Source organism: Gordonia effusa NBRC 100432 (assembly GCF_000241305.1).
Classification (GTDB): Bacteria; Actinomycetota; Actinomycetes; order Mycobacteriales; family Mycobacteriaceae; genus Gordonia; species Gordonia effusa.
The window spans coordinates 1-112,890 of the sequence record NZ_BAEH01000106.1; the positions used below are offsets into that span (position 1 = coordinate 1).

The window sequence follows — 112,890 nt, forward strand, 5'->3', positions numbered from 1 at the left end:
CAAGACCGTCACCGCTCGATTCGTCATCGGCGCCGTCGGCGGTATCGAGATCCCGCGGCTACCCGACGTCCCCGACATCGAGTCGTTCGAGGGCAAGTTCATGCACTCGTCGCAGTGGGACCATGACTACAAGCTGGAAGGCAAGAAGGTCGCGGTTATCGGCACCGGCGCCTCGGCGCTGCAGCTGATTCCAGAAGTCGCCAAGATGGCCGGGCACCTGACCGTGTTCCAGCGTCGTGGTATCTGGGCCGCGCCCAAGCCAGACTGGAAGGTCGGGCCATTCACCCAGTTCGTACTCAACCGGATCTTCCTGCGCAGGGTCATTCGGTTCGTCGCCGGAGGTGTCATCTCCATCGGCGTCGGCGGCGGCGTGCAGCTGGCCCAGCCATGGATGCTCCGGTTCGCGACGGCCGTCGTGAAGCCCGTGCAGACTGCGTGGATCTGGGCAAATGTCGGCTTCGACCTTGACCTGGCGAAGCAGCTGACCCCCAATTACCCGCTTGGCTGCAAGCGGCCTTCGGTGTCGAACAAATACTTCCCGACCTTCAAACGGCCCAACGTCAAGTTGGTGACCGAACCGCTCACCCGAGGTGACAAGAAGGGCCTGGTCAGCGGCGAGAACAACCTGCACGAGTTCGATGCGATCATCTGCGCGACCGGATTCCAGGTCGCCGAAGCGGATTCGTTCGCACCATTCCGCGTGGTCGGTGCCAACGGGATTGTTCTACACGAATTCTGGAAGGAGAACCGCCTGCAGGCATACCAGGGCGTGTCGATGCCGAACTTCCCGAACGCCTTCCTCACCACTGGTCCGTACGGATACGCTCCGAGTAGTTACCACTCCTACATCGAAGCTGCCTGCGCCCACATCGTGCGCGCGATCGGTGAGGCGAACAAGCGTGAGTCGACTCGCGTCGAGATCCGCCAGGAAATACACGACGAGTACTGGCACCGCTGCACCGCCAAGGTCGAGAAGACCGGTTACAAGTCGGTGTGCCAGTCGTCGAATACCTTCTACATCAACAGCCAGGGTGACTCGGCGCTGGTGCGCCCAGAAGGCCAGTTCACGATGTGGTGGGAGAACCGCTTCTACGATAAGAATGTCTACACCTATCAGAAGCAGCCTGCCGCCGTCGAAGCTCCGAAGCAGCCGGCGAAGAAGGCGCAGCCGAAGAAGAAGGAAGCGGTGAGTAGCGGAGCGTAGTCCGCCGCTAACACCCCGCAGCAATAACTGCGATGCGGGAGTCCTCTCCTGGACTCCCGCATCGCATTTGTTTATTGGGGTCTCTTTAGCGACCACGTTGTTCGGTGATCGCAAAGCCGGTTCAGGCTACCTCAAGATATCCGCTAGAAATTTCTCTACGTCTGGAAGTGCCGCGTACATTGCCCCAGAGTGGTCACGCAGCGGATAAATATGTATTTGAACCGGCTGTCGACGCAACTTTAGCCGAAGATACAAGGCGAGTACCAGTGTAATCGGAACATCGACGTCAAGTAACCCATGGCCCAAGAATATCGGCCGGTCGTAGCCCTTTACCGGAACACTCATATATTCGGCGAGCGCCTTCCGAATACCAGGGATCGACAATACTGGCGCAGCGAAGATCTTACACAATCGCTGTCCGCGAATACGCTTTCGCATTGCCGGATAACACAGTTTCTGCGCCTGTTCGACAATATGATGGCCGTGCGGTGAAAGAATCTTCTCAACCTGTAAATCCGGACGCGATTCGATGAATGCGGCCAGCAGGAAACATGCATACGCACTGAACTGAGTCGGCAGCGGTATCGGTGGCAATGCCGGTCCGCCGAGCAGCATGAAGTATTCCGAATAGGCCGGTGTACCGGTAGCGACGACGCCGCGATACTCCAGACCCGATCCACTACATAATTCTGTCGCAAGTCGCGCACTATTCAATGCCGCGGCAGCGCCCTGAGACTGGCCCACGATGGCCCACCGTTTCGCGACCCGCACATCATCGGCCTCTTCGGCGAGCCCATGCAGCGCCTTCACCGAATCAACGATTGAATGCGCGGTCACTCGTCCATTCAGATAGCTCAACATACCCGGTGTCCCAAGGCCGACATAGTCGGTGGCTACGACGGCGTAGCCACAACTCAGCCAATGGGATAGATAATCGGAATCTCGTTGCAAACGCGGTTGGGCCGACGGCGTACAGAAGTCGGCCAGCCCGACGGTACCGTGCGCCCAGGCCAGGACCGGCCAGCCGTCGTGCGGTGCCGCGCCGTCGGGCAAAAACACCGCGCCGGTACTGGTGGCTACCTGCCCGTGCTGATTCATCGTCGAGTAATGAATGCGATAAGCCGACCCGGTCCCGTCGATCCACAATGCCGAGGCCAGCGGCACATAGCCAATGAGAGCGCCGGTATCAGCTGGTAGCGACCCCGCGTAGTCGCGGACATCCATTCCTGACCATTCGGGCGGTCCGGCCGGCGAGACCACCAGGCGCACCGTATTGGTGATCGTCTGTCTCAGTGCCGAAATGGCACTAGCCTCCGCACCCGCGACCGCGCGCGACATCCCCTGCTCAGACATCACAGTTCCCCCTTGACCGGACATTCCTGGACGACATGATGCGCGACGTCGACGAGGCGACTACTTCTGACGCAAACGCCGAATGGCGACGGCTTCGATTGCCGATGCGATAGCTGGATCAAGCCTTCTCATGGTCAACGCTTCGCGAAGCCGGCGGAAGTATTCATGCTCACTTATCCCGAATTGGATAAGTATATCTTCGTTACTTCCGCCGCCGTAAGGAAACCATCGTCGGGCGAAGTCGATGAGTTCGTCAGCATAGTCGGTCATCGCTGATCCCGACTCGAATATCCGCCCGGTACGAGATTCTTCACATAGCGCCCCGCACCACCGATGGATTTATCCGTCAATCCGTATAACGCCACACCAAGCTGCATGCCTGAGATGCACACGACTCCTAAGACAAGCGCCAGGGCAGTAAGCAAGACGCGGAAGCAGTTCAGTACTCCCAGCGCGCCTCGCAACAGCTGACTGGCTAGTCGAATCACAATATTGCCGGGTCTCGACTGAATGTGGTCAACCATGGTGTTTCATCTCCGTCGGTCGAGCTAACTTTATTTAGCTGCTGGCCACTGCGTAGCCTGACAGCCACCTCTCCAGAAGAGGCCGATACTCCACTGTCACGCCTAGTTGTGCGCATATACCGATTATCCCGGCGCCAACACGGCCGAGCATCGGAAACTGTTCGGTGTCGTTATCCGGCAGAGAGAACGCTAATGCGTTCGACACCGACATGTTTTCAACTTTCATCGCGCGGCCGACATAGTCCTGCAGAAGATCTCGAGACACATGGATACTCCCGGTCTTGAGCTGCTCGATCAATGGACCCCAGATACGTAGCGGAGGGCCATAGTCGATCGGCGCGTTCGGTTTGAGGAACTTTTCACGTCTGAGCACTTCGACAACGCCATCGTAATCCTCATTGAGGCCAAGGCGGACCAGTTCGCCGAAATACTCTGGAAACCCACCGGGTATCTCTATCGAAGCGCCGAAGTCGATGATTCCGAGTCGGCCGTCCGACAGGAGCTGGAAGTTACCCGGGTGCGGATCGCAGTGTACGAGACCGAATCTTTCCGGAGAACTCAGCGCGAACTCAATAAGAAGATTGCCCGCTCGGTTTCGCTCATCTTCAGTACCCGACTGGATCAGCTTGGTGAGCGAGGTACCTTCCATCCACTCGGACACCATCACCCGCGGAGAACTCGCGACCAGCCTCGGTACGAAAAATTTGGGGTCGTTCGGTGTCAGGGCTTTAGCAAATCTGCGTTGATAATCCGATTCGATACGGTAGTCAAGCTCGTCTGCGGTACTGGCGATGAACTCGTCGATCATGCCTTTGAAGTTGTAGCCCGGCAATAGCGCGCTAAAGGCCCCGGAGAACATCTGGAACATCTTTAGATCAGCCATGAGTGACTCTTCGGCGCCAGGGTACTGCACCTTCACCGCGACTTCGCGACCGTCAGACCACACGGCTCTATGCACCTGGCCGATACTCGCCGCGGCAATCGGTTGGTCGTCGAATCGCTCGAACCGCGTGCGCCATTTGCTACCAAGCTGCTGCGTGAGCATACGATGGGTCGACGACACTGACATTGGCGGTGCGCCGGCTTGCAGGCGTGACAACGCATCTCGGTACTGCCCCATAAACCGGTCAGGCACTGCGGCTTCGGCCACGCTAAGCGCCTGGCCAACCTTCATCGCTCCACCCTTGAGCTCGCCGAGGACAGTGAAGACCTGCTCGGCTGCCTCGTTGATCAAGGCATCGTCGAGCTCAAAATCCCCATCCTCGGCGCGCTTGAGTACTTTCGCCCCCAACGAGGTGGCGCGTTGCACCATGATCGCCATCGGAAGCCTCGCGACTTTCGCGGATCGGGTCAGTCCTTTGATTCTGCTGCCAGTGCTGGCCATGTAGATCACCTTCAGTACAAAAGTAGTAGTTGTGGCGCCTAAGTCGAATCGGCTTATCGCCGGCTGCGTTTTAGCCGCTTCTGCGCTTCAGCACGCACCTCGGGCATCAACTCGGGTTCAGCGATCAGCTTTTCCAGGTTCTCGGCAGACGCCGAGTTGCCGAAGAAGTCGCGGATCGTGACCTGATGAGCAGGTCGGTGCACTATCTCGACGGAATCGTCCACCCGAATGGGACCGGGCGTAATAACACGAAGGTACGCTCCTACATCCCCGCGCTGGGCAAAACGGCGCACCCACTTGGCTTCACCTGCCCAGCGGGCGAAAACGATGCACGGTATCCGCGGAAGGGTCACTTCCATTTGCACGCCGCCGGAAAAGTTCCAGCGCTCGCCAATTACAGCGTCGGAAACGGCGATATCGCGAATGCGCAGGTTCTCGCCGAACCAGCCATGACTGAGTTTCCGGCCAAGTTCACCCTCCCAGCGCTCTGCTTCAGAAGATGAATACGCGTAAACGGCGCGCACCAGGCCGCCGTGGTCACGCGTATTGCTGACCTTGTCGCCCTGTAGCCCGAACTCGGTTACGGATACTTCGCCAGTGACTGGTCTCTTATCGATCGATGTTCTACCGAATGGACCGACGATCGGGCGCTCTTCATGGAGGATGCAGACCGCCTCGACGGTCCCCACCATTGCTTGCGCCGCGGTCATTAGCGAGTGCGCCAGAGTCCGAACGTCCAGCCGATCTTGACGACCAGCGAGAAGATCGGTGCGGCGATTGCGTTCACTAGATGCAATTGAACGTTAGGGAAGAACTTGGGCGCGAGTGCAAAGGTGTAGGTGAGCGCGCTTCGCTGCGGCCCCAAGTCTTCGACCTCCAGCTTTTCCGCGATCGCACGGGCGCCGGGAACCGGAACCTCGCCGATGTAGAAGGCGAGTTCCTTGTTCTTCTCGTACCGCGTCACAAACTCGTTGCTGAGCAGGAATGGCCCTAGCGAAAGGCGACGGCGGGCACCCGGACCATTGGGTTCCGAGTTCTGCCACTTTGCCGATATCACGGGCATCCACTCAAACGATTCGACCAGCTCCCACAGCCGTTCGGCTGGCACCGGAAACTCGGCGTGACCGCGAGCAACGATAGGGGCGTTCTGGTAGAAGTCTGACGAAGCGTCGACTTCCTCCGGACGAAAAGGCATGTACGTCCCCTTCCGGGAAGTTACGTGTGTACTGCTGTGTCAGACAGATTATCAGACCGTGCGGGCGAGCGAGTCCAATCGCGCGATATCTCCGACGTCGCCGGTGTAGTCCAATTCGACGTTGTTTCGTCCGAGTGCGTGCAGCAGCAGCTCGGAGGGTTCCCCCTGCAGTCGTACCGTCGAGGAACGGAACGGCTTCGCGATGAATCGCAACCCGCCGCGCACGACCACCACCACTCGCACCGGCGATCGTCGGTAGGTGAACAGGCCAACTGGCAAGAACAGCGATAACCAGCGCTGTTCACCAGCGGTGAGTTGTCGCGGTCGCCACCCCTCCCGCGCGCGTCGGACGTCTTCGTGGTGAACGAACATCTCCATTCCGTTGACCAACGCCTCGGCCCAGCTCATCGGCGACCACCATGGTGCCCCACCGGCCAGTTTCGCGAGCATCACGTCCCAGTCCTGGGTTGCGATTCGGTTCTGCACCTTCCTGGTGCGCCCCGCGAATATCGGCAGGAGGATTCCAGCGGCCGAGTCAGGGCGACGTTCCCGCAGCAGCAGGTGTGCCGCTAAATCGCGCACGGTCCATCCATCGCACATGGTCGGAGCGTCGGGGCCGACCTCCCTCATCGTTGCTACCAACGCAGCGCGTTCTCTACTTGCGAAGCTCATGCCAACCTTCGTCCTCTCATCGAACAGCGGTGGTCTATCTCAGACAGTGAGGGTAATGCACGACAAGCCGTCCCTCTGGAAATCCGCCGATCATCACACACGGAAACTATTTCAGATAACTTCGCCATTTGAAAGCCTGTCTCAGTCAGTGCGTGCTACTGTCGGTTCACCGGCGCGGCGAGGAAGACCTAGCCCTTTTAGGCCGGGCCCCTGGTCCCTATCGACCTGGACGAATGCGAAACGAGGTGGGCAAACCCTATGGGTAAGCGTAAACGGAGGCGGCAGGCTGCGAGCCAGTCCCTCATTGCCGGTAAGACTCCGAAACATCCAGTGGTCATCCACAGCTATCCGCCCGACAGCCTAAAGGCCAGGTTGTTTGGTCTGGGTCTTGCGAGCACGGGAGCGGCGCATTTCACCGCACCCAAAGCGTTCGACCCGCTGACTGCCAAGGCATTTCCTGTGAAGACCCGACGCTGGACGTATCGAAACGGTCTGACCGAATTGGCACTAGGGCTGGCCATCACCTCGCGTCACACTCGTCCGTTAGGAACCGTGGGCCTTGCCGCTTACACGGCATTTCTCGCCGGCAGGCATAACAAGGCGGCCAACACGCCGCCAACGCCTCCTGCCGTCGAGGTTTCGACGACAGCGCCTGAGACAACATTCAACGAGATTGATCAGGAACAGACGGGGGTCGCGACTTAAGTGACTACTACACAACAGCGTGGATTCAACGGGCTCATCACCCGGTTCTTCGACGTAGCCGCAATGGCATACGACTTCGGAGCACTGCAACGAGTCATGTATAAACCGCCACACGACGACGTACTGGCTCAGCTTCGTAAGCACGGGGTTGGCAGCGTCGCCGACATTGGCTGCGGCACGGGTATCTTCACCACTCGTATCCAGCAGGAACTCGGACTCGACAGCGTGTACGGCATCGATGCCTCGCGAGGCATGCTCGCCCGAGGCCGTGCGCGCACCGACAAGGTCGACTGGCGCGAAGGCCCAGCCGAAGCGCTACCTCTGCCAGATGCCTCGGTCGACGCGGTGATCACCACTACCGCGTTCCACTTCTTCGACCAGCCCAAGGCTCTCGCCGAATACAACCGAGTCCTCAAGCCCAACGGCATAATCGCGATCTCCGCGATCAACCCGAAGGGACTGTTGGCTAAGCCCATGCAAATGGTTACGCTGCTGCCGATAATTCCAGCGCATGCCGCTTCACCAGCACAGATGCGCGACATGATCACAGCCAAAGGCTTCGATATTGTCGAGCAGCGGTCGATCAAACGTCCGCTCTACAGCCGCCTCGTGCCCGATGTCTTGACTGTCGCCAGACTTCGGTAAGCACCAGGCAACAAAGAAATGAGGGGAAAGACCGCCACGGTCTTTCCCCTCATTTTGTATTGCGCCATATCGGTCAAAAGATGGCCGACCTACCTGTCGATAGAAGGGCGTCGGGCCTGTCGGTAGATACGGTAATGGGGAGAAGGACCTACCTGTCCTTCTCCCCATTACCGTGCTGAGCGGGCGACTACCCTCTCCGCAAAGTGCGTACACCCCTCGACGGACGCACTACAGCTACCCCACGACCCTCTTCCATTCGGCCAGTGATCATATGCAGGTTTCGCAATCCCACCGCTATTGAGTTCGGCCGACGTGGAAGGTCGCTTAACACTTCCAACGCATGCAGAACCCAAGCTGACTCACACAGACTTACCGGCCTTATCGACGACCTGGAGGTCGGGCGCTGCTCGCATTGGACCGTCACGACGTCACACCCTTGTCTCGAGACCGCGGATTCCGGCCTTCATAAACGGCCGGATAAACGGAGCCGCCAACTTCAGCGGAAGTATCCCGCCGAACTTCGGCTGAGCGGCAATAGTCCAAGTCACGGTCGTCCCCGAACCTGTCGGCGTCAGTACATACTCCTCGGCGAAGGATTTGATGACGATCGGTACCGAGGTCCGAGTGCCCTGAACCGTCAGGCGCTGGTTCTCATCCCACCGAGTGACTTCTTCGGCTGCCGCGACCAGTTTGCCGTCGAAGAGCCGGGCCGCGCCCACTCCGCGCGAATCACTCGTGTACCGGATCCCGTCGATCAACGGGATCCAAGAGAACACCCCATTGCTGTTGAGAGCGGCCCACACCTTATCTGGTGTGTGATTGAAGGTTCGTTCGGACGATACGACGAATGACGCCTTGGTCGCGAAGAAATCGTCGACTTCTGAAGCTGGCACCGGCTTGAGTAAGCTGCCACCGCCGTTCAGTACTTGCTTCGCCCATTTTCTCAATAGGTAAAGTGCGAGAAGGCCGGCCAGACCGCCCAGAACGACTACAACAACACCGACGATGATTAAAGCCGTCATCACCTGTACCCCTTTTCTTGATCTTAAATCGAATGCCCGGCCGAGCAATCGCGTTATGGTTGTCATCTTGACCTCCAGGTATATAGCGAGCCGCGTCTACCGCATGGGTCGCCTAGCGGCTGTGAATAGGGCTCGGCGGATACGGCACACATATGGTTGAGAGTTCTACGCATCCACGAACTCCGATTGGGAACTTGCGTCATTGAGGGGCGGGTCCGACGATCTGCCACCACCGCCCGGAATACTCGAATATCGGTAGTTATCGAGAAGGTAAAAACGGCTAAGAACTGCTCCGGCGCGCATGATCACGACGTCAAGCTGCGGCTTTCCGGGGAGCGAACCTACTGCACGCGGAGACCACGCCTGCCCGGTACTCACCGAGGCATTGTTGGTCGCCGTTGCCATCGCGTCTCCCTTGCATTCGGCGGTCTGAGCTTGCGGTTCCGTACGACTCGATCGACTGACCTGTGCGTCGCGCGGTATCCGTTTCCTGGCTGTCAAGGCGCGCTTCCCGGTGCGGAAAGCGCGCCATCACCGATGAAGTTACACCGTCTGGGACAGTGACGGAAGTCTGGACTATCGGCGCCGCAGTGACCTATGCTGTCTGAGACAGTATGCCTTGGACTCGACCCCGGTCGGAGTCCCGAAGGAGAGGAGCCGACCGAAATGACCCAACCGGAGTCACCACCGGCCGATACGCAAGCAAATGTCTCGCCGACCACGCGGTTCGACATCGGTCCGCGGCAGTACCCGCACCGGCACGTGGACCGCGGAGCGGCGATCCGTCTCAGCGACGGAACCGTACTATCCGCCGACATCACCCGACCGGCAACCGCGCGCGGCAAGCCAGTAGAAGGCCCTCTTCCCACGGTCGTGACATTCACCCCGTACAACAAGATGGCCATCTCACGAGGCGCCCCGCTGTTCGATCTCGCCGACCGAGTAGGTCCGCTGGTCAGCCGCGTTATCGGGCCTACCACCACCGGTCGCGCGGGGCCACGCGAGTTGATCAGAGCGCTCGGCGGCGGCGGTACCGACGTATTGCGGGCGAGCCAAACCCTGGTCTCGCGCGGCTACGCCTACGTCATGATCGACGTGCGTGGCACCGGATCGTCGACGGGCATCATGGAGATGTTCAGCGAGCGCGAGCAGCAGGACTCGATCGAGGCGCTTGAGTGGGTTCGCAATCAGCCGTGGTGTAACGGTGACCTCGCGCTATCCGGAATCTCCTACAGCGCGATCGTTGCGCTGCAAGCCGCTGGCAACCAGCCGGAGGGATTGAAGGCGGTGTTTGCGGTTGAGGGGTCCGCAGACGTCGCCAAGGATTGGATCCAGACCGGCGGCGCGCAATCGGTGTTCACTATCGGCTGGCTCGCGGTCGTCAACTTCGCGAAGTGGGCACCGTCGATCCCCGCTCTGTTGCGAGCCGGAGTCGCCAGCAAGTTCATCGGGGATCGGTTCCGCAGTCCGTTGACGATGCTCGGCACCATCCTGGGCATGGCGGTGAAAGAAGATCACATCGAGAGCTTCTACAACGCCGACGCGGAGAAGCGGCCACCGAAGATCGAGGACATCAAAGCCGCCACCTGGATTCACGGCGGTTGGCACGACATCTTCGCACGATCGAACACCGAGATGTTCGAGCGGCTCAGCCTCGCTAAGGGCCAAAAGCAGCTGGTCATCGACGATGCGTACCACCTGAACCCAGGTGCGGGCTTCGGTACCGACGATCATCCGCAGCGGCTCAACGAGCTTCAGTGCGCATTCTTCGATCGCTGGCTTCAGCACCAGGAGAACGGCATCGATTCGTACGGTCCGGTCACACTTCGCGAGCTCGGCACCGGAGATTGGCTGACCCAGTCGGCATTCCCACACCCACAGGCGCAAGTCGAACGTTGGTATCTCTCCGGGGAGTCCAGCGGCGCAGCTCGCCACGCTGCCATCGACGGATCGCTCGGACCTGCGAAGACACCCGGAGCAGTTCAGTTCGAGCTTCCCCGGCGAGGAATCAGCTTCTTTTCCTACGCGACGAACGTGACCGCGATGGGTGCGCTCTCGATGCTGGGTTCGGGGTGGTTCTCCGATAACCGCTCCTCCGAAGCCAGCTCGGTGTCGTTCACCAGCAAACCGCTGACCAGCGACCTCCAGCTGTCCGGCTATCTCAATTTGCATCTGCGTGTCTTGGCACATGGCACCGAAGCATTCTGGGCAGTCACCGTGTGTGACGTCGCGCCCGACGGCAGCTCGGCAGTGGTCACCGCCGGTGCCCTGCGCTCGACGCGACGTGCGGTCGACGAGATCGCGAGCCTGCGTGTCAACGGCCAGCTGGTCCGACCCGAACACCCGCTTACCGAGCTGTCGCTGCTGCCGGTGATTCCGGACGAACCCCACGATCTGGATATCGAACTCAATGCCACGGCCGCGTTCTTACCCGCCGGCCATCGGTTGCGGGTAGCGGTCACCCGTACCAGCTGGCCGCGCCACCTGCTCGGCCCCAAGGTGAACAAGTACATCAAGGGCCAGGCGATCGTGCTCGATCCAGAACATCCAAGCTGGCTCAGCTTCCACGCTGTCCCAGAAACCGGAGAGAAGGTCTCGTGAAGACAGCGATAGTTACCGGTGCCGCATCGGGCATCGGCATGGGTTATGCGACCGTCCTGGCCGAGCGTGGCTTCTACGTCCTCGTCACCGACATCGATCAGATCGGTGCCGAAAGAGTAGCCGCGGAACTCAACGGCCGTGGCGGGTCACTCGTGGAAGCGCGCAAACTCGACGTCACCGACGCCGCCGCGGTCGCCAAGGTGGTCAACGACGTCAAACGTGAGCACGGCCGACTCGACATGATCTTCAACAACGCGGGCATCGGAATCGGTGGTCCGACCGAAGAACTCGAGGTCGCGCACTGGCAAAAGGCTGGCGACGTGATGATCATGGGCGTCGCCTACGGCGTGGACGCCGCGTATCGAATCATGGTCGAGCAGGGCTTTGGTCATATCGTCAACACCGCGTCGATGGCCGGCATGGTGCCGCTGGCATTCATGGCGCCGTACAACATGGCGAAACACGCCGTCGTCGGCATGAGCCTTTCGCTTCGTGGTGAAGCAGCCGCACACGGCGTCAAAGTCACCTGTGTATGCCCTATTGCGGTGAACACCAATATCGTCCGGAACCTCAACTCCGGACTTGGCGAAACCGACGAGATAAACATCGCGCGCAAGGGATACGACCTGGTTGAGCCTCTCTCCAAGTTCGTTCCCGAGTTCATCATCGCAAGTCCGGTCGGCCACGCCCGCGCGGTCCTCAAGGGCTGCGATCGAAACCGGGCGCTCGTGATTAAGCCGTGGTTCGGCCGGCAAGCGTGGTGGATGCAACGAGCATTCCCCCTCCTCACGGTGCGGGTTAGTTCGATTTACACGCGGCTCGCGATTCTTTTACGCAAACCCGCGGTCAACCTTGGGAAAGCGGTACTTCGCGTCCCAGACCAAGAAAAGGAGATCGCTCAGTGAGCGTAATTTCGACAGTATGGGACAACGGTCATCGAATTGGAGCTCAGCTCCTTAATATCGTTACCGGTCCACTATTCCGGTTTGGCCAAAAGATCGGGTACACCACCACATTGCATGTCAAGTGGGTTGAGTTATACACAATCGGCCGTAAGACCGGACTTCGCCGGAAATCGATCATGCCGAGCGTTTTGCACACTAACGACCGGTTTGTGCTCGTACCTACCTATGGCGGCCACACGAAGTCGCCGGGCTGGGTGCACAACATCAAGGCGAAGCCCGAGATCGAGGTGGCCATGGACGGGAAAATCGTTCCGATGCGCGGCCACATCGCTACCGATCAAGAGCGCGAAGAAATCTGGACCAAATTAGTAATCCGCAGCCTGGGCATCTATGCCGTACTCCAGGCAATTACCAATCGCCACGTGCAACTAGTCATCCTGGAAAGGATCTAACTCTCATGACAAGCAAAATTCGAAACCCCCGGTTTGTAATAATTACCGGCGCGGGCAGCGGGATCGGGCGGGCAACCGCGCTACGGTTCGGCAAAGCAGGGTCCGAGGTTCTCTGTACCGACATCAATGCGGAAACCTCTGCCGAGACCGCCGCGATGATCATCGCCGCCGGCGGAAAGGCCAGATCAGAACGTCTGGACGTCACCGACGACGACGCGTGGCAAGCTCTAGCGAAGCGGCTTCGTGATGAGGGTCAACTCATTGAATTACTCGTCAACAACGCTGGTGTTGGCGTGGTGGGCGCTTTCTTGGCGCACTCGAAAGATGACTGGGATCGCCAGATCAACGTCAACCTCAACGGTGTCGTGAACGGCTGCCGGGCGGTCGCCCCCTTGATGGTGGAGGCCCGGCACGGCCATATCGTCAACATCGCATCAGTCGCCGCCTACACACCTTTCGGCATGATGCCGTCGTACTGCGTCTCCAAGGCATCGGTTCGCATGTTCAGCGAATGCCTGCGTCTGGAACTCGCGCCGCATAACGTCGGCGTGAGCGCGATCTGCCCGGGCGCTGTTGCGACAAATATCGTTAAGAACTCCGAGTTCCACGGCGACGTCGGCATCGAAGATATGGACCATAAGAAGGAAGTTGCTGGCGAAGTCGCTGTCAAGTACGGCCAGATCTTCCGCTCGCCGAACCGCATTGCGTGGGCCATTGAGCGTGCCGCACGACGCAACCAGGCTGTTGTGCCGGTCCGTCCCGAAGCTTGGTTGGGCTATCTCGCGCACCGCGCCTCGCCGACGCTGATGCGCATAGTTATCGGCCAAGCAACACCAGCACGTCTGAAGTTCGCCGGCAATCTTGCCGATCGTCTCGTCCTCCGCAAGGCGACGGAAATATTAGGTCCCATCTTCGCTCCCGAGGCCTTTGCCGAAGAGCCGACCCCAGCCAAGTCAGGAAAGTAGGTCTACCCATGTTCGGAAAAGGTATTAGTAATCCCCGGCTCGTACTTATCACCGGAGCCGGCAGCGGTATCGGCCGTGCGACTTCGCTGCGATTCGCGAAGAAGGGCGCGACGATTCTGTCGACCGATATCAACGTCGAATCAGCCGAAGAAACCGTCAAGCTGATCGAGGCGAAAGGCGGCCGAGCCTTCTCATACAAGCTCGATGTCACCGACAACGACGCGTGGCAGGCACTGGCCAAGCAGGTCGAATCGGAACACGGCACCCCCGATGTCATCGTGAACAACGCTGGCATGGGTATCGGCGGCGGATTCCTTGAGCACACCAAGGAAGACTGGGATTTCCAGATGGCGGTCAACCTCGACGGCGTTGTCAACGGATGTCGTGCATTCGCCCCGTTGATGGTGGAGAAGAAGCACGGACAGATCGTCAACATCTCCTCCGGTCTCGCATTCATCCCGTTCGCTCTGACGCCTTCGTACTGCGTCTCGAAGACCGCGGTACGTATGTTCAGTGAATGCCTCCGCCAGGAGCTTGCGCCGCACAAGGTCGGCGTCACGGCGATCTGTCCGGGAGTTGCGGCCACCAAGCTGCTCACCTCGGGCAAGGTCGTCTCGAAAACCGGATTTGACGAAGACGTCCAAGATCGGGCGCAGGCCGTCGTCGGCCGGTTCGTCGAAAAGATTGGCCCCTATTTCGCATCCCCCGACTACATCGCGCGTGGGATCGTGCGAGCCACCAAGTACAACGGCGGCGTCATCCCAGTTCGCCCTGAGTCGTGGCTCGGCTACTGGATCAGCCGGATCGCGCCTGGCGCCGTTCGACTGGTCTCTGGTCAGTTGACCCCCAGCCGCGCGAACGCGGTCGCCGGTGTTGGCCACAAGATTGCCGGGGACGCCGTCGTCGACCGGGTCCTCAACGTGGCCGAGACGGTCACCGGGTCGTAGCACTCGATCGCACCACAGCAATCACAACTGAATACGAGGCTCCCCAGGTCCGTTCGGACTTGGGGAGCCTTTCATTCCCAGCCTGGTCAACCGTCCCAGAAGGTTAGTTCAAAACACCAAATCACTGCATACCGCCTGGTACCGTGTTCTAACTGGATATAGCCAAAGGAGTCCAATGTCCACTCAGCAACGTGACGGTGGCCGGGTACTGCGCGTGTTGCGTGACTTCAACCCCAACGATGGTGCCCCGCGACGGACCGCCAAAGTTGCGAAGATTCCTGCGGCATTCGCTGGTCGTCGTGCGGTTGGCGTCGTTAAACGGGCCTCCGGGCAGTCTGCCGACGACGTTCAGCGCGAGATTCACGAGCGCACGGCTCAGCACATTTTCGAAGTGCTCGGTTCGCTCCGAGGCGTCGCGGCAAAGGTCGGGCAGATCCTCTCATTGTTCGATCGCGTGTTGCCACCCGAACTGTCTGAGGCGTACGGCAGTGCCCTCGCACAACTTCAAGAAGGGGCGCCGACGATGCTGCCGGGCCTCGTAGACGAAATGCTTCGGACACACCTCGGACCGAACTGGCACGACAAATTCCTCGAATTCGACATGGCCCATCCCAAAGCGGCGTCGATCGGCCAAGTCCATAAGGCTGTTTGGCATGACGGCCGCCAAGTCGCGGTGAAGATCCAGTACCCCGGCGCCCAGCGTGCGATCGAGGCCGATCTGGCACAGCTGCGGCTTCTCTCGTTCGCGGTGGGCGCAATGATGCCGGGACTCGAAATGAGAGCCGTCGTCGACGAAATTTGTGACCGTATTTCCGAAGAACTCGATTACGCCCACGAAGCCCAGAATCAAAGACTCTTCGCGACTGTATATGCTGACGACCCGGACGTTCTGATACCGCAAGTTGTCGAGCAAGCCGGCGATGTACTGATAACTGAGTGGATCGGAGGCACTTCGTTATCGTCAATTATCGAGCGCGGTGCCACGCAGAATGAACGCAATCGGATCGGTATGCAAATCATCCGCTTTAATATGTGGAGCCAGCATCGCTGCGGAATTCTCTACGGCGACGCCCACCCCGGCAACTATCGGATCCAACCCGATGGTCGGCTAGGTGTCGTGGACTTCGGCGCTTGTGCACCACTCCCCGAGAACTTCACCGCGATGACAGTTGATGCGATGGATGCGCTGCTCAACGGCGACATCGGAGACCTCGGTGCGATGATTCATCGTTGGGGGTTTCTCACCGAAGGCCGTGAACTTGACCTCTCCGCTCTTAGTCAGGTGCTACAGCCGTACTTGGAGCCGATGGTCGATCCAGATTTCGCGGTTGATCAAGCGTGGGTCCAGCAACGCCTCATCGAGGCGATCGATCCCAAGTTATCTAATGTATTTCGACAGACAACCTTCTCTCCGGACTTAATCGCTGGCGCGCGCATGGCACTGGGAACCATCGGGCTGCTTATAAAACTCGACCCGGTGATCCACGCACCCGACCTGGCCATCGAATGGATACCTGAACTCGGACCGGTTGTCGCCCGCGCCAGAGCGCGGCGTCGACGCGAAACCTCGCCGGTCCGTGAACACTTGACCGTGCTCGCCGGTGGCGGGCAATTAACGCAGTAGCACGGACCAGACGGTCAAGCACTAATTCGTGCCGGGCGGTTGTGCTCGTGAAGTATCTGAATGAGGCTAACCACTACATTTCGCTGAGCTAGCGGAAGGTCGGCGATCGCCGACGCCAACCGGTAGCACTCGACATTGTGGACAACTCGTGCCCTGCTAACTCGTTCGGCTGGCGATATATCGGCATGCTGCATTTGGAAGCGCACGGTGAAATAGGCAATATCGACGTCGAATGCGTCGGCGAGCGCGCTGACCGCCTTGAGGCTCGGCTCATTCGCGATGCCGTTTCGGAGCTGAGACAGATAAGACTCTTTGACGGCCCGCCGGTTGGGAGCTATTCGCCGGGCTATCTCGGTGGCAGTCACCGGAGAACCGTCGTAGCGAAACGTATTGTCGAATAGTTCAGCAAGTAGACATGCGAACGTCGGATGAGATCGAAGCGTCGAACTAGACATATCTGTACTCCCCGGGATCTCGACCAACGGATGAACTGCGCAAATATGCGCGCCGCGCGCGGAGGGGGTCCGAGCCGCCCGAAGCGACTTGGACCCCCAACCGTCACGGTGTGGGCGCGGGAGCCGGAGTAGTTGCCGCCGGCGCCCCTGGCACAGGAATACCGGTGTTGTTCTCCGGGCTCTGTACGGTTTGGTCAGCGGCTTGATTCATTCCAAAGACCTTCCAGACACCCTTGTCTTGCATAAGGTCGACGTACATCGCCGTGGCAACCGGTGTCTCCTTGGTCAGCTTTATCGACTGAACTTTCTGATCAACCAGCGCGAGTACCCGGATCGTCGTGTCTGTCTGCGACGAAATCGCGGCCTGACTAATCTTGCCGGTTATCTTCAGTTGGGAAGCCTTGATAACTTCGCCGATACCGCTCTGCACCGGCTGGTACGAATCACGGAACGCCCCGGTTGAACGCTCGGTCATCTGCTTGAACCACGGATCAAGATTCGTGTAGTCGATATTATTGGCCGTGAAAAGAAAATCTTTCGCGGCGGCCAACGCGGCGGACCGATTCTGTTCCGTTTGGCGTTGCGCCGCGACTGTTCCCTCCAGATCGCTATTCCGATCGGATTCCTGCCAGTACAGGTAGCCGAGGACAGACACGGCAACCAAGAACGCCACACCGAGCGCTACGAGTCCCAGGAAGGGGACGCGCACACCCTGTTCGGCCCACCGCGATGCCCGGGAATCGCCGTCAGACTTTCCGCGACCACGTCCCGATCGACCGACAGGACGAGCGGACTTCGCACTCTGTTTCGTCGATCCGACGGACTCGTCTTCGTCCTCGTCGGCGGCCGAGCCACCGTTCGCCTTCTTTGCAGAATCGGTTTCCACTTCTTCAGTCGGTCTCTCCTTGGCGACCGCGGACTCCTTCGCCCCGCTGTCGCCATCACCAACTGTCCCACTAGTCACATCGGACGCATCCGTAGGAGTAGGCGATACGACCTCGCTGTCATCGACTGCTTCAGGCGTATTTCCTGTACCCATTTTTCTCACCCTTCTTTCGAATGCCCACAATTACCGCGGGATGTTTATTAGTAGGCGCATACCCTTCCCGTTCGGAAATGCAGCCAGCATTGCGTCCATCGCCTTGTTTACATCAATCTTGATGGTGTGGATGGGATCTAGAAGAATTGGCTGAATGATATCCAGAATTGGAGCTACGTCCGCAACGAGCAGCTCAATATAGCCAATAATCCGGTGGACCATATCGTGGTAGGGAATAATTTTCACACCACGACTCGAGTCAACAATCTGGATGGCATCATCAATGATTCCGGGAATCTCCGGAAGAAACATCGCAGCGAGCCGCTGAGCGGCCTCTTTCGCCAGCTCTGGTCCACGATCCGACTCAGTCGTGGCACCTGCGATCAGAGAGAGTGCGCGGCCCACAAGTTCTTTGTTCTGCCGAACGGTGGTCGCGAAAAGGCTCGCGGCCCGAACCATACGTGCGATATTGGGCTGAACTCCCGCGACCGAATCCGAGGCACCCTTCAAGATGTTGTTTATATCCTCTGGATATACCTGGTCGAACATGTCGTTCAGACCGTTAAGGGCACCGGTAATAGTTATCGGTCGGGTCACTCGATTGGCCGCAATCTTGGCACCGTCTGAATAGAATGGACCTTTAGTCGTGCGTGGACCGAAGTTGATATATTGCTCGCCCACAGCTGACAAGTTGGCGACAGATATTTCCGAGTCGAGTGGAATCTGATAAGCCGCATCCACTTCGAGCTCGGCAATCACATTGCCCGAGCCCTCCTTTAGCGAGGTAACCTTGCCGATCTGCAGACCGTTAATAGTCACCGGCGACGTCTCCATGAGACCACCCGAGTTCGGTAGTTCCACAGTAAGGTTGAATGACCTTTGCGTCGGCCGATACTCAAACACACCAAGTGTTAAATAGACAACACCGCATAGCGCTAGTGTCACCATCGCGATCGACGACAGCAGTATTTTACTTCTCATCTGACAAACCCCAACATCTTCAGGACTGGAAGAAGTCGATTGCGGAATGCTTGGTCGTTAGCTGCCACGATCTTCGCGTCGCGCTTCGGATCTCCGGTTAGAGCACTTTTTGGCGTTTCAGGCCGAATATCGGTAATGATCACGTTGGGGCGACCTTGTCCGGACAAAAATGGAACAATCTTGTTCTGCAAGACTGCCGCCACGGCCGACATAGTTCGCGGAATCTCATCCGGCGCGAGCATAATCGACTGAATTACCGGGGTCCACACGCCAAGGAACGTGGTAATCACAGCGTTGCGGGACGGCCCTGCTTGGGTACCCCACTTCGCAATATCCCGAATACCCTCCACCAAATACATAACACTCGGAAATACGCTTTGAACTACCTTCAGCAAGACTGGAGCTCGCTGGAAGAGCAACTGCCACACGTCATCCGCTCTTCCAGCATCAGCAATCAGCGCCTCTGCGCGGTTCAGAATATGGCTCAGCTTGTCATTGGACTCGGCGACACGGTGAAGTGCCACGGTGCCATTGACAATAAACTTCTTGAATTCACCAGCGTCCGCCGGAACCGCGCTGTTTACGTTCGTCAGGAAGCTCTGAATGAACGGGATCGAGCCACCGTTGACCCAGCCGACGACGGTCATCACATAATCTTCAACGGCATCAGCCGGCTTCGACTGCGCTAGTGGAATGGTATCTCCATCGTGCAGTAATCGCCCAGAACTCTTGGTCGGAATGGTCAGGCCAATGAAGGTGTCACCAAAGACCGTGTGCTGACGCACGTCAACCGTGGTTTCCACCGGGAGTTCCACATTATTCTTGATGTTCAGAATAGCCGTGGCCCGGTAATAGGCTTGATGATCCGGCTCCGCGTTAGGGATATGCGCATTCGGCACAGCTCGAACATCCACGGAGTTCACCATCCCGACCGTTGCACCGTTCAGCTCGACGCGTGTGCGCAGTGGCAGGTTCAGAACACTTTCGAACTCGACCTTGATCTCGTACGTGTCGCCATCGATACGCGCGCCCGGCAACGGCAAATCGAGAGGTCGAATGGAACAGCCGACCAGTGCGCATCCCGCTAACACAAGCGCAACGCACATATTCACAACTCGCCGCGCGGTCATCCTTCCGTCCCCACCGCAGCAAGAACCAGCTGGACGATCCCGAGATCCATCTTGTCTCCTGACTTAAAGTCGCGCATACAGGTCGGAACGTTCAGGCGAAGAGGCTCCAGTCCGCAAATATGCGTAACTAGCTCTGGATCGACCCGGAACTTGGGTGGGCGATACTGAAGTCTTCCGGACTTGATATCCGTATCGAACATCTTCAGCAGGTTCTGAGCGGCTGGAGGGATCTGCTTGAGGATGTCCACTACACGAGGAACGTCCGACAGAACTCCATGAAGAATCGGCCACGCCCAGTCAACTAGCCTAATTAGCGTGGGACCATACTTATACGCAAGATTAGCGATCGGCGATATCCAGTGCGAAATATCGTTGATAATACCGATGACATCGGGTGTAACTCGTCTGGCGATATTCAGACCGTCGGTCAGAGCCGAAACAGCAAATGAAATTGCGTTGCTTCCGTTATCCAATCCCTTACTGATTTGTCCCACATTATCGAGCACCTGCCGCAGGACGAAGTTTGCCGCCGATGCGGTATCGCCGAGAATTCCGGAGATATTTCGAATTGCCCCATTTAGGTTCTTGGAACTACCTTTGATTTGCGTCGCCAGCACAAAGAGCGCGCGACTTACTTCGTCAGGGGCAGCGTCTTGATCAGAGGAATCAGGCGCTTTTCCGGTAATATCATTCGAAAGCTTGGTAATCGCTCTCATTGACTCGGTGAATCCGACCGGAGTTTTAGTGCGCTCGATAGGAATACACTTGCTGGTGTCAAATGTTGAGCCGCCGGTATATGCCGGAGTCAATTCTACGTGACGATCAGTGACAATCGAACTCGTGATTGTCACCGCACCGAGCTCGGCTGGCAAAGTGGCGTCACGGTCGACCGTCATCTCCACCTTTACGTGGTTGTCTACCGTTTCAATACGCTCCACATTGCCAACGTGGATACCCAGCATCGTAACCTTGTTGCCGGGGTACAGCCCGACGGCATCGCGAAATATTCCGCAGACCGATACCGGCCCGTGTTTGCTGTCGTAGTATTGCTTTCCCGATACCCCGACCGCAACAACCATTGCAACCGTCACGATACCTACAATCGTGGCCAGAAGTCTCTTCTGTGTCATATCAAGCCCCTTAACAACCCGGCCGACCAGTGGGACACAACGGCGTACCAGTGATAGTCGTGTTGGAGTCGTCCACGGTGAAGTACGGATTCTCACTGTTACCGGCGAACCACCTCAACAATGGCTCGAGTTCTTTTGAAACAAAGTCCAGCTCTTTCTTATGTTTCAAGAGCTCTACGACGGACTTATCTATCATGTCGAAGCCTTGAAAGAGCGGTTCTTCAATAAGCTGGTCGTAGAGGTGAATGGGAACCGTGATCGCGTCGAACAGCCGCCGAACCTGTGACACGACGACGACAATTCCTTCGCGCCTCTGCGCCACTTCTCGATAAACCTCAAGTATCTGATCGCCGGCCGCGCGAATACGTTCCATTTTGCCCATTACTACATCGAGATACGTTGTACTCACTCGCAACGCGCGCGCGAGTTGTTGCTTTCGCTGGTACACGATGGCCGAAAGTTTATTGACCTGACCCAGCAGAATATTGAAGTCGTTCGGCCTATTTTCGAACGCGCCGGCCAGTTTAGATATCGACTTACGCAGCTTGGACGCATCCAGTTTCATCAATGCTGGTGTAGCGACTTCCAGCGCGGATGACAGGTCGTAAGGGGTGCTTGTGTACTCGCGAGGGATCAACTTCCCGTCTGCCGTCCCTTTGCCCGCCGGTTTGACATCGAAATAGCGGCCGCCGATCGGCGTCAGCAGCTTGATGACCACGTGAGTTTCTTCGCCCAGCCGAACTTTCCCGTCTACTGAGAACTCGATTTCAACGTGATCGCGGACAAGTTTGATCCCACGGACACTGCCGACAGGAATTCCGGCGATTCTGACTTCGTCACCCACCCGGGCATCGCCCGAAGAGTTGAACTCGGCTCGGTAGACCTTCTCACCAAACGGAATGACTGCCGTACCGGCTGCTACCAGCAGTGCGACGATGGTCACCAGTAGGGCGACGATACCCACCCGCAGTTCGAAGCGGTTTTGTGCCTGCGCTGCTCTCGATTTCATTGGCACGCCTTCATCCGCTCGGTCCCAATGAGGATGGTCATAGGTATCGGGAGTTGGGTGAGGCAGTTCAATTTCTTCCCGGCATCTGGTGTAAGGAATAGCCCGCTAATCGTTTTCACAACGAGTGGAATTGCCGCCAGGCTTTGCCGCACGATCGTCACTGCCACGGCTGGGACATAACGGTTGTACAACCGTTCAAATCCCGCGAAGTTGTCGTAGTAGATTGCCAGAACTCCGTCAAGCCAAGGCATCAGGAGCTTCAGGCCGGGAACACCGTTGTCAACGAGATCTCTGAGCAAATCCAGTCTGCCGTGGACGGTCTTGACGAGGTCTAGCGCCTGTCCAAGCAACTTATCAATGAGTGGCGCCTTGCCGTCGAACTTGGCGACTATCGCATCCATATTGTCTGCGATTGCGTTAACGAGCGGGATCTGATTGCCTGCGACTCCGATGATCGTGTTGAGATCGTCCATTACCGGCCCCAGTCCCCGGCCGTCTCCGGACATGACGAGAAGTAGATTCTCCAGGAACTTGTCGACAGTGCCGCTCGATATAGTGTCGAAAATCGGACGCACGGCATCGAACAGCTCCGAGATGTCGAACGATGACTGTGTGCGCTCGATCGGTATCACCGATCCAGGTTGTAAGACGGATCCCGGCCGGTCCTTCTGCAGCAGGGCAAGGTAACGCTGGCCCACGAGGGACTGGAAGAGTACAGCGGCTTGCGTGTTGTCGTAGACCGTCTGGTCATCGCGAACGCTGAACGAAACTTTCGCGACCGTACCGTCTAGGACGATATCGGTAACCTTACCCACCTGAACTCCGGCCATCCGGACATCTGCACCTTTGGTAAGCCCCGACACATCACCGATCATCGCGGTGAATCCGGACACCTTTCCCTTGACCGGAGTCTGCAATGCGGTCCAGAGCAACGCACCCATTAATAAGATGACGACACCAGCGATTCCCAGTTTAAGAATTGAGCCTCTAAGTGAATTCATCGCGAACCCCCAATCGCTGCCGGATCGCCGGCAAGATAGGGCATACTGGCCAAAATCACTTGAAGCTTCATCGAGACTGTGCCATTCGAGTTCTTAACAAAGGTCTTGTCGATCCGATCAATCAGTTTCGGCACTCCTCGATAGAATCCATTTGCACCTCTGAACGCGATTCCGACAGGCTCGCCGATACTGATGATGGCATCAATAATCTTCGTGACGTTGTCTCCGCCTCGGCGGAAGATCGACCCGGCATCACCGATGATCATGCCGATGAACTTAACCACCGCATCGATATTGTCCGGCTGGTTCAGCAGATGATTGATCTTAGGTGCGAGCGTTCGGTAGCCTCCCAAGGCTTCGGCGAGAAGCCGCGCCCCCTCCGTCACCATGCCGTCGGCCATATCGATAATGGGTCGGGGGTCTTGCTCTATCAGCGTCTTGTTCCCGACCTTGGTCTGCCCGAGTTCAATCGCGGTACGGATGATATTCGCTATTCCGGCACTGCCGCCTTCGAACATGAATGTGTCCGCCAGCGTCCCAGCGTTGTCAGTCTTGACTCTGCCAAGTGTCGTCGTAATCTTGCGAAAGATGGACGTCACAGTGACGGTCTTACTGTCGGCCGGCAGCGTGATGGTTCCGTTCTCGGCGAGTTGGGGCCCGGGGGCACCTCGATAGAACAATTCGACCGACGACATACCCAGTGTATTCGACGAAACGAACCGTGCCTGGATATTGGTTGCGATGTTCTTGGACGCATACGGCTCGATACCGATGACCAGCCGCTGGCTTGTCGCGCCTTTCGTTTCGACTTCCACTACCTGACCGATCTTTAGACCATTCATTTTGACATCGGAGCCCGCCACGATGCCCTCACCCAACTGCTGCGCTTCAACCGTGAACTCGAAGCGAGGGGTGAAATTTCCGCGGGCATAGGAAGAAAAGGCCACGGCTATTATCGCCAGGACAGCGACGCCGACAAGTCCGACAACGTACATCTGACGCGTACTGATACCCCGCCCCGATGGATCTTCATACTGACTCATACCTCACCCCGTCACTCTGATATCGCCGGTCAGACCCCACAGCGTTAACGTCAACATCATGTCCACCACCACCACCAGCACCAAGCTGGCCCGAATTGCCCGTCCCGATGCCACACCAACACCCTCGGGTCCACCATTTGCGTAGAACCCGAAATATGAATGGATAAGGATAACCATCACGACGAAGACAACGGCCTTGATCAAAGACAAGAAGATGTCACTAGGCGCCAGAAATGCTTGAAAATAGTGGTTATACGTGCCGCCGGATTGGCCGTGGATAACTTTGATGAAGAACGATGTAGCAAAGTAGCTGCAGGCCAGGGTCGTAAGGTAGACCGGCACGATGATCAGGATTCCGGCCAGTACGCGCGTCGTGACGACGAACGGGATAGGACGGACCGCGGTAGCTTCGAGTGCATCGATCTCTTCCGAGATCCGCATCGCGCCGACCTCGGCGGTGATTCGACAGCCCGCCTGTGAGGCAAATCCGATGGCGGCGATAAGCGGTGCGAGTTCACGGGTGTTCGCGAACGACGAGATGAAACCGACCAGCGGCCCCATTCCCAACATGTCGAGGACTCTGAAGGCCTCGATACCGATCACCGCGCCGGTCATGATGCCCATGAATACGACGACGCCAACGGTGCCGCCACCCACGATCAGCTTTCCATTGCCGAAACCGATGTCGATGAATACTCGACCGGTTTCCCTGCGGTATCGAGAGATCGTCAGTGGAATCGCTTTGAGTGCCAAGTAGGCGAAATTGAGCTGGTGTCCGAGTCGCAAGACCGGGCTCGACGTCGCGAGCATTGCTTTTTCGATATGCCGGGTACCCAGCGGCCGGTACTTAGACGGTTCCAATGTCATAAGAGTTGCTCCGGAATCCAGATCGACAATAGCTGGGTAATCAGAAGGTTCGCCGCGAATGTCGACATAACCCCGATAACGACCGCAGCGTTCACACCGTCGGCCACGCCTTTAGGTCCGCCCTTGGCTTCAAAGCCCCGTTGGCTTGCGACGAAAACCACCACCACCCCGAAGACGATCGTCTTTCCGATCGCGATAATCAGATCCTGGGTTGACGCGAATGCGGCGAACGAGTTGAAGAAGGCGCCTGGCACGCCGCCCTGCAAGAGCGTCGTGACGTAGATGGTCGACATTCCAACGAAGATGATCAGAATGCACAGCAGAGGCCCCACCAGGAGCATCGCCGCTATGCGGGGAGCGACCATTCGATAGTTGGGATTAATACCCATCGTTCGGATGGCATCAATCTCTTCCCGAATCTTGCGAGCTCCAAGGTCTGCGGCGACTGCGGCGCCAACGGCGCCACCGAGCAAGATTCCGGCAACCATCGGCGCTCCCTGCCGAATAACGCCAAGACCGCCTGCGGCTCCCGCCTGCGAAGTCGCCCCCACCTGTGCGGCAAGCGCGCCAACCTGAACCTGGACGATCACTCCGAATGGAATCGCGATCAGGACCGCGGGGAATATCGAGACACTCATCATGAACCACGCCTGGATGAGCGTTTCTCGCCACGGGTGCTTCAGCCTGACGATGTCGCCCACCAAACCTGCAGTGGTGTCGATGACGAGCAAGACCAGCCGACCGAGGGTGCCAACGGAGGTGATTATCGTTCGTTTCACCCAATCGAAAAGCAGGAAGGGCAAACGCAGCAGTAGCTGGGGAAGATTTCGGCCAACTGTCTGGGGCGGTTCTAAAGTATCAACGCTCACCTGGGCGCCACCCATCGCTGAACCACGGTGTAAACACTCTTCACTCCCCCTCTGACAAGTGTCAGTTTCGACTTGGTCAACACCACCGAGACTCCCCCGCCAGACCCGGCGAAGTCAGTGCCGCCGGCAGCGCCGGAGGCTCTGATCGGCGTGGCATCGACCAGAATCAGACCCTTGAAATAGGCCCCACCACCCTTGGCCTTGCACACCGAGTACTTAATCTCCGGCGTTCGTCCAACAATCATTCCTTGGTCCCACTGATCGCACTGCGCGTTCTGATCAGCCCACCAGCCGTAGTTACTCCCGCCATGCATCGTGTACATATCGGGCCGCTCGCTGAGCGGCGCGGCTGTGTAACCAGCCCCTTCCGGCAGCGGCGCGGGCACTGGCGGAATCGTCACTGCGGGCGCCGCGGAACTCGATGGTTTCGGCCGCTTCTTTGAACTTGGTGGTGCTTTCGACGTCGACTCCCCAGCGACGACGATCACAGGTGGTGGCGAACCGCGATTCGCCGAGAACCACCACACCAACGACATACCGAGGCCCACAACCACCAACAGCGCTACCGCCGCGCGCACAACCGATGACCGACCACCGTTTTGCTCGGTCTCGGGCCGCGGGAACTCCATGCGCTAGGTCCTCCTCTCATCCGTACGCGCTGACCTCAGTGTCTGTGACAGTGTGTCGATTACTGTGGCGAACGTCGCATTCAGTCCTGTACTGTAGCGCACACCATACCCCAGATCCGTACTGGCGGGTAGCCCTGGCTGAGACAGTGGGGCTGGGGCCATCGTTAGAGGAAAGAGGAGCAAATGCGCAGGGTGCGAAACATCCCGGTTATCGCGGCGGCAGCACTGGTTGTCACGTTAAGTGCGTGCGGGTCCAACGTGGAGAACTCGCCTGAGACAATCCAGGTGACACAGAATTCCGCGACCTCGTCAAAGGCCGGCGACCCGACGGGAACACCTCCCGTGCCGACCGCGGCGGAGCTGGAGAAGCAGATGCGCTCGGTCCTCAAGCGCGGCCTCCCCGACAAAGAGCGACTCGATCTGATCGAGGACGGCAACGCGTTCAAGTCCAACATTCCCGACCTGTTCAAGGCGATGGACGAGAATCCGGGCGCGAAATACGGAATCAAAGACCCCGTCGAGGAACAGGGTGACGGCACTCTCACCGCAACATTCTGGCTCCAAAAGGACGGAACCGAAGCTTCCGAACGCACCGCTCAGGTCATCTTCATCGCACAGGATGGCAAATGGCGAGTCAGCAAGAATGACGTATGCGCCATTCTTCAGATGGCCGATTACAAGTCCAAGGCCTGCGAATAAATAAGGAGCGGTGACGCGTTAAATGTTCGCCAAGATAGGCCGAAGGGCGTACGACTTCCGATTCATCGTAATTGTGGTGTTCGTCCTGGCAATGGGGGGTCTTGGCCTCTACGGCAAAGACTATACGCAGCACCTGAGTCAGGAAGGGTGGTTCGACGACACAAGTCAATCAGTTGCGGGTTCAGAGCTTACCGACAGCACATTTGGGCGCGATACCGATGCCGACGTTATCGCGCTCTATACCGCACCCGAGGGTAAGTCGGTCAACGACCCAGAAATAGCCGCACGCGGTAAAGCGCTCTACTCAAGCCTGGTCAAGGACAATCCAACCACCGTCAAGAGATCGGATAGCTACTGGGACAGCAGTTTCGCAGCGAAACGGTTATCGCATGGCGATAGACAGGTCTACGCCAGCATCGGCCTGCAAGGTGACGGTGGAACCGAAACGCTGAAGTATTACGATGAAATCAAGGATAAGCTCGCCATTGATGGCCTGCAATTGCAAATCGCGGGCCTAATCCCCGTCGCCGACGCTATGCAGTCGGGAATGGACGAAGACGTCAAGCGAATGGAAATCATCGCGCTGCCCCTGGTGGCGTTGCTGCTTTTCATCGTCTTCGGCGGTGCAGTGGCAGCCTCCTTGCCTGTGCTCATTGGTGGGCTCAGCATTCTCGGTTCTACCGGCATCGTGCGTATGATCATGCATTTCACCGACGTGAATGTCTTCGCAAGTTCAGTGATCACGCTAATCGGCCTCGGGCTCGCGATCGATTACGGATTGTTTACCGTCAGTCGTTTCAGAGAAGAGATAGCCGAGGGCGCGTCTACCGCGGATGCTGTTCGGGTGACAGTTGCAACGGCAGGCAGAACCATCGTGTTCTCGGCCACAATTATCGTCGCGTGCCTCGGCGGGTTGCTCATCTTCCCGCAAGGGTTCTTGAAGTCAGTGGCCTACGGCGCGATCGCTACCGTAGTTCTCGCCGCGATTCTTTCGATCACCGTACTGCCCGCGATTCTCGGAATCCTCGGGGCCAAGGTCGATAGCCTCGGCTTCAAGTGGCTGCGTAGGACAAAGACGGCAGAAGAGATCGATGCGGGCCTGTGGTCACGTCTGGCCAATTGGTCGATGAAACGTCCAGTACTGGTCGCCGTGCCGATCATCCTGGTCCTCGCAGGTCTGATCATTCCGTTCTTCAACGTCCAGTTCGGCGGCTTGAGCGAAAAGTACCTCGCACCAGACAATCCGGCGCGAGTGGCGCAAGAGAAATACGATGCGCTGTTCCCTGGAGAGCGTACCGAGCCGTTGAAGTTGGTCGTGGTGGGAACCAGTGACAATAAGGTCGTCACCGCGATCCGGCGGGCTGCGAGTTTCGAGCCTGGACACGAGCAAGATCGGCAGCTCCGGACCGGGCTCGCCGCCGAGTTCAAGGTAGCGAAGACACAGCCGGAGAAAGGCGTGACACTCTTCACCGCGGGGTTGAAGAATCGAGAAGACCCGACCTCGGTTGACGCTGTTCTCAAGGGTCTGCGCAAGCTGGCCCCGCCGGACGGAGTGCAAATCCTGATCGCTGGAACTCCCGCACTCGAACGCGACAGCATCAACGGCCTCATCGATCGGCTGCCGCTACTGCTCGTAATCCTGGGCGTGGCATCGTTCATTCTGATGTTCCTCGCGTTCGGGTCGTTCGTGCTGCCGATCAAGGCAATATTGATCAGCATTCTGAGTTTGACCGCCACGCTGGGCGTGATTACGTGGATCTTCTATGACGGACACGGAGCAGATCTCCTCAATTTCACTCCGTCGCCGTTGATGTTCGCGGTGTTGATCATAATCGTGACGATCGTTTTCGGGCTATCCACCGACTACGAGATATTCCTGATGTCACGAATGGCCGAGAGACGAAGAGCGGGTTATGACACCCCCGAGTGTATTCGGTACGGAATCGCCCACACAGGTGGAATCATTACGGCTGCCGCATTGATTCTCATCGTCGTGACCGGTGCGTTCGGTTTGTCCAATATCGTGATGATGAAATACATCGCATATGGAATGATCGCCGCATTGATTCTCGATGCCACCATCATCCGAATGATGCTGGTCCCCGCGGTGATGCGAATTCTCGGCGACTGGTGCTGGTGGTCGCCGAAATGGGCTAAGAAAGTGTACGCAAAAGTCGGACTCGAGGAGTAGCTGTGATGGAGCCATGGGGCGTGGACGATCGATCCGCGATCGAACCGGAGGCAGAGCCACCGACACGTGGCGGCTTAGTAATTGTGTCGCTATTCGCGGTACTAATTGTTGCTGCGCTTACCACCATGGTGACGCTCTGTTTGTAGTAGCGTAGGCAGGCAAACAAACAGAATCGGGGGTTCTGAAAATGCCTACACACGCAATACTTCGGCGATGCTCCATTGTCGCAATCGCAATATCGGTGGCGCTAGTTCATTTCACGTCACCGGCCTCCGCCCAGACCCGACCAGATTGGTCGGGTCTGGACGCGAGGAATTATCATGATTCCATTCCGGCCGGCGGCACTTTAATCAAACAAGTGCCGCTCGACGCCGAGCTGTCACTCCCAGCCGCAAGCGCAGCCTACCGCCTGCTGTACTCCACGAAGAATCAACGCGGGCCCGCGGTCAGCACCGCCGCGCTGTTCTTACCAAAGGGCGAACCTCCCGCCGGAGGATGGCCGATCATCGCCTGGGCGCACGGCACCGTCGGACTTGGCGACAACTGCACGCCGTCGGCACAGCCGGTCAACGAACGCCAGGTCTTCTACTTCTCCCATTGGCTCAAGCGCGGCTACGCGGTCCTCGGCACCGACTACGCCGGCCTGGGCACCCCGGGACTAATGAGCTATCTGAACGGCAGGGTCGAAGCGCATAACCTCGTCGACTCCGTCAAAGCATCGCAGCAGATGAACCTGCCACTCTCGCGTAAGTGGGCTTTGGTCGGTCAGTCACAGGGTGCCGGAGCCGCAATGAACGGTGCCCGATACGCGACTGAATTCGGTCCGGAGCTGGACTATCGAGGCGTCGTCGCAACCGGCACGCCGGCGAATGTTGAACTGTTCCTCCTTTTCGGCGCCCCGTTTGTGCCGCCAATCCCGGTCACTAAAGCGTTGACGGCATACCTGATCTACATCATTGCCGGCTTCCGAGATGCCCGACCAGATCTACGAGTCAACAGCATCCTCAGTCCGCTCGGGCTGCGGCTGGCCGACAAGGCCGAGAAGATGTGCCTGTCCGACTTCGAAGACTACTTGGCCGGCAACGGCATCCTGTCCGGGTTTCTGGCCGCCCACAGCCTCGGCTCCCTGTTCAGCTGGCCGGTCATCACCCTTCCGAACATTTACGGGGCGTTGCGTGACTATATGCGGACGCCTGGCGAGGGCTACAACCGTCCGATCTTCCTCGGCCACGGGCTTTTCGATATCGACGTACCTATAACTCTGCCAGCGTCGCTGGTCGCCGAACTTACGCTGCACCGACAACCATTCCAACTGCACCTTTACGCCTCAGACCACCGAGGGACGGTCTACCAGGCGGCCAACGATGCAGCGGTGTTCATGAAGGCGATTATGCGGTAGCCGACAGAGTCGCGAGAACGTCTGCACTACGGCTACGCACCAGGCTCTTTAGCACGCTATAATCCCTTCGAGATACGAAATCTCAAGGGATTTAGCGTTAGGAAGTTCCCGGTGGTTAAGCACACGCCAGGCCAAAAACAGCTTCGACACGGGAAATACTCTCGCTCGGCAAAACTCGCGACATTGCCCGCGTCCTACGCGGGGCGCAGACTGGCGGGCGTGGGCCGGGTTGTCCTCGGACGCTCACGCGAGGAAGTGGCACGCGACATCGAGATGCGCACCGCTCAACACTTCTTCGACGTACTCGGCGAACTCAAGGGCGGTGCTCTCAAGCTCGCGCAGATCTTGGCAGCGGTGTACCCCGCGTTATTCGACGATCTGGGCTCCGACTATCGCGACGCCCTTGATCGACTTCTCGCGTCGGCTCCGCCGATGCTGCCCGGTGCCGTCCACGGGGTGCTCGCCGGGGACCTCGGCGTTGATTGGCGCGACAATTTCCGCAGTTTCGATGACCGGCGAGCCGCCGCCGCATCTATCGGTCAGGTCCATCACGCGATCTGGCATGACGGCCGAGAGGTGGCGGTCAAGGTCCAGTACCCCGGTATCCGGGGAGTGATCGAAGACGACCTGACTGCAATTCGACGACTATCCGCCCTGATGTACGCGGTCTTCCCCAATACCGATCCTGCGGCGATTATCGACGAGTTATCCGCCTGTGTTCGCGAAGAACTCGACTATGCCCGCGAGGCCGAGAACCAGCGAGCTTTCGCGCACGCTTACCGCGACGACCCGGATTTCCTTGTGCCGCAGGTCGTTGCGCAATACGAGAACACCTTGATAACCGAATGGCTCGACGGGACTCCGCTGAATCACACGATTCGGCACAGCACTCAGATCGAACGCGACCGGGTGGGAGTCCAGCTCGTGAGGTTCAGTTTTTCCGGACCTCAGCGGTGCGGCCTGCTTTACGCAGACCCCCACCCGGCGAACTTCCTGGTGACATCTGACGGGCGCCTCGGCGTCATCGACTTCGGTGCCTGCGCGCGACTGTCGGATGAAAGCATGGCGATGCTTCACGACTTGTCACTGTTCATCGACGGAACCGACCCGGCAGCACTCGAGTCACGACTCCGCGAATATCGAATCATCCTGTCGGACACCGACATTGATGAAATCGCCGATAAACTCAAGACGGTATTCGAGCCACTCGCCAGCGACTCATTCACCTACACGAACGACTGGCTTCGTGGACAGGCCAAAGTCTTCGCATCGCCTCAATTGGACAATGTCGTCCGACAACTGGCACTGCCACCCGAACTCGCTGTCGGCCTACGCGTCGCGATGGCATGCGCCGGGCTCATCTGCCAGTTGAATGCTCATGGGCACTTCCGCGATGAGATCGACCATCTCCTCCCCGGCTTCAACGCGGCTTTCTCAGCACGGACCGCGGTCGAGCCTGACCGGGGTCAAGTCAGTTGACGCTGGCCGTGTCACTCTTCTCTGCCGGTTCGTCGTCGAAGTATTCGACGTAATTGGCGCTACGCAGCACCTCTTTGTTGAACGCACCGATTTCGCGAACCGCCGCACGCGCGTCGGACAAGATGTCTGACCCCGCCTGATGCACATGGATCGCGCGATCCCAGATCTGGAACTGCATCGGCGCACCGGCCTCGCCGTAGCGCTTCGCCACCTGCTCGGCATCCGGCAGGAAGACCTCGGTAGATCCGACCTGGATCAGAGCCGGGGGCATACCGGTGCAGTCGTGGTTCACCGACGACCACATCGGGTCCAACTCGCCATCGATGAGATACCCCTGCCTGCTCAGGAACTCGAACACACTGGCCGGCAGAATCGGGTCCCGTCGAACATTGGGATGAGCGTTTCGGATCTTCCAGTCGAGGTCGGCCCACGGCGAGATCGAGACGATCCCACCCGGCACTGGCAACCCTTCTTCTTTCGCGGCCAATGCCACCCGGAATACCAAGCCACCGCCGGCGGAGTCACCGGCGAAAACCACCCGCTTCGGGTCGAACCCAAGGTTCAACAGATGCCGATATGCCTCAACTCCGTCAGCAAGAGTCTCGACGAAATGATGCGGCAACTGTCGATAGTCGACGTTGAACACCGGCATTTCGCTGGCTTTGCCGATCTTGGCGACGAGCCGTCGGTGCGTATTCAGTCCGCATGAGGCAAAACCGCCACCGTGGAAGTAAAGAATTGCCGAATCCCGGCGCTCCAGCGGATCTCCCTGCTGCTTATTCCACACCCACTCAGCCCGGAAGCGCCCGAAATCAGTCAGCCGACGTCGAGTGCCCCGCGGCGGCACGAGGAGGGCGGCTGGCGCGTCGGTCGTGCTCGAGATCGCGAATAGCGCTTTGGGAAACAGCCCGTATTTACCCAGTGTGATTCCGGTCTTGGCGAGGAGATCAAGGACCGGAAGTGCGGTCCTCGGACCGAACACATTGGCCAACTTGGTAAGAACGCTTGCGCGGTTTACCTCCTCGACCTGCACCGACGACCCGAATACCGCTGTTCCAACCTGCTTCATTGCATCCTCCGCTTCTGTCTGGGACAGTATAACTGTAACTCAGAAAACGCCACGCGCGGAGGGATAACATGACAACGACGGTCAACGATAAGAAACGCCCGACCCCGAAGGACGCACCAGGTGGCGATCCGCAGGGCCCGGCAGCCCCTGACTATCAGGTGGCCATCATCGGAGCGGGGCCTGGCGGCATCGCTACCGGGGTGAAGCTCAGCAAAGCGGGGATCAACGACTACGTGATCATCGAGCGATCGGACAACTTCGGCGGTAGCTGGCAGTTGAACCAGTATCCGGGGATCGCGGTCGACATTCCAGGTGTCGCTTACCAGTTCGGCTTCGCGCGTAAGCATGACTGGTCGCGGCTATTTCCCTTTGGCCCGGAGGTCAAGCAGTACCACCAAGACGTCGCGCGCGAATACGGGTTGTATGAGCACGCCATGTTCAACACAGATGTAGAGCGGGAAATCTGGGACGACGCGGGACACTACTGGAAGCTACATACTTCGTCCGGCAAGGTTGTCACCGCTCGCTTCGTTATCAGCGCGGTTGGCGCGTTCGTCCGGCCCAAGGCTGAGAATATCCCCGGAGTTTCCAAATTCAAGGGAAAGATTCAGCGCCCGACGAGCTGGGACTACTCGTGGGATCTCACCGGGAAAAAGGTCGCCGTCATCGGTACCGGTGCCAGCGCGGTCCAGATCATTCCGGCCATCGCCAAAGACGTTGGCAGCCTTTCGGTATTCCAGCGGACCCCCGTGTGGTGCGCACCAATCAAGCCCGACGGTCCGATGCCCAAGGCAGCGCAAGGTGTCTTGAAGATTCCAGGCTTGGTCGGGGCCGGTGAAAGCGTGGCGCTCGTCGTCATCGACCTTGCGCTTCGCGCGGCGGTATCGGTACCTCTCGCGATCGTGAAGCCAGTTCTGACGGCCTTTGACAAGGTAGCGATCAAGGGATACGCCGCATTCCTGAAGTTGTTTATTCGCGACGCTGAGACCGCCAAGAAGCTGACTCCGAATTACGGCGTCATCGCCAAGCGTCCGACGATGTCCAACGGATACCTGCAGGCGTTCAACCGCAGCAACGTCTCTTTGATTACCGACCCCATCGAGACGGTCACCGCCAAAGGCATCAAGACGCGCGATGGCGTCGAGCATGACTTCGACATGATTGTCCTGGCTACCGGCTACGACGTCTTCTCCGATCCCGAGACCTACCTCACGGGGTCGATCGTCGGCCGTGAGGGATTCGACCTCGGCGAGTTCTACACCAAGGAGGGGATGCAGGCATACCAGAGCGCGTCGGTGCATGGCATTCCAAACCGGTGGATGCTCGTTGGCCCTTACTCGTGGACCGGCAGCGGATGGCACGCATTCGTCGAAATGACGGCCGATCATGCCATTCGTGCGATCACCGAGGCAAAGCGCCGAGATGCCACGTTGGTCGAAGTTCATCGCGCGGCGGCGGACGCGTACCACAAGAAGATTCTGCACAACAACCGTGCGATCAACTTCTACCTGGCAGATCTGAACGCGCACGTGCCCACGTACTACCGGAACTCGCACGGTCATAGCACCTACATCCGCCCGTCGGGCTTCTTCGAAGCCAGCCGGGGCAACCGGAAGTTCCCGTACAGCGATTACAGCTGGGAAAAGGTCCCAGCCAAGGCTGCCGCTCCAAAAGACAGCGGCAAAGCCGCTGGAGCAGCGCCGGCGTTGAGCCAGGTCAGCGCGAAGTAGAATTCGTCAAAACCAAACCGCCTCGGTCCTGATGGGCCGAGGCGGTCTTGTGTTGTGGGCCGCATACGCAGAGAAACAAAACGCCCGGGAGCATCCTAAGGATGCTCCCGGGCGTCGAAGATGTCTTCCAGACTGGTCAAGCAGTCGCGAAGTCGATAGCCACTTCCTCGTCCACCTGCTCGGCGGGCAGTACGATCTCGTCGAACTTCGACAGGACCCGCTGGTGGTAAAGCCCGAGTAGATCGTCGAACAACGCGAGTTGGGCGTCCGAGGGAGCGCTACCGGAATCCCAGACAGCCGCCATCGCACGCCACATGAGTACATGCAGGTCGGGCGACACCGCGAAGTAGGCCGCGACTGCTTCTGGAACAGAAAGTATCGTCGCGCCGATCGAGTTGAGCGTCGCCCGTTGGAACGCCTGCCCGGTGGTGCCCATGATTCGACGGATCAGAGCGAGTTCCAAGGACAGAATCGCCACGTGGTCAGGTTCTTCGGCGCGCGCGAGAGCTTCCAGCCGATCAACGTCGTCGTGCAGGTCACCCTGGCGCAGCGACCCCTCGTCGCACATCGCCGTATAAGCCAGGAACGCGTCGGCGAGAATCTGCCGCTGGCTCTCGACCATCTCCTCGAACATCTCGCTAGCGATCCCCGGCGACGCGGTCACCGACAATTGGAAAAGACGGCAGTACACTTCCATGCCGCCGTCGACCCGGACATCGCGCACAACAAATCCCTTGGCGCGCTTGGCGTCCACGAAGCCCTGCGATTCCAAACGGCCGAGCACGAGTTGTGCCGTTGCGCGGTTGATCTCGAATTCTTCGGCCACTTGCCGAACGGACGGCATGAGCGTCGTTGGCGCATATTCCCCGGTAACTACGCGACGCGCCAGCATGTCCGCCACATCTACGACTACAGTGCGAGCGTCCATTACCACAGCCTTTCCGTAGGTGGTCAATGATCTGGGGTCTTGCATCTCAGACAGTACACCCGGTATAGGCAGGCAGCCACTCTAAAACCGAACATTTGCACCAATATGTGGGCAGATTCACTCACGTTTGGAACGCCTGTACCAGCGACAACCGGCCGGAGAACCTGACTGAGACAGTAGCTGGACGGGTGCCCTATAGTTGATTCATGGAAACCGCCGAACAGTTGTCATCCGAAGTCGTCAAGCAACTGGACGCCGATGCATTCACCTACTCCGAGGTCGGAGCCACCGCAGCGGGCCGGGAAATGCCTGTGGACTACCACCATCTACAAGCAGCGGCCATTATCGGCAGCGGAGACGAATACTTTAGACAAGCCCGCGAAGCGTTGCTGTCGTGGCAGGTGCAGCTTCGATCCGGTATCCGGGTCGCATCGTCGTCGCCGACCATCGCGGCCGGCACGGTCGCCCGACTCACCATTGGCGTGGGCCCTATCGGCATGAAGGCGCCGGTGCGAGTGATAGATGTGCTCGACGAGCCGCGCCATGTCGCCTTCACTTACGGAACGTTGCCGGGCCATCCGGAAAGCGGTGAAGAACTCTTCGGTCTCCGGCAGTTCGACGACGGACTCATCGAGTTCGAAGTTCGCGCCTTTTCCCGACACCAGTCGGTCTTGACCAAATTGGGCGGTCCGGCAGGTCAGATCGCCCAGAAACTGATCACCAAGCGATACCTCGCCGCGCTGAAGAATCTGTAGCGCGCTTACCCGACGACGTTCTACACACGACGATCGTCGCGACCGCGACTGCGATAAAGACACAGTTGTATGGGTCTACGGTGAACCACCGCAACCAGGTGATGCCGTTCTTGAAGAACAAACCGGTCAGAAACGATTCCGGCACTGTTTGATTGACAAGCCACATCGAGAACGCGAAATGCTCGCGCCAGGCGAATGACGCCAGGAAGCCACCGGCCAACGCGATCGCGGCCAGTATTCGCCTTGGCCAGGACAGCGCGGCGTCGAAGACCAGATTGATGCCGAAGACGGCCAGCGGTACAAACCACACCCAGTGGTGTCCCCAGGACATCGGTGAGACGACGCACGAGGTCATCCCCACCAGCACCAGAGCCAGCAACTCCTGCCCACGACGATGTGCGAGCACGGCGGCATACATCCCGAGGATGAGCGCGGCGAGCGCCGTGGCCAACCACAACAGCACATTCGGCGAGTCCGTGCCGATGAGATTGGCCAGCGCGCCACGGGCGGACTGATTGCCCGTGGTTTGCGGCATTCCCACCCGGTTCGAGTCGAACATGGTCTGCGTCCAGAACTTCCAGGATTCGCTGGGGAAGATCACAAAGCCGACGACTATCGTCGCGGCGAATCCCGCAATTACACCGAACGCCGCCCGCCAGCGTCGAAGCAGAACCAGATAGAGCACGAATATCAGCGGAGTCAGCTTTATTCCGGCGGCGAAACCTGTTGCGACGCCGGACAACCTCGGCTCGGCCGCCTCACTCGTCGCACTGCCTCGTTGAGCAGATGGCATGCGCCGCAACAGGTCCGCGAGAATGAGCAACATCAGAAAAACGTTGATCTGTCCGTACCAGACCGTCGTACGCACCGGCTCAAGCAATAACATCACGGAGACCAGAGAAAGCGCGACGATCCTCAAACGCCAATTCACTTGGTGCCCAAGGCTTTTGAAGCCAAACATGATGACCAGGTACAGGGCGACCAAGATGGCAACCGACCAAACGATCCGCGCGGCTTCGAATGACATCAACGCGAACGGGATGAACACGATCATCGAGATCGGCGCGTAGGTGTAATCCATCTGCCCGAGAAGCTTTGCCTCGTAGAGATTCCCACCGTCGAGGACGGTCCGCGCCCCGGCGCGGTACACGTCGAGGTCGAGTTGATAGTCGAAAAGCCCCCACAGCGGTTTCGAGAACGGGATGATGACGTCTTGCAGCCACCACGCCAGCAGGCCAACACATACGAATGCGACGACGGCTTTGGGCGAAGTGAGGCGCCGTACCGGCGGGGTTCTCGATATGTGGTCGGTCGTCACATCAAAATTGTCGGCTATGCACGCGCAGATCTGGCGATCAATGCGATTCCAGCAACACCTCGGTGGAGGCCAGCAAAACACATGTCGCCACACCATCCATCGCGACCTTCAGGTCGTCGATCTGCGGGAAGGTCGGGGCGAGGCGGATATTGCGGTCGTGCGGATCTTTCTTGTAGGGGTAAGTCGACCCGGCAGCGGTCAGTGCGATACCTGCCTGCTTCGCCAGTTCGATGGTGCGGGCGGCGGCACCGTCCAGGACATCAAGGCTGATGAAGTACCCACCCTCGGGCTCGGTCCAGGACGCGACCTTGGAATCGGCGAGGCGGGATTCGAGGATCTCCAGCACGGCGCGGAATTTCGGCGCCAGCAGGTCGCGATGACGTGCCATATGCGCGCGCACGCCGTCGGCGTCGCCGAAGAATTTCGCGTGACGTAGCTGGTTGATCTTGTCCGGGCCGATGGACTTGGCCGAGGCGTGGGCGGTGAACCAGTCAACGTTGGCCTTCGACGAACCAAAGAATGACACTCCGGCACCGGCGAACGTGATCTTCGACGTCGAACCCAGCACATAGACACGATCAGGATGACCGGCCTCGGCGGCCCATTCGAGGACCGGCAGTGGTTCGGGTGCGGCGTCGACCAGCGTGTGCACCACGTAGGCGTTATCCCAGTAGATGCGGAAGTCGTCGGCGGCCGGCATTTCCAGTAGACGTCGAGTGGTTTCCGCGGAGAAGGTGGCACCGGTCGGGTTGGAGTAGGTGGGTACCGCCCATAACCCCTTGATGCTTGGGTCCGAGGCGACGAGTTCGGCACAAACCTCGGCGTCGGGACCGTCGGGCAGCATGGGCACTGGAATCATCTCGATGCCATAGGCCTCGGCGATGCTGAAGTGACGGTCGTAGCCGGGGCTCGGACAGAGGAATTTGATCGGACCTTGCGCGCCCCACGTCGTCGACGATCCGGCGGTGCCATGCAGGAGCCCGAACACCGTCAGGTCATGCATGATCTCCAGGCTCGAATTGCCCAGGGCGAGGAGACGATCGGGTGCAACGCCGAGCAGTTCGCCAAAGATGACACGAATGTCGGTGAGTCCGGCGAGACCACCGTAGTTACGACAGTCGACACCGGTCGAGTCCTGGTAGTCCTCGCCGGGCAGCGACAGTAGGTCGTTGGAGAGGTCGAGTTGCTCGGGTGACGGCTTCCCTCTGGTGAGGTCGAGCTTGAGCCCGGCGGCTTGGAGGCGTTCGTACTGCTTATTCAGGTCATCGGCGATGGTGCGAAGTTCATCAGGGCTCATCGAGTGAAAGTTCACGACTTTTCAGGGCCTCTCGCAAGCGAAGACACAGTGCAGCGGTGGTGGGAGTAGAGATAGGGGACCCCGCGCACCCGAGAGAGCCCGTTGACCCTTGCTGCCTTCCGGCCCTGGGGGAGTTCACAGGATGCACGCCGCGCGGGATCCGTTTAGCAGTGTAGACGGTAGACCTGAGACCGCTTACGCGGTGGGGTCCGACGTGGCCGTTTTGGGTTCCGACACCTTGGGCGGTTATCATTCCCAGGTTGGAGGATTCGCCTAGTGGCCTATGGCGCTCGCCTGGAACGCGGGTTGGGTTAACGCCCTCAGGGGTTCAAATCCCCTATCCTCCGCCAGATGAAACGCCCGTTCACCTTGCCCGGTAGCGGGTGTTTCTCATTTCGATGAGTCAAGATAGCTTTCATGATTCGACAATCAACCGGATTCGCCCTGTTCGGTTCTCTGCTCGCACTACTCGGTGCCGCCGCAATCCAAGGCCAATCGGCCAACGTATTCGCCACCTACGTGATTGTCGGCGGCAGCGATCTCGGCGACTGGAGCTATCTGGAGGTCGCCGCTGGCGGCGCGATTCTGGGCCTATTGGTCGGCGCTACGCTGTGGCTGGTCGGCTTGCGGACGGTCGGCGCGACGCACAATCGGATCGCCCGTGTCACGGCGGCAGGCCTACTCGGCACCGCCATCGGCATGTCTCCCACCCTGGTTCTCGTCGGCGGCGCATTCAACGACGCGACCTGGGCCCGCGACGCTCCGATCTTTGTGGTCTATCCGGTGAGTGCGGTTCTGGCATATGTGCTCTCACTCGCCGCGGTGTTCGCCGTCCTTCGGATTGTCGGCGATGAGTCCGCAACGGCGACCACCAAAGCAACCGCGGCGCTGCTTCCGGTCGGCGGCGTCATCGCAACCTTGGCCGGCGTCGGCGCCGCCTACCGATTCGACTATTCGACCACCACCCCAACATGGATCGTGGTGTTAGTTCTCGTGATCATGGTGCTCGCCGCGACGTTCGCGACAGGTCGGGCAATAGGTATGCGCGGTACCCAGCAATCTGCCTAAGACCGCAACGTCAGCGGTGATGCCGCTCCGGTGCTCAACAACGCCAACGCCTCGGGCCGGATACCCGGACGGAACCGTACCGACGCCGAGGTGATCTCGCCATCAGCGGTCAGACCGCGCAGGTCGACGTCGGCGATATCGATGCGACGCAGAGCATCGGTTCCATTCATATTCGTCGTCGAGGTTCGCATACTCAACACGCCTCGACCGCCGCGCACGACGATCTGCGGGTCGGCCATCGCGAACTCGAGAAGGTGGAACCGCGTGTATGCGACGACCGTGCCGCGGTATCGGAGAACTCCGTTCCCGCCACGAATCTTCTTGTCGCGCAATGAGAAGGTTAGCTTTCCATCGTCGCCAACGCTGGCGCCGTCCGATGCCGCCAAGCCTCCCTGCGCGGTCTTGGTCATCCGCTGATGGAAAGTCGGCGAGTAGGCCCAGACCAGATTGCGCGGCGCCGGCTTAGGCGTGTTGGGTCCGGCCGCGGTGCTGTAATTGATTGGTACATACCGCTCTTGCGCGGCATTATCCGCACCCGCTGCTCCGTAGGTGTAGACCCCGAAACGTGCATTGGCCGGGATCCCCTTCGGCGTGGTGGTCCTTATCCGCGCGACGAACGAGCCGTCGGCGTTCAGCCGAACCCATTGCTGCCGAATGGTGCGATTCATGTCGAACGGAGCGCTGGGAACCCTCGCCAGCGCCGCCGGCGAAAGGGCCCATTTCACCGCCGAACGCGTTGCCGCACGCGATGATTCGGGCGCACCTTTGGACGGTTGCCAAAGCGGCGCGAACGCACCGAACGCGATGAAGGTGCCATGCGGAACGCCCGGCGGAACTGGAACGGGCAGACCAAACTTGTTGGCATCGGGATTGAATCCGTGACCACGAACGACGAGTTCGTCACCTGGATGAATCTGCGTTCGACCGATCGGTGTCTTACCGTCAGCGGCAAGTACCGCGATGTGCGCGGCCTGCGTAGCGGGTGCGGCCGAAACCACCGCTGGTGCTACACCCACCAGTCCGACCAGCACACCAAGGACTGCTACCACCGAACGTCTCATACGCGGAGCCTAGCCTTACCTGCCCGTGGGGAGGAAGGGACTATGGTCCCGCGTGCTCACTCCGCGATTCGGTTGCCCTGGTCATCCCAGTGCTCGGCGACCTTCTTACTCGGCTGCACTCGCGGCGGTTCCCCCGGCATCTTGGGATAGCTGGGCGGATAGGGCATATCGCCGAGCCCGTTAGCCTCGTCGCGCTGCACCATTTCCAAGAGCGCTTCGATTCCCGTTGCCGCGGAATCGATTTCGGCCCACGGATCGCCGCGCTTCTCGACCAGCGAGGGAACAGTCGCGATCGTGCAATCGCGCGGATCGACGTCGACCAGTTCGTCCCAGGTCACCGGCGTCGACACCATCGCGGTGGGGGTCCGCCGCGCCGAATACGGCGACGCCATCGTCCGGTCGCGGGCGTTCTGGTTGAAGTCGATGAAGATCCGACTACCCCGCTCCTCCTTCCACCACGACGTGGTGATGCGCTCGGGATCTCGACGCTCGAGCTCGCGTGCCAGTGCGATCACGCTGCGCCGGGTCGCGATGAAATCCCACCGAGGCTCGATCGGCACGTACACATGGATACCGCGACTACCCGACGTCTTAGCGAATCCGGTGAACCCCAACTCGGTGAGCAAGGGGTTCAGAACGTCGACGGCAACGCGGCGAACATCCTCGAAATCCGTACCGGGAGAAGGGTCCAGGTCGATCCGAAGCTGATTCGGGTGGTCATTGTCGGGCTGCACGGTCGGCCAGGTGTGAAATGTGAACGTCCCCAAATTCGCCGCCCACACGACATCGGCCGGAACTCGCGGTCGGATAGCGTCACCGGTACGTCCCGACGGGAACGTAATCCGGGTGGACTCAACATGTTCCGGCCGCTTCTTCGCGATGTGCTTCTGATAGATCTGCTCGCCTTCGACTCCGTCCGGGAATCGCTGCAAGAAAGTCGGACGATCACGCAGTGCGGCCATCAACGGCCCTGCCAGTGCCATCTGCCGGTAATAGCCGACCAAATCCCTTTTGCGGCCACCGTTTTCACCGAGTTCGGGAAAATAGATCTTGTCCGGGTTGCTCATTCGCACCGAGATGCCGTCGACGTCGAGCTGTTCGGCGGGGGTAGCCATCAGGAGGTTCCTTCCAACACATCATGGAGGTCATAGGTCAGAGGCACTTCCAGTTGGTCGTAGCCGCAACTTTCGGGTTCGCGGTCCGGACGCCAGCGAAGGAATTTGACGGTATGCCTAAACCGATGACTTTCCATTTGGTCATAGGCGAATTCGGCGACGAGTTCGGGGCGGATCGGAATCCACTCCCCGGTAGCCGACGACCGCCACCGGTTAACCTCACCCGGTGCCGTTTTCTCCGGGTCGAGTCGCATCGGCTCGAATTGTTCTTGCAACTCAACACGTTTCGCGTCGCTGAAGGCCGCCGATCCACCGACCATCCGCAACTCGCCGTCCTGGTAGAGCCCCAGCAACATCGACCCGAGTCCGGTTCCACTCTTATGTACGCGGTATCCGATCACAACACAGTCAGCGGTCCGTTTGTGCTTGACCTTCAACATCTCTCGCTTACCCGGCAGATACGGGCTACCCACCGGCTTGGCCACCACACCGTCGAGGCCGGCTCCCTCGAACGCGGAGAACCACTCGGTCGCCCGCTCCGGATCGGCGGTGACCCTACTGACCCGCAATGTTGACGAACTGTCGGTCGAACCGATGGCATCGAGCAATGCCGCGCGTCGCACGGAGAACGGCTCGCCGGTCACGTCTGTCGTTCCGAGCGCCAGCGCGTCGAAGCCGATGAAGATGGCCGGTGTGGTTTCGGCGAGCATATTCACCCGGGACTCAGCGGGATGAATGCGCTGCGACAACGAGTCCCAGTCGAGCCGATGAACACTGCCGACCTGTGCCGGCACTCCGATCTCGCCGTCGACCACTACCTTCTCTGGCAACTGTTCCCTGGCCGCCGCGACTACCTCTGGAAAGTACCGGGCCAAATCCTTGCCGCTGCGCGAACCGATGAAGACCTCGCCGCCATCACGGAAGATCAATGCGCGAAAGCCATCCCATTTCGGCTCGTAGGAATAGGCCGGTTCGTCGGGTTGTGCGGGTACTTTGGCCACGGCTTTGGCGAGCATCGGTGCTACGGGCGGCATTACGGGGAGATCCACGCTTACTATCCTTGCACTTGTAGGGTCGAGGCAATGGATACTTCCCGGGTGCGCCACGGTTTGTCTGTCCCGTCGCCTGCCGGCCGCTTCGCTCCTTCACCGTCGGGCGACCTGCATATCGGCAACCTGCGGACAGCACTGCTCGCGTGGCTATTCGCCCGGACCACCAACCGCCGCTTCCTGCTCCGAATGGAAGACCTCGACCGCACCGCCATTGGTTCGGACCAACGACAGATCGACGATCTGCACTCCCTCGGTCTCGACTGGGAACCGCCGGTGACCTATCAGACGACGCGGCTGCCCATCTACGACGATGTCGTCGCGCGATTGACCACCGATGATCGCACCTTCGAATGCTTCTGCACTCGCAGGGAGATCCTCGATGCGCCGACCGCGCCACACGCTCCACCCGGCGCCTACCCGGGAACCTGCGCGAATCTCACCGTGGCACAACGGAATGAACGACGCGAAGTGCGTCCGCCGGCGATCCGGCTCCGCTCCGACGTCACCGAATTCACCATTTCCGATGAATTACACGGCGAATACGCCGGAGCCGTCGATGATTTCGTGATTCGCCGCAACGACGGCACCCCCGCCTACAACCTCGCGGTCGTGGTCGACGACGCCGCGTTCGGCATAGACCAAGTAGTTCGCGGCGACGACTTGATCTCGTCGGCGCCGCGACAAGCCTATCTCGCATCGCTCTTAGGCCATCGGCCACCGACCTACGTACATGTGCCGATGGTGTTGAACGCCAAGGGAATTCGATTGTCCAAACGAGACGGCGCCGTCACCTTGGCCGACCTGCGCGACGCCGGCACTCCGACCACGAAGGTTCTCGCCGCCATCTGGCAGTCCTTAGGTATGGCGCGACCGGGAGATGACGCGCTGTCACCGTCTGACGCGGTCTCGCGTTTCGACCCAAGCCGCCTTCCCCGCGGCCCCTGGATCTTCGACGGCGTTTGACCTGCGAAACCGGCCCGCTACGGCGTTTTCCCCGCGTAGTACCTACCCAGGAACGCGTCTCGGTACTCGAAGTAGTCGCCGTTCTCGATCGCCCGACGAGCGCCGTCGACCATGTTGATCACGAAGGACACGTTGTGCAACGTCGCGAGTGTCGCCGCCAGCCCTTCTTTGGCCTTAAAGAGGTGATGCAGGTAGGCCCGCGAGTATTGCGAGGTGTAGTTCTCGATCTCCGGATCCAACGACCCAAAGTCGGTGCGGAACCGGGCGTTAGTGATGTTGTAGCGGCCGTCGAGGGAGTAGATCGCACCATTGCGGGCAACTCTCGTCGGCGATACACAGTCGAAGGTGTCGGCACCATTCTCAATGGCGGTAAAGATATCGTCGGGCTCGCTAATGCCGAGAAGATGTTTTGGTTTGTCTTGCGGCAGTTCGGAATTCACCCACCCGACGATCGTGCCCAGATTCTGCTTCTCCAGCGCGCCGCCAATCCCGAAGCCGCCGAAGCCTTTTCCGCCATCGGCCACATCTTGTTCCGACATCGCGGTGAGGTCGCGTGCGGCTTTTCGGCGCAGGTCCTCGTACTGCGCGCCCTGGATGACTCCCCACAACGACTGCTGCGGCCGATGTGCCCGCTCGGCCGACAGGCGGTTGTGCTCAGCGAGGCAACGAATCGCCCAGAGTCGAGTTCGCTCCAGCGAATTCTCTTGATAGCCACGGGTATTCATCAAAGTTGTCAACTCGTCGAAGCCGAAGATGATGTCGGCGCCCAGGCCGTGCTGTATACGCATCGACAATTCCGGTGTGAAACGATGCGCCGAACCGTCAAGGTGAGATTTGAAGGTCACCCCGTCGTCGTCGACGCGGGCAAGTCGCTCACGACCTTCGGCGATCTTGCCATCATCCTGCTGCCCCGACACGTCCATCGAGATGACCTTCTTGAACCCGGCGCCCAGCGACATAACCTGAAAGCCGCCGCTGTCGGTGTAGGTCGGGCCCGCCCAATTCATGAACGCACCGAGGCCGCCCGCTTGGTCGATGATGTCGTAACCCGGTTGCAGGTATAGGTGATACGCATTCGCGAGGACCGCCTGCGCGCCGAGCGACGCAACGGCTTCGGGCAACACCGTCTTCACGGTCGCCTTGGTTCCCACCGGCACAAAGGCCGGCGTGGCGATCTCACCGTGCGGCGTCGAGATGACTCCGGTACGGCCCAGCGTCCCCGGGAGTGAGGTGCCATAGGTGAAACCGGGCCTATTGCCGTCTTGTTGTTCAGCAGGAGCAGTCACGGCCAGCATCTTCCCAGGTAATCCGCCCGATCCCCAAACTCGGCGCCGCGCTTCGTTATCCTTGACCCCATGTCACGCGTCGCGAAATTCCTGTCCTCGGCCCTCGCCGTCGGTGCCCTCTGCGTTGTCGCCGCTGGATGCGGTAGCGAGGAGCAGGCCACCGATTCGTCGACGACGACGTCGGCCCCCTCGGCTCAGACCACGACGTCGAGTACTGCTGCCAGCACCGTCGGGGGTCGTAAACCCGCACCGCCACCATCGTCGATCCCGGCTGAGCGACAGACGCCAGTTGTCGCGGGCGCTCAATGCGGTCTGACCAAGGGGCCCGATGGGGCCTTGACCATCGTCATCCTCGACGGAAAGGTCACCTGCGATACCGCCAAGAAGATCGCGGGTGAATACGGGCCCAAGATCGCTACCGGTACCAACCAGACCGTGTCGGGCTGGGACTGCGGCCCAACCCAAACCGCCGGTGTGCTGGCCAAATGCGTGAAGGGTGACGACGCGTTCGGCCTAGTCGCCAAATAGGTCTTGACCCTCACGCGACGTGAGGCTCGAAGGTGGTCGTCGTGAGTGAAACGAAAGCCCGCACCGTTGGCGATGTCGCCAAGCTGACCGGCGTGAGCGTTCGCGCATTGCACCACTACGACGAGATCGGTCTGGTGGCGCCGTCGGGACGCAGCGCATCTGGCTACCGGCTCTACGCCGACGCCGACGTCGAACGCCTATTACAGGTGCTCACCTATCGTGAACTGGGTTTTCCGCTCGAGCAGATTTCGACCCTGCTCGACGATCCGTCCGCCGATGCGATGACACATCTGCGACGTCAGCATGAGTTGCTGCAGCAGAGGATCGGTCACTTGCAACACATGGTCGGCGCAGTGGAGAAGATGATGAACAGCAAGAAGATCGGGGTCAATCTGACCACCGAAGAACAGGCCGAGATCTTCGGCGATAACTGGCCCGGCGACGAATACGCCGCCGAGGCCGAACAGCGTTGGGGTGACACCGACGCGTGGAAGCAAAGTCAACAGCGCTCGGCCAACTACACCAAGCAGGATTGGCAGCGGCTCAAAGATGAGAGCGATGCCCTGCTCGCCCGGATGGCTAATGCGTTTCGGTCCGGCGTGGAGCCCGGAACGGACGAGGCCAACGCGATCGCCCAGGCGCATCGCGCGAGCATCGACGCTCACTACGACTGCAGTTATGAAATGCAATGGTGTTTGGCGCAAATGTATCTCGCCGACGAGCGCTTCACTCGCTACTACGACGATCAGGCTCCTGGGTTGGCCCAATGGGTACACGACGTCGTCGTCGCCAACGCGCGTTCTCACGGCGCGACCGAAGCGAAGTGGAGTTAACACCTAACCTGTTCGTAGTCGATGCGGTTCGGCGCGGTCACTTGATACGGTGACCGCGCCGGACTTTTCGTCCGACGGCGAAAGGGCGATCCCATGACATCGACATCCGACGATCCGACGGAAAACGTTGGCGAAGCCGATGATTCGGAATTGACGAAGGATTCGACGTCGACCGCCGCGGATTCACCGCCATCGCGCGGAGAACGCTTGGCGTCGTGGTGGTCCCGGCACATCCGCCGGTATTCCTATGGCGGACTCGTCGGAGCGCTGCTACTCCTGTGGGCGTCAGCCACCCCGTCGCTCCTGCCGCGCGGCTGGTTCTTCCAGGGCGCGGTCAGCGGCGGTTCTGCGGCAATCGGTTACGCGGTCGGGGCGTTCTTGACCTGGCTGGCGCGATTTATGGTGTCGCGCAAGGAACCTTGGCCCACTCCGTCACCGAAGTGGTGGACCGGACTAGGCGTCATCGGGCTCGCGATGACGGCGTTCATGATGTACTGGTTCGCGCGATGGCAGGACGAGTTGCGAGACCTGATGGGTGTCGACCATCTGAGCTGGACCGCCTATCCGCTGGTGGTCATCGTCGCGCTGATTGTCTTCGTCATCCTGATGAGCCTGGGGCAGGCGTGGGCATCGGGTCTTAAGTGGCTGGTCCGTCAGCTCAATCGTGTTGCGCCGCCGCGCGTTTCCGCCGTCGTCGGCGCGGCGATCGTCGTCGTGCTGACGATCTTCATCGTCAATGGTGTCTTCGCGAACTATGCGATGCAAGCCTTGAACTCCTCGTTCGCCGCCGCCAACAATGAGACCAAGGCCGACAGCGCACCGCCGACGTCGGCGCTGCGCTCGGGTGGCCCAGGATCATTGGTCACGTGGGATTCACTGGGCCGCGAGGGTCGCGTCTTCGTATCCAAAGGACCTACCGTGCAGCAACTTTCGGAGTTCAATGGGCTGCCCGCGATCGAGCCGATCCGCGCGTACGCCGGACTCGATTCGGCCGACGATGTGAATCAGGCCGCCGACCTTGCCGTGAAAGAACTCGAGCGGACAAATGCGTTCAGCCGCAAGATAATCGCGGTCGGCGGAACAACGGGCAGTGGGTGGATCAACAAGTCGATGGTCGATTCGCTGGAGTACATGTACAACGGCGACGTCGCGACGGTGTCGATCCAATACTCCTTCCTGCCGAGCTGGTTGTCGTTCATCGTCGATAGTGAACGCGCACGCAAAGCCGGTATCGCGATCTTCGAGGCGGTCAGCGAAAAGGTACGGGCCATTCCCGAAGCGGAGCGACCCAAACTCGTCATCTTCGGCGAAAGTCTCGGATCCTTTTCGGGCGAAGCACCTTTCGGCTCCATCCCGACCATCGCGGCGCGCACCGACGGCGCACTGTTCTCGGGCCCGACCTTCAACAATCAGCTCTGGCTGGACACCACCGAGAATCGCGAAGCTGGCTCACCCGAAGTGAAGCCGATATTCAACGGCGGCAAGCAAGTTCGCTTCATCGCCGACCAAAAAGACCTGGCGCGGCCCGACGCTCCGTGGCCGGGCAATCGAATCGTGTACCTACAGCACGCATCCGACCCGATTACCTGGTGGAATCCTGGTCTGCTGTTCAGCGAGCCGGATTGGCTGAAAGAGCAACGGGGCTCGGATGTGCTGGGCTCGACGCGCTGGATCCCGGTCGTGTCATTCCTGCAGCTTTCGGCCGACATGGCGGTCGCGGTGAATGTGCCCGACGGACACGGCCATCACTACCTCAGTGCGGTTCCGTATGCCTGGGCACAGATTCTGCAGCCACCGGGGTGGACGCCAGAGAAGACCAAAAAGCTGGAACCGCTGCTGACTCGCGACTGAGCGCCTCCGCGCCGGGAATTTCGTCCGAATAGGTACTCAGCAAGGGCATATTGCCCCAGGCGGGCATCTATTCGGACGATTTTCACCGAAGCCGGACGAACTCCCGCGCGGGTCAGCTCCCCAGCAGCGCGACGACGCGCTCCAGCGCCGCCACCCGACTTCCCTTGACCAACACCGCATCCGACGCCCCGACGTCGCCTAACGCGTCGGCCGCAGCTTCGACGTCGACGACATGCGTCACGCCATCGCCGTAGTCCGGCTCAGCCACCGCGACCACGTCGATGCCCAAACTCTCTGCCAACGCGGCGATTTCACGGTGTGCGGCTGGCGCGGACGGGCCCAACTCGGCCATCGTGCCCAACACCGCCACCCGACGTCGCGCGTCCAGCCGGGCAAGTGATCGTAGTGCCGCGGCCATCGACGTCGGGTTCGCGTTGTACGCGTCGTTAATGACAGTGAGGCCCGAATCCAATGTCAGCAGTTCCATGCGCAGCCCCGACAGCGCCGCACCGGCCAGACCCGCGACGATCGCCTCGACGCTTACGCCGAGCCCACCGCCGGCCGCCGCGGCGGCCAATGCGTTAGGCACCTGATGCTCGCCACGCGCACCCAACGCCACCGGTGCAGATCCCCACGGAGTGTGCAGCACGAACGATGCGCGTAATTGCTCGTCGAGTACCACGTCGGAGGCGAAAACATCTACGCCACTTGATAATCCGTAGGTCAACACTCGCGCCGACGTACGCGATCGCATCGCCAGCACATTCGGATCGTCGGCGTTGAGAACGGCGATGCCGTCGTCGGGCAGCGCGGCGATCAACTCACCCTTCGTCTGCGCGACGGCCTCGATCGAACCGAATAGTTCGAGATGGACACCTTCGACGCGGGTCAGCACTCCGACGTCGGGTTCGGCGATGTCACACAATGTCGCGATATGTCCGATGCCGCGAGCGCCCATCTCCAAGACGACGGCCTCGGTGTCGTCGGGTGCTCCAAGCAGCGTCAGAGGCAGTCCCAGCTCGTTGTTGAACGACTTCTCGCTGGCCGCGGTGCGATATGTCGAGGCAAGTACGCCAGAGAGCAGATCCTTTGTCGATGTCTTCCCGACCGACCCGGTGATGCCGACGACGCGGCCTGGGAGCCGACGTCGCGCAGCCCGTCCGACGTCGGCAAGCGCCACCGCGGTGTCCGGAACCCGGATAGCGGCAACACCCGGCGCGGCGTCGACATCCTTACTGGTCAGATAGGCCGTCGCGCCTGCGGCAACGGCCATCGGAATGAAGTCGTGGCCGTCCCGCTCGGCGACGATCGGCACGAACAACTGCCCCGGCGCCAAGACGCGGGAGTCGATCGCGGCCGAGGTGACCGTGGTGTCGGGGCCGATCAGTTCTCCGCCGGTTGCCGCTGCAATGTCGCTCGCCGTGAAATGCACCCTTCAACGCTACAAGGTGGCCTAACCCGCGCCGGGTGGCCGTCACCGCCACGCCGTATCGTGATGACTCATGACCTCTGACCCGACGGCCGCCAGCTCTGCTTCCGGCCCTCTCCTGCGCCTGGTCGTTCTGTTCGGCGGCGTGTCTGCCGAACACGATGTTTCGTGTGTGACCGCGGCACACGTGCTGGCCGCTGCTGATCGTTCGAAATACGACATCGTCCCGGTCGGCATCACCCGCGATGGCGGGTGGTTCCGGCAGGACAAGGCGATCGCGGCTCTCGCGGATAACGTCGATCTCCCCAATTCCCTTGCTCCCGAGGGAACCGAGGTAGATCCGATCGACATCCTGCGCGGCGAGTCGTCGACTCAGCAGACGGTGGTGCTGCCGTTGCTTCATGGCCCGCATGGCGAGGACGGCACTATCCAGGGCATGCTCGAGCTGTTGAAGTTGCCCTACGCCGGGTCCGGGGTACTCGGCTCGGCCGTCTGCATGGACAAGGCGATGGCCAAGGATGTCACCGCTCACTACGGCATTCCGCAGTGCCGCTGGATGCAATTCCGCGATGGCGTCGACGATGCGCGCGAGATCGTCGGCAAGGTGGAAGAAGAACTTGGTCTACCCGTGTTCGTCAAACCGGCGAATATGGGCTCTTCTGTCGGAATTACCAAGGCGCACAATAGAACTGAACTCGACGCGGCGATCAATCTGGCTCTGCGCTACGACGACGTGCTGGTCATCGAGGAATCGGTGACCGCGCGGGAGATTGAGGTAGCGGTTCTGGGCAACGCGCTTCCCGAGGTATCGCTACCCGGTGAGATTCTGCCGGGCAGCGAGTTCTACGACTACGAAGACAAATACGTAACGGGCGCAGCCCAATTGGTCATCCCGGCCGAACTATCCACTGCCGATACCGACGCCGTTCGCGAACTCGCCGTGCGCGCCTTCACCGCGATGCGGTGCGGTGGCCTCGCGCGCGTCGACTTCTTCTATGAAGAGTCCCGGGCCGACGGTGAGCCGGGGCGAGGCTGGCTCCTCAACGAAATCAACACCATGCCCGGATTCACCCCGGCGTCAATGTATCCCAAGATGTGGGAAGCGTCGGGTCTGAGCTACGCCGACCTCATCGATCAGATCGTCGCGTTAGCTCTCGAAACCTATCAGCGCAGGTCAGGTTTCTCCACCGCGCACTGACAAGCCTGTCAGTAAGCCATGAATAGGATCTCGTCGCGCGTGTAGTCGTGGTCTGGGTGGTTCTCTTTCAGGTGCCCACGCACCGATTCCACCAACTCGTCTTCGGTCGCACCTTTGATCTGCTCACCGCACGGGCACGTCAGTCGGGTCTTCGCCATTTTCGGCCTCCTCGTATTCGCGGATACTTATCTCATCCATAGAAGCATCCCCAGAAGTGACGTACGCAACAAGCCCTCACCGCTTACCTCTGCGTCACGGTCAGGCGAGGCCGCCGTTGGCGAATATGGTCTGACCGTTCACCCAGCGCGCCGGTCCGGCCAGGAATGCCACCGCCTCGGCGATATCCGCGGGGGCGCCGAGGCGCTCCAGGGGTGTCGCGGCGGCGAGTCCCGCGATGACCTCCTCACTCTTGCCATCGAGGAACAGCGGCGTCGCCGTCGGCCCCGGTGCGACCGTGTTGACAGTGATGTCCCGCCCCCTCAGTTCCCGCGCCAGGATCAGCGTCATCGATTCCACGGCGGCCTTACTCGCAACGTAGGGACCGTATTGCGGGAACTGGGTACGGGTCACCGAAGTCGAAAAGTTGATGATCGCCCCTCCCCGACGTACCCGCCGCGCGGCCAACTGCGAGACCACGAAGGTGCCGCGGACGTTAGTACGCATGACCTTGTCGAAGTCTGCGAGGTCGTAGTCGGCGATCGCCCCCAACACCATCACCCCGGCCGTGTTCACCACCACGTCGAGCCCGCCGAACCGGGTTTCGACGTCATCGAAGGCGGTGGCCATCGCCGCCTCATCCGCGACATCACCGCCGACCGCGATGGCCTGACCACCAGCCTGGGCGACGCACTCGACCACTGCGTCAGCCCTGGCCTTGTTACCGGAGTAGTGAACTGCGACTGCGATGCCGTCTATCACGAGCCGTTCGATGACGGCCGCTCCAATCCCGCCAGAGCCGCCAGTCACCAGTGCCACACGCGGCTTCTCGATAAGATCGTCCATAAAAAATCTCCTAACATTCTCTCGGTAACTCGTTGCGCGACAAGGTGTTAGCCGTCGCGTTCCATGCGGCTGAGCCACTCGTCGAAGAGTGCCGCCTCGGCAGGGGTAAATACCCGGGACGCCGGTAACCCAGCACGCAGGGTGATGGCCGCGCCAGCTGCTGGATTCGGAGGGCTCACCGCATCGGGATCAATGAGAATGCCGCGTAAGGTGGCTTCGCGCACCACGTCCGACGTTCCGACATATACCTCGCTCCGCAGCAACAGACCCAGCGCGAAGCCGCTGTTGGCCGCCATCACCACCTGAGCCGCTTCGGTCGGGGTTACACACAGCCGGCCCTGCACGGCAAGACGCTGTGTAATCTGCGCCAATAGCCCCAATGCTTCGGCGAACGCCGCTGGCCGGCGGGTGAGCGCACCGCCGAACACCAGTCGGTAGGCATTCGGATTCTCCTGCGCGAAGGCGGTATGGGCATCCCATCCCGTGCGCAGGTCATCCAGCGGGTCCGCCGACCCAGCAGCGGCACGCTTGCCGGCCAGGTATTTCTCCCAGCTCTCGTCGGCCACTGCCGACAACAGTCCATCTTTGTCGCCGAAGTGTCGATAGAGGACGGGCTGAGTGACTCCTGCGGCCTCGCACACCGCACGTGTCGACATGTCGCCGGTCGGCGACGCCGCCAACAGTTCAGCCGCGCGGGCCAGTATCACTGCTCTCGAATCCACGTATCGACGATAACAGCTCAGCGATAGCATTGAAAGCGCCTTGGCATACCGCTGCTACGCGGCCGCGCGCGCACCCTCCGAATCTGCCAACTCAACCCCACTCGAAAGCCAAGTGTGCTTTCATCTGAGATACGAAGATACAAACTGCGTACGTATGTATCTCTGTCGGGTGAGAGGAAGATTTGATGGACTGCGCTGGAATGAGCAGAAGAGACGCTCTGAAAGTGGGCGGCGGCGGAATGTTGGCGGCGGCCGGCGCGATGTCGCTGGCCGCGAAGCCTGCCCGCGCCGAACCATGGTCGTGGTCTCCCAAAGGCTCGGTCGCGCGTACTGGCTACGGCACAGATCCGCGCACGATCTGGGATCCGGAGGCGGACAAGGTGATCGCCGACGTCATCGAGCATCACAACGTTCCCAAGATCAATCTGGCCCTACGAGACTGGGTACAGAATGATCAGAAACTACCGAGCGGTTTGCCAAATGAATTGCGTGACTTCATCGAGTACGCGCGGTTATTGCCTGAGTGGACCGATAATCGAAAACTAGCCGACGGCTTCCAGTACAACAAAAAGCACGGCACGGTCATTTCAGTGCTCTACGCTTTTGCGAGCGGCATGATGTCCACCGTTATACCCCATGAGGCCCGCGCGGTGTATTACTCGCAAGGCGGGAAATACTTCAAAGACCGCATCGCCAAGACCGCGAAACTCGGCTACGACATCGGCACGGTGAACGCATATGGCCCCAAGGGACAAATGACCGTCACCTGTGTGAAGACCAGAATGATCCACGCCGCGGTTCGGCACCTGTTGCCACAGGCACCTCACTGGCCCAAGAATGCCGTACCGATCAGCCAGGAAGACCTGATGGTGACCTGGCACAGTCTGCCCACGACAATCATGCAGCGGTTGATCAAATGGGGCGTCCCAACGCCGGCGAACGAATCCGCCGGATATCTGCATACCTGGCAGGTATGTGCGCATCTACTCGGCATCCGCGACGAATACATCCCCGCGACCTGGAAAGACGCTAACGCACAGTCGAAAAAGATTCTCGATCCGGTACTCGCGCCGACACCTGAGGGCACCGTCCTCGCAAAGAATCTTCTCGACCTCGGCGCCGACCTTGATCTCACGATGCTATCTGCCCCAATCCTCGGCGCGTTTACCCGTTTCATACTCGGCGACAAGATCGCGAATTGGATTGAGATTCCGCGTGAACCAGTCTGGAGCCCGTTACTCGAAGTCGCGTGGGGCCCCTACATCGGGGTTCGCGAAGGGATTCTCAAGGTCGCGCCACCGATCGATAACGCTTACTGGATGTTCGACGAATTCTTGCGCCAGTTCGTCCTGTGGTACATGTCGGAATTGCGCATGCCGATCAGCATTCAGATTCCGACCACTAATCGCAAATTCTAGAAGAAGGAGAAGTAATAATGGATTTCTGGATCATCGCACTTCAGGATCTCCTCAATAGGCTAGATGTCGGCTCGTCCGGCTACGGCCCCTGGTAAACCCAGTACGTCGCCGAGTGTCGAAACCGGCCATCGTGAGCTGGCACGCCGGGCCAGGTGGTATACACCGTGATAGCGGGGTGAACATCTGACCGGGCAACTAGGAGAACTCATGGATGGCTCAGTACCCGCCGGCGAGCGCGTTCCTGGATCCGCGGGATTGCTGGCCCGTGTACTCACCGAGGCGATGGAACAACCAGACACCAGCGACGACATCCGAGTCCGGATTCTCGACGCGGCACGAGATCAGTTCAGCACGATCGGTATCCGGCATTCGACAATGGACGACGTCGCACGACGGGCCAGGGTTGCTCGAATCACGGTGTACCGCCGCTTCCCCACCAAGGACGCACTTGTCGAGGAGGTGACGCTGCGCGAATTCCGCGACTACTTCGACCAGTTTCTGGTCGACATTCGCGAAGCTACGACAGTCGCCGACCGAGTCGTGGTCGGCTTTGTGAGTTCGCTAAGCGTAATGCGACGAAACCCGTTGCTACGCGGCCTTTTAGCGGTAGAAGCAGATCTGCTGACCAGTTCGATGATCGGCGACGGCGGACATATGGTCGCGGTTGTCCGGCAGTTTGTGGCGGGCCAGCTCCGTCAGGAACAATTGGCCGGAAACATTTCCGGCGATGTGGATACCGATGTCGTCGCCGAAATGATGGTGCGGGTAACCGCATCCTTCTTGGCGATACCCAGCCGAGTCATCGACACCGACGATGACGCCCAGATGGCCGACGTCGCGCGGTGGGTGCTGGTACCGCTACTCAACGCGCGGGCGACGGATTGACCGCCTCGGCTGACAGCCCAACTTGTTCCAATTCACTTGCAGCCCAACGTAATTGGCCGCACGTCGCTGCCAATGCCGGCTGTCGACCACTACCTCGTCGATAGGCGACGCGAGTCTGCCGGTGGATCGGCAGTGGAGTCAGCACCACGCCGTTGGGGATTTCGACGACACCCAACTGCGGAACCAGTGCAACACTTCCGGTCGCGGCGACCAAGCGCAACACCGCATCGAAGTCGTCAACACGATGCGTCACCGTCGGCTCGAATCCGCTTGCCTGACAACTACGTACGGCCATTGTGTGGCATAGGGTTCCGGGATTACCCACGATCCAGCGACCCTTCGCATGCGCGCGAATGATTTCCGCGGGCTCGACAGTCGGCGTAGTCGTCGAGGCGAAGAACACCACCTCGTCGAGCAGCGGCTCGGCGTCGATCCCCGAGCCCAGCGTCGACGGCACGTTGTCGTATTCGTGGATGAGCGCGACATCAAGCAGGTTGCCGCGCAACATATCCGGTGCCGCCGAGGGGTCCACTTCTCGTACGGCAACCGAAAGGTCGGGATGCGAGCGCGCGAGCGCAGCGATCGCGGGCACGATGAGCGAGGTGAAAGCCGTCGTGAAGGCTCCGAGCCGAACTTGCCCGGTGAGTACCGAATCGTCGGCGAGAGCGGCCTGCGCGCGTTCCAGTTCCGCGAGAACAGCTTCGGCGTGTTCAGCCAGTAACAAGCCCCGCGGAGTCAACGCGACCCGACGCCCGGTACGAACCAGCAGGGTACGACCCGTTTCCCGTTCAAGCGCCGAAAGTTGCTGCGACACCGCGGACGGCGTGTAGGACAAGCTCTGCGCAACCGCAGCGATAGTGCCTCGGTGATTCAGTTCTCGCAGCAGTCGGAGTTTGCGTACATCAAGCATAAGCTGAGGTTACGTTAAATTGTGGATACGTTAACTAGACCTACGTGATAATTCGGGTGACGCTGTAGTCATGCTGTTCAGACCCGCGGGCATCTACGTTCCCCTCATCACCCCCTTCGACGACACCGGCGCGCTTGCGGCCGACGACCTACGACGATTGGCTCATCACGTACTCGACAGCGGTGCCGCCGGAATTGTGGCATTGGGGACGACAGCCGAGTCGGCGGCCCTGACGTCCGACGAGCGCTGCCTCGTCGTCGAGATATGTGGCCAGGTGTGCGCCGAACACGATTCCCCGCTGATCGTCGGCGCCGGTACGAATGACACCTACGGCACGCAGGCGATAATCCAATCCCTAGCCGGCACCGGGGACATCGCCGCGGTCCTCACCGTCGTCCCGTATTACACACGCCCGTCCGAAGACGGCGTGGTCGCGCATTTCGAACATCTCGCACGCCACAGCCCGCTGCCGCTGATCACCTACAACGTGCCCTACCGAACAGGTCAAACGCTCGGATCAACCGCTATCCTGCGCATTGCGCAGCATCCCAACATTATTGGCGTCAAACAGTCGGTAGGGTCAGTCGACACCGATACCGCACAACTCATCGCACGTGCACCACAAGGCTTTTCAATTCTCGCCGGCGAAGACACCCTGGTATCACCGCTCCTCGCGATGGGCGCGCACGGCGCCATCCTCGCCACCGCTAATGTCTATCCCGGTGAATTCGTCGAGCTACATCGGTTGTGGCGCAACGGAAATATCGACGACGCACGAGCACTTGGCAGCCGCCTCGTCACACCGGCCCACGCTCTGATGTCCACGCCGAATCCCACCATGATCAAAGCGGCCCTCCATGCACGCGGCTCGATATCGAGCGCGGCGGTTCGCCTCCCACTACTACCGGTGCGGGAACCTTCCTCGGCAGTCGACGAGATACCTAACACCGCCATCGAACTCGTCGGATAACCGCATCAGCGAGCCACCGGTCTCGAACCACTATCCATTCGATCAGCCGACACTCCGCTGGGAAACACCATCTCCTGCCGATAAGGTTCGTGAGCATTGCGTCAACGATGACGCGCACGCACGGTGACGAGTGGAAGGACCCCATGTCCGCCAAGGCTTTTCGGACAGCATTGTTGACTATCGCGGTGGCTACGGGAATTTCACTCGTTGCAGGTGGCGCGACTACCTTCGCAGCTCCGCCGGCGGACGGGGGTTTAGCTCCATGCGGAAAGAATGCGGTGGGCCTGCAGAATCAGATCTACTTCGGCACCAAGGTCGTCAAAATGCCTCGACCGTACGCATCGGATTTCTCCCGCCCCGACAATGTCAACTTCTGCAACTACAACGTCGGGCGAGGGCACCTTCGGTTCGGCCACAACGGACTCGACCTTGCTATCCCATCCAATAAGCAGGGCGTCAACAATGCCGAGATTATCTCCCGAATCGCCTTCACCAAGGGACTCCGATCGACGGTCCGGGTCAACGGCGACCGCATCAGGGGTCTTAACGGAACCGTCGGCTGGGGAGTCGCTTCTCGAACGCTGGAATACCCGCAGTTGCAGGTCGCGTGGTTCTTCTACAACGACACCGACTCCAATCTGGGCAAACTCACCAGCCAGTTGAAGCCGATCGCGGAACATATCGCCGGTGGCCTCCCCAAGGGCTTTTTCGCGATGATCAAGACCGAGAACAACCTGATCCCGCGCGTGGTGCAACTACCGATGTCTCTGCTCGACAGCAGCCACGACTACTCGGTGACCGCGACCCGATCCAAGACGACATTCTCCATCGACGGCAAAACCGTAGCCGACTTCGCGATGGTCCTGTCCAACACCGTCCACGTCATCGGCTATGACAAGCCGGTACCGCTCGTCTTCCAAACCTGGCTCGACAGCAACTACTGGTTCCCATACCCGACAGCGCAGGCAAACCGCACCGGCCACGCGTACCGGTTGGAGCGGTTCGCCGAGGGGCCGATCGCGTCCACACCGACACGGTTCTAAACACGGCATCTAAAACCGCTAGGTAATGACCTGATACTTGAGCTGATAACGGACGTACGATCGAGGCGCGACAATTTCCAACGGAGGTGGCGAGGATGGATGACGACGATCCGGACGCAGTCGCGAACGACGACGAACGACTTCCGACAACGCCAGCCAGCTCACAAACCGCCCAATGCGTGGGAGTGTTCCGCACAGAGATGACTCCGGGCAACCGAACCAGCCCGGCGGGGCTGGCAGCGATCCGCCGGACGGCGCAGCTCACCCAGACCGAATTGGCGCGGCGGATGGGGATCAAACAGGCGGCGGTTTCCGGGCTCGAAGCGCGCGAAGATCTCCTTCTCTCCACGTTGGCCAACTATCTGACGGCCGCTGGCGCCACCGACGTCCGGATCAGTGCCCGGCTCGGCGCCACCGACATCGAAGTCTGCCTCCGGGCGCAACCGGAGACAGCAGAGCGGCTAGGCCAGCACCACTCGTAAGAACGTCGCGATCTGCGCGCCCGTGTTCACATACGCATACTCTTGTGCGCTGCTGTAGATGCGATGCCCGCCGAGACCTAGATCTACATGCCCCGATTCCAGTTCCAGCACAATTGATCCACCGGTCACGAAGACCATTTCGTGCCACTCCTGCGGATCGGGCTCGGCGTCGTAACGATCACCGGGGCCAAGACTCCACCACCACAGTTGACCTTCGGTCTGCGCGGGTGCGCTCCCGAGCAATGTCGCGTGACTGGCGGGATCGCTTCCGCGCCACATCAATTCGTCGATCTTCTCGCGAGTCGCACTCGGCGCGATGACCAGGCTGACGAAGGTCGTACCCAGCGCTTCGGCCAAAGTGTCGAGCGCGGACAGGCTCACATTCGCCTGCCCCGCTTCCAGGTTGATGATCGTTCGACGACTGACGCCAGCGGTGTCGGCGAGTTCTTGCTGACTGAGCCCGGCGTCGCCACGCAACCTACGAACGTTGAGGCCGACGTGCGCGAGGACCTCGGGTGGATTGTCGTCGGGCATACGCCTAACCCTATCGGCCGACGCACTCTATGTTGCGTGCCATCACGGATGTAAGCCAACTCACTCGGAAGTGCATTTATTTGCACATTCTTAGCGTTTGAGCCTAGAGTGTGCAGAATGCTGCACATTGCCCGTTCGCGGCTTCATCGCCTTCCAGTCACGCCACCGGAGTTGTCACTCATCGTGATCACCGTGGTGTGGGGGTCGACGTTCGTGGTGATCGCCAAGGCGATGGCATATAGCGGCCCACTGTTCTTCATCGGTGTCCGATTCCTGGCGGCTGCCTCAATCGCCGCACTGGTATTTCACCGGACCCTGTCCACGATCACCAGAACCGATCTTGTCGCGGGTGTCTCCATCGGTGTCACGATGACGATCGGGTACGGCCTGCAAACCTACGGCCTCCAAACCGTTGATGCCAGCACGTCCGCGTTCATCACCGCTCTTTATGTGCCGCTCGTACCCCTGCTGATGTGGGCGGTCTTCCGCAAGACCCCAAAAGCCATGACACTGTTGGGAATTGGGCTCGCATTCGCAGGACTGATCTTGCTGGCCGGTCCTTCCGCAGCAGGTATCCACCTGGGTCATGGTGAGATCGCCACCCTCCTGGGAGCTATCGCGATGGCCGCGGAGATCATTCTGATCGGCACGTTCGCCGGCCGGGCGAATCTCGGACGCGTGACCATCATCCAACTCTTCGTCGCGGGTTCGGTGGCACTGATGGCCATGCCGGTCGTCGGCGAATCGGTTCCCGCCTTCTCGTGGTGGTGGCTCGGACCTGCCCTAGCCATGGGCGCGGCCAGCTGCCTGATCCAGTTGACGATGAACTGGGCTCAGCGCACCGTGTCGCCGACCCGCGCGACCATCATCTACACCGGCGAACCGGTGTGGGGAGCGATCTTCGGTCGGCTCGCCGGAGACCGACTCGGGCCGCTCGCGCTCGTCGGAGCGACTCTCATCGTCGCCGGCGTCCTGGTCAGCGAGTTGAAGCTGCGGCGAAAGTCGGAGATCGTTCAAGGCCCGCCAGCCACTGCGATGGTCGAGCGATCCGTAGCGCCGGTGCCATGATCGGTCGTCTGGGTGTCCATGCGGCGATTCTGTCGCGCGGGCAATTCATAACTCGATAGCATCGGGCCGTGAGCCAGCCAACCGAGTCCGCGTCGAGTGCCGACCGGGTCACCCTTCGCGTGCTGGTCTATTCCGACAATGCCCGCACCCGCGGACAGGTGATCGGCGCGTTGGGTAACTCGCTGCATCCCGATCTTCCCGACCTCGATTATGTCGAGGTAGCTACCGAGCCGATGGTCTTTACTCAGCTCGACCTACACGCGATAGATATCGCGATACTCGACGGCGAGGCCACCCCCGCCGGCGGCATGGGCGTGGCCAAGCAGATACGCGACGAATACAACCCGTGTCCACCGCTCGTCGTGCTGGTCGCCCGGGAGGCCGACCGTTGGCTGGCGGATTGGTCCCGCGCGGATGCGACCGCACGACTACCTATCGACCCCATCGCGTTGTCGCGGACCCTGATTGGACTGTTGTAGCGCGGGCGTCCCGTTCCGCTAGCCAACCATGGTTCGCGGACGCCGCGCGGGATTGGCTACGCGCGAAGCAATATGTTCGCTGACCGCCGCACAGCTTGGGCACAGCGCACCGTCGGCCGAGACCAGCCATCCGTTCTCGACGGCATGTGTTCTGGCCGCGCTAGCCGCACTGATGACGCGCGTGGTGAACGCACGCTCGCACATGTCACACGCGATGCGCCAACCAGAGAGCAGAGTCGATTCGATCGCGCTCAACACACCTTCTCCTTGTAGAACTCGGTTGTTATCAGAACGGTCGGCCACGGCGCCCCGCCCTGCACGTTTCGCGCATGACGGGGCAACGCGGCCAAGGGGTTTCGAACGGATACTGCGTGATCACCTCCCCTCGTCCCTAGTAGCGGCAAACATCCTCAGGATGGATCGACAGCCTCGCCGACTAGGTCTTCGCGAAGCGTAACGGGGTACTCTTCGCGTTCATCTCGGTCGGTGACGTCCAGTCGCTGTTCCACCCAATCAGCGATGTCGGCTTCGAAAATACTTGTCGCAGTGAGCATTTGAGCTGCCTCCTTCGCAGTCAGATGTCAACTCGAACCAGTAGTGATCTCCTGCTGGGAGCTGCCGGTAGCGATCTCGATCCGGCGCGGTTTAGCTCTTTCGGCGAGCGGAATCGTAACCGTGAGCACACCATTGTCATAGTCCGCGGTGATCGCGGCGGAGTCCACCCCGTCGCCAAGTGTTATCTGACGACGGTATGCTCCCGAAAAGCGTTCGCTCGCAAGCCATTCGACACCACTGTCAGATGGCGCGGTTCGCTGCGCGGACAACGTGAGTACGCCGTTGTCGACACTGACATCAATTGTCCCCGGGTCGGCGCCGGGCAGGTCTGCGATCAGCATGTAATGGTCTTCGACCTTGTATAGATCCAACGGCATGAAACGCGGAGTGCGTTGGGTACCGGCCACTGAACCGGTCATCAATCCACGAGCAAGCGCGTCAGCATCAGTGAACGGATCAAAACGAAGCACAGCTACTCACCTCCTGAATATCACCCTGCTCGCCACTCGTTGACGAGCAGCATATCGCTGTACGACAACCAAATTACCCAACAGATCTGGCACTCTCAAGACCCGAGTGCTAACTTTTTTGAAGATCTTGCGTCGGGGACAAATCGGCTCGACCGCGTGGACACCCACTGCCCCAACGTCTTTGGTGAGCCCGGGAGAGACCGGGTCAGGCACCGCGGTGCGAGGTCGGGGAAATATGGGTGACGATCACCCGCCGACTCCCACCCCGATAGCGAATTCATAGACCGCGGCGACTAGCTCATCCAAACCTGGCTGTTCGATGGGAAAGTGACCGGCGTTGGTCAACGTAACCGTGCTGACCTCGACCTTGCGGATCGGCCCGAGCAATGGTTCGGACAGGTCTGCCGGCGTCCAGCGATCGTCGGCTGGCTGAGTATGCAGCACTGGGCACACATCGAAATCCACCGGCTCGACGTCGGGCTGGTAGTGCATATAGCTGTCGAGGAATGCGACGCTCGCCCAGTTACCGGCGGAACTCTTGTCCCGATAGAAGACCTTCAATGCCGCCGGATCGTTCACCAGCGTCCGCATCTTCGAGACGAGCCGCATCGGCACCCGCACCTTGCGCAACGGTGTCTTCGCGAGCGTCTTCAACGTCGGCGTCAGCCGCCCGGTGATCGGATCATGCGCGGTGTCGAGGGCGACACGTTTGTCCCGCTGGTCGAGGAAAGTCATGCCGACAATTCCCCGAACACCGCCGCGCGCGGCGACGTGGAATGTTTCCGCTCCGCCGGCGGACAGTCCGTACAAGATGATCGGGCGATCGTCACGCGCCAATTCCCGTTGGACGAGAGCTGAACCGATGTCGACCCAATCGTCGTAGGTTACGACGCTGCCCGGCGCCACCGACGTCACGCCGAAGGTCGGCATGTCGACAGCAATCGTCTCCAACCCGCGATGTGCGAGTGGACGGCCCAGGATCATGCTCATTTGCCGACCGTTGGTGCCGACGCCGTGAAACAGAATCACCTTTACGGCAGCATCGGGATTTCGGTAGGTATCAAGGTGAATCGAGTGGCCTTGGTAGTCCCACCATTCCTCGGCGGGCTGATCGTCTTCCGGGATCTGATAGTCGGCCGGCAGAAACGACTGGATCTCACGCCACGCGCGCTGTGTCTGGTAAGTCACAGCGCCATTATGGCCCGCCGACACCGGCGCTGCCCATAGGCGTTCGTGTCAACAAGCAAATCCAACACAGCATCCGCATCTCGTGAGTAGGGTGTGCGGTAGGTCACAAGCATGACGTCGGATGCGTCGGTCAGCTCAGCGCATCGAGACTAGCGGAGGGCTTGGCAGCAGATGAACGCTTACGTTCCCATTCTCGTATTGGGCGCAATTGCACTGGCGTTTGCGGTCTTTTCGGTCTTCATCGCTTCCGCCGTCGGGCCAAAGCGGTACAACCGCGCGAAGTTGGAAGCCTACGAATGCGGGATCGAGCCGCTGCCGCCGACGGCCGGCTTTGTCCAACGGATCCCAGTGAAGTACTACCTCACCGCGATGTTGTTCATCATCTTCGACATCGAGATCGTCTTCCTCTATCCGTGGGCGGTCGCCTTCGATTCACTCGGCTGGTTCGGCTTGAGCGCCATGGCTTTGTTCATCGTCAACGTCTCGGTCGCCTACGCCTACGAGTGGCGGCGCGGCGGGCTGAGCTGGGACTAGTTACCGATCACGACCGGACAGACAGGAGCGCACATGGGCCTCGAAGAGAAACTGCCCAGCGGATTCCTGCTGAGTACTGTCGAGAGCCTTGCCGGCTATATGCGTAAGGGGTCGTTATGGCCGGCGACCTTCGGGCTGGCCTGCTGCGCGATCGAGATGATGGCGACTACTTCGGGCCGTTACGATCTGGCCCGGTTCGGCATGGAAGCATTCCGCGCATCTCCGCGTCAGGCTGATCTGATGATCGTCGCCGGACGCGTCAGTCAGAAGATGGCTCCGGTGTTGCGGCAGATCTACGATCAGATGGCCGAGCCGAAATGGGTTCTGGCAATGGGGGTTTGTGCATCATCAGGTGGCATGTTCAACAACTACGCGATCGTGCAGGGCGTCGATCACGTGGTTCCGGTGGACATCTACCTACCCGGTTGTCCACCCCGACCAGAGATGTTGCTCAACGCAATCCTCAAGTTGCATGAGCAGATTCAGCAGATGCCCCTCGGTGTCAATCGCGAACAGGCAGTGTGGGCGGCAGAGCAGGCAGCGCTGAATTCGACGCCGACAATCGAACTCAAGGGGTTGCTCCGATGACCGGCGAGATCACCCCTAATGCGCACGGCGAGGCGGAGCAGATCGGCACTCGACGTGGCCTGTTCGGTACCCGCGATTCAGGCGACACTTCCGGCTACGGGCGCATGATTGCACCAATCACGCTGCCGGGCAACACTACTCGACCCTACGGCGGCTACTTCGACGACCTCGCTGACCAACTCGCGGCAGGACTTGAGCGCCGTGATATCGGCTTCGACGAGGCCATCGACCATGTGGTGATCTATCGCGACGAGATGACGATTCATGTTCGGCGGACACATTTGCCGGTAGTCGCCGCGACATTGCGTGATGAACCGGCGCTGCGCTTCGAGTTGTGCTTGGGAGTCAGCGGCGCCCACTATCCGGAGGAGACCGCGCGCGAACTGCACGCCGTCTACCCGCTGCGGTCGATTACGCACAACCGCGTCGTGCGGCTGGAAGTGACTGCCCCGGACGCTGACCCGCGCATTCCGAGCCTGTGTCAGATCTACCCGACCAATGACTGGCATGAACGCGAAACCTTCGACTTCTTCGGCATCGTTTTCGACGGTCATCGCTCGCTGACCCGCATCGAGATGCCCGATGACTGGGTCGGCCATCCTCAGCGTAAGGACTACCCGCTCGGCGGAATTCCCGTGGAGTACAAGGGCACAACCATCGCTCCTCCTGACCGGCGGAGGTCGTACAACTGATGACCGAAACCACTTTCACTGTCACCGGGCGCGACTGGGAGGATGTCGTCAACGCGGTGCGCGAGCGAAGCGCGACCCTCCCCGACGACGAACGCATCGTCGTCAATATGGGCCCGCAGCATCCGTCGACGCACGGTGTGCTGAGGCTCATTTTGGAGATTGACGGCGAGACGGTCACCGAGGCGCGCTGCGGAATCGGCTACTTGCACACCGGGATCGAGAAGAATCTGGAGTTCCGCACCTGGACCCAGGGCGTAACTTTCGTCACTCGGATGGACTACCTATCCCCGTTCTTCAACGAGGCGGCCTACTGCCTCGGAGTGGAGAAGCTGCTCGGCGTCACCGACGATATTCCCCAGCGCGCCACCGTGATTCGCGTTCTGCTGATGGAGTTGAATCGCATCACCAGTCATCTGGTGGCGCTCGCGACCGGCGGGATGGAACTCGGCGCGGTGACGCCGATGTTCCTCGGCTTCGGCGCGCGCGAAACCATTCTGGACCTCTTCGAGTACGTCACCGGTCTACGCATGAATCACGCGTTCATCCGACCCGGCGGTATCGCCCAAGACCTACCCGATGACGCGGCCGAGAAGATCGGCGCCGTACTCGACACGCTGCCCGGACAGATCGGGGAAGTCGAGAGACTTCTCAACAACAACTACATCTGGAAGGCACGCACCCAGGGGATCGGCTATCTCGATCTCACCGGCTGCATGGCTCTTGGCATCACCGGACCGGTGCTGCGGTCTACCGGGCTACCACACGACCTGCGCAAGTCGGAGCCCTATTGCGGCTACGAGACCTACGACTTCGACGTCATCACCGATACCACCCGTGATGCCTACGGGCGCTACATGATTCGGATCAAGGAGATGAAGGAGTCGATCCGAATCGCTCGTCAATGCCTGGAGCGGCTCAAGCCCGGACCCGTAATGATCGCCGACCGCAAACTCGCCTGGCCGGCCGACCTGGCCGTCGGACCCGACGGACTTGGCAATTCGCCCGAGCATATCGCCGAAATCATGGGTGTCTCAATGGAATCGCTCATCCACCACTTCAAGCTGGTCACCGAAGGTATGCGGGTACCGGCCGGCCAGTGCTACGTATCCATTGAATCGCCGCGCGGAGAGCTCGGGGTGCATCTAGTCAGCGACGGGGGCACACGCCCGTACCGCGTTCACTTCCGCGACCCGTCATTCACGAATCTGCAAGCGGTGGCGGCGATGTGCGAGGGCGGCCTCGTCGCCGACGTCATCACCGCCGTCGCGAGTATCGATCCGGTAATGGGAGGAGTCGACCGTTGAGTACCACTGATAATTCGGCGCCGGTCTACTTGGAAGTGCTGGCCGCACCGGCCCAGTTCGCGACGTCGACTCCGACGGCACCCATCGAATTCTCCGGGCCCACGAGCTATCCCGATGCCATCTCGACCACGCTCGCGGCCGAGGCGAGTGAGATCATCGCCCGCTATCCGCGGACCCGATCAGCGCTACTGCCCCTGCTGCACCTGGTCCAGAGCCAGGACGGCTACCTCACTCGTGCGGGGATCACCTTCTGTGCCGATCAACTGAATCTGACTGCGGCACAGGTGGCTTCGGTCGCCACCTTCTATTCGATGTACCGGAAAGAGCCGACAGGTAGATATCTGATCGGAGTATGCACCAACACGCTGTGCGCGGTCCTCGGCGGCGACGAGATCCTCGCCGCACTCACCGATCACCTCGGCGTCAGCCCGGGTGAGACCACCGGCGATGACGCTATCACCCTCGAACATGTCGAGTGCAATGCCGCGTGCGATTTCGCACCGGTGGTGATGGTCAACTGGGAGTTCTACGACAACCAAAGCCCCTCTACGGCAAGAGAACTCGCCGACCAGCTCCACGCCGATACGCCACCACCGCCGTCCCGCGGCAATCCCACGCTATGTACCTTCCGGCAAACAGCCCGGCTGCTCGCCGGACTACCACCAGCCGACGAACAGGCGATGTGATGACGACCGTCGATCTGCCACCGGTGACTCCCGAACCCGCCGAAGTCCCCGTGCTGAGTCGTTACTGGTCCGACGAACAGTCCTGGACGCTGTCGAACTACCTGCGTCACAACGGGTATCAGGGTCTGCGCGCGGCGCTGCAGCGCGAACCCGACCAGGTCATCGACATGGTGAAGGCTTCCGGGCTGCGCGGTCGCGGCGGTGCCGGTTTCCCGGTGGGCACCAAATGGTCTTTCATTCCGCAGGGGGCCGCACCCGGTGCCGATCGTCCGCACTATCTCGTCGTCAATGCCGACGAGTCAGAGCCGGGTACCTGCAAAGACATCCCGCTCATGCTCGCGTCTCCCCATACCCTCGTGGAGGGCGCGATAATCGCCGCGTATGCGATCCGGGCGCGACACGCCTTCATCTACGTTCGGGGCGAAGTGGCGTCGGTAGTAGCGCGACTTCGGACCGCCGTCACCGAGGCGTACGGCGCGAATCTGCTGGGCACCAACATCTTCGGCTCGGGTTTCGATCTCGACCTTGTCGTGCACGCCGGTGCGGGTGCGTACATCTGCGGCGAGGAGACGGCGCTACTCGACTCGCTCGAAGGCCGGCGCGGACAGCCTCGGCTACGTCCGCCGTTCCCCGCTGTTGCCGGGCTATATGCCAGCCCGACCGTGGTGAACAATGTCGAGTCGATCGCGAGCGTGCCAGCCATCGCGCGCAATGGCGTCGACTGGTTCCGGAAGATGGGAACCGAGCAGTCGCCCGGCTTCACGTTGTACTCGCTGTCCGGGCATGTCACCCGCCCTGGGCAGTATGAAGCGCCATTGGGGGTCACCCTGGCTGAACTGCTCGAGCGCGCCGGGGGTATCCGGGCCGGCCACACCCTCAAGTTCTGGACGCCGGGCGGGTCGTCGACACCGCTGTTCACCGATCAGCATCTCGACGTTCCCCTCGACTACGAAGGCGTTGCCGCAGCCGGTTCGATGTTGGGCACCAAGGCAATTCAATTGTTCGACGACACCACCTGCGTCGTGCGAGCGGTACTGCGCTGGACTGAGTTCTACGCTCACGAGTCCTGCGGCAAATGCACACCGTGCCGGGAGGGGACCTACTGGCTGGTTCAACTGCTGCGCCGGTTGGAGTCGGGCGACGGAACTCTCGCCGATCTCGACACGCTGACCGAGGTGACCGGCAATGTCATCGGGAAGTCCTTCTGCGCGTTAGGCGATGGCGCGGGCAGCCCGATCGTCTCGTCGTTGAAGTATTTCCGCGACGAATACCTCGCACATCTTCCCGGGGATGGGCGCGACGGGGGCTGTCCGTTCGATCCCGCTCGGTCGACCGCGTATGCCGTTGCCGCACAGGGAGGACGACGATGACCACAACCAATGCGATCTCCACTACTCCGCAAGTTCCCGACGACCTGGTCACCGCGACCATCGACGGCACCGAAGTCTCAGTCCCCAAGGGGACGTTGGTGATCCGCGCAGCCGAACTGATCGGCGTCGACATCCCCAGGTTCTGCGACCATCCACTTCTCGCCCCCGTCGGCGCGTGCCGCCAATGCCTGGTGGAGGTGGAGGGTCAGCGAAAGCCGATGGCCTCGTGCACCATAACGGTCACCGACGGCATGGTGGTGCACACGCAGCACTCGTCGCCAGACGCCGCATCCGCTCAGCGCGGTGTGATGGAACTGCTGCTTATCAACCACCCGCTCGACTGCCCGACCTGCGACAAGGGCGGTGAATGCCCACTGCAGAACCAGGCGATGTCGGCGGGCCGCCCACAGTCTCGATTTGCCGAGACCAAACGAACTTTCACCAAACCGGTTCCGCTGTCGTCGGAAGTCTTACTGGATCGCGAACGGTGTGTCTTATGCGCGCGCTGCACCCGGTTCTCCGATGAGATCGCCGGCGATCCGCTGATCGCCCTCGCCGATCGTGGTGCGCTACAACAGGTCAGCGCTTACGCCGACGAACCCTTCGAATCGTATTTCTCCGGCAACACGGTGCAGATCTGCCCGGTCGGCGCGCTCACCGGGGCCGCATACCGATTCCGCGCACGTCCCTTCGACCTGGTTTCCTCGCCGAGCGTCTGTGAACACTGCGCGAGTGGATGTGCACAACGCACCGACCATCGGCGCGGAAAAGTCATGCGGCGGTTGGCTGGCGACGACCCGGAAGTCAACGAGGAGTGGAACTGCGACAAAGGACGATGGGCGTTCGCCTATGCTGCCAGCCCCGCTCGAATCACTACGCCGCTGGCTCGCGATCGCACTGGCGAATTACGTCCCGTGTCATGGGCATTCGCGCTGACAGCCGCGGCGCGCGGGCTGCGCACGGGCGGTCCAGCCGGTGTCCTGGTAGGTGGACGGGCGACCGTCGAGGACGCTTACACCTACGGCAAGTTCGCGCGAGTTGTGCTGGGCACCAACGATGTCGACTTCCGCATCCGAGCTCACAGCGCCGAGGAGTCGGAGTTTCTGGCCGCATATGTCGCGGGCTCCGGCATCTCGACGACCTATCACGAACTCGCGCAGGCTCCGGTAGTCGTTCTCGCCGGCTTCGAAGCCGAAGAGGAATCACCAATGGTGTTTCTGCGGCTGCGGAAGGCAGTTCGGCTTCACGGTCAGCGGGTGTATTCCATTGCGTCCTGGGCAAGTCCAGGATTGACGAAGCTATCGGGTGAGCTGATCAGCACGGCGCCCGGCAATGAAGCAGAAGCACTAGATGCCCCGTCGACTCGCGGCCTGCTCGCCGCACCGGGGTCGGTCCTCATCGTCGGTGAACGACTGGCGGCGAGTCCCGGGGCACTTTCGGCCGCCGCCAATGTCGTCGCCCAGACTGGTGCACGGCTCGTCTGGATTCCTCGGCGCGCCGGCGAACGCGGCGCGGCGGATGTCGGCGCCGCGCCGATGGTACTACCCGGTGGCCGACCGGTCAGTTCCGAACATGCTCGCCGAGACATCGGTGCCGTATGGGGCGTTCGCCCGCCCGCTACGCCAGGTCGCGATACCGATGCCATCATCGACGCGGTTCGACGAAAAGAATTGTCGGCGTTAGTGGTCGGCGGCGTCGAGGCCGATGACCTGCCGACGCCCACGGCGCTCACCACGGCACTTGCGTCGGCGGACTTCGTAGTCAGTCTGGAACAACGGCACAGTCTGGTGACCGCACGCGCCGACGTTGTGTTCCCGGTCGCTTCGGTGGCCGAGAAGAGCGGCACTTTCGTCGATTGGGAGGGACGGCCGCGATCTTTCACCGCCGCCCTCGACTCGACTGACGAAACTCTGCCACTGTCGGACCATCGCGTGCTCAACGCACTGGCCGCCGAACTGGGCATCGACCTCAATTGCGACACAGGCGAATCCATCCATACCGAACTCCATCGAATCGGCAGCTGGGACGGTGAGCGGCATTCGATGAGCCTCCTCGCGGCGCGACCCCGCCCAGCCCTAGAACCCGGTCAGGCCACCCTCGCCTCCTGGAGAATGCTGCTCGATGCCGGACTCCTACAGGATGGCGAGCCGCATCTCGCCGGTACAGCCCACCGCAGCGTCGCTCGGCTCAATGCGCGCACCGCGGCGGAAATCGAAGTGGCCGACGGAGATCCGGTGTCGATATCGACCATGCGTGGGTCGATAACGCTGCCCCTGACTATTACCGACATGCCTGATCGGGTGGTGTGGATACCGATGAACTCGGCGAATTCGCGCCCCTACCCGACGCTCGGCGCCGCCGTGGGAAGTGTGGTCAGCATTGGCGGTGGTCGACGATGAGTGGCCACTTCCCCACGCTGTCCGACTTCGGCTATGACACCTGGTGGTTGATCCTCGTCAAATGTATTGCCATCTTTGCCTTCCTGGTGCTGACCACACTGGCGGCAATCTTGATCGAACGCAAAGTGATGGCACGGATGCAGCAACGACTCGGCCCCAACCGGGTTGGGCCACACGGCATGCTGCAAAGTCTGGCCGACGGGATCAAACTCGCACTCAAAGAGGGCATCACACCGTTCGGGGTAGACAAAGTCGTCTATCTGCTCGCACCGATTATCGCCGTCGTGCCGGCAATCATGGCCTTCGCGGTGATCCCGATCGGTCCGATGGTATCGGTTGCCGGACACCGAACTCCGTTGCAGCTCACCGACCTTCCCGTCGGCGTGCTCTATATCCTGGCCATCACCTCGATAGGTGTCTACGGCATCGTGCTGGCCGGCTGGTCATCGGGTTCTACCTATCCACTGCTCGGCGGTCTACGGTCAACCGCCCAGGTGATCTCCTACGAGATCGCGATGGGCCTATCCTTCGCCGCGGTGTTCCTCAACTCCGCGACCATGTCGACCTCGGAAATAGTTGCCGCACAGTCGAAGCACTGGTACGTGCTCCTGCTGCTGCCGTCATTCGTCATTTACGCGATCGCGATGGTCGGCGAAACCAACCGCGCGCCATTCGATTTGCCCGAGGCGGAGGGCGAATTGGTCGGCGGGTTCCACACCGAGTACTCATCCCTGAAATTCGCGATGTTCATGCTCGCCGAGTACATCAACATGGTTACCGTATCCGCCCTTGCGACCACCCTTTTCCTCGGCGGCTGGCAGGCCCCCTGGCCGATCAGCATTGCCGACGCGGCCAACTCAGGCTGGTGGCCGGTGTTGTGGTTCGTCGCCAAGGTATGGATCTTCCTTTTCGTATTCATCTGGCTGCGAACCACGTTGCCCCGCTTGCGCTATGACCAGTTCATGGCGATGGGTTGGAAGGTGCTCATACCGGTCGCGTTGGGCTGGGTCCTCGTCGTCGCTGTGCTGCGGGAAGTAACACGCGACTACTCACAGTGGATCGGTGTGACGGTCCTCGCCGCTGCCGGCATCGCGGTCTGCGCACTGCTCTTCGTTGGTATCTGGCGGCTCATCCGACTACCAAGTACCCCGCAAGCAACCGAGCCCGCCGCTGATCCATTCGATCCCATCGCGGGCGGATTCCCGGTCCCGCCACTTCCGGGGCAGGTCCTTCCCGATTCGCCTGCGCGGGAGCAAGTCTCCAGCAATATCATCCGGGCCCAACTCGCCGCGCCTGCTGCGAAGGAGAACAGTGATGCCTGATCTGAGCAAGCCCGTCGCCGGCTTCGGTGTGACCTTCTCGACGATGTTCCGAAAGCCGGTCACCGAACAGTATCCGGAACAGAAGGAACCCACCGCGCCTCGCTATCACGGTCGGCATCAGCTCAATCGTTACGCGGACGGATTGGAGAAGTGCATCGGGTGCGAGTTGTGCGCGTGGGCGTGTCCGGCCGACGCGATCTTCGTGGAAGGTGCGGATAACACTGCGGAAGAACGATTTTCGCCGGGTGAGCGCTACGGCCGGGTCTACCAGATCAACTACCTGCGCTGTATCGGCTGCGGACTGTGCATCGAAGCATGCCCGACTCGCGCGTTGACGATGACCAATGACTACGAACTCGCCGATACCTCCCGGGCGGGAATGATCTACGAAAAGGATCAACTGCTCGCGCCGATGGAACCGACCATGACGCCGCCACCCCATGCGATGGCGCCGGGTTCGCGGCCGGAGAACTACTACCGCGGCGATATCGGTCCGGACGGAATGACCGACCGTGACACTACCAACAGCGACGAAGACGCGGCCTTATGACAGCTCTTCTGGCAGAAGAACTTTCCCGGACGTCGGGAGCGGAGGCGGTCCAGTTCTGGATTCTCGGAGTAGTCGTCATCATCGGTGCCCTCGGTGTTGTTCTGAGTCCTAAGGCGGTCTACTCGGCGATCTTCCTCGCGATGACGATGATCATCCTCGCAGTCTTCTACGTGGTCCAGGGCGCCCTGTTCCTCGGCGTTGTCCAGGTGGTTGTTTATACCGGCGCGGTGATGATGCTTTTCCTGTTCGTCCTCATGTTGATCGGCGTCGACTCGTCGGACTCGCTGGTGGAAACCATTCGCGGACAACGGATCATCGCCGTCGGGCTGGGTCTGGGTTTCGGTGTACTGCTAGTCGCGGGCATCGCGAACGCAACGTTGGCGGCCTTCGCCGGCGCACCGGATTACAGCCGGGGCACCGCACCCGGCGGCGGAAACGAGAATGTCCGCGCGCTAGCCGAACTGATCTTCGTGCGGTACCTGTGGGCGTTCGAGCTGACCGGTGCCCTGCTCATCGCCGCGACGCTCGGAGCGATGGTGCTAGCGCATCGTCAGCGGTTCGGGCCACGCCGCGGACAGCGCGAATTGTCCATCGACCGGTTCCTGCACGGCACTGACGTCACGCCCTTGCCCAGTCCCGGCGTATTCGCCCGACACAATGCCGTCGATGTACCCGCGTTGGAACCCGACGGTAGTCCATCGTCGCTATCGGTCAACGCGATGCTCAAAGCGCGCGAAGTCGGTGGCGAAGGCCCTCCCTCCCTGGAGGATTCCCAATGAACCCGGCAAACTATCTCTACCTGTCCGCGCTGATCTTCGCTATCGGTGCGGCCGGGGTGCTGCTGCGGCGCAACGCCATCGTGGTTTTCATGTGTGTCGAATTGATGCTCAACGCCGCCAATCTCTCGTTCGTTACCTTCGCCCGGATGCACGGCAGTCTCGACGGTCAGGTGATCGCATTTTTCACGATGGTCGTCGCTGCTGCGGAAGTTGTTGTGGGACTGGCCATTATCATGACCATCTTCCGAACTCGGCGGTCTGCTTCCGTCGACGACGCCGACCTACTGAAGCGGTGAGCCGATGAGCGTCGAAGTGAGTCGTCAACTCCTCTGGCTGATTCCGGCACTGCCGGCGATCGGCTCGATGATCCTGCTCCTTACCGGCAGGCGCGCGGATCGGTGGGGCCACCTGCTGGCCACCGGGCTCGCGTTGCTGTCCGCGGTTATCGGAGTTCTACTGTGGATCGGCATGATCGGCCGCGACAGCCCGGATCGCACCGTGCATAGCGATCTGTTCAGTTGGGTGCCGGTCGGCGACCTCCGCGTGGACTTCGGTTTCCAACTCGACCAGCTCGCAATGTGTTTCGTGCTTCTTATCACGGTGGTCGGATCACTGATTCACATCTATTCGATCGGCTACATGTCCGACGATCCCGACCGGCGTCGCTTCTTCGCCTATCTCAATCTTTTCCTGGCCGCGATGCTCGTCCTGGTCCTATCGGACAATTATCTTGGGCTCTATCTCGGCTGGGAAGGCGTTGGCGTCGCGTCATATCTGCTCATCGGCTTCTGGCAGCACAAGCCAAGTGCCGCAACGGCTGCCAAGAAGGCGTTCGTCGTCAATCGCGTCGGGGATATGGGCCTGGCGATCGCGCTGATGATCATGTTCGCGACTTTCGGGTCGGTGGCGTTCGGCGAGGTATTCGGCCGCGCCGACGGAGCTGGGGATGCGACGCTGACGGCGCTCGGCTTTATGTTCCTGCTGGCCGCCTGCGGCAAGTCCGCCCAAGTGCCGCTACAGTCGTGGCTCGGCGACGCGATGGAGGGGCCAACTCCGGTGTCCGCGTTGATCCATGCCGCCACGATGGTCACCGCCGGCGTGTACCTGATCACGCGGTCGGGTCCGATCTTCAACCTCGCACCGCACGCTCAAACCGGTGTCGTGGTGGTTGGCGCGGTTACCCTCCTCTTCGGCGCGATCATCGGCTGCGCGAAAGACGACATCAAGAAGGCTCTCGCGGCGTCGACGATGAGCCAGATCGGATACATGGTCCTAGCGGCGGGCCTCGGTCCCGCCGGATACGCGTTCGCGATAATGCACCTGCTGACGCACGGATTCTTCAAAGCCGGCCTGTTCCTCGGCGCCGGTTCGGTGATGCACGGCATGAACGACGAAACTGATATGCGCCGCTTCGGCGGGTTACGCACGGCCATGCCAATCACATTCGCCACCTTCGGCCTCGGATATCTGGCCATCATCGGAGTGCCGCCATTCGCCGGCTTCTACTCCAAAGACCACATCATCGAAGCCGCCTTTGGCGCGGGCGGCGCGCGCGGCTGGCTGCTGGGCCTGGTCACTCTACTGGGTGCCGGGGTCACCGCGTTCTATATGACACGCGTTATGCTGTTGACCTTCTTCGGCGAAAAGCGTTGGGCCACTGGAGTTCACCCGCACGAGTCCGGTTCGACGATGACCGGGCCGATGATCGTGATCGCACTCGGCTCCATCGCATCGGGTGGTCTACTCGCTATCGGTGGAACGCTTTCAGATTGGCTGGCGCCGGTAGTCGGCGACGCCCACGAGCATGCGTTGCCGATTCCCGCATGGTCGCTCACCGTAGTCATCCTGGTGACCGTGGCAGTCGGTGTCGCGGTCGCGTGGCGTCAGTACGGGCAGGCACCTATCCCGGTCCGTGCACCCATCGAGGTGTCGATGCTGACTATTGCCGCGCGCGCCGATCTGTACGGCGATGCTGTCAACGAGAAGCTTCTGATGCGGCCGGGCCAAGAAATTACCGCGGGCTTGGTCGCCGTCGAGAACGGTGGACTCGACGCCGCCGGACGCGGCGTCGGGACCGCCGTCACCTCGACGTCGGCGTGGATTAGGCAGTGGCAGAACGGCTTTGTACGTTCCTATGCGATGTCGATGCTGGCGGGTACCGTCGCGGTCGTCGCGCTGATCATGGCGGTGAACATCCTATGAGTCTCACCATTCTGTGGCTGCTGCCAGCTATCGCCTCGGTCGTGTTGATGCTGCTACCTGTCGGTGCTGTACAGGCGGCCAAATATGTCGGCATCGCTACCTCCGCTGCAGTGCTGGTGTGGGCGCTCATTCTCGCGGTTATGTTCTCCCCCACCGGTTCCCGCTTCCAGTTCGTCGAAGACCTGAGCTGGATTCCTGCGTTCGGTGCCAGGTACTCGCTTGGCCTGGACGGCATCGGACTGGTACTGGTCTTGCTCACCACCATCTTGATGCCGCTCCTTCTACTGGCCGGTTGGCGGGACGCCGACTCCAGCGAGGGCCGTGGAGTGCACACCTATTTCGCGCTGATGCTGGCTGTCGAAGCGATGGTTCTGATGAGCTTTGTCGCCACCGATGTACTGCTGTTCTACATCTTCTTCGAAGCGATGCTGATCCCGATGTACTTCCTCATCGGCGGCTTCGGAAATGGCGACGGCGGTCGAACACATGCTGCGGTGAAGTTCTTGTTATACAACCTCTTTGGCGGCCTGATCATGCTAGCCGCCGTCGTCGGGCTCTATGTGGTGACCGTTCGATCCGGACTTGGCGTCGACGGGCATGGCACGTTCAGCTTCGCGGCGATCAGCGAGGCGGCGGCCAGCGGCCGTCTCGATGCGTCGTCGGGCGTGCTCAATCTCATCTTCCTCGGATTCCTGTTCGCCTTCGCGGTAAAGGCACCGCTCTGGCCGTTGCATTCGTGGCTGCCCGACGCCGCGGTGTCAGCGACGCCCGCGTCCGCGGTGCTGATGATGGCCGTCATGGACAAGGTCGGCACATTTGCGATGCTCCGTTTCTGCATCGGCCTGTTTCCCGATGCCGCAACGACTTTCGCGCCGATCATCTCGGCGCTCGCGGTGGTGAGCATTGTCTACGGCGCTGTCCTGGCCATCGGCCAAACCGATGTCATGCGGTTGATCTCCTATACGTCGATTTCGCATTTCGGATTCATCGTGCTGGGCATCTTCGCATTGACCAGCCAAGGACAGTCCGGCTCGACGCTCTATATGGTGAACCACGGAATCTCTACCGCCGCACTGTTTCTCGTGGCCGGATTCCTGGTCTCGCAGCGCGGGAGCCGACTCATCGCCGACTACGGCGGCGTACAAAAACTCGCACCGGTTCTCGCCGGAGCCTTCCTGATCGCCGGCCTCGCGACCCTCTCACTTCCCGGACTCGCACCGTTCATTAGTGAGTTCCTGGTGCTGATCGGCACTTTCACGCGATATCCCGTCGCGGCGATCGCGGCATCGAGCGCGCTGGTGTTGTCCGCTATCTACATCCTGTGGACATATCAGCGGATGATGGGCGGCCCGCCACCCGCGAACGGGCTCGATGATGCGAAGCCGATTCGCGACCTCGGCTGGCGCGAACGAATCGTCGTGGCGCCGCTCATCTTAGCTCTGCTCGCATTGGGATTCTTTCCTCGATTAGTGCTCGACTTCGTCAATCCCGCTGTGTCCCATACATTGACGTCGGTTCATCAGACCGATCCGGCACCACATGTGGCAGGAGACCGATGACTTCGCCTTCGCTAATGACCATCGCAATGGATTCGCAGAGCATCGACTACTTCCGGCTGTCCCCCATGCTGATCGTATTCGGCGCGGCGGTTATCAGCGTGCTTATCGAGGCGTTCGCGGCCCGACATACGCGATATCGATTGCAACTGTGGTTGTCACTCACAGGTCTAGCCGCGGGGCTGGTCGCGTTGATCGCGGTCGCTCGGGCGCACGCGAATTCCACGGAGGTTGGCCGAATTGCGATGTCGGGGGCGGTAATCATCGATGGTCCCGCGCTGTTTCTCCAGGGTACGATTCTGTTGATTTCGCTTGCCGCAGTTGCCTTTATGGGCGAGCGTCGGCTCGACCGGGTCTGGGCTCCGGTCGAGGTACAGAGCGCGGCGTCGACGCGCATGCCGTTGCCGGCTTCGGGGGGAGATGCCGACCTGCCCGCCGATGCGTTCACACCGTCGGCCGCGACGGTGCCCGGGTCTGCGGACGAACTCGTGGCCGGCCGGGCCGGTGCCATCACCACCGAAGTGTTCCCGTTGACGCTCTTGGCGGTGGGCGGGATGATGCTGTTCCCGGCCTGCGGCGACCTGTTGACCATGTTCATCGCACTTGAGGTCTTCTCCCTTCCCCTCTATCTCATGTGCGGTATCGCCCGACGTCGTCGTTTGCTGTCGCAAGAGGCCGCACTCAAATACTTTCTCCTGGGCGCGTTTTCATCGGCGATCTTCCTGTTCGGCGCGTCATTCGCTTATGGCGCGACGGGTTCGCTGTCCCTTGGCGTGATCGGCAGCAGGATCGCGGCGCAGTCGGATGTGACGCTCGCGCTGATATCACTTGCCCTGCTGGGCGTGGGGCTACTGTTCAAGGTCGGTGCGGTGCCATTCGGATCGTGGGTTCCCGACGTATACCAGGGTGCGCCGACGCCCGTAACGGCCTTTATGGCGTCGGCGACCAAGGTAGCCGCCTTCGGTGCTCTGCTACGCGTTCTCTACGTCGGATTCCCCGCACTGCAAGATAAGTGGGAACCGGCGCTATGGGCGGTTGCGATCGCCACGATGGTGGTCGCGACTCTGATGGCGGTGACTCAGAGCGACATCAAGCGAATGTTCGCGTATTCGTCGGTCAGTCATGTTGGTTTCATCCTGGTTGGCGTTGTAGCCCTAAGCCGGTCGGGCTTGGCCGCAACGCTCTTTTACGTTGCGGCGTACGCACTTTCCGCATTCGGCGCATTCGCAATCATCGCCGTCGTGCGGGACACCGCCGGTCGCGAGGCATCGGATCTGCCTTCCTGGGCCGGGATTGGTCGTCGGAACCCGCTTGTGGGAGCGCTACTTTCACTATTCCTGCTCGCCTTCGCCGGTATTCCGCTGACGAGTGGCTTCATCGCGAAATTCGCGGTCTTCGGCGCGGCCGGAGGCGCTGGCGGCTGGGCGTTGATCATCGTCGGCGTTGTGTGCAGCGCGATCGCGGCGTATTTCTACGTGCGGGTGATTGTGGCGATGTTCTTCGCGGATTCGGGTGCCGAGTCACCGAAGGTACTGAAACCCAGTCCGCTGACCACCATTCCTATCGCGCTGTGCGCGGCCGGCACTCTGGCGCTGGGGATCTTCCCCCAACCGCTACTGGACCTGGCGAACTCGGCGGCGCTGTTCCTGCCGTAGCTGCACCCTCCCCCTCCCCCTTCCCAAGATTCTGGATATTGTCTGGCGACCAAGGGCAACTTGCCCCCGCCCGACATCAGTCATCCACAATTTTGGTACGAGGCCATTGACATTAACGTCAATGTCAATGCATGCTGAGCCCGTGGCGGTTAGCGAAACTCAGCAGCGCGCCCGGTCGGCGCGCAATTTCGAGGACAATCCGCGTCGACGACACATCATCGACGCAGCCGCTGACTGCTTCGCCGAGCTCGGTTTTCACGGCGCGACGATCGAAGTCATCGCCTCGCGAGCGCAGGTTTCCCGCCCGTCCGTCTATGCCTATTTCTCTTCGCGCGACGAAGTCTTTCGAGGCGTCACCGACCACGTCTGCGAGCGCTTCCTGCAAGCACAACACGTCGAGGGAAAGCGGACTGCGGCCGAACACCCTGGCAGCGAGGATTTGCGTCATGTCCTGACGATCACAACCAGCGCCTTCATCGAAGCGGTCTATGAATTCGGCGGCCTACTCGCGGTCATCGAGCAGCGCGCACTTCTCGACCCCGACGTCGCCGAGAAGTGGGCGGCGGTCCGCTCACGCCTCATCAAGCGATACGCACGATTCGTCGAACAGCTAGCGCGGGCGCATGACATACAGCTCTGTGCCCCGGCAACAGCTATCGCCGAACTGCTCTCCGACGCCCAACTGGTCGGCGCGCGACGACTAGCCGCTGACTCGAAACGAAAACGCGCACAGTATATCTCGTCCATGGTCACGATGTCGGAACAGTTAATCGGCCTCCCACAGGCAACAAAGGACGCACATGTTTGATAGTCCAACTCTGCTCATCGCCAATCGCGGGGAGATCGCGCTGCGCATTATCCGCACAGCCAGTGAACTCGGGATCCCCACGGTTGCGGTCTATGCGCAGGATGATTCCGAAAGCCCGCACGTTCACGCGGCCGACACCGCCGTGGCGTTGGCCGGGATCGGACCGTCGGCGTATCTCGATCAAGATGCGGTACTGTCCGCTGCCCGGCAGACCGGGACAACCGCGATACACCCCGGATACGGATTCCTTTCGGAGAACGCAGATTTCGCCCAACACTGTGCAGAAGCGGGGTTGATCTTTGTTGGGCCGTCCCCGCAAGTGCTCGAAACATTCGGAAACAAGGCACTCGCTCGCGACGCCGCCCAAAGCGCCGGGGTGCCCGTTCTCGCCGCAACGGAGGCCGGCGCGACTCTAGACGAGGTCCACGCCTTCTTCGCCGATGTCGACGGCGCGATCATGATCAAGGCGGTTTCGGGTGGGGGCGGACGCGGCATGCGGGAGGTCTCTGACGCCGCCGACATCGACGATGCCTATCGGTCATGTGCGGCGGAGGCAGAACTCGGTTTCGCCGACTCCCGACTCTTCGCCGAACAGCTATGTGAAAAGGCAAGACACGTCGAGGTCCAGGTCATCGCCGCTGTGGACAATGACGGCGGCACTACCGCGCTCGCGGTGGGTGACAGGGACTGCAGCATCCAGCGGCGCCATCAGAAGCTGATCGAAGTGGCTCCTGCCCAACAGCTTTCCGATGGTTTACGTCAGAGGCTGCACTCGGCCGCGACCCGGCTTTGCGCGGCAGCCGCGTATCGCGGGTTGGCCACCGTTGAATTCCTTATCACCGGAGACGATTTCGTCTTTCTCGAAGTGAACCCGCGTATCCAAGTGGAGCACACCATTACCGAGGAGGTCGCCGGGATCGACCTCGTCGCGACACAACTAGCAATCGCTGGAGGAGTACCTTTCGATGGTCTGAACCTGCCGGCAGGCGTGACATCCCGGGACTCCAAGTCTTCGATCGGCAGCCCAGCCACCGCATCTGGCATCGCGATTCAGGTGCGGATAAACATGGAAACCATCACTCCCGATGGACAGACCGTGCCATCCGCCGGAACGCTAACCGAGTTCGCGCCACCGTCAGGGCCGGGGATACGGGTGGATAGCTACGGGCGGTCGGGATTGACCGTAAGTCCACGCTACGACTCGTTACTCGCCAAGGTGATTACTCATACTCGACTCGATGACTTCGATGCCGCGGTGCGCAAAGCCATTGCCGCGGTAGACGACCTCACTGTTACCGGCGTGCCGACAAATACCGGAGTTCAACGGACGCTACTGTCCCACAAAGATTTTCGGGCTGGCCTGGTAGATACCAGCTGGTTCGATACGCGGTTGGCCGACTTCGCCGACCAACCTGCCACCCCAACGCCGCTGTCGGACGACACTGTCATCCGGGCCACCATGGCAGGGGTCGTCGTCGAGATCGCCGAGCCGTCCCATCGAATAGCCGCGGGCGCTCAAGCGGTGATCCTAGAGGCGATGAAGATGCAACATGTGGTCAGCAGCGACGCTGGTGTCGTCGTGGAACGCGTTTTGGTGACGCCGGGGCAGGCGGTAAACCCCGGTGATCCGCTGCTCGCCGTTACTCTCGATGACAACGTGACAACGGACGACGCAATAGCTCAATCAACGGCCGGCGAGCGGACTGATCTCACGGAAATCCTTGCACGACATGCGATTACCCTCGATGATGCGCGACCGGAGGCTGTTGCGAAACGACATGCCAAGGGGCGCCGAACCGCGCGGGAGAATATCGACGACTTGGTCGACGACGGAAGTTTCATCGAATACGGCGCGTTAGCGATTGCCGCACAACGGAGTCGGCGTAGCGAACAGGATCTAATCGAGAACACGCCGGCCGACGGACTCCTAGGGGGTACCGCAACCATCGGCGCGAATCGCTTCGGGCCAGCCGCCAACGTCGTCGTGATTTCCTACGATTACACGGTGTTGGCCGGCACCCAGGGCATGCGCAATCACGCGAAGACTGACCGCCTGCTGGATTTAGCTGCGCGCAAACGGGTTCCGTTGATTCTCTTCGCCGAAGGCGGTGGCGGCAGACCGGGTGACACGGATTGGTCGGGCAACGCGTTGGACGTGCCGACCTTCCGCGCCATCGCCGCGCTCAACGGGAAGGTGCCGACAGTGTCGGTGGTATCGGGCCGGTGTTTCGCCGGCAATGCCGCCCTCGCCGGGGCGTGCGATGTGCTGATCGCGACGCCGGATGCCAATATCGGGATGGGTGGCCCGGCGATGATATCCGGTGGACGTCTTGGTACCTATCAACCGGAAGACATCGGTCCCATCGATGTCCAGCGGCGGAACGGCGTGGTTGATCTGGTGGCAACCGATGAGGCGCATGCTGTCGCGTTGGCCAAACAATATCTGAGCTATTTTCAGGGTCCACTCGATGAGTGGGAGGCGCCCGAACCTCACCTCGCCCGCGACGCCGTGCCGGCAAATCGCCTGCGCGCCTACGACGTTCGGAACGCGGTTGACGCAATCGCCGATGTGGGTTCGGTGTTGGAGTTACGCCCCGACTACGGCGTCGGCATCATGACGGCCCTGGTTCGGGTGGAAGGTGTCGCCTACGGATTGGTGGCCAACAGCAGTCACCACCTGGGCGGTGCGATCGACGCTGAGGCGTCGGACAAGGCTTCCGATTTCCTCACGCTCTGTGAAACGCACCAGATTCCATTGGTAATGCTCTGCGACACACCAGGTTTCATGGTTGGTCCCGAATCGGAGAAAGATGCAACGGTGCGTCGCTTCGGGCGTATGTTCATCGCCGGCGCACGACTGACCGTCCCGTTCGGCGCCATCATTCTCCGCAAGGCTTACGGCCTCGGAGCAATGGCGATGACCGGCGGCTCATTTCACGCGCCGGAGTTCACCATCGCTTGGCCGACCGGCGAAATCGGACCGATGGGTCTGGAGGGCGCGGTGCGACTGGGCTTTCGGAAGGAGCTCGACGCCATCGAGGATCCGGTTGAGCGCGACCGGGTCTTCAACGAGATACTTGCCGCCGCATATCAGCAGGGCAAAGCGCTGACCGCCGCGACGGCATTCGAATTGGATGACGTGATCGATCCGGCTGATTCACGACGCTGGATCGCAACACTGTCAACCTAGCTTTACGGGTATCAAGCCCCGAATTTGCCGTAACGTCAACTGACATGATCAACGCAACCCCGATAAGCCAAATCCTCGGCAACAACGTGAAGCAGATGCGAACGGCCGCCGGCTACAACGGCGACGCGCTGGCTCGTGAACTACGCGACTTCGGTCCGTGGACCACCTCACGCGTGTCCGATCTTGAGCTGGGGAGGGTATCGCCTACTGCCGCAACGCTTTACGCGGTTGCGCATGGCATGTCCCGACTACTCGACAGGACTGTGCTGGTGGCCGATCTCTTGCACGACGACGGATATGCGGAGGTCGGAAAATTGGCCATCAAATCGACTGCCTTGGCGGCCGCGTTCGCCGGCGAGCCAACAACTCTGATACTGGCCGACCACAGAGACACCCGGCCGAACGAGACGGATTCCGACTACTTCGCCAACTACCGAGGGCCGGAAATGTCGCGCGACGAGAACCGTGCCTTAGTCGAGGCGTCTGGTGAGCCGGAGACCAAGATCGCGAAGAGTCTGGGTATCAGCGACAAGGAGCTGGCCGGGTGGTCTCACAAGCTGTGGGGGAAGATCTTCAGCGCTCGACGCGACGACCTAGTCGATGCCAACGCCAACGCGCAAAAGCGCGGCCAAGTCAGTCGCCGTCTCAAAGCCGAACTGAAGGCGGAGATCGCGTCGGCCAGCCAGCCGACAACCGGCGTTTCTACCTGACCGCCGCCCCGAACCAGATCACACAGTATTCGCAGGCAAATGCGGGCAGGGCTAGTATTCCAATGCTGATAGCACCGCATCACATTGAAAGATCCTGTCGTAGCGCCCGGACGTTCGCTGTCTGAGGATTCCGCGCTCCACGAGCTTCGCGATTGCAGTGTTTGCGGCTTGATACGACACTTCGTGAAGCTTGCTGGCTAGCGTGGCAGTGATCATTGGGTACCCGACCAGATCATCAGCAATTCGAAGGGCTACACCTTTCGAGCCATGGAGGGTCATCTGGAAACTCTCGCGCAACGCAAGTAGCCGGTCGACGCGCGCCACAACTTCTAGCGCTTCCGCGTGTATAGCCGCGGCAATGAAGCAGATCCACTCATTCCAATCGCCAGTCTGCGAAACCCTCAGAAGGCCATCCTGATACTCGGACCGACGTTGCTCTAGCCAAGGAGAGATATTCAAGACCGGGTACCCGAGGTCACCGGCACTCATTAGTTGGAGCGCCGCCACCAACCTTCCAAGACGACCATTTCCATCATGGAATGGGTGAAGAGTCTCAAACTGGTAGTGCGCGACAGCCACTCGAATGATTGTCGGTATGCCTGCGTTGCTACGCACCCACTCCTGCCACGCTTGTAGGCCGTCGGTCAAACGGTGATCGGCCGGAGGGGGAACGAACCGCGCCGCTTCGACTCTCCGCGTGCCGACGCCGATGAATACTTGCGAGGTCCGCACACTTCCCGCATGAGCCCCGTCGCTGGCAGTGCCTCGTAGAAGTTCGGCCTGTAGATCCTCTAGCATTCTGATCGAGATCGGCTGCCCTCGACCAATCAGGTCGTACGCCCGTTCCGCCGCAGTCACGTAATTGCGCACTTCGCTTACCGATCGAGTCAGCTCATCGTCTTCAAGAAAGTCCGCCTCAAAGACATCGGAGAGCGCAGCGTACGTTCCCTCCAATGCTGAGGTGCTGACGGCCTCGCGTCGCGTTGCGGGTCTAACTAGTAGAGCTGGATTAGGCAGAAGGGAAGCGGCCTGATCGGCACGAGCCAGCGAAGCGGCCGCCTCGATCACGATCGAGTATGTCGAGCCCTCCAGGTCGAAACTGTCTGGAAGCGGATCGGGCACGAACCCGAAGTAGTCGTACTCTTCTCTAAATCTAGGGTCGTAGCCGGAGATCGGGACGAGTTTCCCCACCGGACTGTTCTCCAACTTATCGATGTCCACCGCGGAGCCCCAACCTTGAAAACTATTGATGTAATTTCAAGGTTACAGCGCGAACCTTGAAATTGGGTGCCAAGTTTTCAAGGTTGCGCAACGCATGGAAAAAGCCCCCCACCTGAATTAACAGGTGAAGGGCTTCTGCGGTGGCGGGGGGATTTGAACCCCCGGTACGGGGTTACCGCACACAGCATTTCGAGTGCTGCACCTTCGGCCGCTCGGACACGCCACCGCGAAAGACACTACCGCAGCGGCCGTCCGAATCTTAAATCGTGTGGTCAGCGACCAAAATCAAAGATTCTCGACGCTCACGGGTTCGGCGTTCCCTTGCCCTCTTCACCCGCGCCGGGCTCGGTGGGCACATTCGGTGCGCTGAAGGTCTGCTCGACGTCGACAGGCGTCTCAACCGGCTTCTCCGATGACGCCGCGGTGTCCGAACCGACGAAACGATCCTTCAGCTCATTGAGCTTGCCGACAGCGGAGTTGACCGCGCCCTGGACCTTCTCGTTCGCCGCGAACTCGTTGATCTTCTCGACCGCGGTGTTCGTGACACCCTGAACCTTCTCGTTCGCCGCGAACTCGTTGACTTTGCCGACAGCGGTGTTCACCGCGCCTTGCACCTTCTCGTTGGCCGCGAACTCGTTGAACTTTTGCTTGGCCGCGTCGACGGCCTCGGTGACTTTATCGTTGGCGTCAGACATGATTTCTCCCTAGTGGGCGGGGCAGGATGTGCACCACCAATCTGCCACATCGGGGCGGCGATGGCACCCTGAGATCTGCTCTGACTTTTACCCGGATTTATCCCGGCGAGACGCGAAAAACTGCTGCACAATGGCGGCACACTCATCGGCCAATACGCCGCCGCGCACCTCGGGGCGATGGGTAAGCCGAGGGTCACGCAGCACATCCCACAGTGATCCGGCCGCGCCAGTTTTGGGTTCGTAAGCACCGAACACCACTCGTCCGACGCGGGCCAGGGTGATCGCGCCGGCACACATCGTGCAAGGTTCGACAGTGACCGCGATGGTGCAGCCCTCTAACCGCCAGCCATCGCCATGACGCCGCGCGGCCTCCCGAAGCGCCAATACCTCAGCATGCGCACATGGGTCCCCGTCTGCCTCGCGGCGATTTCCCGCCCGAGCCAACTCCACGCCGTCGGCGTCGACGACGACCGCGCCGATCGGCACATCATCAGGCCCGGAGGAGTCCGCGGCGTCGATCGCCAGGGCGATCAGCCGTTCAAACTCCCGCCCCACCGCGGACACCGACGCTAGTGACCGATCGATTCGAGTACTTTGGCGAGTTCGTCGGCGAAGCCGAGCCGGGCGGCCACCATGCCCAATTGCTCGTCGGCGTAGAGGTCGGTGTCGGAAACGATGATGCTCATCACCGCGTCGGGGAGGCCAAGGTCGGCGAGAACACCCAGGTCCCCCTCCTCCCACGGGTCGACATCGTCGAGCTCGTCCGGATCGAAGTCGGGAATCTCGACGTTGAGACTGTCGAGCACATCGGCCGCGACGTCGTATTCGATGCCGGCGGTCGCATCGGACAGCAGCAGACGCGCCCCCGATGGCGATGGCCTAAGGATGATGAAGAATTCGTCGTCGACGTCGAGCAGACCGAACACCGCGCCCGCGGCCCGCAGCTCCCGCAATTGACGTTCGGCATCGGCGAGATCGGTCAGCGCCGACGACTTCAGTGCCGTCACTTTCCACGCTGTTTCTTCCCGCACCACCGCAACCGCGAAGCCGTCCACGTCAGCGTCATTCGACCGCGCTGGGTTCGAACCGCCGGAGCCACCTGCCATGCAGGTCACGGTAGTCGCACTAGCGCCGTTCTCCCAACTTTGTCCGGCGATATGACACGCTGGAGCGGTGAGCAGCGACGACCCCACCCGTACAGCGGTGTGCATTCTCGGCCTCGGACTCATCGGCGGGTCACTCCTGCGCGCGATGTCAGTGAACGGGCGAAATGCCTTCGGCTACAACAGGTCCGCGACGACCGTCGACGCCGCGATCGCCAGTGGGCATGATGCGTCGACCGACCTCGAAGCGACGTTGCGCCGCGCAGCAGAACTCGACGCGGTGATCGTCTTGGCGACACCGGTAACCGCCCTGCGTGCGGTGCTGCCCGCCGTCGTCGAATACGCGCCGAACAACCTGCTCACCGACGTCGTCAGCGTCAAAGAGTCGGTAGCCCGGCTGATCGCGGAGCTTCACCCCGAAGCTCGATACGTCGGCGGCCACCCGATGGCGGGAACCAGTGAATCCGGTTGGGAGGCAACGGTATCCACACTGTTCGACGGCGCTATGTGGATGCTGACCACCGAGGACGACACCAACGCCGCGGACTGGCTGACCGTTGCCGCGATCGCACTCGACGCTGGATCGCAGGTTGTACCGGCCGCGGCCGACTCACACGACCGCGCGGTGGCCGCCATTTCGCATCTTCCCCATCTGACGGCGAATGCGACAGCGGTCGTCGGGGCTGGGGAGAGCGAGCTGGCGTTGAGTCTGGCGGCGGGCAGCTTCCGGGACGGCACGCGGGTCGCGGGTACCGCCCCGGCGCTGCAACGGGCGATGCTGGAAGCGAATTCGACCGCACTGCTCAATGCGCTCAGCGAAACCATCGACCGGCTGACCCAGGCCCGGGACGAACTGCGGGAGCGGGGCACGGTCGAGGTCTTGGTCGACGACGGTCATCGAGCACGTCAGGCCTATGAACACATCGCAACCGGCGCTCGGCAACCGATCAGCGGCGTCACCGTCGGCGCACCGGGATGGGCGCAGGAAATGCGTCGGCAGGCCCACCGGGCCAAAGTGTGGCGCGGCTGAGCCGGCAGCCGGTCAGATTCGGGTAGAGATCCCGGCGTAGTCCAGGACGAATCCGTTGTCGTCGACGGTCACCGACGTACTCGCGATCGGTGTAGTGATGGCGATGGCGTCGGGGCTCGCGTTATAGGTCATCGTCGCGGCTTCGACCTTGGCCTCGGGCAGGTACACGTAGACGACCGGGATCGAATGCTCCCCGTCGGGATCGCGGTGCAAGCCGAGACGTCGGATAGGCAGCGCCTTGAACATCGGACTCATCGCGATGTCGACGTCCTGGGCACCGCCGAAGTCGCTGTGCACGGTGCCCTCGGCGGTTTGCACCAACCAGTTGTTCTCACCGTCGCGCGTGATAGCCAACTGAGACTCGCCGCCGGCCTGCACGAGATGCAAGCTCAGCCGTCGGGTCACGCCGGCGTCGTTGGTAACCAACTCATACGACGCCGAATACGGTTCATAGTCGGCTTCGGCTGAGATGATCCGGCCATACGCCTTGATGCGGTCGCCGGTTACATGGAGACGGACCTGTTCGAGACGACTGTTGGTCAGTCGACGCCAGGTGATCATCGACTTGAAGTCGTCGGCGTCGGCGGGCTGCGGAGCCGATTCGGGTGAACTCACCCCTCTACGGTAGGCGACAGTCGACTATCGGCAGAAGTCATCGTCCATTTGCGGTGGTGGCGGCTACTTTCGAGCCCGGCCCTGAAGCGACGACCAACGGCCCGCACCACCGCGGGCCGTTTGTCGTCAGGTGATTAAGCGTCGGCCTCAGCCGTCTTGCCAAGTGCGAATTTCCCGTTCTCGAACAGCAGCGGATAGAGGAGTCCGCCGATGAGCCCACCGACAAGCGGGGCGACCCAGAAGGCCCACAACTGTCCGGGCGCGCCATCTCCATTGAAGAATGCGACCGCGGTGGAGCGGGCGGGATTGACCGAGGTATTGCTGATCGGAATGGAGATCAAGTGGATCAGCGTTAGCGATAGCCCAATTGCCAACGGACCAAAGCCTTTTGGTGCTCGACCGTCGGTCGCACCCAGGATGACGATCAAGAAGAATGCGGTCAGCAGAGCTTCGGCAAGCAGCACAGCGGCGAGTGTGTAGTGATTCGGTGAATGGTCGCCGTATCCGTTGGCAGCCATGCTGCCGGTGGCTTCGAAACCCGGCATTCCCTTAGCGATCACCCATAGAGCGGTACCGGCGAGCAGGCCACCGAGCACCTGTGCCACCCAGTAGCCCGGTAGATCCTTGGCCGGGAGTCGGCCGCTGACTACCGCACCGAGCGTGACGGCCGGGTTGAAATGTCCGCCGGAAATATGACCGACCGCGTAGGCCATGGTGACCACGGTGAGGCCGAACGCGAGCGCGACGCCGAGGAACCCGATACCCATTTGAATGACGCCGATATGCCCCTGGCCGGCGTCGGCCACATTCTTGGCCGCGAATATCGCGCTGCCGCAACCACCGAATACTAACCAGAAGGTGCCGAAGAATTCGGCGAGTAACTTACTGATCCCTTTGACTTCCATCGAGCAAACCCACTTTCCATCGACTGCGGTTAGGTACGAGGCGCGCAAACCCCCCGAACCGAACGCGCGCGTCTTACTGTGACAGATGTGGTTAGTGATGCGAAGTGATGTTATTGATTCGACGCCGCGCAGTTGCCGACCGCAGACCTGAGTAGACCGAGAGCGTCACTACATCTGGTATGACCGGCAGCCAGAAACAAATCGTCCCCGACAGCAGCGTCCGAGGGCATATTGCCCTCGAACCACATTGAGGGGGACGAAATTTCACGTTGCCGGAGCGACGTCGCTGATTCGCCGCGACTCAATCGCCGACCGCGGTTGGCGTATCAGGTCCGCGGTCGGCGTCAAGAGCACGTCAGACCGAGAGGGTGGTGAACCCTGGAATGAGCGTGGTGGTTATTTGCTGATGGTTGTAGTCGTCGCGGATCAACGACACCGACGCGACGACGATCCCGGCACCGGTCTGAGCGATGGCCGAGGTCGGGAGCGTTGCCGGGTATGAATCGAGTTTGTCGTATTTGAACTTGGGTATCGGCCACTCGCGAAGGTTGACGCGACCAGTCTTTCCAGTGTTGACGTTGCGCCAAGAAATCGAAAGATAGCGCACCGCGTTCTGGTAGTAGTACGGCACGATCCTCGCCACCGAGAATTCCACGGCGCGCGGCGGTGCCGGGTATTGCAGAGTAGTTGGCGCGCGTCGCGCATTAATCGATATCGGCCGCAAATGCTGGCCGGGTCCCCATTCGATTCCGCCGATCGCCGGAATCTGGAAGACCACGACGTTAGCCGACGCAACCGGTATTGGCGCAGGTGCCGGTGCGGCAGTTGCCACGGCCGGCGCGATCGCGGTGGCGACAGCGATCGCCCCGGTCGCGGCGAGCAGACGTAGTTTGAACATGGATTTCCCCTCCTGTTGACGACTAGCTAATTGGCGCGATGTCGATTGTCATGAGCTGCGCCGCGGTATGTGGCGCATTTGTGGTTACGGTGACATCGTAAATTCCAGCGGGTCCGGGGGACACCACATCTCTCGACGTTCCCCATACTCCCGGTCCCTGAATATGGCGAACAAAGGTTTTGCGAATGTTGCTGCCGCGCTTGGCGAATGCGTAGGTGAGATCTACGGTGCATGGACCGACCCCGTATAGATTGCTGGTCAACGAAAGCGCAGCCTGGCCCGGGTAGTGCCCCACCCCAACGTTGACCTTGCCGAGACAGGCCCCGGTGGCGCTGGCCGTATACAGACTCGCGGTGGTGTTCCCGTCGGCCGCGGCGGCTGGTCCGGCGGCCATCGCCGTTATCGTCGCGGCTGCGGTCACTGTTACCGCGGCACAAGCGGCGGATCGAGCTGCTGACTTCATCGCGAGCCTTTCGGTTGTGAAGATTCTGTGAGACAGCTGTAGTCGTCGTATCGGGGCAACCGGGCAAAGCGTTAGCAAGGGGAAGGATCTAGCTATGAAACGCAACGTGACAATCATTCAACTGAATGACCGTTAGTCACATAACTCGGACGCAATAGTTGGTCCGTTTGGAGGATAGATATCCGTTCGGGACACGCAGTGCAATTGAGAGTCCAGTTCAGGCATTGCACTTAGAACGGAGAATCATGACAAACCCGCCCCCGCCACAGCCATATCCCGGACAGCCGTACCCACAGCAACCGTACCCAGCGCCACCGAAGAAGAAGGCGAAGTGGCCGTGGATCTTGCTCGCGCTCGTTGTGGTGTTCCTAGCGCTGGTCGGCGGCTGCGTAGCTTTGGTTGGTGGTGCCGCAAATGAAGTCGCGAACGAGATCGATAAACAGTCGAACTCTGAGGTGGTCGTGACCTACAAAGTGACCGGCGACGGCGGCAAGGCATCCATTACCTACACGGGTACGGATACAAACATGGGGCAGGACACAGCCGCGTCGTTGCCGTGGGAAAAGAAGGTCACACTAAAGGGTTTCGCCAAACTCGCATCAGTCTCGGCGTCGAACGATTTCGACGCCGCGGCCAGCACCAAGATCACCTGCGAGGTTTTGGTTGACGGCAAGGTCAAGTTCACCCAGACGGGCACCGGCCCCGGCGCGACCGCGTCCTGCTCGGGCTCGGTGGACTGAGTCGCAGCCGTTCCCAACCGATAGGAGAATCCCCTCCCACCTATTACGGTGAGAGGGGATTCCTTGTGCGCCCGTAGGGATTCGAACCCCAAACCTTCTGATCCGTAGTCAGATGCTCTATCCGTTGAGCTACGGGCGCGTGCCTGTGTTCAGTTATGTCTTCCGCTGTCAGTGACCGCGGTCGGCGGAGGCGAGAGGATTTGAACCTCCGGTCCCATTTTAGTGAGACAACTCATTAGCAGTGAGTCCCATTCGGCCGCTCTGGCACGCCTCCCAGCGAAGTCCTTAACGAACTGCCGGATTGAAAGGTTACACACTCGCGCTCTCAGTAAGCAAACCGGCAGGACAGCAGGTCATTTCGGCATGTCGGCTACCCTATTACGCGTGACTCCGCGCATCCGCCCCGACCTTGATGACCTGCCTGCCTACGTGCCTGGCAAGACGTTCCCGGGAGCCATCAAACTCGCCAGCAACGAGGTCACCGAGGGCCCCTTGCCCAGTGTGCGGGCGGCTATCGCCGATGCGGCGGCGAGCGTGAATCGCTATCCCGACAACGGGATGGTGGAACTCACCGCCGAATTGGCAAAGAAGCTCGGTGTCACCGAAGACGAGATCCAGATCGGTTGTGGCTCAGTAACTTTGTGCCAGAATCTGATCACCATCACCTCCACCCCCGGCGACGAGGTGCTGTTCGGCTGGCGATCATTCGAGACCTATCCGCTAGCCACTCGGGTCACCGGCGCGACCCCCGTCCAGATTCCGCTGACCGACGACCTCGTCTACGACCTCGACGCCATGGCCGCTGCCATCACCGACCGCACCCGGTTGATCTTCGTCTGCAATGCCAACAATCCCACCGGCACCGTCGTCGACGCCGCAGACCTCATCGCATTCCTGCGCAAGGTTCCCGCCGACGTCGTCGTCGCACTCGACGAGGCATACTTCGAGTACAACCGCCTGACCCCCACGCAGTCGTACGACGCCCTGGAGCTACGCAAAGAGTTCGCGAATCTTGTTGTGCTGCGGACTTTTTCGAAGGCATACGGCCTCGCCGGACTACGCGTCGGATACGCCATCGCCGACCCGGAGGTCATCACCGCGCTCGGCAAGGTGCATATCCCTTTCTCGGTAAATAGCCTTGCGCAGAGCGCCGCAGTCGCCAGTCTTGGTGCAGCCGACGAATTGCTCGCCCGCACCGACGCGGTGGTTGCCGAGCGCGAGCGGGTAACCACCGAACTGCGCACCTTCGGTTACCGTGTCCCGGATTCGCAGACCAACTTCGTATGGCTCGAATTAGGCGACGATACAACAGAATTCGCGTCCAAATGCGTAGCGGCCGGCGTGGTAATCCGCCCCTTCGCCGGCGATGGAGCTCGGGTGACGATTACCAACGAAACTGAGAACAACGCGTTCTTGGCATTCGCACGACAATGGCGTGATCGCACTAACGAATCGAAATAGTCCTGCCGACTCGCTAAATTCCCTTGCCGCCCACCAACGGGGCGACAGCTACAGTCCGCGCGCGATGGTCGGCCACAACACCGGCAGGTCGCGTCGCCAGTACTGCCAACTATGAGTACCGATGAACCGGAAGCCATCGGTGAACTTGATGTTGTTCGCGCGCAGCTGCCATGCGAACTGCTGCGAGCATCGGTAGGTAAGCAGTTCCAGTGCCGAGCCCGACGCTGTCACGGCCTCCTTGGGGACGTCGCCATCGGGCCGAGTGTCGAAGTCCAGCGGGCCGATCGCACCCGAACCTGCCGCGATGAAGATGTTCTTCCCGCGCAATGCGTCCAAATTCGACGTCGGGTCGTGGGTTACCCATCCCTTGGACCCGAATGGCCCCCACATATTGGTGGCGTCGCCGCCGGCACGACCGACCGTCGTCCGCACATAGCCCTCGTTCAGCGGTGCCGATACCGGTGGGCAACCGCTCAGTGACGCGATGCCGGTGTACAGGTTGGGGTGCCGGACCGCGAGCGCGAAGGCCGACTGACCACCCATCGACAGTCCGACCACGGCGTTTCGTCCGGTTCCATTGAACCGCGCGTCGATCAGCGGAGGGAGTTCTTTGGTAAGGAACGTCTCCCACATCGGCTTGCCCAACTTGCGATCGCGTCGCTGCCAATCCGTGTAGAAAGTCCCGGCACCGCCGACCGGCAGCACGACATTGACGTTCTTACCCGCGAAGAACTCGCCGGCCTTGCCCTTGGTGATCCAATCGCTGACATCTGAGGTTCCACCAGCACCATCGAGCATGTACACCGTGGAGCGCGGACCGTTGCCGCTGCGCGGTGTCAGCACGGACACCTTGACCTTGCCGCCCATCGACGGCGACTTAACCCATACGTCGGTGCGCAGTGCGCTGAGCTTCTTGGTGAGGGCGATCTTCGCAACCGGATGCTTAGCGTCGGGTGTTCGAGAAGTTGACGGTGCCGCGCCGACAACGCCAGCGGCGGGTGCACTCAGTCCTGCCACCGCGACTCCGGCCACCGCAAGTACCGTGACCAGTCGTTTTGTTACGCTCACTACAACTTCCCTACCAACTTCGTCCTCATGCCGGGCAATGCCGAGGACTTTGCCGATCCGCTCCGATTTCCATCTGGGCGAACCACGAACCCACCTAGCCTAACGAGGCTGTGTCGTGAACGCGAGTTCAGACGGCTTATTCTCAGGCTAATCAAATAGCAAGGTCACTCCTCAGATGAACTGGCGATGACGAATAGCTAAATAACGATGGCGGATATTCGCCGATGAGGAGACTACGAAATGGCGGGACTAGCCAACGACGGCTATGCGTTCACCGCGACGGTTCCGGTTCGCTGGTCCGATATGGACGCTTTCGGCCACGTCAACCACGCCCGGATGGTCACGTTGATGGAGGAGGCCCGCATCGAGTGGCTACTATCGGCCGGCGAGGAGTACCAGCCGCTGATCAAGAGCGCCATGATCGTGCATGTCGACATCCGTTATCAGGCTCAACTCCGCCACGACGACAGTCCGCTTCGAATTGGCATGTGGATCAAGGGTTTTCGATCGGTGGATTTCACCATCGGTTATGAGATCCGAGCGGCCGGGCCAGCGGCGCAACAAACCAAACCCGCATGCGTAGCGAGTACCCAAATGGCGGTCGTGGACATCGAAGCGCATAGCCTGCGCCGACTCACCCCCACCGAGAAGAACTATCTGCGTCAATGGTCGCGCGACGCGGCGCCCCGATCGGAAGGTTCGTAGCGCTCGGGTAACCGCTCGGGCAGTGGCATCGGATTACTCATCGAAATACGCGCGATATTGCCCTGCAATACATCTCGATAAATACGCAGTTGCTCTTCGCCAGCGCGGACCTGCTCGGTCAATCTCTTCGAATTGTCGGCCGATATCTCACGGTCTCCAGAGCGGGAGATCAAGTGATCGATCCGATCATCGATTGACGCCGCGTGATTGTATTCAGCCAATAACTGCAATTCCACGGCGGCCGACTCGACTACATGCGCGACCTCGGTCAACGCCTGCACACGATCGATCAACTGGCTCCACACCGGCCGCAGCGCGGCTTCTTTCATGCCGATGTGCTCAGCGAATGACCGGTCGAACCCGCCGTTGCTCAGTGCGCGATCCAGGTCGACGCGGACCGATCGCAGCGAAATAACGTCGGCGGCAATCTCTGCCAACTCCGCATGCAAATTGACCTGCGTCCGCGGAAGGGCGAAATGATCCGACGTCCAGGCCGGATTGCGCATGATCCGGTCGTAGTAGTGGCCCGCGACAAACAGGATCGTCTCGTAGCCGTCGACAAAACGCGCCTCACGCTGAGCAGCCTGAGATGTCGTGGTCGCCGAATCCGATTCGCCGAAAAGCTGCTCGGCCCACTGCTCGGCCTGATTCTTTCCGGTCTTCGATACCAACTGCCCCACGACGCCGGCGATCCGCTCGATTGCCGCTCCGCCAGCCTTACGCATGTAGTTGACGTTGTTGATGTTGGGCGTCGGCGTGCACAGGAGCCCACCGAACAACCGTTCCCGATCGTCGAGCTCGAGGTAAAGATTCTCGCGTCGCTCGCGGCGGATCGACCGAGCACCCGACGCGAACACACCCTTGCCGATCACGACGGACTTATGTGCGTCATCGCGGCGACGTTGCAGACCATTGAGCCGGTTGCGCTGCACAGCGGCGACCATCGACGGCATCATCGGGTTGTTCAACTGCTGCTCGACCTGCGCGATGCTGCGTTGCAGGCGGCGCAGTTCACTGAATCCACCGGCCAACCCCGGCAACGACACCCCTGTTGACGCTCGACGCACGACGATGGCCCGCGCGGCCGGCGCGACAAATCCAGCCGCGATCAGCAGGGCGGCGTTGTCGGACAATTCCGCGCGCTCGCCGGGCATCCGCGAGGCATCGCACCAGCTACGAACGACGTCGCTGGTAGGCGAATTGATGGGGGCACTCACTTTTCCCATCTTACCTACGGCCGGTTGGTGCGCGGCCGTGCCGCTGGTCACGTTGACCGACGCCGGTTTCGTCGCCAAACCGGAGCGGTGATTCGGTGCAGCCCCCACGCGAGCGGCACCGAGAGCAGCGCAGTCACGACGGTCACGATGAGCATCGAATCGCCGCCGAATACGCGGTATCGCAACGCTGCCATCACCAGTTCGAGAACGATGACGTGCACGAGGAAGACTTCGTAGGAGATCTCGCCGAGCCATACCACCGGCCGCGCCGCACACAGTCGCGTCCAAGCGTCGTCGGTGCCGAAGACCAGCGGGCCGATGAGCGCAACCGAAATCACCAGGTACAGAAGATGTTTGACGACGGTTTGCGCCGCGGTATCGGGAATGATGGTTGGCCCACCGGCGATCGGCGTTGCCGACACCGCCAGCAGAATCACCGCGAGACCTACCGATGGCAACGCGGGCCAGCGGCGAACCAGGTCACGACAAACCGCGAGCATCATGCCCGCGGCAAACCAGGCGACGAAGGCCGGCGCCCACAGTCGCGCCGTCGCGTCCGCTCCTGATCCGATAGCGACCGCGAAGGTCCACGCGGGCGAGATCAGCATGAGCGCCACCAGGCCGGCGATAAGCAAATCTGGCCGCCAGCCCGACGTCGGGGTTCGCCGGGAAACCAGCACCACCAGGAACCACGCCAGCGGCGGGAGCATCAGGTAATAGACGACCTCGGCGGCCAGGCTCCACATCTGAGTCAGCCCCGCGTGCAGATGTCCAAAGCCGTACACCTGCGTCAAAGTCATATTCCGAATGAATCCGGAAAGGCCGGCACCATACGTACTCGCCTCTGCCGGCAACCAACGAGTCACCGACGATCCGGCGTGATCGCGCACCGCGTAGATGGCGTAGACGACGACCACGGTGATCCAGTAGGCGGGCAGAACCCGACGAACACGATGCGTGAAATACGTTGTGGTCGAAGGTAACTCCGACGTCGGATGCAATGCCGCGCGCGCCCACGGCCTAAACAGCAGATACCCGGACAGTACGAAGAATAGGGCGACGCCGATTTCCGCCCGCGCCAACAGCCTGCCCAGATAGTCGTCGGTGTAGTGGCCGGTCCAGTACGCCGCGTGGGTGAGCAGTACGAGCAATGCCGCGAACGCGCGAATACCGGTCAGCGCCGCGACACGGGGCGGAGCAGATACGACGGCGGTAGTGCTTGGCACCGCCAGATCGTATCGGTGTCGAGCGATCCTCACGCACCGACTCGGATGACACCGCAAGATAACTGCCAGGTTTCGGTTTGGGCACCCAGCTTTCCCCGCAGCATCGCGCGGGCCATACTCACCAGTGTTACTGATGTGACTGGTGTGACTAAAGGAAGTAGGGTGCCGCGCACCCGCTGGAGGATCGACTTGTGAAAATGCGGATTGTGGCGACAGCGCTGTCGGCCGTTGCGGGATTGACTCTCAGCGCGGTTCCCGCGATCGCCGCGCCGGCCCCCGGCCCGCCTCCGGCGGCCCCACCCGCTCCGGGCGCGGCACCGGCGCCCGCGGCCCGTCCCAACGTGACCCGCGTCGTCGCGAAACGCCCACTGAAAGGTCGTGAGCGGCTGCGGATTTACTCCGCGGCGATGGAACGCGAGGTTGTCATCGACCTGCAGCGACCCAAAGGTGCCGACAAGAGCCGAGCCAAACGCCCCACCATCTACCTACTCGACGGCGCCGAGGCGCGCGACGACGAGTCCGGCTGGTATGCGAAGACCGACGTGGCCTCGCTGGCGTCCACCGAGAACCTCAACGTCGTCACGCCGGTCGGCGACCCGCACAGCTACTACACCGACTGGCAACGCGTCGATCCCGGCATCGGCCGCAAATACATGTGGGAAACCTTCCTGACCAAAGAACTGCCGCCGATCATCGACCGCGACTTCGGCGGCAATGGCCGTAACGCGATCGCCGGAGCATCGATGGGCGGCGTCGCGGCACTCACCCTGGCCACCCGACGACCCGACTTGTACACCGGCGTAGCGGGATTCAGCGATTGCGCCAATATCTCCAGTGGCCCCAACAAGTTCTTCACGCAGTGGGATATCAGCCGTGGCGGTGGCAACTCGATGAATATGTGGGGAAAATTCACCGACCCGGATTGGGAAGCGCATGACCCCTACCTTCACGCCGACAAACTAGCCGGCAAGACAATCTATATGTCGTCGGGAAACGGTATACCCGGCGAATACAACGCGGTGTCGAGCGACCCGATGAACGAAACTCTCGCCGGAATCTTCCTGGAATTCGGTAGCGCGTTGTGCACCGGGCAGATGACCTCCAAACTCAAGGAGTTGAACATTCCGTTCACCTCCAACATCCATCCGGTCGGCACGCACCGGTGGGAGTACTGGCGCGACGAATTACGTTCTGCCTGGCCGGTATTGATGAAATCACTCGGCTTGAGACAATAGTCCGATGACCGCGATACTCGCCGTCGCGACCACTGCGACCAGGCGGGTCGTCACCAATCGTTTTCGCTATTTTGGATCGCGTTGGTAGCGTCCTGCGCACCGCTGATCACCAGGGTGGCCGCTGATCGCGCGCCTCATCGGTCCGCGATCGGCCACGCGGGTATGACGGCAACTAGACTTGGTGCCTATGTGTCAACCAGTGAAATGTGACGTGTGCGGCAAGACGACCTGGGCTGGATGTGGTGAGCACATCGCGGAAGTCCGAGCGACAGTGCCCGCCGACCAGTGGTGCGCCGGCGAGCATCCGGGGCGCTAGTCCACCGATCGGCGAACGCCTCAGCCGATCGGCCGGCTACTCGGCACCTGAATCCAACTGGGGTTATTCGGGTCGATCAACACATGTTCAGGTTTGAGTGCCGAATCATTCGACATTGGACCGAACGACACCGCGCGCGGGGCGTTCAGCGCGTAGACGCTTACGCGAAGCCGGTGCCCCTTCTTCAGCAGCGCGTCGGTGCCGAGTAACCCGATGTCCAGGGTCTGTTTTGCTCCCGGCTTCACCAGATCGCGATGGAATCCATCGAGCGCGTAGATCGGGTCAATCAAGTCACCGTTGGGCGCATACCCGGACTTCGCCTTGTCGAGTTGGTTGCGGATGGACACCGTCATCGACCCGGTGGAGATGACCCGCGACGAACCGTCGGGCGCGACGTCGGTGACGACGGTGGCGTAGAAGCCATCCTTCGCATCAACCTGGGTCCGCAGGTGCAGGTTGATGGGTCCGTTGATCGACGTCGCCTGCGACACCGGCGCCGAGGTGAACGTCAACGCGCCGCGTTCGGCGATTCGATTGTCCTTACTGCATACGTCGAGCCAGCTGAGGAAGCCAATCTGATCGCGGTTGGTGTCACCCGAGCACAACGTCGTAATGCCAGGTGCGACAGTCCATTTCGCGCTACGAGCAGGCACGGCTTTGGACAGTGAACCGTCGGCGACCGATGTCGGCGAGGTGCGGCTGCGCTTGGTGGTCAGGTACAAGCGTCGATGCTGCTGGTTCTCTCGTGGGAAGGACGTCGACTGCACCCACCGGCCACCCTGCTGGTGACTGGTTGCCGGCGCGTACTCGTCGATGTGGTTGTCAATGCCCTTAATCCACTTGTCGAACCAGGCACGTTGGAGCACACCCCAGGCCGGCGGCTGACCGGGTCCACCGCGAGCGTCCCAGCCATTGGTGACGTGCTGGCCGGTGCTCATGAGCAGCTTCTTCTTGCTGCTCGGCAGCCCGCTGAGCTGGTCGAGGGTGCGCCATTCCATATTGGTGAATAGATCCTGCCAGCCGCCGACGACGAAGGTCGGGACCGCGATCTTGGCGGCGTCAGTCGTCAATGCGTTGCGGTAGGAGGAATTCAGTTCCACGAGCTCCTTTGCCCGACCAGTCAAGGTATTCGTCGACTTGGACAGCAGCCCCTGGAGGTATTCCGGAATGAACACCGCAGGGTTGGTGAGACGGTCGCGTAACCACACCGGGTCAAACTGCCCGCGCAGCAAGCTGGGGATGTCGGGGAAGGTCTTGGTGGCGTTGACGGCGAACAGCCACAACGCGAGAAAGCCTGCGCCATAACCTGATCCGGGCGCGACGACGTCGGCGACGATATCGGTCATCGGAGCAGCGGGGAAGATCGCCTTGAGACCAAGCGGCCGCTTTGACGCGGCCTGCAGTTGATTCACAGCCGAGTAGGAATACCCGGACATGCCAAGGTCGCCATTGGAATACGACCGAGTGCGCGCCCAATCGAGGACTTCGAGGGTGTCCTTACGCTCGCGCGGACCGAACACGTCCCACACGCCTTGCGAGGTTCCGGTACCGCGAACGTCGACGACGACCTGGGTGTAGCCACTGCGAACAAGTTTCGGGTCGACGGAGAACGAACTCAGGAGCCCGCCCTGGGTGACCTTCAGTAGTTGTTCGGTACCTGAGATCGGCGTCCCGGACAGGTTGATACCGGCGAAGAAATCGAGGACCGGCTTCGACAGACCCGGGATGTTGGTCGCCGCCGTCGCGATCATGCTGATCAGCTTGTTGTACGGGGTCATGTTGACGATGACGGGGTTCTTGTCACTGGTGGCCCGCCCGGCACGGTCGGCGGGCCGGTAGATGTCGGCCCGCAAAATGGTGCCGTCGGACATGCGGATCGGCACGCTTGGAGTCACATGAATTCCCGCGTAACGCTGCGGGCCGTCGTAGGTCTTAGTCCACTGTGGTGGATTAATTCCCAGCGATGCCGCCTGCGTCGGCGGCACGGCAGCGACACCGATCGATACGGCCGACGCGACTAACACCGTCGCCAACCGACTGACAAACTTGTACATCCCGACCCCCAAGGTCTGGTTCCGCAGAATCAGCATGATGTGACTACGCACAGCATGCCTTAAGTCATGTGACTGGGATCGCACATTATTACTGGCGAGTAGCTTATGTCAAGATGTGATTTACCCAAGTGAAGGAGTCGAACAGTGGCTGTTAGCGTTGCCTCGTTCAACGTCAACGGCATCCGCGCCGCACGACGTCGCGGCTTCGACAACTGGCTCGCCACACAGTCCCCGGACGTGGTGGCGTTGCAGGAATTACGTTGTCCGCCATCGGAAGTCGGCGACTTCGCCGGGTACACAGCGTCGGTCGACGCTGGGTCGATCCCCGGGCGCAATGGCGTCGCAATACTGACCACCACTCCGCCGGATGCCGTCCGCACCTGGATCACCCACCCGCCGCGGGCGCGAGGTCTGCGCGAATTCGCGTCGCACGGTCGCTACATCGAAGTGGACTTGGCGGATCGTCCGCTGACCGTGGGGTGTCTCTACCTTCCCAAGGGCGGCCTGCCAGCCGAGTTGCAACTCGCCGGGTCGATGCGTGAACAGCCCGACGGCGGCGCGAAATATGCGCGAAAGAAACGGTTCTTCGCTGCCTTCGCGCGGGAGCTTGATCGTAATCGCCTGTCCGCCTTGCATTCTGGGCGGGAGTTTCTGTTAGTCGGCGACCTCAACGTCGCTCACACGCAGTATGACGTGACCAATTGGCGACCGGCCCGCAAGATGGATGGGTTCTTGCCGGAGGACCGTGCGTGGTTCGATTCGCTACTCGGCAAGCGGCGCATGGTCGATGTTGTGCGGCGGATATACGGCGACCGACCCGGTCCGCTCACCTGGTGGAGTTGGGCCGGTCAGTCATTCGCCAAAGATGTCGGGTGGCGGGTGGATCATCAGCTCGCGACGCCCGCCCTTGCGGCACGGGCGTCGGCGGTCTGGGTGGACAAGGAGGACGCCCCGGACCTGCGGTTGTCCGATCATGCGCCGTTGATGGTGCGGTACGAGGATTAAGCTCGTAACCCGGACTCCATACTGCGTTTCCCAACGCGCTAGTTCGGTGCGCGAGTCTGAGGCGATGCCCTCAGATCATCTGAATACCGTGTCCCGCCGCTCCGTTTTGCGGGGCGCCGCCGTCGGCGCCTTTCTCATTCCGGCGGGCGGCGTGCTCGCCGCATGCGGACCGTCGGGCGAATCCGGTTCGGCCAGTACAAGTTTGGTCCGTAACCGACCGACGCTCACGCACGGCGTCGCAGTCGGGGACGTGACCACCAGCGGCGCACTGGTCTGGGCGCGGTCGGATAAACCGGCCACGTTGATCGTCGAAACGTCGGCGACCGAGAGTTTCGCGAATGCTCGCAAAGTGCGTGGCCCTGAGGTTGGGCCAGGTAGCGACGGAACTGGGCGGGTGCAGGTGGCCGGTCTGGAACCCGGCAAGTTGATCCACTACCGCGTGACGCCTGAAGGGGACGGCGGCGCCGTCGGCGAGCCGGTCACCGGGACGTTTACCACCGCGCCGTCGGGTGCCACTGATATCCGGTTCGTTTGGTCCGGCGACGTCGTGGGGCAGGGCTGGGGTATCAACCCCGACATCGGCGGCATGAAGATCTTCGGCGCGATGGCCGACCGCGAACCGCAGTTCTTCATCCACTCCGGGGACGCCATTTACGCCGACGGCCCGATCAAGGCGACACAGAAGCAGAACAACGGCAAGATCTATCGAAACGTCACTAGCCCGGCTAAATCACAGGCCGCACAGACTCTCGATCAGTTTCGCGGAAACTACGCGTACAACCTTACCGACGAGCACTATCAGAGATTCAATTCCTCTGTCGCGCAACTGATTCAATGGGATGATCACGAAGTACTGAACAACTGGTATCCCGGAGAGAACTTGGCCGGGCAGGATCGAGAAGGCTACACCGAGAACAACGTCGACGTACTTGCCGGCCGCGCTCGGCAGGCGTGGCGAGAATGGCAGCCGGTTCAGCTCGACGATCGTGATCGGTTGTACCGCAAGGTTTCTTACGGACCACTGCTCGATGTCTTCATCCTCGACATGCGCAGCTACAAGAACCCGAATCCAGCGGCCTGGTCGAAAGACGACACCGCGGGCGTCCTGGGTGCCGAACAGACTCAGTGGCTCATCGACTCACTGCGCGGCTCCGCCGCTACGTGGAAGGTTATCGCCAACGACTTGCCCTTGGGAATCGTCGTGCCCGACAAGGCAACTGGACCGAAGTCGATGGAGGCGGTTAGTCAGGGCGACGACGGCACGCCACTAGGGCGCGAGATCGCGTTCTCGCGAATCCTGTCCGAGACCAAGGAAGTCAAGAACAAGGTATTCCTGACCGCCGACGTCCACTACACCGCAGCCATCTCGTATGAGCCAGATCGAGCCGCATTCAAGGACTTTCGACCATTCTGGGAGTTCGTCTCCGGACCGCTGCACGCTGGCGCGTTCCCCGAATCACCGGTAGACAAGACATTTGGCGCGCAATACGAATTCGTCCACGCGCCAACCGAAGCCAACGTGTCCCCCGCCGAAGGGTTCCAGCACTTCGGCGAGGTGACGATTGCCAAAGACACGAAGGCGTTGACAGTTCATCTGCGCGACGCGTCCGGAAAAGCGTTGTATACGAAGGAGATTGGGGCGGAACGTTGAGGGGATTAGTCCACCGCTGACCTTCTCGACGTTGTTGCGCCGACACGCCCCTCTAGATTCACAAGAACGTCACGAAGATTGCGCCGACACTCACGCAGCCGACTATCGATCCGACCAACACTTCAGTGCGAGTATGTGCACCCAGACGCAGTCTTGCCCAGCTCGTTGCCAGCGCAATCGGCACCGCGACGAGCACCCACGGAGATGATGCGATGAACGCGAGGGCAAGCGTCTGCCCCCACGCAACAGCCGCGTGGAAGCTCACCTTATAGCGAGAGACGAGAGTCACGGTACCGGCCGAAATGACCAGAAACAGCCCACTAAGGACGAGTAATACCAATTGAATTGGAGCTGACCACACCATCATCACGCTGAGACCGACGGCAACGATTGCTGCTATGGCGCCGATAACTACAGGCCGCTCGCGTTTGTCAGATACATGATGGTCCTTCACGCGCCGCCTCAACATCAGCGCGACGATGACCACCATCGGTAGCACGCCCATAATTGCCGAACAGAACAATCCCCACCACACTTGGCGCACTGTCAATCCCGCGGCAATCGAAACTGCGATGTTCCATACCCAAGGCGCAGAGATCTCACTGATCCAGATTGCGAGCTTGTTCAATCGAGAGTCGCCGTTCACCCTGTCCCCCAAGCGAGCTACGAGCTTATGGCCCATTGCGGAAACCGGACTAGACCGGCTCAGCGGCGAAGAGGTGTAGGTTCCCACAGCCCGTGCAGCGCCACGCCTCGATCACCCGGCGTTGTCTGCCCACCCGTTTCGCGCCTCCAAAGATCCCGCGTTCCAGCGGACCCGCGATCCAGCGCACGTAGCCGCTCGATCCCTCGCCGCGGTCCTCCATAAACCCGGGCTCGGCACTCGTACCTCCACAGTGAACACAGTTAATTGAACGCGATTTGGCATTGTTGCTCATCCGGATCATCTTGCCATTGATTAATCCGCTGTGGCTCTTCCTGAATGACTATCCGTCGTCAGGGCCCAGCGAGAATCACGTCAGAACGCGGGGAAGTAGATCAGCTGCCCGACGTTGATGATGTCGGGGTCGTCAATCAGGTTGGCGCCGGCCACAATCTGGACCAGCTGCTGAGTTCGACTGTCCCCATAGGCCCCGTAGTTGTGCTCGACGAGCGCCCATAACGTGTCGCCCGAAAGCACTCGGTGACGACGGTTGAGGCCCGGCGCGATAATCACCGTCCCCGGCTCCGGGTCGACGTCGCCGGTGTGGTTGGCCCTTGCGATGATCGGCCACAGACTGGCTTCGCCATACCAACGCTCCGCGAGCACCGAGAGCAATTCACCGTCGACGATGGTGTGATGCCCGGGGTTCTTCAGGTCCGGAATCAGCAGCCACTCCCCGGGCCTAAGATCGCGCTGCGCGGCGCCGTTTGGGATTTCGAACACCAGGCTCATCGTTGGGTCGTTGTAAAAACGTTGTGCCAGTTCGGCTTTCGCATCGCCTGGCTTAACCTGGTACCGGTAGGTGACGTCGGGAATCTCTAGTACCTGCCCGGCCGCGATGACATCTGGATCGGCGATCTTGTTGGCCGCGGATATCGCTCGATAGCGACGGGCGTCTCCGTAATGCATCCCGGCGATCTTCCAGAGAGTGTCGCCCGGCTGGACTGTGTATTTCACGTTCACGGTGGCTCCTGCGATTGGAATGCCTCACGGTTGAGGCATGTACCAAGTGTCAGGAGGTGACGCCGGACTGTCATGCGTAGTGGGCTACTCGAATTGGGGGGGTGCGACCTTTTCGCCCCCGACCTCGTGGAATCGCCTGCATGCTGCGCGATCGACTACGAGTTGAGGCAAGCACCGCGGGCGAAGCAGACGCCGAGGCCGTTCCCGGCAGCACTATCGGCCATCGCGAGCGGGACCAAGTCACGTAGACCGGGCAGGCCCCACCGAATAGAGTCATGGTCCGTGGCGATTGGATCACTTCAAGGGATCGATCTTGCAGGACGCTCAGGGGCGGTCTTTCCCTGCCGAGTCGTACGGGAGCTCCTGGGGAACATGACGCGGGAAATTTTGCTCGACGGTTGGACAACGAAGATAAGCGGAACGGGTGACTGGCTCGCGACGTTCTCCGAGTCGATGCTTCCGATCGAAGGTGTCGAGATAGTTGCCCGGCGACGTGCGAACGAGGCCTTGGACTACCTATGTGCGGTGGAGTTCTTGGACGCCGTTCTGTCAGGGGCCGAGGACGACTTCCTGTCTTGGGGCACGGACCCAGACACCCAATCGGCGACGTTACGAGTCACAGCAATCTCCAGTGTTCTTTTGAGTTTGGTGCACAAGTAGCGGTATATGACGCAAACGGTGTTGAGATCACTCAGCCGGTCCTTCCTCGTACACACGAAGCGATGCGCTTCATCAGAATGGCGAGGACTGCCAACTCACGCCATGATTCCTACCGCAACCTGAGCCTTGCATTCGAATCCCTGCTCCACGAACTGCATCCTCATGTCCGAAAGGGGCCAAATAGACAGTCAGAAGGCGTCTGGTTTAGGACAGCTCTCGCGTTGGCCGACAAGTGCGTTCCGGTAGGTCAATTCGCGCCCGACGGCGAGCCCGACCCAATCGAATGGATCTCCGAGCACTTCTATGGCGAGTTCCGCTCGGCGTTGATGCATGCGAAGGAGGATGCCGAAAGCCGAGCTGAATCTGGAACGTCTCGACGCAGCTTCCGATGATCAGCGGCATTGGAAGCGCAGTAGCGGTTCGCGAACCTCCATCATCTCCGACGCTCCCGATCCGGGTCAGTGGTCCGAGTTCACGCACTTTGCCCGCAGGACATTCCGTGACCGACAGGATGACTCCGTGACTCGGGGGTGACGGATATCAACTTGCTCGCTGGGCAACTCGACCCGTAGTGTCATCTATGACATCTGATGCAGTTGCGGCATCTGGCGGCGAGAGAGGGAATCCAGTGGCTACATTCACGACTAGTGGAGTGCCCGCAGAACAGATCGATCAGCTTGGTGTGTTCGCAGCCAAAAGTGCGGGTCCCGAGTTGCGCGAACTTCTTGAAGGCCTGATCCCGTGCTTGCGCGCGGGCGATGGTCTGCAGACCGTTGACCCCGACAAGCCGTTCACTCCGAACGAAGCGGCTCAGCGTCTCGGCGTGAGCCGGACACACCTGTACAAGCTGCTCGACAAGGGGGAGATCTTGTTCCACAACGTCGGCCGCGATCGCCGAATCGCACTGCGTGACCTCGTCGCGTTCGAACAGCAGCGCCAGAACGACCGCCGTGAACTCGCTGAACGTTTCGCTGCGCGCGACTCGACTCGTCGTGGGGCAATCGACGACATCGCTGCTGCCCTGTAGGTTCTGTCGGCACGATCTGCGGCATCATTGCATCCGTGCACCAACGTCGCGCTCGACCCACGCTTCGACTCCTGCAGGAGGACCTAACCTCTGGGTGGAAATCGCCCGATACGCAGCGAAGCCTGTCCGAGCGCGACGTTGATGCGTTGCACCCTCTGTCGGCACTAGAGCACCCGCTGATCGCGAAGGCGGTTGACTGCTTCGGCGACGACGCTGCTGACGATAACTACGTCGGTCCAATCTCCAGCAGCGTGGAAATTCCTTTGCTGGAAATCAAGATGTCGCAGTGGCGGGGCGGCGTCTGGATCGACCACCAGACCGGAGTTTGCTGGCTCGTAGCCGCTGGCCTCGCCAAGGGCGACCACGAGGATCATGACGACTTCTACCAGCGAGTTCAGAATAGTTCCGCGAACGCGATACGACAGTGGCTTCCTACAGACGAAGACCAGCGCCTGCTCAGACGCGAGACTGCTGCAAGGATGCTGCTCGACTGGGAGATCAACCTTCAAGAGGCGGCAACGTCAAGTTTGCTGGCAGTGATCGGAGGCGGTGCTCATCGCTTCGAGGTGCGGCACCCAATAAGAACAGCAGATCGCATGGCCACGGTTGAGGTCACCATGGGCCTGGTTCGAGAAGATGACTACGCCGCTGACGAGATCGTGGTGGAGGTAAGCGCTGCCGATGAGTTCAAGGGACAGGATCTGCTCTGGCAGCTCATCACACGGGTATTGATCACCTTGCTCCCACCCGCACAAGGCTGGGACAGATTCAAGGAAACGTACTCGAACATCACCGAGCCTGGCTACTGGTCGGCAAGGGCGGCGGAGTTGGACCAGCTCATCAAGGAGAGGGCACTCGCCGAGGCTGAAGACGGAGAAGTTGCGCACTACTCACACCGGGAACACATAGCTGACTGCACCGTGAACGGCACTGCACTACGCGCCCTCTGCGGAGCGTTTTTCGTGCCTATGCAGGACCACGCCACGAAGCCTGAGTGCCCGAAATGCAGCGAACGACATAGCGCCTTGCCCGGCTGAACTTCGTCACTGGGCGATCAGCGCCAAAGTGTCCGCCTCAGCTTCCACCTACTTGAAAGCGATGCGCGAAGCGGTAGAACCGCCCGGCTCCGGGGAACCTCACTCCGCAAGCCGAGAGGGGACCCTCATGACCACCGCATCCGTCGCGCGGCTGCAGATGTTCACCGACCACCGGCACCGACCAGATCAGCCGCCAGCTCGCCGATCAAAGCCGAAGAATCGCATCACGACGGGTACTAGACCACCGTGGCCACATTCGACGGCGACGTGCAAATCGAGGTGACCACCGACATCGCACGCACCTGCCCGCGTTGCTGGAGTTCTCCGTCCTCGACGCCGAGGCGCTCACCGCCGCGACGACGGATGACCGCCGCGGGGTTCACTCCGGAACCGTGGCCCGAGGCTGATCCGCTCTACGCAGTGGTACACATTAGCGAAGTCGCGGGCGTCAACGTGCAGAGGGAGCTGTGATGGCGGAGACCATCGACGAGCTGACCGGCAAGTAGCTGGTCACCCAGCCCAACTTTGGCGGAAGCGGAGGGATTTGAACCCCCGGTGGTTTTACCCACGCTCGCTTTCAAGGCGAGTGCATTCGGCCGCTCTGCCACGCTTCCTTGCCAGAACAGGCTAACCGACCGCCCGACCAGAACCCCAATCGCCCGACGCTGCGCCGTACGCTCGAGGCCATGCGTGCCATCGTTGCGGAGAACTCCGAACTCGTCATCGTCGACCGCCCCACCCCCTCCCCCGCCGCCGGCGAGGTCGTGATCAAGGTGGCCGCCGCCGGCGTCAACCGCGCCGACCTCATGCAGCGCCAAGGCTTCTACCCGCCGCCGCCCGGTGCGAGCGACGTCCTCGGCCTTGAAGTGTCCGGCGAGATCACCGAAGCGGCCCCCGACGTAACGCAGTGGTCGGTCGGCGACAAAGTCTGCGCTCTACTGGCTGGCGGCGGCTATGCGGAGTACGTGAATGTGCCAGCCGCACAAGTACTTCCGATCCCAGACGGTGTCGACCTCAATACCGCAGCCGCATTGCCCGAGGTAGCCTGCACGGTTGTATCCAACGTCGTGACGGCCGCTGGCCTACAACGTGGCGAGACGCTGCTCATCCACGGCGGCGCCAGCGGCATCGGCACCCACGCCATCCAACTCGCCAAAGCTCTCGGCGCGAAAGTCGCGGTCACCGCTGGATCGCCAGAGAAGCTAGCCGCGTGCACGACCTTAGGCGCCGACGTCGCCATCAACTACCACGACGACGACTTCGCAAAAACACTCACTGACCTCGGTGGCGCCGACGTCATTCTCGACATCATCGGCGCCAAATACCTCGCCCAGAACGTCGCCGCGCTGGCCACCGGCGGCCGCATCGTCATCATCGGTATGCAGGGCGGCGTCAAAGGCGAACTCAACATCGGCGCGTTGATGGCCAAACGCGCCTCGATCACCGGCACCACGCTGCGTGCCCGGCCAGTCGACGGCCCGGGCGGCAAAGCGGAGATCGTCGCCAACACGCTCGCGACCACGTGGCCATTGATCGCCGATGGCGACATCAAACCTATTGTGTCCCAAACATTTTCATTCGACGACGCCACGTCGGCACACCTCTGCCTAGAACGCGGGGAAGCGACTGGAAAGGTTCTGCTGACCGTCTCCGATTAGGACTTCGCGATGTCGGCCAACACTGCCTGACGCACCTTGATCATCGCGGTGCCAAGTATCGCGAATTCCTCGGGCGTCACGACATCGACGACAAACTTGCGAACTAGCTTGTCGCGCAACTCCGACGCCTCCACCAGAAAGCGCTTTCCTTCGTCGGAAACCCGCACCCACCGCTGGCGGGCATCACATGCCTCACCCACAACGCGTTCGACCCGCCCAGTCTCGACAAGGCGCGTAATTTGTCGCGAAACCGTGCTCAGCGATATCTGAGTGGCCGATGCAAGATCGGAGATCCGCATCTGATCATGCCTCGACAGCGCCTCTAGGACGCGCCAATCGGGTGTCTGAGGTAGTCCCGCGTCAGCGAGCCCCTGATTGATCGCGGCGAACAAATGCCAGCCTCCGCTGACGAAGTCGTCCCACGATTGACGCTCAGATTCGGTGAAGCCATTCGCCCCCCGCACCACAACTGATTCAGATTCGCTCACCGCAACTACCTATCACTCGCCAAATTACGCCCAGCGTAGTCTCACGCGAGCGACGCGAGCGTACGGACGAGATGATCGACCTCATAGGGTGTCGAATAGGGGGATAATCCGATCGTCACCGCACCATCGACCTCGTCGACGCCGGCCTGCGCCAGCGCGCGTGACGGTACGGCGGTCAGTGCGCAGATCCCATTGTCGGCTAACCGGCGAACCACCTTGTCACCACTCACCCCGTCAACGGTGAAACTGACCAGCGGAACGCGGTTCTCGGCGGTCCCGAATACCCGCACCGGACTGAGATTTTCCAGGGAGTTGATGAGGTAGAACATCAGTCGCTGCAGATATTCGTACACCCCGTCGAGCGAGGTCACCAGCCGACGTCGACGTTTGCCGATCGCGTCGTCGTCGAGGGAAGCAAGGTGTTCCACCGACGCAACCACACCGGCCAGCAACGCGCCTTGATGCTGGCCGATTTCCAGTCGCGCGGGTCCCGACGCCGCCGGGTCGACAGACAGCGATTCAAGCGTGTCGATTTCGGCGGGGTCGGCGAAAACCATCGCTGCCACTCGCGGACCGCCCCACCGGTCAGCCGAGACCACAACGACGTCGGCACCGAGTTCGGCGATATCGAGAGACAGATAGGGCGCAGCGCTACTCGCGTCGACGATCACCTTGGCTCCCGCGTTGTGGGCCAGCGTCGCGATCTCGTTGATGTCAGTGAGTGCACCCGTGGTCGACGATGCAAGGGTCACCGCGACGATTTTGGTCGCGTCAGAGATCAGATCGGTGAACTGCTCGGTGGGCAGCCGTCCGGACTCGATATCCATCTCGGCCCAGCGGACTCGAGCACCGAGTGCCGACGCGTGGCGCAACCACGGCACGATATTCGCCTCGTCATCGACTTTGCTCAGCAACACTTCGGTACCCCACCACCGTTGTGTGCCATACGCATCGGCGAGGTTGCCGATCAGCGCGCCTACCGACGATCCGAGGACCACTCCGCTGGGATCAGCGGCCAACAGATCGGCGATGGACCGTCGGGCACTGGACACGACGTCGAGTGTGGCTCGACTAGCTGGGTAAACACCGCCGGGCGCCGAGACCAACGATCGGAATCCGGTCGACACCGCCGAGGCCACGGCGTCCGGAATTTGCATGCCGGCCTGCGGGTCGAAATGTATCCAACCGTCGCCCAGCGAAGGAAAGAGCCCTCGCGCGTGAGCGACATCGAACGTCATGAGTCACACGATAGACGGTGACACTTCGATGCCGTCCAACAGTTCACTGCCCGCAGCCCAGACGGTGTGTGGCCAGCTGCCCCAACGGTCGGGCCGATCGGAGATGTCAGACTAGAGAGATGATGAGTGGACCTTTTGGCTCCGGCGGCCCCGGTCAATTGAGCGGCGGCGGCAGTGAGGGCACCGAAATTCCCGATAACGTCATTGTCGTGAGCAATGGATCCGACGACGACAACCCCAGCGTCGCCGACATGGTCGAGCAGCCAGCGAAGGTGATGCGGATCGGCACCATGATCAAGCAGCTACTCGAGGAGGTCCGCGCCGCTCCACTCGACGACGCGAGTCGCACTCGCCTGCGCGAAATCCATCAGTCGTCGGTCCGGGAACTCGAGGACGGCCTGGCTCCGGAACTGCGGGAAGAGTTAGAGCGCCTCGCATTGCCGTTCACCGACGACGCGACGCCGTCGGATGCCGAATTGCGAATCGCTCAAGCCCAGCTCGTCGGCTGGCTCGAAGGCCTGTTCCACGGCATCCAGACCGCGTTATTCGCACAGCAGATGGCCGCACGAACCCAACTCGAGCAAATGCGACAAGGTGCGCTGCCACCCGGCGTCGGCCCCGGTGGCGCCGCCGGAGGACACGGCCCCGGCCAATATCTGTGACCGCTCGCACTGCTCCGCGACAGGTAGAGTGACCCTTCGTGTCATCGGCAGTCAACGATCGAGTGATTCCCCCCGCGCCAGAGACGTCGGATTCGAGGACTCTGCGGCGTGCCTTCGCCGATCTCTCCGAAGGTTTGCGTACCCGCGAACTGTGGCTGCATCTCGGCTGGCAGGACATCCGACAGCGTTACCGCCGCTCGGTTCTCGGTCCGCTGTGGATAACGGTCGCCACCGCGATCACTGCAGTCGCGATGGGCCTGCTCTACAGCCAGCTATTCGGCATCGACATCGATACATTCCTGCCATACGTGACGTTGGGCCTGGTGTTCTGGAACTTCATTCAGAACTCCATCACTGATGGCTCGGAGGTGTTCGCCACCAACGAAGGCCTCATCAAACAACTCCCCGCCCCGGTCAGCGTGCACGTTTACCGCATCGTGTGGCGGCAGTTGATCATCTTCGCGCACAACATCGTGATCTTTATCGCGATCTGGGCCATCTTCCGTCCGCCGACCGGCTGGACAGCGCTGCTCATCGTGCCGGCGATGGCCCTGTTCGTGTTGAACTCGATCTGGGTGACCATCGTCTTCGGCATCTTGTCCACCCGCTTCCGCGACATCAAGCAATTGCTCACCACCGCGGTCCAGCTCATCTTCTTCATGACGCCCATCATCTGGTCGATCAATATGGATTCGATGAGCAAGATGTCCGACCGCATGCGCTTGGTGGAACTCAATCCGATGTATCACTACTTGGAGATCACCCGCGGCCCACTGCTGGGTCAGCACGTCGAGTTCTACCACTGGGCAATCGTGTTGGGCTGCACCGCGGTTGGCTGGCTGATGGCACTGTTCGTGATGCGCAACTACCGCGCCCGTGTGGCGTACTGGGTTTAGGACTCACTGTGAAGCACTCAATACTCAAGTCCGCGGCCCTCGTCGACGCTGACAAGGTCCGCGTCGACACCTGGAATGCCTGCGTCGACTTCCCCATCTTCGACGCCAAGACTCGCTCCATCAAGAAGTCGGTCCTCGGCAAGGCCGGCGGGGTCATCGGTTCCACCGGATCGAATCTTGTTGTGGTCGAGGCACTTCGCAACATCAACTTGCATCTTGAACACGGGGATCGTGTCGGTCTAGTCGGCCATAACGGGGCTGGAAAGTCGACGTTGCTCC

At 60.7% G+C, this 112,890-nt stretch carries 115 protein-coding genes, 5 tRNA genes and 1 other RNA gene (1 of these 121 only partly in view); 61 read left to right on the plus strand and 60 right to left on the minus strand.

The window, feature by feature from the left end; all coding sequences use genetic code 11:
- The coding region (locus GOEFS_RS18330) for a flavin-containing monooxygenase (RefSeq protein ID WP_007319440.1) at positions 1 to 1,204 on the plus strand (1,204 nt) is incomplete at its 5' end.
- A gap of 126 nt (positions 1,205 to 1,330) precedes the next feature.
- Here the strand turns inward: GOEFS_RS18330 and GOEFS_RS18335 are convergent.
- The 6 genes from GOEFS_RS18335 to GOEFS_RS18360 form a co-directional block, all read right to left on the minus strand.
- Complete coding sequence (locus GOEFS_RS18335; RefSeq protein WP_007319441.1) at positions 1,331 to 2,557, minus strand: lipase family protein; 1,227 nt, start codon at positions 2,555 to 2,557, stop codon at positions 1,331 to 1,333.
- Between the two features lie 60 nt (positions 2,558 to 2,617).
- Positions 2,618 to 2,827, minus strand: coding sequence for a DUF3263 domain-containing protein (locus tag GOEFS_RS18340; RefSeq protein WP_040525513.1), 210 nt, complete (start codon positions 2,825 to 2,827; stop codon positions 2,618 to 2,620).
- 288 nt (positions 2,828 to 3,115) lie between these two features.
- Entirely contained in the window at positions 3,116 to 4,465 is a 1,350-nt protein-coding gene (locus GOEFS_RS18345) for an ABC1 kinase family protein (RefSeq protein ID WP_007319443.1), read from the minus strand.
- Positions 4,466 to 4,518: 53 nt separating this feature from the next.
- A complete protein-coding gene (locus tag GOEFS_RS18350) occupies positions 4,519 to 5,175 on the minus strand; it encodes an MOSC domain-containing protein (protein ID WP_007319444.1) in 657 nt (218 codons plus the stop codon).
- Positions 5,175 to 5,660: an SRPBCC family protein gene (locus GOEFS_RS18355; protein WP_007319445.1), complete on the minus strand. Its 486-nt coding sequence runs from the start codon at positions 5,658 to 5,660 to the stop codon at positions 5,175 to 5,177. The genes GOEFS_RS18350 and GOEFS_RS18355 overlap by 1 nt, the downstream gene beginning before the upstream one ends.
- A 51-nt stretch (positions 5,661 to 5,711) precedes the next feature.
- A complete protein-coding gene (locus GOEFS_RS18360) occupies positions 5,712 to 6,332 on the minus strand; it encodes a TIGR03085 family metal-binding protein (protein ID WP_007319446.1) in 621 nt (206 codons plus the stop codon).
- A gap of 258 nt (positions 6,333 to 6,590) precedes the next feature.
- On the opposite strand from GOEFS_RS18360, the gene GOEFS_RS23850 reads away from it, so the two are divergent.
- Entirely contained in the window at positions 6,591 to 7,037 is a 447-nt protein-coding gene (locus GOEFS_RS23850) for a DoxX-related protein (RefSeq protein ID WP_007319447.1), read from the plus strand.
- The gene (locus tag GOEFS_RS18370) at positions 7,038 to 7,682 is read left to right on the plus strand and encodes a class I SAM-dependent methyltransferase (protein ID WP_007319448.1); all 645 of its coding nucleotides are present in this window, start codon (positions 7,038 to 7,040) and stop codon (positions 7,680 to 7,682) included.
- A gap of 428 nt (positions 7,683 to 8,110) precedes the next feature.
- On the opposite strand, the gene GOEFS_RS18375 is transcribed toward GOEFS_RS18370, so the two are convergent.
- Both GOEFS_RS18375 and GOEFS_RS18380 read right to left on the minus strand, forming a co-directional pair.
- Positions 8,111 to 8,704 (minus strand): SRPBCC family protein, encoded by a 594-nt coding sequence (locus GOEFS_RS18375; protein ID WP_007319449.1) that lies wholly within the window; start codon positions 8,702 to 8,704, stop codon positions 8,111 to 8,113.
- A gap of 165 nt (positions 8,705 to 8,869) precedes the next feature.
- Positions 8,870 to 9,109, minus strand: a complete 240-nt coding sequence (locus GOEFS_RS18380; RefSeq protein WP_040525515.1) for a hypothetical protein — start codon at positions 9,107 to 9,109, stop codon at positions 8,870 to 8,872.
- Positions 9,110 to 9,370: 261 nt separating this feature from the next.
- Here GOEFS_RS18380 and GOEFS_RS18385 point away from each other — a divergent pair, with 261 nt between their 5' ends.
- From GOEFS_RS18385 to GOEFS_RS18410, 6 genes are all read left to right on the plus strand, one after another.
- Positions 9,371 to 11,305, plus strand: a complete 1,935-nt coding sequence (locus GOEFS_RS18385) for a CocE/NonD family hydrolase (RefSeq protein ID WP_007319450.1) — start codon at positions 9,371 to 9,373, stop codon at positions 11,303 to 11,305.
- On the plus strand, positions 11,302 to 12,210 hold the full coding sequence (locus GOEFS_RS18390; RefSeq protein WP_007319451.1) for an SDR family NAD(P)-dependent oxidoreductase: 909 nt from the start codon (positions 11,302 to 11,304) through the stop codon (positions 12,208 to 12,210). Before GOEFS_RS18385 ends, GOEFS_RS18390 begins: the two co-directional genes overlap by 4 nt.
- Positions 12,207 to 12,662 (plus strand): nitroreductase/quinone reductase family protein, encoded by a 456-nt coding sequence (locus GOEFS_RS18395; RefSeq protein WP_007319452.1) that lies wholly within the window; start codon positions 12,207 to 12,209, stop codon positions 12,660 to 12,662. Before GOEFS_RS18390 ends, GOEFS_RS18395 begins: the two co-directional genes overlap by 4 nt.
- Before the next feature lie 5 nt (positions 12,663 to 12,667).
- A complete protein-coding gene (locus GOEFS_RS18400; protein ID WP_007319453.1) occupies positions 12,668 to 13,627 on the plus strand; it encodes an SDR family NAD(P)-dependent oxidoreductase in 960 nt (319 codons plus the stop codon).
- A gap of 8 nt (positions 13,628 to 13,635) precedes the next feature.
- Complete coding sequence (locus tag GOEFS_RS18405) at positions 13,636 to 14,574, plus strand: SDR family NAD(P)-dependent oxidoreductase (protein ID WP_007319454.1); 939 nt, start codon at positions 13,636 to 13,638, stop codon at positions 14,572 to 14,574.
- 175 nt (positions 14,575 to 14,749) lie between these two features.
- On the plus strand, positions 14,750 to 16,198 hold the full coding sequence (locus tag GOEFS_RS18410) for an ABC1 kinase family protein (protein ID WP_007319455.1): 1,449 nt from the start codon (positions 14,750 to 14,752) through the stop codon (positions 16,196 to 16,198).
- A 14-nt stretch (positions 16,199 to 16,212) separates the two neighbouring features.
- Here GOEFS_RS18410 and GOEFS_RS22630 read toward each other — a convergent pair whose 3' ends face one another.
- From GOEFS_RS22630 to GOEFS_RS18470, 11 genes are all read right to left on the minus strand, one after another.
- Positions 16,213 to 16,653, minus strand: coding sequence for a helix-turn-helix domain-containing protein (locus GOEFS_RS22630; RefSeq protein ID WP_007319456.1), 441 nt, complete (start codon positions 16,651 to 16,653; stop codon positions 16,213 to 16,215).
- 103 nt (positions 16,654 to 16,756) lie between these two features.
- Positions 16,757 to 17,617, minus strand: a complete 861-nt coding sequence (locus GOEFS_RS18425; RefSeq protein ID WP_138918059.1) for an Rv1363c family protein — start codon at positions 17,615 to 17,617, stop codon at positions 16,757 to 16,759.
- A gap of 105 nt (positions 17,618 to 17,722) precedes the next feature.
- Positions 17,723 to 18,673, minus strand: coding sequence for an MlaD family protein (locus GOEFS_RS18430; RefSeq protein ID WP_007319458.1), 951 nt, complete (start codon positions 18,671 to 18,673; stop codon positions 17,723 to 17,725).
- Positions 18,670 to 19,803 carry an MlaD family protein gene (locus GOEFS_RS18435; protein WP_040525516.1) on the minus strand — a complete coding sequence of 378 codons (1,134 nt, stop codon included), beginning with the start codon at positions 19,801 to 19,803 and terminating at the stop codon, positions 18,670 to 18,672. Before GOEFS_RS18435 ends, GOEFS_RS18430 begins: the two co-directional genes overlap by 4 nt.
- Positions 19,800 to 20,933: an MlaD family protein gene (locus GOEFS_RS22635; RefSeq protein WP_007319460.1), complete on the minus strand. Its 1,134-nt coding sequence runs from the start codon at positions 20,931 to 20,933 to the stop codon at positions 19,800 to 19,802. The genes GOEFS_RS18435 and GOEFS_RS22635 overlap by 4 nt, the downstream gene beginning before the upstream one ends.
- A 10-nt stretch (positions 20,934 to 20,943) precedes the next feature.
- Positions 20,944 to 21,942 carry an MlaD family protein gene (locus GOEFS_RS22640; protein ID WP_007319461.1) on the minus strand — a complete coding sequence of 333 codons (999 nt, stop codon included), beginning with the start codon at positions 21,940 to 21,942 and terminating at the stop codon, positions 20,944 to 20,946.
- On the minus strand, positions 21,939 to 22,943 hold the full coding sequence (locus GOEFS_RS18450) for an MCE family protein (RefSeq protein WP_007319462.1): 1,005 nt from the start codon (positions 22,941 to 22,943) through the stop codon (positions 21,939 to 21,941). Before GOEFS_RS18450 ends, GOEFS_RS22640 begins: the two co-directional genes overlap by 4 nt.
- Positions 22,940 to 23,986, minus strand: coding sequence for an MlaD family protein (locus tag GOEFS_RS18455; RefSeq protein ID WP_007319463.1), 1,047 nt, complete (start codon positions 23,984 to 23,986; stop codon positions 22,940 to 22,942). Before GOEFS_RS18455 ends, GOEFS_RS18450 begins: the two co-directional genes overlap by 4 nt.
- 3 nt (positions 23,987 to 23,989) lie before the next feature.
- A complete protein-coding gene (locus GOEFS_RS18460; protein WP_007319464.1) occupies positions 23,990 to 24,853 on the minus strand; it encodes an ABC transporter permease in 864 nt (287 codons plus the stop codon).
- Positions 24,850 to 25,737 (minus strand): MlaE family ABC transporter permease, encoded by an 888-nt coding sequence (locus tag GOEFS_RS18465; protein ID WP_007319465.1) that lies wholly within the window; start codon positions 25,735 to 25,737, stop codon positions 24,850 to 24,852. Before GOEFS_RS18465 ends, GOEFS_RS18460 begins: the two co-directional genes overlap by 4 nt.
- The gene (locus tag GOEFS_RS18470; RefSeq protein ID WP_007319466.1) at positions 25,719 to 26,351 is read right to left on the minus strand and encodes a hypothetical protein; all 633 of its coding nucleotides are present in this window, start codon (positions 26,349 to 26,351) and stop codon (positions 25,719 to 25,721) included. Before GOEFS_RS18470 ends, GOEFS_RS18465 begins: the two co-directional genes overlap by 19 nt.
- 183 nt (positions 26,352 to 26,534) lie before the next feature.
- Between GOEFS_RS18470 and GOEFS_RS18475 the strand changes: the two genes are divergently transcribed.
- From GOEFS_RS18475 to GOEFS_RS18490, 4 genes are all read left to right on the plus strand, one after another.
- The gene (locus tag GOEFS_RS18475; protein WP_007319467.1) at positions 26,535 to 27,050 is read left to right on the plus strand and encodes a WKL family lipoprotein; all 516 of its coding nucleotides are present in this window, start codon (positions 26,535 to 26,537) and stop codon (positions 27,048 to 27,050) included.
- A gap of 22 nt (positions 27,051 to 27,072) precedes the next feature.
- Entirely contained in the window at positions 27,073 to 29,241 is a 2,169-nt protein-coding gene (locus GOEFS_RS18480) for an MMPL family transporter (protein WP_007319468.1), read from the plus strand.
- Positions 29,242 to 29,428: 187 nt separating this feature from the next.
- Complete coding sequence (locus GOEFS_RS18485; protein WP_040525520.1) at positions 29,429 to 30,640, plus strand: lipase family protein; 1,212 nt, start codon at positions 29,429 to 29,431, stop codon at positions 30,638 to 30,640.
- Positions 30,641 to 30,859: 219 nt separating this feature from the next.
- The gene (locus tag GOEFS_RS18490; protein WP_050949964.1) at positions 30,860 to 32,119 is read left to right on the plus strand and encodes an ABC1 kinase family protein; all 1,260 of its coding nucleotides are present in this window, start codon (positions 30,860 to 30,862) and stop codon (positions 32,117 to 32,119) included.
- On the opposite strand, the gene GOEFS_RS18495 is transcribed toward GOEFS_RS18490, so the two are convergent.
- Positions 32,112 to 33,188, minus strand: a complete 1,077-nt coding sequence (locus GOEFS_RS18495; RefSeq protein ID WP_007319471.1) for an alpha/beta hydrolase — start codon at positions 33,186 to 33,188, stop codon at positions 32,112 to 32,114. The genes GOEFS_RS18490 and GOEFS_RS18495 overlap by 8 nt on opposite strands.
- 68 nt (positions 33,189 to 33,256) lie before the next feature.
- On the opposite strand from GOEFS_RS18495, the gene GOEFS_RS18500 reads away from it, so the two are divergent.
- Complete coding sequence (locus tag GOEFS_RS18500; protein ID WP_007319472.1) at positions 33,257 to 34,918, plus strand: flavin-containing monooxygenase; 1,662 nt, start codon at positions 33,257 to 33,259, stop codon at positions 34,916 to 34,918.
- 136 nt (positions 34,919 to 35,054) lie between these two features.
- On the opposite strand, the gene GOEFS_RS18505 is transcribed toward GOEFS_RS18500, so the two are convergent.
- Positions 35,055 to 35,846 carry a winged helix-turn-helix domain-containing protein gene (locus tag GOEFS_RS18505; RefSeq protein WP_007319473.1) on the minus strand — a complete coding sequence of 264 codons (792 nt, stop codon included), beginning with the start codon at positions 35,844 to 35,846 and terminating at the stop codon, positions 35,055 to 35,057.
- 206 nt (positions 35,847 to 36,052) lie between these two features.
- On the opposite strand from GOEFS_RS18505, the gene GOEFS_RS18510 reads away from it, so the two are divergent.
- A complete protein-coding gene (locus tag GOEFS_RS18510) occupies positions 36,053 to 36,601 on the plus strand; it encodes a DUF1990 domain-containing protein (RefSeq protein WP_007319474.1) in 549 nt (182 codons plus the stop codon).
- Here GOEFS_RS18510 and GOEFS_RS18515 read toward each other — a convergent pair.
- From GOEFS_RS18515 to ffs, 3 genes are all read right to left on the minus strand, one after another.
- Entirely contained in the window at positions 36,564 to 37,904 is a 1,341-nt protein-coding gene (locus GOEFS_RS18515) for a glycosyltransferase 87 family protein (protein ID WP_050949968.1), read from the minus strand. The genes GOEFS_RS18510 and GOEFS_RS18515 overlap by 38 nt on opposite strands.
- 52 nt (positions 37,905 to 37,956) lie before the next feature.
- Complete coding sequence (locus tag GOEFS_RS18520; RefSeq protein WP_040525522.1) at positions 37,957 to 39,231, minus strand: aspartate aminotransferase type Ic; 1,275 nt, start codon at positions 39,229 to 39,231, stop codon at positions 37,957 to 37,959.
- Positions 39,232 to 39,286: 55 nt separating this feature from the next.
- Positions 39,287 to 39,381, minus strand: an RNA gene (ffs, locus tag GOEFS_RS22960) — signal recognition particle sRNA small type.
- A gap of 97 nt (positions 39,382 to 39,478) precedes the next feature.
- On the opposite strand from ffs, the gene GOEFS_RS18525 reads away from it, so the two are divergent.
- Positions 39,479 to 39,566 (plus strand) — tRNA-Ser (locus tag GOEFS_RS18525).
- Between the two features lie 67 nt (positions 39,567 to 39,633).
- Positions 39,634 to 40,284 carry a hypothetical protein gene (locus tag GOEFS_RS18530; protein WP_007319477.1) on the plus strand — a complete coding sequence of 217 codons (651 nt, stop codon included), beginning with the start codon at positions 39,634 to 39,636 and terminating at the stop codon, positions 40,282 to 40,284.
- Here GOEFS_RS18530 and GOEFS_RS18535 read toward each other — a convergent pair.
- The 3 genes from GOEFS_RS18535 to GOEFS_RS18545 are packed head-to-tail and all read right to left on the minus strand — an operon-like array spanning position 40,281 to position 43,509.
- Positions 40,281 to 41,345: an HtaA domain-containing protein gene (locus GOEFS_RS18535; protein WP_040525523.1), complete on the minus strand. Its 1,065-nt coding sequence runs from the start codon at positions 41,343 to 41,345 to the stop codon at positions 40,281 to 40,283. The two genes, GOEFS_RS18530 and GOEFS_RS18535, sit on opposite strands and share 4 nt — an antisense overlap.
- A gap of 56 nt (positions 41,346 to 41,401) precedes the next feature.
- Complete coding sequence (locus GOEFS_RS18540; RefSeq protein WP_007319479.1) at positions 41,402 to 42,460, minus strand: DNA polymerase domain-containing protein; 1,059 nt, start codon at positions 42,458 to 42,460, stop codon at positions 41,402 to 41,404.
- Positions 42,460 to 43,509 carry an ATP-dependent DNA ligase gene (locus GOEFS_RS18545; protein ID WP_007319480.1) on the minus strand — a complete coding sequence of 350 codons (1,050 nt, stop codon included), beginning with the start codon at positions 43,507 to 43,509 and terminating at the stop codon, positions 42,460 to 42,462. The genes GOEFS_RS18540 and GOEFS_RS18545 overlap by 1 nt, the downstream gene beginning before the upstream one ends.
- A gap of 33 nt (positions 43,510 to 43,542) precedes the next feature.
- Here GOEFS_RS18545 and gluQRS point away from each other — a divergent pair, with 33 nt between their 5' ends.
- Positions 43,543 to 44,475, plus strand: coding sequence for a tRNA glutamyl-Q(34) synthetase GluQRS (gluQRS, locus tag GOEFS_RS18550; protein ID WP_007319481.1), 933 nt, complete (start codon positions 43,543 to 43,545; stop codon positions 44,473 to 44,475).
- A gap of 17 nt (positions 44,476 to 44,492) precedes the next feature.
- Here gluQRS and tgt read toward each other — a convergent pair whose 3' ends face one another.
- A complete protein-coding gene (gene tgt, locus GOEFS_RS18555; RefSeq protein WP_007319482.1) occupies positions 44,493 to 45,770 on the minus strand; it encodes a tRNA guanosine(34) transglycosylase Tgt in 1,278 nt (425 codons plus the stop codon).
- 60 nt (positions 45,771 to 45,830) lie between these two features.
- On the opposite strand from tgt, the gene GOEFS_RS18560 reads away from it, so the two are divergent.
- From GOEFS_RS18560 to GOEFS_RS18570, 3 genes are all read left to right on the plus strand, one after another.
- Positions 45,831 to 46,289: a hypothetical protein gene (locus tag GOEFS_RS18560; protein WP_007319483.1), complete on the plus strand. Its 459-nt coding sequence runs from the start codon at positions 45,831 to 45,833 to the stop codon at positions 46,287 to 46,289.
- Between the two features lie 32 nt (positions 46,290 to 46,321).
- Positions 46,322 to 47,122 carry a MerR family transcriptional regulator gene (locus GOEFS_RS18565; protein ID WP_007319484.1) on the plus strand — a complete coding sequence of 267 codons (801 nt, stop codon included), beginning with the start codon at positions 46,322 to 46,324 and terminating at the stop codon, positions 47,120 to 47,122.
- 93 nt (positions 47,123 to 47,215) lie between these two features.
- Positions 47,216 to 48,973, plus strand: a complete 1,758-nt coding sequence (locus tag GOEFS_RS18570) for an alpha/beta hydrolase (RefSeq protein ID WP_007319485.1) — start codon at positions 47,216 to 47,218, stop codon at positions 48,971 to 48,973.
- 112 nt (positions 48,974 to 49,085) lie between these two features.
- On the opposite strand, the gene GOEFS_RS18575 is transcribed toward GOEFS_RS18570, so the two are convergent.
- Entirely contained in the window at positions 49,086 to 50,405 is a 1,320-nt protein-coding gene (locus GOEFS_RS18575) for a UDP-N-acetylmuramoyl-tripeptide--D-alanyl-D-alanine ligase (protein ID WP_040525524.1), read from the minus strand.
- 70 nt (positions 50,406 to 50,475) lie between these two features.
- On the opposite strand from GOEFS_RS18575, the gene GOEFS_RS18580 reads away from it, so the two are divergent.
- Complete coding sequence (locus GOEFS_RS18580) at positions 50,476 to 51,600, plus strand: D-alanine--D-alanine ligase family protein (RefSeq protein ID WP_007319488.1); 1,125 nt, start codon at positions 50,476 to 50,478, stop codon at positions 51,598 to 51,600.
- 8 nt (positions 51,601 to 51,608) lie between these two features.
- On the opposite strand, the gene GOEFS_RS22965 is transcribed toward GOEFS_RS18580, so the two are convergent.
- The 3 genes from GOEFS_RS22965 to GOEFS_RS18590 all read right to left on the minus strand — a co-directional run bounded on the left by GOEFS_RS22965 (position 51,609) and on the right by GOEFS_RS18590 (position 53,324).
- Positions 51,609 to 51,758 (minus strand): DUF1059 domain-containing protein, encoded by a 150-nt coding sequence (locus GOEFS_RS22965; RefSeq protein ID WP_007319489.1) that lies wholly within the window; start codon positions 51,756 to 51,758, stop codon positions 51,609 to 51,611.
- Between the two features lie 100 nt (positions 51,759 to 51,858).
- Entirely contained in the window at positions 51,859 to 52,602 is a 744-nt protein-coding gene (locus GOEFS_RS18585) for an SDR family oxidoreductase (protein ID WP_007319490.1), read from the minus strand.
- Between the two features lie 47 nt (positions 52,603 to 52,649).
- Positions 52,650 to 53,324 (minus strand): TetR/AcrR family transcriptional regulator, encoded by a 675-nt coding sequence (locus GOEFS_RS18590; RefSeq protein ID WP_040525526.1) that lies wholly within the window; start codon positions 53,322 to 53,324, stop codon positions 52,650 to 52,652.
- A gap of 200 nt (positions 53,325 to 53,524) precedes the next feature.
- On the opposite strand from GOEFS_RS18590, the gene GOEFS_RS18595 reads away from it, so the two are divergent.
- A complete protein-coding gene (locus GOEFS_RS18595) occupies positions 53,525 to 54,742 on the plus strand; it encodes an oxygenase MpaB family protein (protein ID WP_280985291.1) in 1,218 nt (405 codons plus the stop codon).
- A 207-nt stretch (positions 54,743 to 54,949) separates the two neighbouring features.
- On the plus strand, positions 54,950 to 55,627 hold the full coding sequence (locus GOEFS_RS18600) for a TetR/AcrR family transcriptional regulator (RefSeq protein ID WP_007319493.1): 678 nt from the start codon (positions 54,950 to 54,952) through the stop codon (positions 55,625 to 55,627).
- Here GOEFS_RS18600 and GOEFS_RS18605 read toward each other — a convergent pair.
- Complete coding sequence (locus tag GOEFS_RS18605; RefSeq protein WP_007319494.1) at positions 55,605 to 56,537, minus strand: LysR substrate-binding domain-containing protein; 933 nt, start codon at positions 56,535 to 56,537, stop codon at positions 55,605 to 55,607. The two genes, GOEFS_RS18600 and GOEFS_RS18605, sit on opposite strands and share 23 nt — an antisense overlap.
- A 70-nt stretch (positions 56,538 to 56,607) precedes the next feature.
- On the opposite strand from GOEFS_RS18605, the gene dapA reads away from it, so the two are divergent.
- From dapA to GOEFS_RS23855, 3 genes are all read left to right on the plus strand, one after another.
- Positions 56,608 to 57,507: a 4-hydroxy-tetrahydrodipicolinate synthase gene (dapA, locus tag GOEFS_RS18610; RefSeq protein WP_007319495.1), complete on the plus strand. Its 900-nt coding sequence runs from the start codon at positions 56,608 to 56,610 to the stop codon at positions 57,505 to 57,507.
- A gap of 278 nt (positions 57,508 to 57,785) precedes the next feature.
- Entirely contained in the window at positions 57,786 to 58,550 is a 765-nt protein-coding gene (locus GOEFS_RS18615; RefSeq protein WP_211600680.1) for a hypothetical protein, read from the plus strand.
- A 95-nt stretch (positions 58,551 to 58,645) separates the two neighbouring features.
- Positions 58,646 to 59,032: a helix-turn-helix domain-containing protein gene (locus tag GOEFS_RS23855; RefSeq protein ID WP_007319497.1), complete on the plus strand. Its 387-nt coding sequence runs from the start codon at positions 58,646 to 58,648 to the stop codon at positions 59,030 to 59,032.
- Here GOEFS_RS23855 and GOEFS_RS18625 read toward each other — a convergent pair.
- On the minus strand, positions 59,012 to 59,566 hold the full coding sequence (locus GOEFS_RS18625; RefSeq protein ID WP_007319498.1) for an XRE family transcriptional regulator: 555 nt from the start codon (positions 59,564 to 59,566) through the stop codon (positions 59,012 to 59,014). The genes GOEFS_RS23855 and GOEFS_RS18625 overlap by 21 nt on opposite strands.
- 117 nt (positions 59,567 to 59,683) lie before the next feature.
- Between GOEFS_RS18625 and GOEFS_RS18630 the strand changes: the two genes are divergently transcribed.
- Together GOEFS_RS18630 and GOEFS_RS18635 are read left to right on the plus strand one after the other, a co-directional pair.
- A complete protein-coding gene (locus tag GOEFS_RS18630; RefSeq protein ID WP_050949965.1) occupies positions 59,684 to 60,634 on the plus strand; it encodes a DMT family transporter in 951 nt (316 codons plus the stop codon).
- 68 nt (positions 60,635 to 60,702) lie between these two features.
- Positions 60,703 to 61,113, plus strand: coding sequence for a hypothetical protein (locus tag GOEFS_RS18635; RefSeq protein WP_007319500.1), 411 nt, complete (start codon positions 60,703 to 60,705; stop codon positions 61,111 to 61,113).
- Positions 61,114 to 61,131: 18 nt separating this feature from the next.
- On the opposite strand, the gene GOEFS_RS18640 is transcribed toward GOEFS_RS18635, so the two are convergent.
- The 4 genes from GOEFS_RS18640 to GOEFS_RS18650 form a co-directional block, all read right to left on the minus strand.
- Entirely contained in the window at positions 61,132 to 61,371 is a 240-nt protein-coding gene (locus tag GOEFS_RS18640; RefSeq protein WP_007319501.1) for a hypothetical protein, read from the minus strand.
- A 152-nt stretch (positions 61,372 to 61,523) separates the two neighbouring features.
- Positions 61,524 to 61,667: a hypothetical protein gene (locus GOEFS_RS23515; RefSeq protein WP_170323196.1), complete on the minus strand. Its 144-nt coding sequence runs from the start codon at positions 61,665 to 61,667 to the stop codon at positions 61,524 to 61,526.
- 27 nt (positions 61,668 to 61,694) lie between these two features.
- Entirely contained in the window at positions 61,695 to 62,138 is a 444-nt protein-coding gene (locus tag GOEFS_RS18645) for an Hsp20/alpha crystallin family protein (RefSeq protein ID WP_007319502.1), read from the minus strand.
- A 246-nt stretch (positions 62,139 to 62,384) separates the two neighbouring features.
- Positions 62,385 to 63,326 (minus strand): alpha/beta fold hydrolase, encoded by a 942-nt coding sequence (locus GOEFS_RS18650; protein WP_007319503.1) that lies wholly within the window; start codon positions 63,324 to 63,326, stop codon positions 62,385 to 62,387.
- 171 nt (positions 63,327 to 63,497) lie between these two features.
- Here GOEFS_RS18650 and GOEFS_RS18655 point away from each other — a divergent pair, with 171 nt between their 5' ends.
- The 17 genes from GOEFS_RS18655 to GOEFS_RS18735 all read left to right on the plus strand — a co-directional run bounded on the left by GOEFS_RS18655 (position 63,498) and on the right by GOEFS_RS18735 (position 83,671).
- Complete coding sequence (locus GOEFS_RS18655) at positions 63,498 to 63,860, plus strand: NADH-quinone oxidoreductase subunit A (protein ID WP_007319504.1); 363 nt, start codon at positions 63,498 to 63,500, stop codon at positions 63,858 to 63,860.
- A 33-nt stretch (positions 63,861 to 63,893) separates the two neighbouring features.
- Positions 63,894 to 64,448: a NuoB/complex I 20 kDa subunit family protein gene (locus tag GOEFS_RS18660; protein WP_007319505.1), complete on the plus strand. Its 555-nt coding sequence runs from the start codon at positions 63,894 to 63,896 to the stop codon at positions 64,446 to 64,448.
- Entirely contained in the window at positions 64,445 to 65,140 is a 696-nt protein-coding gene (locus GOEFS_RS18665; RefSeq protein WP_007319506.1) for an NADH-quinone oxidoreductase subunit C, read from the plus strand. Before GOEFS_RS18660 ends, GOEFS_RS18665 begins: the two co-directional genes overlap by 4 nt.
- Entirely contained in the window at positions 65,140 to 66,444 is a 1,305-nt protein-coding gene (gene nuoD, locus GOEFS_RS18670; RefSeq protein ID WP_007319507.1) for an NADH dehydrogenase (quinone) subunit D, read from the plus strand. The genes GOEFS_RS18665 and nuoD overlap by 1 nt, the downstream gene beginning before the upstream one ends.
- On the plus strand, positions 66,441 to 67,130 hold the full coding sequence (gene nuoE, locus GOEFS_RS18675) for an NADH-quinone oxidoreductase subunit NuoE (protein ID WP_007319508.1): 690 nt from the start codon (positions 66,441 to 66,443) through the stop codon (positions 67,128 to 67,130). Before nuoD ends, nuoE begins: the two co-directional genes overlap by 4 nt.
- A complete protein-coding gene (gene nuoF, locus GOEFS_RS18680; protein ID WP_007319509.1) occupies positions 67,130 to 68,500 on the plus strand; it encodes an NADH-quinone oxidoreductase subunit NuoF in 1,371 nt (456 codons plus the stop codon). The genes nuoE and nuoF overlap by 1 nt, the downstream gene beginning before the upstream one ends.
- Positions 68,497 to 70,899: an NADH-quinone oxidoreductase subunit G gene (locus tag GOEFS_RS18685; protein ID WP_007319510.1), complete on the plus strand. Its 2,403-nt coding sequence runs from the start codon at positions 68,497 to 68,499 to the stop codon at positions 70,897 to 70,899. Before nuoF ends, GOEFS_RS18685 begins: the two co-directional genes overlap by 4 nt.
- Complete coding sequence (gene nuoH, locus GOEFS_RS18690) at positions 70,896 to 72,221, plus strand: NADH-quinone oxidoreductase subunit NuoH (RefSeq protein WP_007319511.1); 1,326 nt, start codon at positions 70,896 to 70,898, stop codon at positions 72,219 to 72,221. Before GOEFS_RS18685 ends, nuoH begins: the two co-directional genes overlap by 4 nt.
- Positions 72,214 to 72,771: an NADH-quinone oxidoreductase subunit NuoI gene (nuoI, locus tag GOEFS_RS18695; protein ID WP_007319512.1), complete on the plus strand. Its 558-nt coding sequence runs from the start codon at positions 72,214 to 72,216 to the stop codon at positions 72,769 to 72,771. The genes nuoH and nuoI overlap by 8 nt, the downstream gene beginning before the upstream one ends.
- The gene (locus GOEFS_RS18700; RefSeq protein WP_007319513.1) at positions 72,768 to 73,550 is read left to right on the plus strand and encodes an NADH-quinone oxidoreductase subunit J; all 783 of its coding nucleotides are present in this window, start codon (positions 72,768 to 72,770) and stop codon (positions 73,548 to 73,550) included. Before nuoI ends, GOEFS_RS18700 begins: the two co-directional genes overlap by 4 nt.
- Positions 73,547 to 73,846: an NADH-quinone oxidoreductase subunit NuoK gene (gene nuoK, locus GOEFS_RS18705; RefSeq protein ID WP_007319514.1), complete on the plus strand. Its 300-nt coding sequence runs from the start codon at positions 73,547 to 73,549 to the stop codon at positions 73,844 to 73,846. Before GOEFS_RS18700 ends, nuoK begins: the two co-directional genes overlap by 4 nt.
- A gap of 4 nt (positions 73,847 to 73,850) precedes the next feature.
- Positions 73,851 to 75,752 carry an NADH-quinone oxidoreductase subunit L gene (nuoL, locus tag GOEFS_RS18710; protein ID WP_007319515.1) on the plus strand — a complete coding sequence of 634 codons (1,902 nt, stop codon included), beginning with the start codon at positions 73,851 to 73,853 and terminating at the stop codon, positions 75,750 to 75,752.
- Positions 75,749 to 77,311 carry an NADH-quinone oxidoreductase subunit M gene (locus GOEFS_RS18715; protein WP_007319516.1) on the plus strand — a complete coding sequence of 521 codons (1,563 nt, stop codon included), beginning with the start codon at positions 75,749 to 75,751 and terminating at the stop codon, positions 77,309 to 77,311. Before nuoL ends, GOEFS_RS18715 begins: the two co-directional genes overlap by 4 nt.
- The gene (gene nuoN / locus GOEFS_RS18720) at positions 77,308 to 78,963 is read left to right on the plus strand and encodes an NADH-quinone oxidoreductase subunit NuoN (RefSeq protein WP_007319517.1); all 1,656 of its coding nucleotides are present in this window, start codon (positions 77,308 to 77,310) and stop codon (positions 78,961 to 78,963) included. The genes GOEFS_RS18715 and nuoN overlap by 4 nt, the downstream gene beginning before the upstream one ends.
- Before the next feature lie 142 nt (positions 78,964 to 79,105).
- Positions 79,106 to 79,771 carry a TetR/AcrR family transcriptional regulator gene (locus GOEFS_RS18725; RefSeq protein ID WP_245549900.1) on the plus strand — a complete coding sequence of 222 codons (666 nt, stop codon included), beginning with the start codon at positions 79,106 to 79,108 and terminating at the stop codon, positions 79,769 to 79,771.
- Positions 79,764 to 82,961 carry an acetyl-CoA carboxylase family protein gene (locus GOEFS_RS18730; RefSeq protein ID WP_007319519.1) on the plus strand — a complete coding sequence of 1,066 codons (3,198 nt, stop codon included), beginning with the start codon at positions 79,764 to 79,766 and terminating at the stop codon, positions 82,959 to 82,961. Before GOEFS_RS18725 ends, GOEFS_RS18730 begins: the two co-directional genes overlap by 8 nt.
- 44 nt (positions 82,962 to 83,005) lie before the next feature.
- Entirely contained in the window at positions 83,006 to 83,671 is a 666-nt protein-coding gene (locus GOEFS_RS18735; protein WP_007319520.1) for a helix-turn-helix transcriptional regulator, read from the plus strand.
- Positions 83,672 to 83,722: 51 nt separating this feature from the next.
- Here the strand turns inward: GOEFS_RS18735 and GOEFS_RS18740 are convergent, their stop codons facing one another.
- From GOEFS_RS18740 to GOEFS_RS18760, 5 genes are all read right to left on the minus strand, one after another.
- Positions 83,723 to 84,892 carry a Fic family protein gene (locus GOEFS_RS18740; protein WP_007319521.1) on the minus strand — a complete coding sequence of 390 codons (1,170 nt, stop codon included), beginning with the start codon at positions 84,890 to 84,892 and terminating at the stop codon, positions 83,723 to 83,725.
- A gap of 138 nt (positions 84,893 to 85,030) precedes the next feature.
- Positions 85,031 to 85,118, minus strand: a tRNA-Ser gene (locus GOEFS_RS18745).
- Positions 85,119 to 85,194: 76 nt separating this feature from the next.
- The gene (locus GOEFS_RS18750) at positions 85,195 to 85,587 is read right to left on the minus strand and encodes a PPC domain-containing DNA-binding protein (RefSeq protein WP_007319522.1); all 393 of its coding nucleotides are present in this window, start codon (positions 85,585 to 85,587) and stop codon (positions 85,195 to 85,197) included.
- An 87-nt stretch (positions 85,588 to 85,674) separates the two neighbouring features.
- Positions 85,675 to 86,142 carry a nucleoside deaminase gene (locus GOEFS_RS18755; RefSeq protein WP_007319523.1) on the minus strand — a complete coding sequence of 156 codons (468 nt, stop codon included), beginning with the start codon at positions 86,140 to 86,142 and terminating at the stop codon, positions 85,675 to 85,677.
- Between the two features lie 14 nt (positions 86,143 to 86,156).
- The gene (locus GOEFS_RS18760; RefSeq protein WP_040525588.1) at positions 86,157 to 86,693 is read right to left on the minus strand and encodes a tRNA adenosine deaminase-associated protein; all 537 of its coding nucleotides are present in this window, start codon (positions 86,691 to 86,693) and stop codon (positions 86,157 to 86,159) included.
- A 67-nt stretch (positions 86,694 to 86,760) separates the two neighbouring features.
- On the opposite strand from GOEFS_RS18760, the gene GOEFS_RS18765 reads away from it, so the two are divergent.
- Positions 86,761 to 87,720, plus strand: a complete 960-nt coding sequence (locus tag GOEFS_RS18765) for a prephenate dehydrogenase (protein ID WP_007319525.1) — start codon at positions 86,761 to 86,763, stop codon at positions 87,718 to 87,720.
- 12 nt (positions 87,721 to 87,732) lie between these two features.
- Here GOEFS_RS18765 and GOEFS_RS18770 read toward each other — a convergent pair whose 3' ends face one another.
- From GOEFS_RS18770 to GOEFS_RS18785, 4 genes are all read right to left on the minus strand, one after another.
- Positions 87,733 to 88,335 carry a putative glycolipid-binding domain-containing protein gene (locus tag GOEFS_RS18770; RefSeq protein ID WP_007319526.1) on the minus strand — a complete coding sequence of 201 codons (603 nt, stop codon included), beginning with the start codon at positions 88,333 to 88,335 and terminating at the stop codon, positions 87,733 to 87,735.
- Positions 88,336 to 88,469: 134 nt separating this feature from the next.
- Positions 88,470 to 89,240: an aquaporin Z gene (aqpZ, locus tag GOEFS_RS18775; protein ID WP_007319527.1), complete on the minus strand. Its 771-nt coding sequence runs from the start codon at positions 89,238 to 89,240 to the stop codon at positions 88,470 to 88,472.
- Between the two features lie 355 nt (positions 89,241 to 89,595).
- Positions 89,596 to 90,138, minus strand: a complete 543-nt coding sequence (locus GOEFS_RS18780; protein ID WP_007319528.1) for a hypothetical protein — start codon at positions 90,136 to 90,138, stop codon at positions 89,596 to 89,598.
- Positions 90,139 to 90,160: 22 nt separating this feature from the next.
- Complete coding sequence (locus tag GOEFS_RS18785; protein ID WP_040525531.1) at positions 90,161 to 90,601, minus strand: hypothetical protein; 441 nt, start codon at positions 90,599 to 90,601, stop codon at positions 90,161 to 90,163.
- A gap of 245 nt (positions 90,602 to 90,846) precedes the next feature.
- On the opposite strand from GOEFS_RS18785, the gene GOEFS_RS18790 reads away from it, so the two are divergent.
- Entirely contained in the window at positions 90,847 to 91,341 is a 495-nt protein-coding gene (locus GOEFS_RS18790; RefSeq protein WP_007319530.1) for an MmpS family transport accessory protein, read from the plus strand.
- Between the two features lie 66 nt (positions 91,342 to 91,407).
- Here GOEFS_RS18790 and GOEFS_RS18795 read toward each other — a convergent pair.
- Together GOEFS_RS18795 and GOEFS_RS18800 are read right to left on the minus strand one after the other, a co-directional pair.
- Positions 91,408 to 91,480 (minus strand) — tRNA-Arg (locus tag GOEFS_RS18795).
- A gap of 46 nt (positions 91,481 to 91,526) precedes the next feature.
- Positions 91,527 to 91,615: transfer RNA gene (locus GOEFS_RS18800), tRNA-Ser, on the minus strand.
- A gap of 110 nt (positions 91,616 to 91,725) precedes the next feature.
- Between GOEFS_RS18800 and hisC the strand changes: the two genes are divergently transcribed.
- Complete coding sequence (hisC, locus tag GOEFS_RS18805) at positions 91,726 to 92,802, plus strand: histidinol-phosphate transaminase (protein ID WP_040525532.1); 1,077 nt, start codon at positions 91,726 to 91,728, stop codon at positions 92,800 to 92,802.
- 48 nt (positions 92,803 to 92,850) lie between these two features.
- Here the strand turns inward: hisC and GOEFS_RS18810 are convergent, their stop codons facing one another.
- The gene (locus GOEFS_RS18810) at positions 92,851 to 93,870 is read right to left on the minus strand and encodes an alpha/beta hydrolase (protein ID WP_007319532.1); all 1,020 of its coding nucleotides are present in this window, start codon (positions 93,868 to 93,870) and stop codon (positions 92,851 to 92,853) included.
- Between the two features lie 240 nt (positions 93,871 to 94,110).
- On the opposite strand from GOEFS_RS18810, the gene GOEFS_RS18815 reads away from it, so the two are divergent.
- Positions 94,111 to 94,575: an acyl-CoA thioesterase gene (locus tag GOEFS_RS18815; protein ID WP_007319533.1), complete on the plus strand. Its 465-nt coding sequence runs from the start codon at positions 94,111 to 94,113 to the stop codon at positions 94,573 to 94,575.
- Here GOEFS_RS18815 and GOEFS_RS18820 read toward each other — a convergent pair.
- A complete protein-coding gene (locus GOEFS_RS18820; RefSeq protein ID WP_007319534.1) occupies positions 94,533 to 95,801 on the minus strand; it encodes a hypothetical protein in 1,269 nt (422 codons plus the stop codon). The two genes, GOEFS_RS18815 and GOEFS_RS18820, sit on opposite strands and share 43 nt — an antisense overlap.
- 38 nt (positions 95,802 to 95,839) lie before the next feature.
- Entirely contained in the window at positions 95,840 to 97,018 is a 1,179-nt protein-coding gene (locus GOEFS_RS18825) for an acyltransferase family protein (RefSeq protein WP_007319535.1), read from the minus strand.
- Positions 97,019 to 97,215: 197 nt separating this feature from the next.
- Here GOEFS_RS18825 and GOEFS_RS18830 point away from each other — a divergent pair, with 197 nt between their 5' ends.
- Both GOEFS_RS18830 and GOEFS_RS24010 read left to right on the plus strand, forming a co-directional pair.
- Positions 97,216 to 98,253: an alpha/beta hydrolase gene (locus GOEFS_RS18830; protein ID WP_040525591.1), complete on the plus strand. Its 1,038-nt coding sequence runs from the start codon at positions 97,216 to 97,218 to the stop codon at positions 98,251 to 98,253.
- A gap of 187 nt (positions 98,254 to 98,440) precedes the next feature.
- Entirely contained in the window at positions 98,441 to 98,569 is a 129-nt protein-coding gene (locus GOEFS_RS24010) for a DUF8730 family Cys-rich protein (protein WP_505667957.1), read from the plus strand.
- 20 nt (positions 98,570 to 98,589) lie between these two features.
- Here the strand turns inward: GOEFS_RS24010 and GOEFS_RS18835 are convergent, their stop codons facing one another.
- The gene (locus tag GOEFS_RS18835; protein ID WP_245549901.1) at positions 98,590 to 100,674 is read right to left on the minus strand and encodes a CocE/NonD family hydrolase; all 2,085 of its coding nucleotides are present in this window, start codon (positions 100,672 to 100,674) and stop codon (positions 98,590 to 98,592) included.
- Positions 100,675 to 100,767: 93 nt separating this feature from the next.
- Here GOEFS_RS18835 and GOEFS_RS18840 point away from each other — a divergent pair, with 93 nt between their 5' ends.
- Together GOEFS_RS18840 and GOEFS_RS18845 are read left to right on the plus strand one after the other, a co-directional pair.
- Complete coding sequence (locus GOEFS_RS18840) at positions 100,768 to 101,628, plus strand: exodeoxyribonuclease III (RefSeq protein WP_007319538.1); 861 nt, start codon at positions 100,768 to 100,770, stop codon at positions 101,626 to 101,628.
- A 64-nt stretch (positions 101,629 to 101,692) separates the two neighbouring features.
- Positions 101,693 to 103,279 carry an alkaline phosphatase D family protein gene (locus GOEFS_RS18845; RefSeq protein WP_040525535.1) on the plus strand — a complete coding sequence of 529 codons (1,587 nt, stop codon included), beginning with the start codon at positions 101,693 to 101,695 and terminating at the stop codon, positions 103,277 to 103,279.
- A gap of 58 nt (positions 103,280 to 103,337) precedes the next feature.
- Here the strand turns inward: GOEFS_RS18845 and GOEFS_RS18850 are convergent, their stop codons facing one another.
- Both GOEFS_RS18850 and GOEFS_RS18855 read right to left on the minus strand, forming a co-directional pair.
- Positions 103,338 to 103,907, minus strand: a complete 570-nt coding sequence (locus GOEFS_RS18850) for a hypothetical protein (RefSeq protein WP_138918061.1) — start codon at positions 103,905 to 103,907, stop codon at positions 103,338 to 103,340.
- A 390-nt stretch (positions 103,908 to 104,297) separates the two neighbouring features.
- On the minus strand, positions 104,298 to 104,939 hold the full coding sequence (locus tag GOEFS_RS18855; protein WP_245549902.1) for a LysM peptidoglycan-binding domain-containing protein: 642 nt from the start codon (positions 104,937 to 104,939) through the stop codon (positions 104,298 to 104,300).
- A gap of 378 nt (positions 104,940 to 105,317) precedes the next feature.
- Between GOEFS_RS18855 and GOEFS_RS18860 the strand changes: the two genes are divergently transcribed.
- Positions 105,318 to 105,605: a hypothetical protein gene (locus tag GOEFS_RS18860; RefSeq protein ID WP_007319544.1), complete on the plus strand. Its 288-nt coding sequence runs from the start codon at positions 105,318 to 105,320 to the stop codon at positions 105,603 to 105,605.
- A 188-nt stretch (positions 105,606 to 105,793) separates the two neighbouring features.
- Here GOEFS_RS18860 and GOEFS_RS23520 read toward each other — a convergent pair whose 3' ends face one another.
- Positions 105,794 to 105,937, minus strand: a complete 144-nt coding sequence (locus GOEFS_RS23520; RefSeq protein WP_170323197.1) for a hypothetical protein — start codon at positions 105,935 to 105,937, stop codon at positions 105,794 to 105,796.
- 296 nt (positions 105,938 to 106,233) lie between these two features.
- Between GOEFS_RS23520 and GOEFS_RS18870 the strand changes: the two genes are divergently transcribed.
- Together GOEFS_RS18870 and GOEFS_RS18875 are read left to right on the plus strand one after the other, a co-directional pair.
- A complete protein-coding gene (locus tag GOEFS_RS18870; protein WP_007319546.1) occupies positions 106,234 to 106,632 on the plus strand; it encodes a helix-turn-helix domain-containing protein in 399 nt (132 codons plus the stop codon).
- Positions 106,633 to 106,667: 35 nt separating this feature from the next.
- Positions 106,668 to 107,669, plus strand: coding sequence for a DUF3039 domain-containing protein (locus tag GOEFS_RS18875; protein WP_040525540.1), 1,002 nt, complete (start codon positions 106,668 to 106,670; stop codon positions 107,667 to 107,669).
- Positions 107,670 to 107,905: 236 nt separating this feature from the next.
- Here the strand turns inward: GOEFS_RS18875 and GOEFS_RS23525 are convergent, their stop codons facing one another.
- Together GOEFS_RS23525 and GOEFS_RS18880 are read right to left on the minus strand one after the other, a co-directional pair.
- Positions 107,906 to 108,052 (minus strand): hypothetical protein, encoded by a 147-nt coding sequence (locus GOEFS_RS23525; protein WP_170323198.1) that lies wholly within the window; start codon positions 108,050 to 108,052, stop codon positions 107,906 to 107,908.
- A gap of 143 nt (positions 108,053 to 108,195) precedes the next feature.
- Positions 108,196 to 108,283, minus strand: a tRNA-Ser gene (locus tag GOEFS_RS18880).
- Between the two features lie 72 nt (positions 108,284 to 108,355).
- Between GOEFS_RS18880 and GOEFS_RS18885 the strand changes: the two genes are divergently transcribed.
- A complete protein-coding gene (locus tag GOEFS_RS18885) occupies positions 108,356 to 109,327 on the plus strand; it encodes an NAD(P)H-quinone oxidoreductase (RefSeq protein ID WP_007319549.1) in 972 nt (323 codons plus the stop codon).
- Here GOEFS_RS18885 and GOEFS_RS18890 read toward each other — a convergent pair.
- Both GOEFS_RS18890 and GOEFS_RS18895 read right to left on the minus strand, forming a co-directional pair.
- Complete coding sequence (locus GOEFS_RS18890) at positions 109,324 to 109,815, minus strand: MarR family winged helix-turn-helix transcriptional regulator (RefSeq protein ID WP_007319550.1); 492 nt, start codon at positions 109,813 to 109,815, stop codon at positions 109,324 to 109,326. The two genes, GOEFS_RS18885 and GOEFS_RS18890, sit on opposite strands and share 4 nt — an antisense overlap.
- A gap of 41 nt (positions 109,816 to 109,856) precedes the next feature.
- The gene (locus tag GOEFS_RS18895) at positions 109,857 to 111,053 is read right to left on the minus strand and encodes a cysteine desulfurase-like protein (RefSeq protein WP_007319551.1); all 1,197 of its coding nucleotides are present in this window, start codon (positions 111,051 to 111,053) and stop codon (positions 109,857 to 109,859) included.
- A gap of 119 nt (positions 111,054 to 111,172) precedes the next feature.
- Here GOEFS_RS18895 and GOEFS_RS18900 point away from each other — a divergent pair, with 119 nt between their 5' ends.
- The 3 genes in view from GOEFS_RS18900 to wzt are tightly spaced (at most 38 nt apart) and all read left to right on the plus strand, a layout consistent with a single transcriptional unit that may run on beyond the window.
- Positions 111,173 to 111,715, plus strand: a complete 543-nt coding sequence (locus GOEFS_RS18900) for a bacterial proteasome activator family protein (protein WP_138918063.1) — start codon at positions 111,173 to 111,175, stop codon at positions 111,713 to 111,715.
- 38 nt (positions 111,716 to 111,753) lie between these two features.
- Complete coding sequence (gene wzm, locus GOEFS_RS18905) at positions 111,754 to 112,611, plus strand: galactan export ABC transporter permease subunit Wzm/RfbD (protein ID WP_007319553.1); 858 nt, start codon at positions 111,754 to 111,756, stop codon at positions 112,609 to 112,611.
- Positions 112,612 to 112,619: 8 nt separating this feature from the next.
- A protein-coding gene (gene wzt / locus GOEFS_RS18910; RefSeq protein ID WP_007319554.1) for a galactan export ABC transporter ATP-binding subunit Wzt/RfbE crosses the window boundary here: on the plus strand, positions 112,620 to 112,890 show its 5' portion. Its footprint extends 656 nt past the window's final position; 271 of the gene's 927 nt are visible here — the first part of the coding sequence; its start codon is at positions 112,620 to 112,622; the stop codon falls past the right edge of the window.

What these genes read in the sequence shown, in the direction of transcription:
- GOEFS_RS18860 (WP_007319544.1), top strand. Translation starts at nt 105,318, where the DNA reads ATGACGCGGGAAATTTTGCTCGACGGTTGGACAACGAAGATAAGCGGA.
- GOEFS_RS18355 (WP_007319445.1), bottom strand. Translation starts at nt 5,660, where the DNA reads ATGCCTTTTCGTCCGGAGGAAGTCGACGCTTCGTCAGACTTCTACCAG.
- GOEFS_RS18535 (WP_040525523.1), bottom strand. Translation starts at nt 41,345, where the DNA reads ATGAGACGTTCGGTGGTAGCAGTCCTTGGTGTGCTGGTCGGACTGGTG.
- GOEFS_RS18470 (WP_007319466.1), bottom strand. Translation starts at nt 26,351, where the DNA reads ATGGAGTTCCCGCGGCCCGAGACCGAGCAAAACGGTGGTCGGTCATCG.
- GOEFS_RS18540 (WP_007319479.1), bottom strand. Translation starts at nt 42,460, where the DNA reads ATGGCTACCCCCGCCGAACAGCTCGACGTCGACGGCATCTCGGTGCGA.
- GOEFS_RS18380 (WP_040525515.1), bottom strand. Translation starts at nt 9,109, where the DNA reads ATGGCAACGGCGACCAACAATGCCTCGGTGAGTACCGGGCAGGCGTGG.
- GOEFS_RS18785 (WP_040525531.1), bottom strand. Translation starts at nt 90,601, where the DNA reads ATGAAGTCAGCAGCTCGATCCGCCGCTTGTGCCGCGGTAACAGTGACC.
- GOEFS_RS18790 (WP_007319530.1), top strand. Translation starts at nt 90,847, where the DNA reads ATGACAAACCCGCCCCCGCCACAGCCATATCCCGGACAGCCGTACCCA.
- nuoI (WP_007319512.1), top strand. Translation starts at nt 72,214, where the DNA reads ATGCCTGATCTGAGCAAGCCCGTCGCCGGCTTCGGTGTGACCTTCTCG.
- GOEFS_RS23850 (WP_007319447.1), top strand. Translation starts at nt 6,591, where the DNA reads ATGGGTAAGCGTAAACGGAGGCGGCAGGCTGCGAGCCAGTCCCTCATT.
- GOEFS_RS18495 (WP_007319471.1), bottom strand. Translation starts at nt 33,188, where the DNA reads ATGAAGCAGGTTGGAACAGCGGTATTCGGGTCGTCGGTGCAGGTCGAG.
- GOEFS_RS23520 (WP_170323197.1), bottom strand. Translation starts at nt 105,937, where the DNA reads ATGCATCAACGCCGAGCGGAACTCGCCATAGAAGTGCTCGGAGATCCA.
- GOEFS_RS18595 (WP_280985291.1), top strand. Translation starts at nt 53,525, where the DNA reads ATGAGCAGAAGAGACGCTCTGAAAGTGGGCGGCGGCGGAATGTTGGCG.
- GOEFS_RS18585 (WP_007319490.1), bottom strand. Translation starts at nt 52,602, where the DNA reads ATGGACGATCTTATCGAGAAGCCGCGTGTGGCACTGGTGACTGGCGGC.
- nuoN (WP_007319517.1), top strand. Translation starts at nt 77,308, where the DNA reads ATGACTTCGCCTTCGCTAATGACCATCGCAATGGATTCGCAGAGCATC.
- GOEFS_RS18510 (WP_007319474.1), top strand. Translation starts at nt 36,053, where the DNA reads ATGGAAACCGCCGAACAGTTGTCATCCGAAGTCGTCAAGCAACTGGAC.
- GOEFS_RS18655 (WP_007319504.1), top strand. Translation starts at nt 63,498, where the DNA reads ATGAACGCTTACGTTCCCATTCTCGTATTGGGCGCAATTGCACTGGCG.
- GOEFS_RS18660 (WP_007319505.1), top strand. Translation starts at nt 63,894, where the DNA reads ATGGGCCTCGAAGAGAAACTGCCCAGCGGATTCCTGCTGAGTACTGTC.
- nuoF (WP_007319509.1), top strand. Translation starts at nt 67,130, where the DNA reads ATGACGACCGTCGATCTGCCACCGGTGACTCCCGAACCCGCCGAAGTC.
- GOEFS_RS18460 (WP_007319464.1), bottom strand. Translation starts at nt 24,853, where the DNA reads ATGACATTGGAACCGTCTAAGTACCGGCCGCTGGGTACCCGGCATATC.
- GOEFS_RS18895 (WP_007319551.1), bottom strand. Translation starts at nt 111,053, where the DNA reads ATGACGTTCGATGTCGCTCACGCGCGAGGGCTCTTTCCTTCGCTGGGC.
- GOEFS_RS18750 (WP_007319522.1), bottom strand. Translation starts at nt 85,587, where the DNA reads ATGTCTGACGCCAACGATAAAGTCACCGAGGCCGTCGACGCGGCCAAG.
- GOEFS_RS24010 (WP_505667957.1), top strand. Translation starts at nt 98,441, where the DNA reads ATGTGTCAACCAGTGAAATGTGACGTGTGCGGCAAGACGACCTGGGCT.
- GOEFS_RS18465 (WP_007319465.1), bottom strand. Translation starts at nt 25,737, where the DNA reads ATGGGTGGCGCCCAGGTGAGCGTTGATACTTTAGAACCGCCCCAGACA.
- GOEFS_RS18500 (WP_007319472.1), top strand. Translation starts at nt 33,257, where the DNA reads ATGACAACGACGGTCAACGATAAGAAACGCCCGACCCCGAAGGACGCA.
- GOEFS_RS18360 (WP_007319446.1), bottom strand. Translation starts at nt 6,332, where the DNA reads ATGAGCTTCGCAAGTAGAGAACGCGCTGCGTTGGTAGCAACGATGAGG.
- GOEFS_RS18410 (WP_007319455.1), top strand. Translation starts at nt 14,750, where the DNA reads ATGTCCACTCAGCAACGTGACGGTGGCCGGGTACTGCGCGTGTTGCGT.
- GOEFS_RS18430 (WP_007319458.1), bottom strand. Translation starts at nt 18,673, where the DNA reads ATGAGAAGTAAAATACTGCTGTCGTCGATCGCGATGGTGACACTAGCG.
- GOEFS_RS22630 (WP_007319456.1), bottom strand. Translation starts at nt 16,653, where the DNA reads ATGTCTAGTTCGACGCTTCGATCTCATCCGACGTTCGCATGTCTACTT.
- GOEFS_RS18505 (WP_007319473.1), bottom strand. Translation starts at nt 35,846, where the DNA reads ATGGACGCTCGCACTGTAGTCGTAGATGTGGCGGACATGCTGGCGCGT.
- GOEFS_RS18455 (WP_007319463.1), bottom strand. Translation starts at nt 23,986, where the DNA reads ATGAGTCAGTATGAAGATCCATCGGGGCGGGGTATCAGTACGCGTCAG.
- aqpZ (WP_007319527.1), bottom strand. Translation starts at nt 89,240, where the DNA reads ATGGAAGTCAAAGGGATCAGTAAGTTACTCGCCGAATTCTTCGGCACC.
- GOEFS_RS18630 (WP_050949965.1), top strand. Translation starts at nt 59,684, where the DNA reads ATGCTGCACATTGCCCGTTCGCGGCTTCATCGCCTTCCAGTCACGCCA.
- nuoL (WP_007319515.1), top strand. Translation starts at nt 73,851, where the DNA reads ATGAGCGTCGAAGTGAGTCGTCAACTCCTCTGGCTGATTCCGGCACTG.
- GOEFS_RS18435 (WP_040525516.1), bottom strand. Translation starts at nt 19,803, where the DNA reads ATGACCGCGCGGCGAGTTGTGAATATGTGCGTTGCGCTTGTGTTAGCG.
- GOEFS_RS18580 (WP_007319488.1), top strand. Translation starts at nt 50,476, where the DNA reads ATGACCTCTGACCCGACGGCCGCCAGCTCTGCTTCCGGCCCTCTCCTG.
- gluQRS (WP_007319481.1), top strand. Translation starts at nt 43,543, where the DNA reads ATGGATACTTCCCGGGTGCGCCACGGTTTGTCTGTCCCGTCGCCTGCC.
- GOEFS_RS18715 (WP_007319516.1), top strand. Translation starts at nt 75,749, where the DNA reads ATGAGTCTCACCATTCTGTGGCTGCTGCCAGCTATCGCCTCGGTCGTG.
- GOEFS_RS18350 (WP_007319444.1), bottom strand. Translation starts at nt 5,175, where the DNA reads ATGACCGCGGCGCAAGCAATGGTGGGGACCGTCGAGGCGGTCTGCATC.
- nuoD (WP_007319507.1), top strand. Translation starts at nt 65,140, where the DNA reads ATGACCGAAACCACTTTCACTGTCACCGGGCGCGACTGGGAGGATGTC.
- GOEFS_RS18780 (WP_007319528.1), bottom strand. Translation starts at nt 90,138, where the DNA reads ATGTTCAAACTACGTCTGCTCGCCGCGACCGGGGCGATCGCTGTCGCC.
- GOEFS_RS22965 (WP_007319489.1), bottom strand. Translation starts at nt 51,758, where the DNA reads ATGGCGAAGACCCGACTGACGTGCCCGTGCGGTGAGCAGATCAAAGGT.
- GOEFS_RS18385 (WP_007319450.1), top strand. Translation starts at nt 9,371, where the DNA reads ATGACCCAACCGGAGTCACCACCGGCCGATACGCAAGCAAATGTCTCG.
- GOEFS_RS18480 (WP_007319468.1), top strand. Translation starts at nt 27,073, where the DNA reads ATGTTCGCCAAGATAGGCCGAAGGGCGTACGACTTCCGATTCATCGTA.
- GOEFS_RS23515 (WP_170323196.1), bottom strand. Translation starts at nt 61,667, where the DNA reads ATGCTCACTGCGACAAGTATTTTCGAAGCCGACATCGCTGATTGGGTG.
- GOEFS_RS18665 (WP_007319506.1), top strand. Translation starts at nt 64,445, where the DNA reads ATGACCGGCGAGATCACCCCTAATGCGCACGGCGAGGCGGAGCAGATC.
- nuoH (WP_007319511.1), top strand. Translation starts at nt 70,896, where the DNA reads ATGAGTGGCCACTTCCCCACGCTGTCCGACTTCGGCTATGACACCTGG.
- GOEFS_RS18625 (WP_007319498.1), bottom strand. Translation starts at nt 59,566, where the DNA reads ATGCCCGACGACAATCCACCCGAGGTCCTCGCGCACGTCGGCCTCAAC.
- GOEFS_RS18340 (WP_040525513.1), bottom strand. Translation starts at nt 2,827, where the DNA reads ATGACCGACTATGCTGACGAACTCATCGACTTCGCCCGACGATGGTTT.
- GOEFS_RS18335 (WP_007319441.1), bottom strand. Translation starts at nt 2,557, where the DNA reads ATGTCTGAGCAGGGGATGTCGCGCGCGGTCGCGGGTGCGGAGGCTAGT.
- GOEFS_RS18450 (WP_007319462.1), bottom strand. Translation starts at nt 22,943, where the DNA reads ATGAATTCACTTAGAGGCTCAATTCTTAAACTGGGAATCGCTGGTGTC.
- GOEFS_RS18760 (WP_040525588.1), bottom strand. Translation starts at nt 86,693, where the DNA reads ATGGCAGGTGGCTCCGGCGGTTCGAACCCAGCGCGGTCGAATGACGCT.
- GOEFS_RS18485 (WP_040525520.1), top strand. Translation starts at nt 29,429, where the DNA reads ATGCCTACACACGCAATACTTCGGCGATGCTCCATTGTCGCAATCGCA.
- GOEFS_RS18375 (WP_007319449.1), bottom strand. Translation starts at nt 8,704, where the DNA reads ATGACGGCTTTAATCATCGTCGGTGTTGTTGTAGTCGTTCTGGGCGGT.
- GOEFS_RS18735 (WP_007319520.1), top strand. Translation starts at nt 83,006, where the DNA reads ATGATCAACGCAACCCCGATAAGCCAAATCCTCGGCAACAACGTGAAG.
- GOEFS_RS18885 (WP_007319549.1), top strand. Translation starts at nt 108,356, where the DNA reads ATGCGTGCCATCGTTGCGGAGAACTCCGAACTCGTCATCGTCGACCGC.
- GOEFS_RS18830 (WP_040525591.1), top strand. Translation starts at nt 97,216, where the DNA reads ATGCGGATTGTGGCGACAGCGCTGTCGGCCGTTGCGGGATTGACTCTC.
- GOEFS_RS18700 (WP_007319513.1), top strand. Translation starts at nt 72,768, where the DNA reads ATGACAGCTCTTCTGGCAGAAGAACTTTCCCGGACGTCGGGAGCGGAG.
- GOEFS_RS23855 (WP_007319497.1), top strand. Translation starts at nt 58,646, where the DNA reads ATGGATGACGACGATCCGGACGCAGTCGCGAACGACGACGAACGACTT.
- GOEFS_RS18685 (WP_007319510.1), top strand. Translation starts at nt 68,497, where the DNA reads ATGACCACAACCAATGCGATCTCCACTACTCCGCAAGTTCCCGACGAC.
- GOEFS_RS18400 (WP_007319453.1), top strand. Translation starts at nt 12,668, where the DNA reads ATGACAAGCAAAATTCGAAACCCCCGGTTTGTAATAATTACCGGCGCG.
- GOEFS_RS18405 (WP_007319454.1), top strand. Translation starts at nt 13,636, where the DNA reads ATGTTCGGAAAAGGTATTAGTAATCCCCGGCTCGTACTTATCACCGGA.
- GOEFS_RS18730 (WP_007319519.1), top strand. Translation starts at nt 79,764, where the DNA reads ATGTTTGATAGTCCAACTCTGCTCATCGCCAATCGCGGGGAGATCGCG.
- GOEFS_RS18820 (WP_007319534.1), bottom strand. Translation starts at nt 95,801, where the DNA reads ATGGGAAAAGTGAGTGCCCCCATCAATTCGCCTACCAGCGACGTCGTT.
- GOEFS_RS18600 (WP_007319493.1), top strand. Translation starts at nt 54,950, where the DNA reads ATGGATGGCTCAGTACCCGCCGGCGAGCGCGTTCCTGGATCCGCGGGA.
- GOEFS_RS18345 (WP_007319443.1), bottom strand. Translation starts at nt 4,465, where the DNA reads ATGGCCAGCACTGGCAGCAGAATCAAAGGACTGACCCGATCCGCGAAA.
- GOEFS_RS18475 (WP_007319467.1), top strand. Translation starts at nt 26,535, where the DNA reads ATGCGCAGGGTGCGAAACATCCCGGTTATCGCGGCGGCAGCACTGGTT.
- GOEFS_RS22635 (WP_007319460.1), bottom strand. Translation starts at nt 20,933, where the DNA reads ATGACACAGAAGAGACTTCTGGCCACGATTGTAGGTATCGTGACGGTT.
- tgt (WP_007319482.1), bottom strand. Translation starts at nt 45,770, where the DNA reads ATGCTGGCCGTGACTGCTCCTGCTGAACAACAAGACGGCAATAGGCCC.
- GOEFS_RS22640 (WP_007319461.1), bottom strand. Translation starts at nt 21,942, where the DNA reads ATGAAATCGAGAGCAGCGCAGGCACAAAACCGCTTCGAACTGCGGGTG.
- GOEFS_RS18815 (WP_007319533.1), top strand. Translation starts at nt 94,111, where the DNA reads ATGGCGGGACTAGCCAACGACGGCTATGCGTTCACCGCGACGGTTCCG.
- nuoK (WP_007319514.1), top strand. Translation starts at nt 73,547, where the DNA reads ATGAACCCGGCAAACTATCTCTACCTGTCCGCGCTGATCTTCGCTATC.
- GOEFS_RS18570 (WP_007319485.1), top strand. Translation starts at nt 47,216, where the DNA reads ATGACATCGACATCCGACGATCCGACGGAAAACGTTGGCGAAGCCGAT.
- GOEFS_RS18560 (WP_007319483.1), top strand. Translation starts at nt 45,831, where the DNA reads ATGTCACGCGTCGCGAAATTCCTGTCCTCGGCCCTCGCCGTCGGTGCC.
- GOEFS_RS18845 (WP_040525535.1), top strand. Translation starts at nt 101,693, where the DNA reads ATGCCCTCAGATCATCTGAATACCGTGTCCCGCCGCTCCGTTTTGCGG.
- GOEFS_RS18530 (WP_007319477.1), top strand. Translation starts at nt 39,634, where the DNA reads ATGATTCGACAATCAACCGGATTCGCCCTGTTCGGTTCTCTGCTCGCA.
- dapA (WP_007319495.1), top strand. Translation starts at nt 56,608, where the DNA reads ATGCTGTTCAGACCCGCGGGCATCTACGTTCCCCTCATCACCCCCTTC.
- GOEFS_RS18605 (WP_007319494.1), bottom strand. Translation starts at nt 56,537, where the DNA reads ATGCTTGATGTACGCAAACTCCGACTGCTGCGAGAACTGAATCACCGA.
- GOEFS_RS18900 (WP_138918063.1), top strand. Translation starts at nt 111,173, where the DNA reads ATGATGAGTGGACCTTTTGGCTCCGGCGGCCCCGGTCAATTGAGCGGC.